This is a genomic window from Nocardioides sp. Root122, assembly GCF_001425025.1.
Taxonomy (GTDB): domain Bacteria; phylum Actinomycetota; class Actinomycetes; order Propionibacteriales; family Nocardioidaceae; genus Nocardioides.
In genome coordinates, this window is record NZ_LMDE01000012.1 from 1 (window position 1) to 112,034 (window position 112,034).

The window sequence follows — 112,034 nt, forward strand, 5'->3', positions numbered from 1 at the left end:
AAGCGCTACATCGCACGCGACCTCTTCCGGCAACTCGAATCTTCCCCTACCAGCGCTTGACGATCCATAGGAGCGTCGAGCGAGCAAGCGCGACGAGCGMAGCGAGGCAGGTTGGGAGCGAGGAGGGAAGACGACGTCTTCAGGGGCGCCGAGCACGCGCGAGCAGAGCGAGCGCCACTGACACTGTTCAGCCCTCGGGAGCCCATTCCTTCTTGGCGACGAGCAGGCCGTCCCCGACGGGGAGCAGGACCGGGACGAGCGACTCGTGCTCAAGGATCGTGCGGCCGAGGTCTCGGATCGTGACGGTCTCCTCGTCGCGCTGGGCGGGGTCGGCGACGCGGTCGTGCCAGAGGGCGTTGTCGAACGCCACGATGCCGCCGGGACGGAGCAGGCGGAGCGCCTCCTTGAGGTAGGCGGCGTACTCACGCTTGTCGCCGTCGCAGAAGACGAGGTCGTAGTGGCCGTCGGTGAGGCGGGGGAGCACGTCGAGCCCGGCGCCGGCGATGGTGCGCGCGCGGTTGCCCGGGATGCCGGCCTCGGTGAAGGTCTCCTTGGCGAGGCGCTGGTGCTCGGCCTCGATGTCGACCGTGGTGAGCACGCCGTCGGCGCGCATGCCGCGCAGCAGCCAGAGGCCCGAGACGCCGGTGCCGGTGCCGATCTCGACCACCGCGCGGGCGTCGAGGACCGAGGCGAGGAAGCGGAGGGCCGCGCCGGTGCCGGAGCCGATCGGCGAGACGCCGACCTCCTCGGCACGGCTGCGGGCCGCGGCCAGGATCTCGTCCTCGGCCACGAAGTCCTCGGCGTAGGTCCAGCTCGCGGTCTTGATCGGGGCAGTGTGGGGCACGAGCGGACTCTATCGCGCAGCGTTCGGGCGACGTGGCCGGGAACACACGGGGCGCCTCGCTCGTTGGACCGCTCGTTGGACGCCGCGAAGTTCTTGGTCGTCACGCATGAGGTTCACAGGGAACTCTCAGGCGCGATGCCTAGCGTCAGGAAGGACAGCGAACCGTTGCAGCTGCGGTCGAAGAAGACGAACCAGGGGGCACCCGTGGGTGACCAGGTCGAGACCACCCCGGACCAGGGCCACGTTCCGAGCTGGGACGAGGTCGTCGAGCAGCATTCCGACCGGGTCTTCCGGCTGGCCTACCGGCTCACCGGCAACCGCCCCGACGCCGAGGACCTGACCCAGGAGGTCTTCGTCCGGGTGTTCCGCTCGCTCGACGGCTACACGCCCGGCACGTTCGAGGGCTGGCTGCACCGCATCACCACGAACCTCTTCCTCGACGGCGCCCGGCGCAAGCAGCGGATCCGCTTCGACCCCCTCTCCGACGAGCGCGCCGCCCGGCTGACCAGCCCCGTCGCCGGCCCCGAGCTGGCGCTCGCCGACCAGACCTTCGACGACGACATCGAGACCGCGCTCGCCACGCTGCCGCCCGACTTCCGCGCCGCCGTCGTGCTGTGCGACGTCGAGGGCCTCAGCTACGAGGAGATCGCGGAGATCATGGACGCCAAGCTCGGCACCGTGCGCTCCCGCATCCACCGCGGTCGCACGATGCTCCGCAAGGCCCTCGCGCACCGCGAGCCCGCCCAGGGACGGGAGCGCTACTCCGGCCCGACCGCGACGCAGCCGCACGGGGCGGTGTCCTGATGTCGCACCTCGGCTCGCGCGTCAGCGCCCTCCTCGACGGCCGGCTGGCCCCCGACGAGGAGGAGCGTTGCTGGGCCCACGTGCACGCCTGCCACGCCTGCCGTGACCTCGTCGAGCAGGAGGGCCGGGTCAAGACCCAGCTCGCCCGGCTCTCGATGGGTCCCTCGACCTGCTCGCGCGACCTCAAGTCGTCGCTGCTCGGCAGCTGCTCGAGCCTCACGCCCAAGCCGTTCCCGACCGCAGACCACCGGCCGCGCCGCGGTCTGGTGGCCATCGGTGGTGGCGCGGCGAGCGCCTGCGTCGTCGGTGTCCTCGCCCTCGGTGTGGCCGGTGCGCCTCGCATCGAGCCGCGTCCGCCGGCGACCGACCTGAGCCGTCCCGCCGGCCCCGCTGCACCTGCCACCACCACGGACGACCGGTCCGTTCGCACCCCGGTCTCACCCTCCCGGACGCCCCTGGCCGAGCGCTTGGTGGCGATCCGGGAGAAGATTGCTCCGTGAGCGACCAGGACAGGCCAGGAGCGCAGGCACCCGACGAGCCGACGCAGCCCCTGGCGGGGTGGCGCCCGGAGGAGCCGCGCACCGCGCAGCCGGACGGCCAGGCCTACGGTGAGCCGCCTGCACCCCCCGCCGAGCAGCCTGTCGACGAGCACGACGTGCAGCCCGCCGAGCACGACGAGCAGCCGGCCGAGCACGCCGACGACCACCTGATCGCCGGTCCGCCGCCGGTCGCCGCCGAGCCGGACGCCCCGACGACTCCGTACCCGGTCGCACCGCAGCCGGGTCTCCAGTCGGGTCCCCAGCCGGGCCTCCAGCCCGGTCTCCAGCCGGGTCTCCAGGCGGGCCCGCAGACCCGGCCGATGGCCCCGCACCCCGGGCCGCCCCTCGCCGGTCCGGCGTACTTCGGGCCCGGCCCCGGTCCCTACCCGCGCCCTGACTACGCCCGTCCGGTCCCCCCGCGCAGGCTCCCGCTCTGGTCGTGGGTCGCCGTCGCCGCGGTCGCGCTCGTGGTCGGCCTCCTCGGCGGCCTGGCCGGAGCGGCGCTGCAGGACGAGCTGGACTCGCCGCGCGGCACCGTGGACAACGGCCTCGACGGCGTACGCACCCAGAGCGCGGCGCCGCTCGACGCCGACAACGGGTCCGTGCCCGCCGTCGCGCAGGCGTTGCTGCCCAGCACGGTCCAGATCGTCGCCGAGTACGACGGTGAGGCGGCGGGCGCCACCGGGTCGGGCTTCGTGCTCGACCGTGAGGGCCACGTCGTGACCAACAACCACGTCGTCGCCTCGGCGGCCGAGGACGACGGCCCGATCGTGGTCATCGACCACGCCGGCAAGCGCCACGACGCGACGATCGTGGGCCGGAGCTCGGTCTACGACCTGGCGGTGCTCCAGGTCGAGGGTGCCGACGGGCTCGAGCCGGCCGCCCTCGGCGCGTCCCGGGTGCTCCACGTCGGCGACCCGGTCGTCGCGTTCGGCGCCCCGCTGGGGCTGAGCCAGACCGTCACCTCGGGCATCGTCAGCGCCCTCAACCGCCCGGTCACCACCTCGGGCGACTCCTCCGACGACTCCTCCTACATCAACGCCGTGCAGACCGACGCCGCGATCAACCCGGGCAACTCGGGCGGACCGCTGGTCAACCTCGCCGGCGAGGTGGTGGGCGTCAACTCCGCCATCGCCACGACCGGCGGAGCGACGACCGAGTCCGGCAACATCGGTGTGGGCTTCGCGATCCCGATCGAGCAGGTGCGCACGACCGTCGACCAGATCCTGCGCACGGGCAAGGCGGAGTACCCCGTGATCGGGGCCCAGGTGCGCACCGGCGGGGAGCCGCAGGCGGAGGGCGCGACCATCACCGAGGTCATGCCCGACACCCCCGCCGAGCGTGCCGGGCTGAAGAAGGACGACGTGATCGTCCGTGTCGGCGACCAGCCGGTCAACGACGGCATCGCCCTCATCGTGGCGATCCGCACGCACCAGCCCGGCGAGACGGTCGAGATGTCGGTGCTGCGGGGCGGCGAGGAGCAGGTCGTCGAGGTCGAGCTCGACGGCAAGGTGGGTTAGTCGCCCCACGGCGTCCTTCCCCCGCTCCGCTCCTGCGAACAACGCCGCGCGGGAACTTGACCGCCGTTGGTCTGGCGGGTGCCGTGGCGACTCCCTGGCTAGCGCGACTGCTCGGTGTCGGACTCGACGAACGGGTGCTCGGCGACGAACGACCGGGTCTCGGCGTACATCCGCTGGATGAAGTCCTCGAGCTGCGAGCGTTCGACCCGCCACTGGCCGCGACCGCCGATCTTGATCGCGGGCAGGTCGCCGCGGCGCACGAGCGCGTAGACCTGCGCACTGGAGGTGTTGAGCACCTCCGCCACGTCGGCGAGCGTCAGGAAGCGGGGGTCCTCGGGCATGGGGTCATCGTGCCACCCGCCCGGCTGCTCGCGGCCGCGACCGGGCCGAGGCTGTGGACAGGCAGGTGTGAAGTCGGCCTGGTGAGGCAATGATGCTCGCGTGTCTCGGAAACCTTCTCGGAACCCGGCGCGCGACGAGCGCCTGAGCGACGTCCCTGCGGCCACCCGCACCCGCTCGCCCGGGTGGCGGGACCCACGCCTGTGGGTCGGCGTCGTGCTGGTCACCGGGTCGGTAGTGGCCGGCGCGCGGATCATGGCCGGCGCGGACGACATGACGTCGGTCTGGGCCGCCTCGGGCGACCTCGCGGTGGGCCAGACGTTGCAGGCGGACGACCTCACCGCGGCGCGGGTGCGCTTCGCCGACGCCGCCGACCAGCAGCGCTACCTCACCGCCGACGACGAGCTGCCGGCCGACCTCACGCTCACCCGGCCGCTGGCGCAGGGGGAGCTCGTGCCGGCCGGCGCCCTCGGGGAGGCCGCCGCCGACGACACCGTGTCGGTCTCGATCGCGGTGCCCGCCGAGCACGTCCCCACGGGCCTGGCCCGCGGCTCCCGCGTCGACGTCTGGGTGATCGGCGAGGACCGCCGCTCGCGCGCGGCGGCGGAGCTCGTGCTCGCCGACGTGGTGATCCTCGACGCGCCGGTCGTCACCGACTCCTTCGCCTCGGCGACGACCCGACAGCTCGTGCTCGCCGTGCCCGAGGCCGAGGAGGAGTCGCTCGCCGCGGTCCTCGCGGCCAGCGGGGACGACCGCGTGCGCGTGGTCGGCCGGGGCTGATGCCGGTGATCTGCGTCCTGCTGCTCGCCGCGGGGGAGGGGTGGGAGTCGCCCGCCCTCGCCGACCTCGAGGCACACCCGGGGGTCGTGGTGCTCAAGCGCTGCGTGGACGTCGACGACCTGCTCGCCTCGGTGGCCAGCGGTCAGGCCGACGTCGCGGTGCTCGCGCTCGACGCGCCCGGCCTCGACCCGGCGAGCATCGCCCACCTGCGGCGGCACGCGGTGCGCCCGGTGGGAGTCACCACCGCGCGAGCCGACGACCTCGACGTGCGCGAGCACGCCCAGCGCCTCGGCATCTCCGCGGTCGTGGGAGCCGGTGGGCTCGCCACGCTGCCGGAGGTCGTGACGAGCGTCGAGGACGCCGCCGACACCCGCGTGCGCGAGGCACCTGCCGGTCCCGTGCCGCCGCAGGTCGCCGGCACCGGCGCCGGACGGGTGGTCGTGGTCTGGGGCCCGGCGGGCGCCCCAGGACGTACGACGATCGCCACCAACCTCGCCTGCGAGGTGGCGCGGCGCGAGTCGGGCGTCGTGCTCGTCGACCTCGACCCTTACGGCGGTGCGGTGGCCCAGCAGCTCGGCGTGCTCGACGAGGTGTCGGGCCTGCTCTCGGCTGCGCGGCTGGCCGGCACGGGGCAGCTCGACGAGCGCTTCGCCTCGGTCTGCCGTGCCGTCGGCGAGCACCTCGCGGTCGTCACCGGCCTCCCCAGGCCCGACCGCTGGCGCGAGGTCCGCGCCGCCCACGTCGAGCAGCTGCTCGAGCAGGCCCGCGGGCTCGGCGACGTGGTCGTCGACTCCGGCTTCAGCCTCGAGGACGACGCCGGCTCCGACTTCGGGGGCCGGCCCGGCCGCAACGCCCTGACCCTGGCTGCTCTCGACCAGGCCGACGAGATCGTCGTGGTCGGGGCCGCCGACCCGGTCGGTCTGACCCGGCTGGCCCGCGGGCTCGTCGACCTCCGCGAGCGCACGGGCGGCGTCCCGGTCCGCGTGGTGGTCAACCGGATGCGCGGCTCGATCGGGTGGTCGGAGAAGGACATCGCCGGGATGGTGGAGGGGTTCAGCCGCGTCGCCGGCCTGCACTTCCTGCCCGAGGACCGGACCGCCACCGACCGGGCGCTGGTCACCGGCCGGCCGCTGGCCGACGGCGGTGACTCCCCGCTCGTGCGGGGCCTGGGCGCCGTGGCGGACGCGGTCTTCCCGGGCAGTGTCCAGTCCACCTCGGGGCGGGGTCGGCGGCGTCGCACGCGCTGAAATTCTGGGTTTCGTCAAGATTTCGTTAACTTGAAGTCTACTTTCAAGGAGGCTTCGATGGTTGACCCCATGCGTACGACCGGCCTGGCCCTCGCCGCACTGTCATTGACGCTGACGGCGGCACCCGCGTTCGCGCGGGCCGACGGCACCACGGGCAACGACGTCATCTCGGGCAACGCCCGCTCCAACCACATCATGGCGCTCGGCGGTCGCGACCGCGTGACGGCCAAGGGTGGCAACGACACCGTCTACGCCGGCAAGGGCTCCGACGTCGTCACGGGTGACGACGGCGACGACTGGATCACCGCCCAGCCCGGCAACGACTGGGTCGCGGGCGGCCTCGGCAACGACCGGGTGGACGGCGGCCAGGGCGACGACACGCTCTACGGCGGCGAGGGCGACGACGTCCTGAGCGCCAACGTCGGCGACGACGTCGTCTACGGCGAGGCCGGCAACGACATCGTCGGCGGCAACGACGGCGCTGACCAGCTCTTCGGCGGCGAGGGCTCGGACAAGCACATCGGTGGTGCCGGCAACGACTGGATCGACGGAGGTCCGGGTGACGACGGCGCGATCCAGGGCGGTCCGGGCAACGACGTGCTGATCGACGGCGACGGCAACGACACGAAGGTGAAGGGCGACGAGGGCGATGACGTGGTCTTCCTCGGCCCCGGCGCCGACAAGGTGTTCGGCGAGCAGGGCAACGACACCATCTACGTCTATCCCGACGGCGTCCAGGACCGCATCCACTGCGACGACCCGACCCAGAACGACTCCGGCAACGCCGACAGGGTTCTCTTCGTGGGTCGCCGCGACCCCGCCGACGTCATCGACTACCGCGGCTCGTGCGAGACCGTCGAGGTCGTGCAGACCCCGCCCGCCGGCTGGCCCTACGGTTCGGTCGCGCAGCGCTCGGTCATGCAGCGAACAGCAGGTACAGACCTCCTGCGGTGAATCCCACCATCGCCATCAGCAGCGGCAGCTGACCGGTGAGGTGGTGGCGTGGCGGCAACAGCTTGATCGCCCGGTCGTGCGCGGCGACCACGCCGACCACGTGCCCGAGCACGACGGCGAGGACCTTGGTCACCGCGAGGAACGTCGGGTGCAGCGAGATCCAGTAGTTGACCTGCAGGTCGGCGGTGCCGAGGTAGTCGTCGCCGCGGCTGAACGGGTCACTGAGCTGGATGAGTGTCTGCTGGCCGTACTCGACGAAGAACGTCAGGTAGTGCGCCACGATGTAGCCGACGATGATCGGCACGACCGAGTGCGCGAACAGGTCGGGGAGGGCTCGGCGCGGGGTGTCGCCGGTGACCCCGGTGGCCATGGTCGCGGCGGCCAGGACCAGCGCGACTCCCGCGGAGAACGCCACCAGCGCCAGCGTGTCGGGGAGGATCCGCGACACCGACAGGGACTGCACGATGCCCAGCCACTCGCTCGACTCGCGGAAGGAGTCGAAGGCGGTGCTGCCGAAGAGCACCCCGACGACCCCGACGAGCCCGGGCCTGGCGACCAGGGTGTCGAGGTTGCCCAGCGGGCTCCGCACGACCAGCGCACCATCGCGGCGGCCCCAGACCGACAGCTTGGCGACCAGCGACGAGTAGACCTCGAACGGGTCGGCGCGGGCGAGGAAGGTCGTGCCCCACACGGCTGAGCCGATGAGCATGATCCCTAGGTAGGCGGCGCACCACAGCCGCACCGGGCCGAGGTCGGTCGAGTGCGGGTAGACCAGCTCGAGCCAGACGAAGGAGAACAGGCCGAGGGCGGCCGGCCAGTAGCCGAGCCGCGCGGGGTAGGCGTACAGGCCCTGCCCCTCCGGCACCCCGGACACCTTCGCGAACAGCATGCTGATGGTGCGAGCGGGGCTGACCGCCTTGAAGAAGGGGCCGAACAGCAGGGACGCCGGCACCAGCCCGACCCACAGGATCACGTAGAACGTGCCGAGGAACGGATTGATCAGGCTGTCCTTGCCGAACACCGCCGCGGCGGCGACGTAGAGGAAGAAGGCCATGCCGATGACGCGCAGCACGATCGCGAAGGCGCGCGAGGACGTGAGGCGGTCCAGCCACGCCGGCGCCGTACGCCCGCTGGTGGCCGCGTCGTAGCGCGGCTCGCGCCACGCCACCGCCAGCACGGTGAAGGAGACGACGAGGGCCGCGACGGCGCCGGCGATCGCCAGCTCCGAGGGGATCGGCAGGTCCTTCGCGCCCCCGAGGCCGTGGGCCGAGATCCTGCCCACGGTCAGCTGGCCCACCTCTAACGCACCTCGAGCTGGAGCACGATCGAGGCGGGCTCGTGGCTCTCCACCTCGACCACGCCGGGGCGGTCGATGGTGATCTGGTGCTCGCTGGTGCCGGCGTCGTAGGCGATCTCCTGCTCCGGCGTGCTGTGCACGTGGAACTCGCCGGCCGCGTCGGAGGTGATGGTGAGGTCGAGCGTCTGCCCGACCTCGAGCTCCACCCGCTCACCGTTGGGGGTGAACGTGTCGCCCTCGCGCGTCACCGTGACGGCCACGGCGTCGCCGTCGGCGCTGGCGCTGTCGCTGGTGGACTCGCTGGGGGAGCTGCTGCCCTGGGTGGCGGCCGGCTCGTCGTCACCCCCGTCGCCGCACGCGGCGAGCCCGAGGGCCAGCACGAGGGTGAGGGGGGCGAGGCGCGACAGGACGCGACGTGACACGGTCTTCTCCTCCAGGAACCGGCAGGCACAGGACGGTGGCCACGAACGCGGCGGGCCGCCGGCTCTGCCAGAATCCCATGCGGGACAACATGATCGACGAGAGGGGGCACCAGATGAGCGAGCGGAGCGAGCGTCTCCGGCCGCGGGACCTGGCCATCCTGGCCGCCGAGTCCCCCTCGACGCCGATGCACAACGCCACCGTCGAGGTGTTCGACCCGGGCGACTCCGGCTTCGACCACGACCGCCTGGTCGACCTGATCGCCGACCGCATCGCGTTCGTCCCCCGCTACCGCCAGCGGCTGCAGCTGGTGCCCGGCCGGCTGGCCAACCCGGCATGGGTGGACGACGAGAACTTCGACCTCGGCTTCCACGTACGCCGCTCCGCGCTGCCGCGGCCCGGCAGCATGGACCAGCTGCGTGAGCTCGTCGCCCGGATCGCCTCCCGGCCGCTGGACCGCAGCCGGCCCCTGTGGGAGTGCTACTTCGTCGAGGGCCTCGAGGGCGGTCGGGTCGCGCTGCTGGTCAAGAGCCACCAGATCCTGGTCGACGGCCGCGAGACGGTCGACATCGGGCAGGTGCTGCTCGACACCTCTCCCGACCGCTCGACGCTCGGCCACGACGACGAGTGGCGGCCCCGACGCACTCCCGGGCCCGTCGCGGCCGCGCTCGACGCCGTGACCGACAGCCTCGAGAGCCCGCGCACGCTCTGGTCCACGACGCGCGCCAACGCCGAGGCGCTGGGGCGGCAGGCATCCACCACCGGCGCCCGGTTCGCCGAGGTCGCCAACGCGCTGGCCGGTCGCGGACCGGTGCACTCCACGCCCGTGCACCGCCGGCTCTCCCAGCAGCGTCGCTTCATCGCGCTGCGCACCGAGCTCGCCGACTACCGCGGCATCCGCGAGGTGCACGGCGGCACCGTCAACGACGTCATCCTCGCCACCCTCGCCGGCGGCCTCCGCGGCTGGCTGATGACCCGCGCGGAGTCCATGGGCGGGCTCCGCACCATCAAGGCGATCGTGCCGATGTCGGTCATCGACGACGAGCTCGAGGCGACGTCGCTCGGCAGCCAGGTCAAGGGACACCTGGTGCACCTGCCGATCAACGAGCCCAGCCCGGTGGTCCGGCTCCACCAGGTCAGCTACGACCTGAAGGCCCACCGCGACGACGGCCGCGCGGTGTCCGCCCGCCGGCTCTCCGGCATCTCCGGCTTCGCGCCCACCACCTTCCACGCCCTCGGGTCCCGCGTCGCGGCGGCGGAGCTGCGCCACGGGTTCCACGTGTCGATCACCAACGTGCCGGGTCCGCAGTTCCCGCTCTACGCCGACGGCGCCCGGATGCTGGAGTCGTACCCGGTCCACCCGCTCCTGCCCGACCACCCGCTGGCCATCGGCGTCACGTCCTACGACGGCGGGGTGTTCTACGGCATCACCGCCGACCGCGACGCCGTACCCGATGCCGACACGCTGGGCCAGTGCGTGCTCGAGGCGCTCGACGAGCTCAAGGACTCCGCCTCCGACACGCGGCCGCGCGCACCGCGCGGCAAGTCGGGCTCCGGCCGGAAGGCGCGCACGTGACCCGCCGCTACCTCCCGACCACGCTGCCGCGCCTCGCCGCGGCGTGGGACGCCGACGGGCCGGAGGTGCTCGACCCGGTGGTCGCCGAGGACGACGGCGAGGAGACCGAGTACGCCGCCCTCATGACCGCGGCCGACGCCTCGGCCGAGCTCCTGGCAGGGCTTCCCGACGGTCGCCGCAGGCGTGTCGTCGTGGTGGTCGAGACCCCCTCCGCGGAGGGCCCGGCCCGGTGGCGCGACGTCGTCGCGGTGCACGTCGACAGCGAGGACGACGCCGACCCGGACGACGACCTGGCGTGGTGGGCGACCCAGGAGGTCGGTGACCTCGTCGCCTCGCTTTGAGGCGCACGAGCGCGTCTGACACGATCAGCGGCATGGACGCGATCACCTTTCCGCCGGCTCCCACCAACGAGCCGAACCTGACCTATGCGCCCGGCAGCCCGGAGCGCGAGGCACTGATCACCGAGCTCGCCCGCCTCGAGGGCGAGCAGCACACCCTCCACGCGGTCATCGGCGGGGAGCACCGCGACGGCGGCGGCGCCGAGACCGACGTCGTCCAGCCCCACGACCACCAGCACGTGCTGGGCACCTTCCGCGGCGCCACCACCAAGGACGCGGAGGACGCCATCGCCGCGGCCGCGGCGGCCGCGCCCGGTTGGCAGGCCATGCCATTCGACGAGAAGTGCGCCATCATCCTCAAGGCCGCCGACCTGCTCGCCGGGCCGTGGCGCCAGCGGCTCAACGCCGCGACGATGCTTGGCCAGTCCAAGACGGCCTTCCAGGCCGAGATCGACGCCGCGTGCGAGCTGATCGACTTCTGGCGGTTCAACGTCCACTACGCCAAGCAGATCCTCACCGACCAGCCGATCGCCAACAGCCCCGGCATCTGGAACCGCACCGACCACCGCCCCCTCGAGGGCTTCGTCTACGCGATCACGCCGTTCAACTTCACCGCGATCGCCGGCAACCTGCCCACCGCCCCGGCGCTGATGGGCAACACCGTCATCTGGAAGCCCTCGCCGACCCAGCAGCTCGCCGCGTCGCTGACGATGGAGCTGCTCGAGGAGGCCGGCATGCCCCCGGGCGTGATCAACATGCTGCCCGGCGACGGGCTCGACGTGTCGAAGGTGGCCCTGGCGCACCCCGACCTCGCCGGCACCCACTTCACCGGCTCCACCCCGACGTTCCAGCACCTGTGGCGCACCGTCGGCGAGAACATCACCGGCTACCGCGCCTACCCGCGCATCGTCGGCGAGACCGGCGGCAAGGACTTCATCGTCGCCCACCCGTCGGCCGACCCCGACGTGCTGCGCGTCGCGATGATCCGCGGGTCCTTCGAGTTCCAGGGCCAGAAGTGCTCGGCGGCCTCGCGCGCCTACGTGCCCCGCTCGGTCTGGGCCAAGATCAAGGACCAGCTCATCGCCGACACCGAGGCGCTGTCCATGGGCGACGTCACCGACCTGTCCCACTTCATGGGCGCCGTCATCGACGACCGGGCCTTCGCCAAGCACCGGAAGGCCATCGCGCGCGTCGAGGGCACCGACCACCTCACGCTCCTCGCGGGCGGCCAGACCGACGACTCCGTCGGCTGGTTCGTGCGGCCGACCATCGTGGAGTCGAGCGACCCGACCGACCAGATGTTCTCCGAGGAGTACTTCGGCCCGATCCTGGCCGTGCACGTCTACGAGGACGACCAGTTCGAGTCCGTGGTGGCCCAGATGGAGTCGTTCGCTCCGTACGCCCTCACCGGCGCGATCATCGCCCAGGACCGGGCGGCCATCGCGTGGGCCCGCAAGACGCTGCGCTTCGCGGCCGGCAACTTCTACATCAACGACAAGCCCACCGGCGCCGTCGTGGGCCAGCAGCCGTTCGGTGGCGGCCGCGCCTCCGGCACCAACGACAAGGCCGGCGCCGCGGTCAACCTGCTGCGCTGGACCTCGCCCCGCTCGATCAAGGAGACCTTCGTGCCTCCGAAGGACCACCGCTACCCGCACCAGGGCTGAGCCGCACCGGCTCGGGCGGGGAGCTCCCCGCCCGAGCCGGCTGAGCCGTACGCCGTCGCGGGTGGGAGGATCGGGACGTGATTCCACTGCACATGGGCGCCCTGCATCCGTTCGAGCAGGCGCTGACGCTCCTGCTCGCCTTCGGGCCGTTCGTGCTGCTCGGCGCGGTGATCTGGTGGCGCCGCGTCGGCGAACGTCGCACCGACGAGCAGATGGCCGCCGAGGAGGGCGTCGAGGAGCGCGAGCGCCTCAGCTGAAGACGGGCACGTCCTCGTCGCGCAGCCGGCCGACGCCGGCCAGGGCGTCGTACGACTCCACGAGGAGGGTCATCGACCCGCGAGCCACTCCACGCCGGTCTCGTGCTCCTTGTCGAGCGCCTTGACGAGCATGTCCGCCACCAACCCCTCGATCTTGCCGCCGACCAGCGGCAGCCGGACGGTGATCTCGAGGTCGACCCGCTCGGTGGTGCGTCCGCCGGACTCGGTGAGGGTGGCGGTGCCGTGCATCTCACCGGGCTTGCCCGGGATGGTGACGTCGACGTCGGCGCGGTCCGGGGTGCGCCACGTCTCGACCTGGCGGATGCGGATCTCGTCGCCGACGACCTTGGTCGCGAACGACGGCAGGCTGGCGGTCGACTGCACCTGGTCGAGGGTGACCACCGTCCCGGTGGCGCCCGGCTCGGCCGTGGCGGTCCCGCGCAGGACCTTCATCCGCTCCAGCACCCGCTCGCGGAACGGCGCGTCGGTGAGCATCGCTGCGACGTCCTCCAGCGGTGCGTCGTAGGTGAGGTCCTTGACCACGCGCTTGCCCATCGTCGGGTCCTCCTGCTGCCTTCTCGAACCTGCTCGGTGCCTGCTCGGTGCCTGCTCGGTGCCTGATCGGTGCCTGTCCGGCACCTGATCGGGCGGCTTCGGTGGCCGCCTCGACCGGTGCCGACATCATGGCGGACGGCGCGACCGAGGGCGAGGACCGGGCGGCGTCACACACCCGCACGGGCGAGGTGACCGGCGGGTACCGACCCGTGTTGTGAGGGTCACACCACGGGTTCTAGGGTCGGGGCGTGGCGACGCCCGAGGAGACCAAGGACCAGCAGCTCGACGCAGCGACGAAGGGCCGGGAGGAGTGGGCCGACCTGCTCCGGGCCTACTACCGGCACGTGGCGCCGGAGGAGGTCGCCGAGCGCTCGCCGGAGGACCTGTTCGGTGCCCTCGCCTCCCACCGCGAGCTCGCGTCGTCACGCCCGCAGGGCACCGCCGCCGTGCGCGTCGTGACCCCCACGATGGCCGACGCCGGCTGGTCGGCGTCGGGGCGCTCCGTGGTGGAGGTCGTCACCGACGACATGCCGTTCCTCGTCGACTCGGTGACCATGGAGCTCAACCGTCTCGGCCACAACGTGCACGCGGTGATCCACCCTCAGTTCAACGTCGAGCGCGCCATCACCGGCGAGCTCCAGCACGTGCACGCGCACGAGCCGCAGGACGGCGGCCAGGCCGGCGTCGAGTCCTGGATGCACGTCGAGATCGACCGCACCGACGAGGAGGAGGCCGACGAGATCACGGCCGGCCTGCAGCGGGTGCTGGGCGACGTGCGCGAGTCGGTCGAGGACTGGGAGAAGATGCACGCCCAGGCGCTCGCCGTCGTCGCCGAGCTCGACGACAACCCGCCGCCGTTGTCGGAGAAGGAGCTGCGACAGGGGCGCGACTTCCTGCGCTGGCTGACCGACGACCACTTCACCTTCCTCGGCTACCGCGAGTACCACCTCGAGTCCGAGGAGGGGCATCCCGACGAGTGCGGGCTGCGGGCGGTGCCGGGTTCCGGGCTCGGCATCCTGCGCTTCGACCAGGACCTGTCGAGCGCCTTCGCGAAGCTGCCTCCGGTCGCGAAGGCGAAGGCCCGCGAGAAGACGCTGCTCGTGCTGGCGAAGGCGAACTCGCGTGCCACCGTGCACCGCCCGGCGTACCTCGACTACGTGGGCGTGAAGAAGTTCGGGCCCGACGGAGAGGTGGTGGGGGAGCGACGCTTCCTCGGCCTGTTCTCCAGCGCGGCCTACACCGAGTCGGTCACCCGGATCCCGGTGCTGCGCGAGAAGGTCGACGAGGTGATGCGACGCGCCGAGTTCGACCCGCGCAGCCACGCGGGCAAGGCCCTCATGGACACCCTCGAGAACTACCCGCGCGACGAGCTCTTCCACACCTCGCCGGCCGACCTGGCGCCGGTGGTGCAGGACGTGATGTTCGCCCGCGAGCGCCGCCAGCTGCGCGCCTTCGTCCGCCGCGACACCTACGGCCGCTACGTGTCCGTCCTGGTCTACCTCCCGCGCGACCGCTACAGCACCGCGGTCCGCGAGCGCTTCTCCGACATCCTGCGCGAGGACCTCGGGGGAGAGCACGTCGAGTTCACCGCGCGGGTCAACGAGTCGACCACGGCGCGCGTCCACTTCGTCGTCCACCCGCCCAAGGGCGGCCACATCCCCGAGATCGACGTCGCCGACCTCGAGCGTCGCCTCATCGAGGCCTCGCGCTCCTGGCGCGACGACTTCATCGCGGCCGTCGTCAGCGAGCACGGCGAGGACCGCGGCTCGCGGCTCGCCCGCGCGTGGTCGCACGCGTTCCCGGAGGCATACAAGGAGGACTACTCCCCGCAGCGCGGCTCCGCCGACCTCGGCCGCATCGAGGCGATCGAGGGCGAGGACGGCATCGACCTCGCGCTGTTCGACCAGGACGAGAAGGCCGGGGTCTACCGGCGCGGCGAGTCGCGGCTCAAGGTCTTCCGCGTGGGGGAGCCCCTGTCGCTGAGCAGCATGCTGCCGATGCTCACCTCGATGGGCGTCGAGGTGGTCGACGAGCGCCCCTACGAGCTCACCGGGCTGGCCCGCCCGTCCTACATCTACGAGTTCGGCCTGCGCCACGGCCGCGTCCTCCCGCCCCACGAGCGCACGCTGTTCGCCGAGGCGCTGCGGGCGGTCTGGGACGGCTACAACGAGATCGACGGCTTCAACCAGCTGGTGCTCGCCGCCGGGCTGACGTGGCGGCAGGCCACGGTGCTGCGCGCCTACGCGAAGTACCTCAAGCAGGGCAACTCGCCCTTCGCCCTCGACTACATCGAGGGGGCGTTGCGCAGCAACGTCGACATCACCCGACTGCTCGTCGAGCTGTTCGAGTCCCGCTTCGACCCGGGGCGCGGCGACCGGGCCCTCGAGGCCGACGCCGAGGCCCGGGCGGCGAAGGTGGAGGCCATCGAGGAGCGGCTGGCCAAGGCGCTCGACGACGTGGTCAGCCTCGACCACGACCGCATCCTGCGCTCCTACCGCACGCTGGTGCGAGCGACGCTGCGCACCAACTTCTTCCAGCGCACCGCCGACGGAGAGGTGCACCCCTACATCTCGTTCAAGCTCGAGCCGTCGGCGATCCCCGACCTGCCCGAGCCGCGGCCGCGCTTCGAGATCTTCGTCTACAGCCCACGCGTGGAGGGCTCGCACCTGCGCTTCGGCGCCGTCGCCCGCGGTGGCCTGCGCTGGTCCGACCGCCGCGACGACTTCCGCACCGAGGTGCTCGGCCTGGTCAAGGCGCAGATGGTGAAGAACACCGTCATCGTGCCCGTCGGGGCGAAGGGTGCCTTCTTCTGCAAGCAGCTGCCCGACCCGTCCGACCGTGACGCGTGGCTGGCCGAGGGCGTGGCCTGCTACAAGACCTTCATCTCCGGCCTGCTCGACATCACCGACAACCTCGTCGACGGCGAGACGGTGCCGCCGCGCGACGTGGTCCGCCACGACGGCGACGACTCCTACCTCGTGGTGGCGGCCGACAAGGGCACCGCCACCTTCTCCGACATCGCCAACGGCGTGGCCAAGGACTACGGCTTCTGGCTCGGTGACGCCTTCGCCTCCGGCGGCTCCGTGGGCTACGACCACAAGGCGATGGGCATCACCGCCAAGGGTGCCTGGGTCTCGGTGCAGCGCCACTTCCGGGAGATGGGCGTCGACTGCCAGGCCGAGGACTTCACCGCGGTCGGCATCGGCGACATGTCCGGCGACGTGTTCGGCAACGGCATGCTCTGCTCCGAGCACACCCGCCTGGTGGCCGCGTTCGACCACCGCGACATCTTCCTCGACCCCGACCCCGACGCGGCAGCCTCCTACGCCGAGCGCCGCCGCCTCTTCGAGCTGCCCCGCTCCAGCTGGAAGGACTACGACACCTCGCTGATCTCCGAGGGCGGTGGGGTCTGGTCGCGCTCGGCCAAGTCGATCCCCGTCTCGACGCAGGTGCGCGCGGTGCTGGGCCTCGACTCCGGCGTGACGGCGCTGACCCCCGCCGAGCTCATGAAGGCGATCCTGCTCGCGCCGGTCGACCTTCTCTGGAACGGCGGCATCGGCACCTACGTGAAGTCCTCCGAGGAGACCAACGCCGACGCCGGTGACAAGGCCAACGACGCGATCCGCGTCGACGGCCAGGACCTCCGCGCCAAGTGCATCGGCGAGGGCGGCAACCTCGGCTTCACCCAGCTCGGCCGGGTCGAGTACGCCCGCCTCGGTGTCGGCGGCGAGGGCGGTCGGATCAACACCGACTTCATCGACAACTCCGCCGGCGTGGACACCTCCGACCACGAGGTCAACATCAAGATCCTGCTCGACAAGGTCGTCCGGTCGGGGGCGATGGACGAGGCCGCCCGCAACGAGCTGCTCGCCGAGATGACGGAGGAGGTGGGGGCGCTCGTTCTGCGCGACAACTACGAGCAGAACCTCGCCCTCGCCAACGCCGAGGCGCACGCTCCGTCCCTGCTGCACGTGCACGAGGACTGGATGCGCGCACTCGAGCGGCGCGGCGTCCTCAACCGCGACCTCGAGGGCCTGCCCTCGACCCGGCAGGTACGCCGTCGCCTGGACCGCAAGCAGGCCCTGTCGGCTCCGGAGCTGTCGGTGCTGCTGGCGTGGACGAAGATCGTGCTCGCCGACGAGCTCATCCAGTCCGACCTGCCCGACGACCCCTACCTCCGCGAGGACCTCCTCGCCTACTTCCCGAGCCGGATGAAGCCGGACCTCGAGGCGGCCATGGAGGACCACCCGCTGCGCCGCGAGATCATCGTGACGCAGGTGGTCAACGACCTGGTCAACGGAGCCGGCATGACCTTCTGGCCGCGACTGGCGGGGGAGACCGGGGCCAGCCCGGCCGACCTGACGCGCGCCAACTTCGTGGCCCGCGAGATCTTCGGCTCACTGCAGCTGCGCCAGGAGATCGCCGGGCTCGACAACCTGGTGCCGGCCGAGCGCCAGACCCGGATGCGGATCGAGATGCGCACCCTCGTCGAGCGCGCCTCGCGCTGGCTGGTCACCAACCGGCGCCCACCGCTGGACTCGAGCGCCACCGTCGACTTCTTCCGCGAGCGGGTGCAGGCCGTGATGGCCGAGCTGCCCGACATCATGAGCGGTCGCGAGCGCGACGACTACGACGCCCGCGCGAAGCGGCTGACCCACCAGGGCGTCTCCGACGACCTCGCCTCCCGCGTCGCGGTGCTCGCCCCGGCCTACGCCCTCCTCGGCATCGTCGAGACGGCCGACCGGCTCGGGCTCGACCCCGCCGAGGTCGCGCGGGTGCACTTCGCGCTGGGGGAGCGGCTCGGCCTGCCGGCCCTCGTCGAGCGGATCTTCGCGCTGCCTCGCGACGACCGGTGGCAGACGATGGCCCGGGCCGCAGTGCGCGACGACCTCTACGGCGTGCACCAGCAGCTCACCGCCCAGGTCCTGGAGACGACCAGCGCCGACGACCCGGCTCCGGCCCGGGTCACCGCGTGGGAGGCCTCCGAGGAGGAGCTCGTCGGCCGCGCGGCCGGCACCCTCAAGGAGATCTGCCGCGAGGAGACCGCCGAGCTGGCTCGCCTCTCGGTCGGCCTGCGCGTGGTGCGGGGCCTGCTCGCCTGATGAGGACCTGATGGGGTTGCTCTGGGTCACGCCCCGGGCCCGGCTGCGGAGGCTGACCGGGCGGGGCGGCCCCAGCCCGCTGGCCGGGCGGACGGTGCTGGTCACCGGCGCCAGCTCGGGCATCGGCGAGGCCACCGCACGCGCGGCTGCGTCACGCGGCGCCCACGTCGTCCTGGTGGCGCGCCGGGCCGACGAGCTCGCACGGGTGCGCGCCTCGATCGAGGCCGCGGGCGGTCGCGCGTCGACGTACGTCGCCGACCTGACCGACCTCGACGCGATCGACGACCTGGTCGTCCGGGTGCTCGCCGAGGTCGGCGCCGTCGACTACCTCGTCAACAACGCCGGCCGCTCGATCCGCCGCTCGCTCGACCTGTCCTACGACCGGTTCCACGACTTCGAGCGCACCATGGCGATCAACTACTTCGGGCCGGTCAGGCTGACGATGGGACTGCTGCCCGCGATGCGCGCCCAGGGGTTCGGCCACGTGGTCAACATCGTGACGTGGGGCGTGCAGATGAAGGCGCCGAAGTTCGCCGCCTACATCGCCTCCAAGACCGCGCTCGACACCTGGTCGCGCATCGCCGGCCGGGAGACCTACGCCGACGGCGTGACGTTCACCAACATGCGGTTCTCCCTCGTCGCCACGGCGATGGTCGTGCCGACCGATGCCTACGACAACCGCGCGAGCATGAGCGCCGAGCAGGCCGCCGCGAAGGTCGTCAGGGCGCTCGAGGAGCGTCCCGTCACGTGGGACACGGTCCCCGGTCGCGTCGGGGCGGTGGTCAACGTCGTCGCGCCCCGACTCAGCGACGCGCTGATGTCGCGCTTCCACCGCTCGGTGCCGGACTCGGCGGCCGCCCGCGGGGCCTCGCCCCAGCCGTAGGCGGGTCGGCCCGGGGTCAGGACCGGGTCGCCTCCGGGATCGGCGGCCCGACGACCTCGAGGCCGTAGCGCGGACCCACCCCGTTCCAGCGGGCGATCTCCTCCTCCATGGAGCGGCCCTCGCCCTCGCCGGGGACGCGGAGCGCTCCCGCGGGCACCCCCACCTCGTCGTAGAGCCCGAGCAGGTGGCCGGGCTCGGTGAGCGCGAGGTAGTGGACCGGGACGTCGCCGTGGACCCGGAAGGCGTGGGGGATCCCCTGCGGGAGGTACATGAAGCAGCCGGGTGTCAGCTCGAAGTCCTCCTCGCCGGCGCGGTAGGTCATCTCGCCCGCCAGCACGAAGAACGCCTCGGCCTCGCGCGTGTGGCGGTGCAGCGGCGTCGCGATCCCCGGCGGCTGGGTCACCGTCGCCACGGCGAGGCGGCCGCCCGACTCCTCGGGGAGCAGGAGGTGCTCGAACAGCGACCCCATCGCCCACGTCGCGTGATGCGCGTCCTGCGGCCCCCTCATCACGACCGTCGTGTCGTCGGACATGGGAGCCTCCCTCGATTGATCCGAATCGACTTCGGATGAATATTCGCTAAGTTAGACCTCGTGTCGTCCCAGCGCAAGGCCCGCACCTACGACGCCTCGGGGCGACGCGCCGCTGCCGAGCAGACGCGCGACCGCGTGCTCGGTGCCGCGCGTGACCTCTTCGTCCAGCACGGCTACGCCGCCACCTCCGTCGGGCAGATCGCCGGCGCGGCCGGTGTGTCGGTGGACACCGTCTACGCCGCCGTCGGTCGCAAGCCGCAGATCCTGCTGGTCGTGGTCGACATGGTGCTGGCGTCCTCCGGCCGGCCCCTGCCGGCGTCGGACCGCGACTACGTCCGGGCCGTGCAGGAGGCAGGGTCGGCGGTCGACAAGCTGATGACGTACGCCGACGCGCTCGGCCGACTGATGCCGACCGTCGCGCCGCTGCTGCTCGCCCTGCGCGACGCCGGGCTCACCGACGACGAGTGCGCTGCGGCGTGGCGGCACGTGACCGACCGGCGGGCCACGAACATGCTGCAGCTGGCGGGAGAGCTGCGCGCGACGGGATCGGTCCGCGAGGACCTGAGCGACCAGCAGGTCGCGGACCTGATCTGGTCGACCAACAGTCCCGAGTGGTTCACCGCCCTGGCGTCGCGCGGGCACTCGCCCCACGACTACGCCGCGACGCTCGGCGACCTGTGGGTCCGCACGATCCTGGACCGGGGCGGCTCAGAAGAGCAGTAGCGCCGCGACGACGCCAGCCGCGACGACGGCCCAGCGGAACGCGGCGTCGGGCAGCTTGCGTCCGACGCGGGCGCCCACGTAGCCACCGATGAGCGAGCCGGCCGCGAGGAGGACCACCGCGTCCCACCGCGGGTCCGCGACGACGACGAAGATCAGCCCGGCGACGACGTTGCCGACCATCAGCGAGAGCGTCTTGAGCCCGTTGACGATGCGCAGCTCGAGGTCGGTGCCGATGCCGAGGACCGCCACCATCATCACGCCCGCGCCGGCGCCGAAGTAGCCGCCGTAGACGCCCGTGACCGTCGCGAACACGGTCGTGGCGGACGACATGTGCCGCCGCTCGGCGAGCTGCTCGCCGTGCCGCTGCTCGTGGCGCGCCCGCAGCCACCGCGCGATGCGCGGCTGGACGCCGACCAGCAGGCAGGTGAACAGGATCAGGTAGGGGACGATCGTCTCGAAGACCCCGGGTGGGAGCCCGAGCAGCAGCGCCGCGCCGACGGCGGCGCCGAGCGCGCAGACGACGACGATCACCCGCGCGATCGGTCCGGCCTCGCGCACCTCGTCGCGGTAGCCCAGGACCCCGCCGAGCCCTCCCGGGATGAGCCCGAGCGTGTTGGACACATTGGCGACCACGGGCGGCAGGCCCAGTCCCACCAGGACCGGGAAGCTCAGCAGCGACGCGACGCCGACGGTCGAGGAGAGCACGCCCGCGCCGAACCCGGTCGCGAGCACCAGGACCGTGTCGAGTGCGGTCACTGCTGCTCGCGGAGCAGGGCCACGTCGCTGACCATCTCGACGTGGGCGTGCATCGCCGCGGACGCGGCAGCGGGATCGCCGGCCCGGATCGCGTCGGCGATCGCGCGGTGGCCGGCGAGGGAGTCCTGCGGGCGGCCGGGCTGGCCGAGCGACTCGAGTCGCGTCTCCTTCACCAGGTCGCCGATCTCGTCCATCAGGCGCGCGAGCAGGAGGGAGTGGGCCGCCGCGGTGACCGCACCGTGGAAGCGCTCGTCGCCCTCGACGCCGCGACCACCGGCCTCGATGTCGGCCTCCATCGCGGCCAGGGCGTCGTCGATGCGGGCGAGGTCGTCCTCGGTGCGGCGCACCGCGGCCAGCGCCGCGATCTTGGTCTCGAGCGCGTCGCGCGTCTCGATCACCTCGGGCAGCCGGTCGGCGTGGCTGCGGATCGCCTCGACGATCCGGGTCGCCTGCTGCTGGCGCGCCGTGACGACGGTGCCGTCCCCGTGGCGTACCTCCACGACACCGACCACCTCGAGCGCCACGAGCGCCTGGCTGAGGGTGGCGCGGCTGACCCCGAGCCGCTGCGCAAGCTCGCGCTCGGGTGGCAGCCGGTCCCCGGCCCCGAGGCCGTTGTCGGCGATCCACGAAGAGATCTGGCCGGCCACCTGCTCGTAGAGGCGGGTGCGGAGCAACCGGGGCGGGAACGACTCGGACATGCGGACAGCCTATTGACGCTCGGCTCATTGTCCTATTGGCTAGGCCACTGGGCCAGACACGTGATGGGCGTCACCCCCCGGACGTCCGCCGTGCTGACCGTCGTCCCGGGCTGGCTCGGGACCGACTCGGGACTGACTGGAGGTGGACCCATGGGTCCGGAATGGATTGCGATCCTGGCGCTCGTCGCCCTGTTCGTGGTGGGCACGGTGCTCCCCATCAACATGGGCGCACTGGCCTACGTCGCGGCGTGGCTCGTCGGCATGTACTCACTGGGACTGGACGAGAAGGAGATCCTCGCCGGCATCAGTGCCGACCTGGTCCTCACCCTGATCGGTGTCACCTACCTCTTCGCGATCGCGAGGCAGAACGGCACCGTCGACCTCATCGTCCGCACCGCGGTCGCTTCGGTCGGCGGGCGGGTCGCCCTGATCCCGTGGGTGATGTTCGCGGTCACCGCGGTGATCACCGCGATCGGAGCCGCCAGCCCGGCCGCCTGCGCGATCATCGGCCCGATCGCCCTCGGCTTCGCCGGCCGCTACGGCATCAGCCCGTTGATGATGGGCATGTTCGTCGTGCACGGCGCACAGGCGGGCGGCTTCTCGCCGATCTCGATCTACGGCACGATCACCAACTCGGTGATGGAGGACGCCGGCCTGGGCGCCTCGCACCTGACCATCTTCTTCTCCAGCCTCGCGGTCAACACCGTGATGGCGGCGATCCTCTTCGTGGTGCTCGGCGGCCGGAAGCTGATGAAGCTGCGCATGCACGAGGGCGAGCTGGTCGAGGCCGGTGCCGCGACCGGCGCCGGGTCCACTGCCGGCGGCAGCGCGACACGTAGGCACCCCGATCACTCCGATGCCCGCTCGGGCACCGGCGCCACCCCCACCACGGGCACCCCCAACCCGGGTGACGCCGGCACGACCCTCGAGCACACCCTGACGCTGCTCGCCTTCCTGGCCGTGGCCGTCGTCGCGCTGGTCTTCGACAAGAACATCGGCTTCGCCGCGATCACCGCCGCGGTCGTGCTCTCGGTCCTCACGCCGAAGGCATACAAGGACACCGTCAAGCAGATCGCCTGGCCGACTGTGCTCCTCGTCGCCGGCGTCAGCACCTACGCCACGATCCTCACCACTGCCGGCTCCCCGGAGTTCGTCGGAAAGTGGGCTGCGGGCCTTGGCGCGGTCGCCATCGGTGCGCTGATCCTCTGCTACGTGGGCGGCATCGTCTCGGCCTTCGCCTCCTCGACCGCGCTGCTGCCGGTGATCATCCCGATCGCGATCCCGCTCGTCGCCGAGGGCGGCCTGTCGGCCGGCTTCTTCGTGGCGGCGCTCGCGGTCAGCTCGACCATCGTCGACGTCAGCCCGTTCTCCACCAACGGTGCCCTGATGCTGGCCAACAAGCCGGACACGATCGACGAGAGCACCTACTACAAGCAGATCCTGGGCTACGCCACGATCGTCACCCTCGTCGGCCCGCTGCTCGTGTGGGCCGCCCTCGTCCTCCCTGGATGGTGAACCCCTCATGACCGGACCCCTCTCCGACCTCCTCGTCGTCGACCTCACCCGCGCGCTCGCCGGACCGCACGCCACCCAGATGCTGGGCGACCTCGGTGCCCGCGTGATCAAGGTGGAGGCGCCCGGCAGCGGCGACGACACCCGTGGCTGGGGTCCGCCGTTCGTCGGCGAGCCCGACGCCCGTCAGTCGACGTACTTCCTCTGCACCAACCGCAACAAGGAGTCGATCGCGCTCGACCTCAAGGACACGACCGACAAGGACGTCCTGCTGGGCCTGGTCGACAAGGCCGACGTGCTGGTGGAGAACTTCCGCACCGGCGTGCTCGAGCGGCTCGGCCTCGGCATCGAGGAGCTGATGCGCCGCAACCCGCGGCTCGTGGTCCTCTCGATCACCGGGTTCGGCCACGACGGCCCCGAGGGCGGACGCGCGGGCTACGACCAGATCGCCCAGGGCGAGGCCGGCCTGATGTCGTTGACCGGCTCTGGCCCGGACGACCCGCAACGCGTCGGGGTGCCGATCGCCGACCTCCTGTCCGGGATGTACGGCGCCTACGGCGTCCTCGCCGCGCTCCACGAGCGGCACGCGACCGGCAAGGGCCAGGTCGTGCGGACGTCGCTGCTCGCCTCCGTCGTCGGCGTGCACGCCTTCCAGGGCACCCGCTGGACGGTGGCGGGCGAGGTCGGCCGCGCGCAGGGCAACCACCACCCCTCGATCGCCCCCTACGGGCTGTTCCACTGCCGCGACGGCGCGGTGCAGATCGCGCTCGGCAGCGAGGGGCTGTGGAAGAAGTTCTGCGCCGGTTTCGGGCTCGACCCGGACGCCGAGGGCCTCGCGACCAACGGCGAGCGCGTCGCCCAGCGCGAACGCGTGATCGAGGTCGTCGAGCAGGTCTTCGCGGACTGGGACGCCGAGCCGCTGCTCGCGCGGCTGGCCGAGGTCGGCGTGCCGGCCGGCAAGGTGCGCACCCTCGACGAGGTCTACGAGTGGGACCAGGTCGCCAGCCAGGGCCTCCTCGTCGACGTCGAGCACCCCACCCTCGGCGGCATCACCCTCCCCGGCCCGCCGCTCCGGTTCTTCGACGCCGCCGGCGACGAGGTCACCCGGCGGGAGCACACGGCCCCGCCGCTGCTCGACCAGCACGCCGACGAGATCCGGTCCTGGATCGGCGGGGGCGGCGCGTGAACACCCCCCAGGCGACAAGGCGCTGGACGGCCCCTGAGCTGCTCGACCTGGTGCTCGACGCCGGCACCTTCGTCTCGTGGGACGAGCCGGTGGACCTGTCCTACGCCGACCCCGGCTACCGCGCCGCCCTCGAGGCGGCGGCCGCCAAGGCCGGCACCGACGAGTCGGTGCTGACCGGCCGCGGCGAGGTGCGCGGGCGTCCGGTGGCGGTGGTGGTCAACGAGTTCCGCTTCCTCGCCGGCTCCATCGGCCGGGTCGCAGCCGACCGGATCACCGCAGCCGTACGCCGTGCCACCGCCGAGGGCCTGCCCCTGCTGGCCAGCACCGCGTCCGGCGGCACCCGGATGCAGGAAGGCACGCCCGCCTTCGTGCGGATGGCCGAGATCTCCCGCGCGCTGATGGACCACCGCGCGGCCGGCCTGCCCTACCTCGTGCACCTGCGCCACCCCACGACCGGCGGCGTCTACGCCTCGTGGGGCTCGCTCGGGCACGTGACGGTCGCCGAGCCCGGTGCCCTGGTGGGGTTCCTCGGGCCGAAGGTCTACGAGGGGCTCAACGGCCGGCCGTTCCGGCCGGGCGTCCAGGTGGCGGAGAACCTCGCCGCCAACGGGGTCATCGACGGCGTCGTCGCCGCCGAGCACCTGCCGGAGATGGTCGACCAGGCCCTGGCCGTCCTCGTCGACGGCCCCGGCCCCGGCCGGCTGCCCCACCGGGCGTCGCGCCCGATGGGCGACGGGTCCGCCTGGGACAGCATCGAGCGCACCCGGCGTTCGGACCGGGTGGGCGTGCGCGACCTCCTCGCGCACGGCGCCGACGGCACGCTCCAACTGCGCGGGACCGACGAGGGCGAGCGCGACTCGACCGTCCTGGTCGCCCTGACCCGCCTCGACGACCAGCCGTGCGTGGTCATCGGTCAGGACCGCTCGCGCCAGGTGCCGGGCCATGCCATGGGGCCCGGCGCGCTGCGCGAGGCACGACGCGGGATGCGCCTGGCCGAGGAGCTCGGGCTGCCGCTGGTGAGCGTCATCGACACACCGGGCGCCGAGCTCTCGCCCGAGGCCGAGGAGCGCGCCATCGCCGGCGAGATCGCCCGCTGCATCGCCACCCTCACCACGATGACGGTGCCGACGGTGTCGGTGATCCTCGGCCAGGGGTGCGGGGGAGGGGCGCTCGCCTTCCTGCCCGCCCGGACGGTCGTCGCCACCGAGCACGCGTGGCTGTCGCCGCTGCCGCCCGAGGGGGCGAGCCTGATCGTGCATGGCGACGTCGACCACGCGGCCGAGATGGCGACCCGCCAGCGGGTGCGTGCCGCCGACCTGCTCGCCGACGGCGTCGTGCAGCACGTGGTGCCGGAGCTGGACGGCGAGCCGCCGCGGGACCTGGCCGTCGCGGTCGCCGCGGAGATCGGCCGACAGCTGCGGGAGCTCTCCGGGCGCGAGCCGGTGGCCCACGCGTCCTAGGGGCGTGCCACGATCGGGCATGACCTCAGGACCCCGCTCGCTGACGCTTCCCGACGGCCGCGAGCTGGAGTTCCTCACCGGAGGGGACGAGGCCGGCTTCCCGCTGGCCTACCACTCCGGTACGCCGAGCGCGGCGGTCGTCGACCCACTGGTCTGGGCGGCCGCCGAGCGCGCGGGCCTGCACCTGGTGACCTTCTCGCGCCCCGGCTACGGCTCGTCCACCGCACGCCCGGCGCCCGAGGGGTGGCCCGTGCCGCTGGTCGCCGACGCTGCGGACACCGCGGCGTTGCTCGACCACCTCGGGATGGGGGAGTTCGTCACCCTCGGGTGGTCCGGCGGCGGACCGCGCGCCCTCGCGTGCGCGGCGACGATGCCCGAGCGCTGCCGGGCGGCCGCGACGCTCGCGGGTGTCGCGCCGCCGGACGAGTCCGGACCCGACTGGGCCGACGGCATGGGGGAGGAGAACGTCCGCGACTTCGCGGCGGCGAGGGAGGGCCGCGAGTCCTACGCGCCGATCGCTGCCGAGCAGGCAGCCGGCCTGGCGACTGTCACCGCCGCCGACATCGTCGCGTCGATGGGCGACCTCGTCGACGAGGTCGACGCCGCGGCGCTGTCCGACGAGATCGGCGAGGCGGTCGCGGCGTCGTTCAACCACGCTTTCGCGCAGGGACCGGGCGGGATGGTCGAGGACACCCTCCAGATCGTCCGGCCGTGGGGCTTCCACCTCGCGGACCTCACCGTGCCCGTGTCGGTGTGGCAGGGAGCGCACGACCGGATGGTGCCCTTCGAGCACGGCCGCTGGCTGGCCGCGCACGTCCCGGGCGCTCGTGCCCACCTCTTCGACGACGAGGGCCACATCTCGCTGGTGGTGAGGATCGACGAGATCCTCGACGAGCTCCGCGAGCAGGCGGGGCTCCAGGCCCGACCCCTCGCGGGCGGTGTCTCCACAGGGCCGGGCCTGCACCAGGAAGGCAGTTCGGCGCACTGACTGCGACAGCCACGCTCACACCCTCGACAGGAGCCGCGAACTGCCTTCGTGGTGCGGCATCAGTCCACTCAGGACCGCAGCCCGGGCGGGTCAGCTGGCCTTCTTGGCAGCCGTCTTCTTCGCGGCGGTCTTCTTGGTGGTCGACTTCTTGGCCGCCGTCTTCTTCGCGGCGGCCTTCTTGGTGGTCGACTTCTTCGCCGCCGACTTCTTGGCGGTGGACTTCTTCGGGGCCTCGTCCTCGTCGTCGGCCTCCTCGCCGCGCGCGGACTTCGCCGCAGCCACGGACTTCTGCAGCGCAGCCAGCAGGTCGACCACCTCGCCCGAGGTCTTGGTGGAGGTCTCGGTGCGCTTGATCTCGCCGCCCTCGATCTTCGACTTCACCAGCGCCTCGACGGCGCCGGCGTAGTCGTCCTCGAACTCGGTGGCGTCGAAGTCGCCGGCGAGGGTCTCGACGAGCATGTGCGCCATCTTGACCTCCTGCGGCTTGGCGTCGTCGACCTCGACCTTGAAGTCGGGCGTGCGCACCTCGTCGGGCCACATCATCGTCTGGAGCACGATGACCTCGCCGGCCTCGGTCTCGCGGACGCGGAGCACGGCGATCGTGGTGCGCTGGCGCAACGCCACCGTCACCACGGCCATCCGGTCGGCATCCTTGAGGGCCTGGCGCAGCAGGGCGTAGGGCTTCGCCCCGGCGCCCTCGGGCTCGAGGTAGTAGGACTTCTCGAAGAGCAGGGGGTCGATCTGCTCGCGGGGCACGAACTTCTCGACCGCGATCTCGCGCGACGACGTCGACGGCAGCTCGGCCATGTCGTCGTCGGTGAGGATGACCATCTCGCCGTCCTCGGTCTCGTAGCCCTTGGCGATGTCGGCGTAGGCCACCTCCTCGCCGTCGAGGGAGCAGACGCGCTGGTACTTGATCCGGCCGCCGTCCTTGGCGTGCACCTGGCGGAAGGAGACGTCGTGGCTCTCGGTCGCGGCATAGAGCTTGACCGGCACGGACACCAGGCCGAAGGACACCGCACCCTTCCAGATCGCGCGCATGGGGAAGACCTCTCGTCGGACGTGTGAGTCACCACAGTATGTACTGCCAGACTGACCACGTGCCCCCGTCGATGCGTCCCATGCTCGCGACCAAGGGCGACGTCGTGCCGACCGGTGACGACTGGCGCCACGAGGTGAAGTGGGACGGCGTGCGGATGCTCGCCGACGTCCACGACGGTGCTCCGGTGGCCCGGCTGAGCACCCGCAACGGCAACGACGCCACCATCGCCTGGCCCGACGTGCACGGGGCCCCGATGGGCGGCCGGGACCTGCTCGTCGACGGCGAGATCATCGGCATCAACGACGCGGGCGTCCCCGACTTCGCGGTCATCCAGGAGCGGATGCACGTCCGCTCGGCCCGCTCCGCCGCGCGGCTGGCCACCACCGTGCCGGCCACCTTCATGGTCTTCGACGTGATGCGTCTCGACGGTCGCGACCTCACCCAGCTGCCCCTCGCGGAGCGGCGCGAGGTGCTCGAGGGGCTCGACCTCGGCGGCTGGCAGGTGCCCCCGACGTACGACGACGGGGTGATGCTGCGCGACGCCACCCTCGCCCAGGGGCTGGAGGGCATCGTCTCCAAGCGCCTGACCAGCCGCTACGAGCCCGGCGTCCGCAGCCGGGCCTGGCTCAAGTTCGCCCACCGGCACCGGTTCTCGTTCGTCGTCGGCGGCTGGCGGCCGCAGGAGGGCACCAAGGACCGCCTGGCCGCACTCCTCGTCGGTGAGCCGACGGCCGAGGGCCTGCTCTTCCGCGGCCGGGTCGGCAGCGGGATCGGCGGCGAGGCGAGCCGTCTCCTCGGCGCGCAGCTCGCCGGCCGCTCCGTCGAGGCCAGCCCGTTCGCCGACGAGGTGCCGGCCGTCGACGCCCGCGGCACGTTCTGGGTCGAGCCGTTCCTCGTGGTCGACGTCGACTCGCTCAACCGGATGCCCGTGCAGCGCCTGCGCCAGCCGTCGTACCGTGGCATCCGCACCGACCTCGGCCCCGACGACCTGTGAGGGCAGCTGTGAGACCACGCACCACGCTCGCGGGAGCCGCGGTGATCGGTGGCGTCCTCGTCGCCCTCGCCTCGCCCACGGCCGCCCACGCCGAGCGCGTGCAGCTCGGCGGTGTGCGCGTCGACCTGCGCGAGGGGACCTCGCAGGTCGTCACCGTCGACCACACCCACGGTGTACGCGCCACGGTGTCGCTGTGGCGGCTCACCGACGGCGGGTGGAAGCGGCAGCTCGCCACACGCGACGGCCGCACGGGCTACGGCGGCCTGGTGCGCGGGGAGCGGCGCGTGCAGGGCACGGGGACGACACCGCTGGGGACCTACGGGCTCACCTCCACCTTCGGCACGCACGGCCCGGACGCCCGGTCCCGGCTGCCGCACCACCGGATCCGGCGCGGCGACTTCTGGGTGCAGGACAACCGGTCGGCCCACTACAACCGCCTGCGCAACCAGCGCGACGGCGGCTTCCGCTGGTGGCTGCCGTCGTCGCACCCCGACTCCTCGGAGCGGCTGACCGACTACCCGCGGCAGTACGAGTGGTCGATCGTGACCGACTTCAACGTCGAGCAGGTACGCCACCGGGGCTCGGGCATCTTCCTGCACGTCAACGGCCGCGGCGCGACCGCCGGGTGCGTGAGCGCGCCGCGACGCACCATCCGCGCGCTCGTGCGGCTCCTCGACCCCGCCCGCGTCCCCGTGATCGGCATCGGAAGATGAACGAGCTCCAGGTCGACGTCGGCGGACGCACGCTGACCATCAGCAACCTCGACAAGGTGCTCTACCCGCGCACCGGAACGACCAAGGGCGAGGTCCTCAACTACTACGCCCAGGTCTCCCCGGTGCTGCTGCCGCACCTCAAGGACCGGGCCGTGACCCGGATCCGCTGGCCGCACGGCGTGGAGAAGGGCAGCTTCTTCGAGAAGAACGCACCCCCCGGCACGCCCTCGTGGGTGCGCACGGCCGAGGTGCCGACCACCGGCTCGCGCTCGGGCAAGGGCGACGGCACGATCCGCTTCCCGATCTGCGACGACCTCGCGACGCTGACCTGGCTGGCCAACCTGGCGGCCCTCGAGCTGCACGTGCACCAGTGGACCGTCGAGCCCGACGGCACGCCCCGCAACCCCGACCGCCTCGTCATCGACCTCGACCCGGGGGAGCCGGCGGGACTGCACGAGTGCGCCCAGGTGGCGCTGATGGTGCGCGACGCGCTGGCCGAGCGCGACCTCGGCTGCACGCCCGTGACGAGCGGCAGCAAGGGCCTCCACCTCTACGCCCCGATGGACGGCACCCTCGACAGCGACGGCACCACCGCACTCGCCAAGGAGGTGGCCGAGGCGCTCCAGCAGGAGCACCCGGCGCTGGTCACGAGCGTGATGACCAAGGCCAAGCGGCCCGGCAAGGTGTTCCTCGACTGGTCGCAGAACTCCGGCTCCAAGACCACCGTGTCGCCGTACTCCCTGCGCGGGCGTGAGCGCCCGACCGCCGCCGCGCCGTTGACCTGGGCCGAGGTCGAGGAGGGGGCCGAGGACGAGCTCACGCTCGACCAGCTCACGATGGAGCAGGTGCTCGCGCGCGTGTCCGAGCTGGGTGACGTGTTCGAGGCCTGACCCCCGAAGCTGTGGGAAAGGGTCCGGTTTCTTTTACCTGTGGGTAGCCCGACCGAGGATCGGCTGTGGATCGTCGACGCCGATTCTTGACTCATGTCCCGCATCGCACTGATTCCCGTCGCCATCGTCCTGGCTGCCGGTTCCGTGGTGGTCGGTTCTGGTCAGGCAGGGTCGGCTGAGCCGGCCCACACCTCGGTCTCCCAGCAGGTCGACACGGACGTTCCCGCCACCACCCGCTGATCGCACCTCTATGCTCCTGACATGGTGCACGACGTGCTGGTGGTGGAGGACGAGGAGGACATTGCCGTCCCCTTGATGCGCACGTTGGAGCGTGAGGGTTACGACGTCAGTCGAGTCTCGGGTGGAGCGGACGCCTTGACCTTCGTGGTCGAGCAGGAGCCGGCGGTGGTGATCCTCGACCTCGGACTGCCCGACATGGACGGCATCGACGTGTGCCGCAAGATGCGGTCGGGCGGCTATCTCGGCGGCATCATCATGGTGACGGCGCGTGCCGGTGAGCTCGATCGCGTGGTCGGCCTCGACGTCGGCGCGGACGACTACCTCGCCAAGCCCTTCGGCCTGGCCGAGCTCCTCGCACGCGTCCGCGCGCTGCTGAGACGCAGCGCCCACGTCGCGCAGGACGACACGACCGTCGTCACCTCCTCGGGCCTCAAGATCGACGCCGCCTCGCGCCGCGTCCACCTCGGCGACAAGGAGATCGCGCTCACCGCCAAGGAGTTCGACGTGCTGGCGGTCCTCGCCTCCCACCACGACAAGGTGGTGCCGCGAGAGACGCTGATGAACCAGGTCTGGGACCAGAACTGGTACGGCTCCACCAAGACCCTCGACGTGACCATCGGTCGCCTGCGCAGCAAGCTGGAGGCCGCCGACGCCGGCGAGCGCGTGGTTGCGATCCGTGGGGTCGGCTTCCGCCTGGAGACCGGCAGCTAGAGGTGCGTGAGCGGCTCGCCCTCGCGTTCGTCGGGCTGACCCTGGCCCTGCTGGTGCCGGCGGGGATCCTGCGGGGGATCTGGCTCGCGCACCAGGTGCGCGAGAACGAGCTCGACGCGCTCGGCGAGCACGCCACGCAGGTCGCGGTCGTCTTCGACCGCCGCTTCGACGGGGGTCTCCCGGTGTCGTCGCTGCAGCTGCAGGACCTCACCGACACCGACGCCCGGCTCACGATCAGGCATCCCGACTCCCCGGACCTGACCGCGACGGGCGACCGCTTCCGCGCCGAGGCCTCGGGTCGCCCGCTGGTGGTCACCCGGACGGTGGGGGAGACGACCGTCCTGGCGGTGAAGAGCGACGCCCGCGTCCGCGCGAGCGCCCGCGACCTGCTGACCTCGTTGCTCGTCATCTCGTTCGTCGCGGTGATCCTGGCGATCCTGCTCGGGCTGGCGCTCGCCCGTCGGCTCTCCGAGCCCTTCACGGCGCTCGCCCGCAGCGCCGAGGCACTGGGCCGCGGCCGCTTCGACATCGAGCTGCCCGCCTCACGCATCCCTGAGGTCGTCGCGCTGGGTGCGGCGCTGAAGACGAGCGCGCAGAACATCGAGCACGAGTTCCAGCGCAACCGCGAGTACGCCCAGCTCGCGTCCCACGCCCTGCGCACCCCGATCACCGCGCTGCGCCTCGAGCTCGACGAGCTGCTGCTCGACCGCAGCCTCGACGAGGAGACCCGGTCGTCGCTCACCCGCTGCCTCGGCGGCGTGATGCGCCTGCAGGACACCATCGCCGAGCTCGTCGAGACGGGCCGCGGCCGCGGACTCCTCGGCAGCACGACGATCACGGTGCGCGAGCTGGCCGAGGCGGTCGCCCGGCGCTGGGGCGGCCAGCCGCCGGGGGGCGGCGAGGTGCGTACCCGCGTCGAGGCCGGCGGCGACCTCGTCGTCACCCCCGGACCGTTCGAGCAGGTGCTCGACAGCGTGCTCGCCGACGTCTGCGCCCACGGCGCCGGGCCGGTCACCGTCCGGCTGGAGGCCGAGGAGAGCCACCTGCGCCTGCACGTGACGGGCCGGTCGGCCGAGGACGTGCCGGTCGAGCGCCCGGACGCGGCGGCGGCGGCAGCGATCACCCGCTTCCTCGGCGGCACCTGGGACGGCGACGCGCTCGCGGGTGGTCTGGACATCCTGCTGCCCCGGCACTGACCTTCTTTACCTGCCGCACGGGGAGGGCCACGATGCCCCTATGGGCACCCTGGCCTCAGGGAGCGGGAGCAAGGACCTCGGGAACGCCACCAGCAACGCCTCGGGGTCGACGACGAGCGCCGCGCGGACCCCGCCCGCCGCCGCCCTCGAGCTGCGCGTGCACGGCGTGCACGGCACCTCGCCAGCCTCCATGCTCGGCGTGAAGGACCCGCGCCAGGTCGCGGGCGACGGCATCACGGGCGTGTTCCGCACCGGGGACGACCTGCCGCGCCGCTCCCTGAACGACGGGCACGCGGTCGAGGCGTACTCCTGGGGTGCGCTCACCTCAGCGGTCCGCGGCGCCCTCGGCTGGGTGCAGCGGGTGCTCTGGCTCGGGCTGCTGCCGTTCGCGCTGGTCAACCTCGCCTACTGGTCGCGCCTCCACGTCGGCACCGACAGCCGGACCGGCCGCTGGGGTGCCGGCGCGGTCCGGTGGGCGGCACTCCTGCTCACGATGCTGTTCGTGCTGACGAGCTGCTTCATCTCCCTCGACCTGGTCGCGTGGCAGTGCTACCGCGGCGGGACGAAGAGCTGCGACGTGCTGCCGAGCCAGCTCGACTTCATGATGTTCCTCGCCCCCAGCCAGCGTCTCGTGGTCGCCTCGATGGTGCCCCTGGCCGGGATCGCCCTGATGTGGTTCCTGTCCCACCGGACGCTGGCGCGCTACGAGTCCAGCATGGACAGCGGTCCCGCGCGGGCCCCCCAGCAACCGACCGGGACGGATGCGGTCTCTCTGCGCCGGCGGCTGGCGCGCGGGTGGGCCCGGCTGCGGGCCAAGTCCAAGGACGAGGCCCCGGACCGCCCGGTGCAGCACCTGCTGCAGGACAGCAGGTTCTGGTCCTCCACCCGGCGCACGACCCGGCTCCAGCAGGTCCACCTCGCTGCGGCCGTCGCCACCCTGATGGCCTACGTCGGGGTGCAGGTCTGGAAGCTGTCCGGCCGACCCAACGTGTGGACCTTCATCGCCACCGCGATCCTGCTCGCCAGCTTCGTCGCCGCGGCCCGGCTCCACCCGCAGGACCTCGAGTACTACGGACCGCTGCGTGACGAGAAGGGTCCGCGCGACCGCTGGACGCCGTGGCTGATGCGGGCCTCGGTGGTGCTGGTGGCGCTCCAGCTCATCGGGCTCGCCGAGCCGTCGACGGCCGACGCCTCTCGCCGCTGGGCCTCCGACGTCGCCTGGTTCGGCCACAACCTGTGGTTCATCGGGACCTTCGTCGCGCTCTCCGCCATCAACATCGCCGTCTTCGTCGCGGGGCGCATGCGCCGGTGGCTGGCACCCGTCCCGATCCTCGTCTTCATCGGGTTCGTGGTGTACGCCACCTGGCTGAGCGTCCGGGGCGACGGTGCCTCCACCCAGGACGAGCTCACCCTCCTGCTGGTCGGGTCGCTCGTGGTCGCCGGCGTCTTCTTCGCCTGGATGCTGGCCTGGCAGTGGTGGCAGGCGCGTCCGGAGCGGGACCGGGGCGCCAAGGCGTGGTACGGCGCCGGCCCCGCCGTGCTGATCGGCGCCTCGGGATGGATCGCGCTGCTCTTCACCACCGCCGCCGTCACCGCGGCCGCGGAGTACCTCAACGGGCCCGACCAGTCCGTCTCGGACCTGACGTCGTCGTCGGGGAAGGTCGAGGACTCGGCCGCGCCGGAGCGGCTCACCGACACCTCCACCAGCATCGTCGTCGGCCTCTCCGAGGGGGTCGTGCTGCGCGACGGCATCATCGTGATGGGGGAGTCCGACGGCGAGTCGCCGCGACTGGTGCGAGGAGCGGTCGAGGTCGGCACCGCCGACGTGGTGTCCGGCCGGCTGACCCGGACCTTGCCCGACACCGTCCTCTTCAAGGGCACGCTGACGATGGAGGACACGACGCTGCTCCTCGTCGACACCTGCTGGGTCACCGCGCCCGCGGACCCGCCGACCGCCTGCCACCCGGAGACGAAGGGCTTCGTCTCGGCGTCCGAGGTGCAGGTCCCGGGCCAGCGGCTCCGGGTCTCCACCGACGGGCGCGTCCGGCTCTCGGTCGACCATCCCCCGAACACGCCGCTCGTGGTGCCGCAGGTGCTGATCTGGGCGCCGATCGTGCAGGTGGTGTGGGTCCTCCTCGCGGCCCTGCTCGCGATCGCGTGCTTCGTGCAGCTGAAGGTCCGGGTCTACCCGCGGATCAAGGACGTGGTGCGCGACGACAAGGTGCCCACGGAGTCGCGCAACGACATCCGCAGCAAGCGGCTGCGGGCGGCGTACGCCCATCGGGCCGAGCGCCTGCTCGAGCTGCTCGGCGGCGTGACCGTCGGGTGCGTGCTGGTCCTGCTCTGCCTCTCCGCGACGGGGCAGCCGCCGAACACGCTGGTCGCCACCCTGTTCCCCGACTGGCGCAGCGACCTGCCGCACCTGCTCGCCAGCCTGTCGCTCTACGTCGTGCTCGCGCTCAGCGCCGGCTTCGTGCTCCTCAGCAGCTACGTCCGCCGCTCCGAGGCGACCCGCAAGGCGGTCGGCATCCTGTGGGACCTCACCACCTTCTGGCCGCGGGCCGCGCACCCGCTGAGCCCGCCCTGCTACGCCGAGCGCGTGGTGCCCGAGCTGACCACCCGCATCCGGTGGGCGGTCGGCCAGCACGGGATGGTCGTGGTCTCCGGCCACAGCCAGGGCTCGCTGATCGCGGCTGCGACGCTGCTGCGGCTGGGGGAGGACGTACTGGAGCACGTCCGCCTGGTGACGTACGGCAGCCAGCTGCGCGCGCTCTACGGCCGGATCTTCCCGCGCGTGCTCGGGCCCGACGTGCTCGGCAACGAGGCGACGAGTGGCTCGCCTAAGTTCAAGGACCCGATGCCCGACGCGCCGGACGGGCTCTCGACGCGAGCAGTCCGTCCGCCGGGCCGCGACCTGAAGAGAGCGAAGGACGACCCGACCTGGGGTCCCAAGACGTTGTGGGACCTGCTGGGTCGCGACGGCTGGTTCAACTTCTTCCGCCGCGCCGACCCGCTGGGCTGGCGGGTCTTCTCCGACCACGACTCCGACCACGACATCCACACGGCCGAGGTGCCACTGCCGCGCGCCGGCGACCCCGGGCCGACCGTCGCCACCCACAGCGCCTACCAGCACACCCCGGAGTACCGCGACGTCGTCGGCACCTGGCTGGGGGAGGACATCGTCCACGACGCCGACTGGACGATCGGCGAGGTGAAGCCCCTGCCCGAGCCGTGAGCGTCCGGTGTCGGCGCACGACGTCATGGGTCGTCGCTCGGCAGCCGGTAGTCCACCGGTGTGTGGTTGGCGGGAGGGCGTTGGGGCAGCCGCTTCCCGGTGGACTACCCCGGCTGTGAGGGGACGGGCGGACACGGCGACTACGTGATGGTTGACCGCCGCGCTTCGCCGCCCGGCCTGATGCGCGACGGTGCCCCGTACGTCGCCGAGGTCGTCACTCGGCGGACGTCAGGTCGCCGGCGGTGCCGGCGACCTCTCGGGTTCCGCGCGAGCGGGCGAAGGTCTCGCCGACCTGCTTGCCCGCCTCGGCCACGCCGTTGACGCCCAGCAGGATGCCCATCCACTTGATCAACGCCTCCCGCACGGACGGCTCCATCAGGTCGGCCGCGCCCGGCCAGGTGGCCACACCGATGAGGAGCAGCACGACCGGGACCGACGCGGCGGCACGGATCGTGTCGAACTGGGTGGCTGCGAACACGAAGCCGCCCAGCGCCACGCCCCCGACGCCGACGGCGAACTTCAGCTCGGGGGTGACGGCGACGTCGTGGTCGAAGAACGAGGTGGCGATCACGGCGACGAGCCCGAGGAGCACCAGGCCGAACCCGAGGAAGACCACCTCGCCCCGGTAGCTCCTCGCCGGGTCGGTCCTGAGGCCGACGACGAAGGTCACGACACCGGCGACCATGGCAGCCACCCCGACGACGGAGACGGTCGTGCGTACCCCGCTCGACCAGGCGCCGATGCTGTCCCCACACGCGGCGATGAGCGCCCAGTAGAGGAGGAAGAGCAGGATGCCCACCGAGCTCTGCCACAGCTTGAGTCGACTCATGATGACCCCCGAGTGCCGTACCTGGACCAACCTCCTCGAGTGTCCGCCCGGAGGCCGGGAGCTGTCCACGATCGGCGCGGACCGTCCACGCGCGACGCCCAGACTGGGGAAGTTCTCCACAGAGCGGTCCAGACCTCTGTTTGTGCGGTCCGAGTCTGGGTAGCGTCACCGGTGCACCATCTCGGGAAGCAGGGGCACCACCATGGCCACAGATCGGCTGGACCGCGCGACCACGCTCGCACGGCCTGACGCCCACGACGACCTCGTGCGCCAGCTCGACGGCCAGGTGCGCGAGCGGGTGCGGCGCGAAGGTGTCGACCCGCAACGCGAGTCCGTCGTCGTCCGCCGCATCGTCGAGGACGTCGTCCGCGACCACGACCAGCTGAGCCTGACCGGCGCGGTGGCCCCGGTGGCCGATGACGACGTGATGGTCGGTGAGCTGGTGGCGCGCGTCGCCGGCTTCGGTCCCCTGCAGCCCTTCCTCGACGACCCCGAGGTCGAGGAGATCTGGATCAACGACCCCAGCCGGGTCTTCATCGCCCGGCGAGGACGGCACGAGCTCACCAACCTCCGCCTCGACGCGGCCCAGGTCAGCGAGCTGGTCGAGCGGATGCTGAAGTCGAGCGGACGCCGCATCGACATCAGCACCCCGTTCGTCGACGCGATGCTCCCGGAGGGGCACCGGCTCCACGTGGTGCTGGAGGGCATCACTCGCGGGTTCACCGCGGTCAACATCCGCAAGTTCCTCCTGCGGGCCCACCGGCTCGCCGACCTCGTCGCCCTGGGCAGCCTGACCCCACAGGCTGCCCGCTTCCTCGAGGCCTCGGTGCGAGCAGGCCTCAACATCCTGGTGGCCGGTGGCACCCAGGCCGGCAAGACCACGATGCTCAACTGTCTCGCGGCGGCCGTCCCCGGCGGCGAGCGCGTCGTCAGCGCCGAGGAGGTCTTCGAGCTCCGCTTCAGTCACCCCGACTGGGTCGCCATGCAGACCCGTCAGGCGGGGCTCGAGCAGACCGGCGAGATCGTGCTGCGCGACCTGGTCAAGGAGGCGTTGCGGATGAGGCCGAGCCGGATCCTGGTCGGCGAGGTGCGTGCGGCCGAGTGCCTCGACCTGCTCCTCGCCCTCAACTCCGGCCTGCCCGGGATGTGCACCCTGCACGCCAACAGCGCCCGCGAGGCGCTGGTGAAGATGTGCACCCTGCCGCTCCTCGCGGGTGACAACATCTCGGCCAGGTTCGTCGTGCCCACGGTCGCCACGTCGGTCGACGTGGTCGTCCACCTCGGAGTCGACGCCGACGGCACCCGGCGGGTCAACGAGATCGTCTCCGTGCCCGGGCGCGTCGAGGCCGACGTCATCGAGGTCGAGCCCGTCTTCGTGCGGGACGGCGCGGGCCTCCGCCGCACCGGAGGGGTGCCCGCGCAGACCGAGCGCTACGAAAGGGTCGGCATCGACGTCCACCAGCTGCTCGCCGCCGACCGCGCCACGAGCGAGGCCTGATGGGCGCGCTGATCGGTCTCGGCACCGGCGTCGGGCTGATGCTCATCTGGGCGGCCTTCGCGCTGCCGCGCGCACCCCGCCCCGAGGTCACGGCTCCGGGCGCCCTGGCGCGGTTGCTCGGACGTGCCGGACTCGGCGACGTCACGCCAGCGGGTGTGGTGACCCTCTGCGCCCTGCTCTTCGCGGTCGTCTTCGCGCTGGTGCAGGCGGTGTCCCGGACCGTGCCGATCTCGTTCGTCTTCGCCGCGATGGCTGCCTACGCACCCGTCCTGCTGCTGCAGCAACGGGCCACGCGGCGCCTGCGCGACTTCGCGGAGGTCTGGCCCGAGGCGGTCGACAACCTGGCCAGCGCCGTACGTGCGGGGATGTCGCTGCCGGACGCGGTGTCCGCGCTGGGCACGACCGGTCCGGAGGCGCTGCGCGGCGACTTCGCCCAGTTCGCCCTCGACTACCAGGTCACCGGGCGGTTCGGTGAGTGCCTCGACCGGCTCAAGGACCGGCTCGCCGACCCCGTCGGTGACCGCGTGGTGGAGGGCCTGCGCCTGGCCAGGGAGGTCGGCGGGGGCGACCTCGGACGTCTGCTGCGCAACCTCTCCGGCTTCCTGCGCGACGACGCACGCACCCGCTCCGAGCTCGAGTCGCGCCAGGCATGGACGGTCAACGGCGCGCGCCTCGCGGTGGCCGCGCCGTGGATCGTGCTGCTCCTGATGTCGTTCCAGACGAGCGCGATCCGGCACTACGCCTCGCCCGGCGGCGTGATCGTCCTCGGCATCGGCTTCACGGTCTGCGTCGTCGCCTACTGGGCGATGATGCGGATCGGCCGGCTGCCGGTCGAGAAGCGGATCCTGTCGTGAGCACGCTGGTCTGGGGCGCCTTCCTGGGCGGGGTCGGCGGCGCAGGGCTGGTCCTGGTCGTCCTGCGGGTCGCCGTGCTGCGCCGGCCGCAGCTCGCCGACCGGGTCCTGCCCTACCTGCGCGACCTGCCCGTGCGCGACCAGCCGCCGGCCGTCCGGGCCATGTCGTCCTCGCCCACCTCGGCGGCGGCCGGCATCTTCGGGCCTGTGCTGCGCTCGGCGGCGGACCTCGTCGAGCGGGTCCTGGGCGGCAGCACCTCCGTACGCCGCCGGCTGCAGCGCGCCGGCCTCGACCGCACCGTCCAGGAGCTCCGGATCGAGCAGGTCCTGTGGGGCCTGGTCGGGTTCGGTGCGGCCGCGGGGCTCAGCCTGGTCCGGTCGCTGGGCGGCGTGGGCGGTCCCGGGTCCGCGCTGGTGCTCTGCGTGCTCGGGTTCGTGCTCGGCGTCTTCCTGCGCGACAACCGCCTCAGCGCGCAGGTCAGGACCCGCGAACGCCAGATCCTCACCGAGTTCCCCACCATCGCCGAGCTGCTGGCGCTCTCGGTGGCGGCGGGGGAGAGCCCCGTCTCCGCTCTCGACCGGGTGGTGCGGCGCAGCCACGGTGCCCTCTCCCAGGACCTCGCCGGAGTGCTCGGCCGGGTGCGCACCGGGGAGCCGGTGGGGCAGGCCTTCGAGTCGCTCGCGCGCTCGACCGGGCTGCCGATCGTGGCGCGCTTCGCGACCGGCATCACCGTCGCCATGGAGCGCGGCACGCCGCTCGCCGACGTCCTGCACGCCCAGGCGGCCGACGTACGCGAGGCGGGTCGGCGGCTGCTGATCGAGACGGCGGCACGCAAGGAGATCGCGATGATGGCGCCCGTCGTGTTCTTCGTGCTTCCCGTGACGATCCTCTTCGCCTTCTATCCCGGGGTGCTGGGCCTGCGGCTCACCACACCCTGACCCGGCTCCCACGAAAGGACACCTTGATGCCCCACCTCCTCATGCTCCTCCCCGCCCCGGACCGCCCGCGCGACGAGCGCGGAGACGTGCCCGGCTGGGTCATGGTCACCTTGATGACCGCGATCGTGGTCGCCGCGCTCACCCCCTTCGTCGGCGACGAGCTGCGGGGCCTGCTCGAGCGGGCCTTCTCGATGGTCAGCGGGTAGGTCGTGGCGGTGACGCGTCGCGCGAGGGGCGAGCGCGGGGCCGCTGTCGTGGACTTCGTCCTGATCCTGCTGGTGCTGCTCCCGCTCGTCGTCGGAGTGCTCCAGCTGGCGCTCGTGCTGCACGTGCGCAACACCCTCGCCTCTGCGGCGGCCGAGGGTGCCCGCCACGCAGCCGTGGCCGGGTCGTCCGCCCCCGCCGGTCGCGCGAAGGTGGAGGAGCTCGTCGACGGCGCGCTGTCACAGGGGTTCGTCCGGTCGGTCACCGTGCGTCCCGCCTCGGTCGGCGGAGCGCCGGGCTACGAGGTGGTCGTCGAGGCCGACGTCGGCGTGCTGGGCCTGGGTGGTCCGGGCGTCCACGTCCGGGTGTCCGGGCATGCCGTCGCCGAGGCGAGCGGGGCGAGCCGGTGAGGCAGCGCGACGAGAGGGGCTCGGCGCTCGTCGAGTTCAGCTGGCTGGCCATCATCCTGCTCGTCCCGCTGATCTGGGTCGTGCTGTCGGTGTTCGAGGTACAGCGAGGTGCCTTCGCGACCAGCGCCGCGGCCCGGGCCGCCGGCCGCGCGTACGCCCTCGCGCCCGACGACGCGACCGGCGAGCGTCAGGCCCGGGCGGTCGTGGAGCAGGTGCTCGCCGACCAGGGCACTCGCGGGCAGCGGGCGCGGGTCGAGATCTCGTGCGAGGCGCCGGGAGGCAACTGCCATGTCGGCACGGCTGTGATCACCGTTCGCGTCGACTCCGGTGTGGACCTGCCGTTCTTCCCCGCGATCCTCGGTCGGGGGGCGGCCACCTTCTCCCTGGACGCCAGCCACACGGTGCCGATCGGGCAGTACGTCGAGAGCGCGCCCGCGCCGTGAAGGAGCGTGGGGAGGACGGCCAGGTGACGCTGCTGATCATCGGCTTCGCGGGCATCCTGCTGATGGCGATCGTCGCGGTGATCGACGCGTCGTCGGCGTACCTCCAGCGCCAGGGGCTCGACAACCTCGCCGACGGTGCCGCCCTCTACGGCGCCGACCTCGGCTCGTCCGGCATCTACGAGGAGGGCCTCGGCGACGACCGGCTGTCCCAGCAGGAAGCGGCCGTGCGGGCCGCGGTGCGCGACTACCTCGCCCGGGCCGGCGCCGCACGGAACTACCCCGGCATCGACGTCGGTGTCCGCATCGACGCCGTCAGCCGGTCGGTGACGGTGCGGCTCGAGGCACCGATCGACCTCCCGCTCACCGTCCCCGGTTCCCCGAGCCGACCCCGGGTGGCCGCGAGCAGCACCGCCGCGGTGACGGTCGTGGCCGGCGGCTGACGGCCGTCGCATCCGTCATCCGACCCCGCACCGATGGGTTCGGGTTCGGATGACGGATGGACGCGCGCGAGGAGGCCCAGCCCGGGTCGGTGTGCCCATCCAGAGGTGACGTTCGATCCTGCCGCATCGACTGCTCCGCTGTGAGGCTGGAACCACACCGGATGTGAGGAGCACGACCATGAAATCCCTAGGCCTGATCGCCGGCGCCGCCCTCGTGGTGACCGCCCTGGCGCCCATCCCCGCGGCGCACGCCCTCGATCCCGGCAGCATCGCCGGAGTCGTCACGGACGACGGAGCCGCGCCCCTCCCGGGCATCGAGGTGACCGTCTGGGACAACGTCGGCTACGCCGAGATCGTGGTCGGCCAGGACGTCACCGGCGCTGACGGGTCCTACCAGGTCGACGGGATCGACCCCGACCCCTATTACAAGGTGCGGTTCAGCGACCCCACCGACGCCTACGCCACCGAGTGGCACCGCAACGTCATCGCCGGCACCTTCGCCACCTGGGTCCCCGTGTCCGAGAACGGCGTGAACACGCTCCCGGTCACCGAGCTGGAGCCGGCAGGCAGCATCTCCGGGACGGTGACGGTCGGCGCCGGCGCGCCCGTCGCGAACGCTGAGGTCAGCGTGTGGTGGCAGTACGCGGCGGCGGCCTACGCCCGGGTCGGCGACTACGCCTCGGACGCGGACGGGCACTACGTGATTCCGGGCCTCCCGGCCGCCACCTACTCGGTGAGCTTCTACGACCCGGCAACGGGAGCCGCCGAGACCTGGGACGACCAGACCGCCCTGATGAGCGCCACGCCGATCACCGTCGCGAGCGGCGAGGACGTGGGCGGCATCGACGCCCTGCTCGGCGGCGTCGTCACCAGCACCGCCGTGCCGACGATCGCCGGCACGCCGCAGGTGGGCCAGACGCTCACCGCGACCTCCCGATGGACCCCGGCCAACGCGGCCGTGACCTACCGCTGGGTGATCGGTGACGACACCACGCCCGCCGACGACCCGAGCGGTACGACGTACGTCCCCACCGCCCTCGACGTCGGGAAGTCGATCCGGGTGCAGGCCACGGCCACCAAGGGCGCCGGCTGGGTCCCCGCGACCGCCTGGTCCGCTGCGACCGCGCCGGTCACGGCCGCGCCGGCCCCGCCGCCCGTGGTGATGCCGGTCATGGCCAACCACCGGCTGCCCCTCATCAAGGGCAGGCTGCTCGTCGGCAGGACCGTGCGGGTGACCCCGGGCAGCTGGACGCCGGACCCGAGCCGGCTCGACTACGCCTGGTACGCAGGCGGCAGGCTCATCAAGCGTGCAGACCGGCCGCGGTTCACGCTGACGAGGAAGCAGCTCGGCAAGCGACTGACCGTGCGGGTCACGGCCTCGGCGCCGTCGTACCAGCCGCTGACCGTCCGCACCGCACGGACGGCCAAGGTCCGCCGCTGACCCCGTGGGACCAGGTGCGGGGCCGGTGACGGTCGTCACCGGCCCCCACCCCGGTGGATGGACGCTGATGAGATACCCGCCGGTCGCCGGTAGCGTCGGGGCATGACCGAGACCTGGCCCGGTACGGCCTACCCCCTGGGCGCGACCTTCGACGGCAGCGGCACCAACTTCGCGCTGTTCAGCGAGGTCGCCGAGCGCGTCGAGCTGTGCCTGTTCGACCCCGACGCGGACAACCCCGGCGCCTTCGTCGAGACGAAGGTCGAGGTGACCGAGGTCGACGCCTATGTCTGGCACTGCTACATCCCGACCGTCCAGCCGGGCCAGCGCTACGGCTACCGCGTCCACGGCCCGTGGGACCCGGACAGCGGCCTGCGGTGCAACCCCAACAAGCTGCTGCTCGACCCCTACGCCAAGGCCACCGCCGGCGAGATCGACTGGGACCAGTCGCTCTTCGGCTACGACTTCGGCGACGAGGACAGCAAGAACGACGACGACTCCGCCGCGCACATGACGCACGGCGTGGTGATCAACCCGTTCTTCGACTGGGAGGGCGACCGGCGCCTGTCGATCCCCTACAACGAGTCCTTCATCTACGAGGCGCACGTCAAGGGCCTCACGCAGCTCCACCCCGACGTGCCGGAGGAGCAGCGCGGGACCTACGCCGGACTGGCGCACCCCTCGGTCACCGCCCACCTGCAGAAGCTCGGCGTGACGGCGATCGAGCTGATGCCGGTGCACCAGTTCGTCCAGGACTCCACGCTGCTCGACCAGGGCCTGCGCAACTACTGGGGCTACAACACCCTCGGCTTCTTCGCGCCGCACGCCGACTACGCCTCGAGCCAGCAGGGCCAGCAGGTGCAGGAGTTCAAGGCGATGGTGAAGGCGATGCACGCCGCGGGCATCGAGGTCATCCTCGACGTGGTCTACAACCACACCGCCGAGGGCAACCACCTCGGTCCGACGCTGAGCTTCAAGGGCATCGACAACGCGGCCTACTACCGCCTCGTCGAGGACGACCAGCGCTACTACATGGACTACACCGGCACCGGCAACACCCTCAACGTCCGGCACCCGCACTCGGTGCAGCTGATCATGGACTCGCTGCGCTACTGGGTCACCGAGATGCACGTCGACGGCTTCCGCTTCGACCTCGCCGCGAGCCTGGCCCGCGAGTTCTACGACGTCGACAAGCTCTCCACCTTCTTCGAGATGGTGCAGCAGGACCCGGTCGTCAGCCAGGTGAAGCTGATCGCCGAGCCCTGGGACATCGGCCCCGGCGGCTACCAGGTCGGCGGCTTCCCGCCGCAGTGGACCGAGTGGAACGGCGCCTACCGCGACACGGTGCGCGACTTCTGGCGCGGTGATCCGTCGCTCGGCGACTTCGCGTCCCGGCTGTCGGGCTCCTCGGACCTCTACGAGCACTCCGGTCGGCGCCCGTTCGCCAGCATCAACTTCGTCACCGCCCACGACGGCTTCACGCTGCGCGACCTGGTCTCCTACAACGAGAAGCACAACGAGGCCAACGGCGAGGACAACAACGACGGCGAGAGCCACAACCGCTCGTGGAACCACGGGACGGAGGGTCCGACGGACGACGCGGAGATCCTCGAGGCGCGAGCCCGGGAGCAGCGCAACTTCATCGCCACGCTCCTGCTCAGCCAGGGGGTGCCGATGCTGCTGCACGGCGACGAGCTCAGCCGCACCCAGAACGGCAACAACAACACCTACGCCCAGGACAGCGAGATCAGCTGGGTCCACTGGGACGACGCTGACAAGCCGCTCATCGAGTTCACCGCGGCCGTCGCCAAGCTGCGCGCCGACCACCCGACCTTCCACCGCAAGCGTTTCTTCACCGGCAGCACCGTGCGCACCGGGGACGGCGAGCGGCTCAACGACATCGTCTGGCTCGACCTCGACGGGCAGCCGATGGAGGACGACGACTGGGCCGGCGGCAAGGCGATCGGGATGTACCTCAACGGCAACGGCATCGCCGGCAAGGACGCGCGCGGTGCCACGATCACCGACGACCACTTCCTGCTCTACTTCAACGCGGACGGCCCGGCGACGGTGACCCTGCCCACGGACGAGTACGCCGCTGCGTGGGACGTCGTGATCGACACCGGCGGCAACGCCGACTCCGACCCGACCTACGACTCCGGCGCCACCTTCGAGCTCGGCACCCACAGCCTCGTCGTGCTCCGCGAGCACACCGAGCCCGAGGCCAGCCCCGACCACTCGGTGGCGGCATCACTTGCGGCCCGATCGGGTACGGACGTCACGTGACCGAGACGCCTCCCCGGCCCGAGCGGCGTACACCGCACAGCACCTACCGCCTCCAGGTCAGTCCCGACTTCACGCTGCACGACGCGACGCGGGTCCTGCCCTACCTCCACGACCTCGGCGTCGACTGGGTCTACCTCTCGCCGCTGCTGGCCTCCGAGCCCGGCAGCACGCACGGCTACGACGTGGTCGCCTTCGACCACGTCGACCCCGAGCGCGGTGGCGAGGAAGGCCTGGCCGCGCTCTCCGCGGAGGCGCGGCGGCTGGGCATGGGCGTGCTCGTCGACATCGTGCCCAACCACGTCGGCGTCGCGACGCCGTCGGAGGACCCTTGGTGGTGGGACGTGCTCAAGCTCGGCCGCGGGTCCGAGCACGCGACGGCCTTCGACGTCGACTGGGCGGCCGGCGACGGCCGCATCGTCATCCCGGTGATCGGCGACGACGACGAGTCCGCCATCGAGGTGGGCGAGGACGAGGTGCGCTACCACGACCAGCGGTTCCCGCTGGCGCCCGGCACGACGACGCTCGAGGAGCAGCACTACGAGCTGGTCAACTGGCGCGCGGCCGACGAGGACCTCAACTACCGGCGCTTCTTCGCCGTCAACACCCTCGCCGCCGTGCGCGTCGAGGACCCCGAGGTCTTCGCCGAGACCCACGTCGAGGTGAAGCGCTGGTTCGACGAGGGGCTGGTCGACGGCCTGCGCGTGGACCACCCCGACGGGCTGCGTGACCCGAAGCGCTACCTCGATGACCTCGCCGCCCTCACCGGCGGCGCCTACGTGCTCGTCGAGAAGATCCTCGAGCCCGGCGAGCTGCTGCCCGCCGACTGGGCCACCGACGGCACGACCGGCTACGACGCGCTTGCCCTCATCGACCGCGTGCTCACCGACCCCGCCGGCGAGGCGCCGCTGACCGCCCTCGAGGACCGCCTGCGCGGCACCCCGGTCGACTGGGAGCGGATGGTCCACGACAACAAGCGCGCCGTCGCCGACGGCATCCTGCACTCCGAGGTCCTGCGGATCACCCGCGAGGTCTCCCGCGTCCTGGAGACGCGGGGCGAGAGCGCCGACGAGGACGCCGTCGCCGACGCGATCGGCGAGCTGTTCGCCTGCTTCCCGGTCTACCGCTCCTACCTCCCTGAGGGCCGCGAGCACCTCGAGCAGGCGTTCGCCCGGGCACGCGAGGAGCGCCTCGAGCTCGCGACGACGTACGACGTCCTCGAGCCGGTGCTGCACGACGAGTGGAGCCAGCCGGCCCGGCGCTTCCAGCAGACCTCCGGCATGGTGATGGCCAAGGGTGTCGAGGACTGCTCGTTCTACCGCTGGTCCCGGCTGACCTCGCTCAACGAGGTCGGTGCCGACCCGTCGATCTTCTCGATCGGGGTGGACGACTTCCACGCGGCGATGGCCGACCGGCAGCGCGACTGGCCGCACGCGATGGTCACGCTCTCGACCCACGACACCAAGCGCGGCGAGGACGTCCGAGCGCGCATCACCGTGCTGGCCGAGGAGCCGGGCCACTGGGAGCGGTCGCTCGACGAGCTGCTGCGTCTCGCGCCGGTGCCCGACCCGGCCTTCGGGTCGCTGCTCTGGCAGGCCGTGCTCGGCACGTGGACCCCCGACCACCTGCCCGACCTGCCCGAGCGCCTGCACGGCTATGCCGAGAAGGCGATGCGCGAGGCCGGCGACCGCACGACCTGGACCGAGCCCGACGAGGCCTACGAGGCCGCCGTGCACGCCGCGGTCGAGGCCGTCTTCGACTCCGCCGAGGTGCAGCAGGTGCTGGTTGACCTCGCCACCCGCATCGACGAGCCGGCCCAGTCCAACTCGCTCGCCGCCAAGCTCGTCGCGATCACCATGCCCGGCGTCCCCGACGTCTACCAGGGCAGTGAGCTGTGGGAGACCTCGCTCGTCGACCCCGACAACCGCCGCCCCGTCGACTTCGACCACCGCGCCGAGGTGCTCGCCGGGACCGCCGAGGACGACGCCGCCGCCAAGCTGCACGTCACGTGCACCGCGCTGACGCTGCGACGCGAGCGGCCCGAGCTGTTCACGGGCTACACCCCGCTCACCGCGTCCGGCGCCGCCGCCGGGCACGTGGTGGCGTTCGACCGCGGCGGCGCGATCACCGTCGCCACCCGACTCCCGGTCGGCCTCGCAGCCGCGGGCGGCTGGGGCGACACCGCGCTCGACCTGCCCGAGGGCCGCTGGCACGACCTGCTCACCGGCCTCGACACCGACGGCCGGCTGGCCGACCTGCTCGCGACGCACCCGGTCGCCCTGCTGGTGAGGAACGGCTGATGCGCGGACCGTACGACGTCTGGGCGCCGCGCCCTGCCCGGGTGCGGCTCAGCCTGGCCGGCGAGACCGTCGAGATGGCCCGCGCCGGCGACGGCTGGTGGACGCCGACCGAGCCGGTGCCCGCCACCGACGCGGCGGTCGACTACGGCTACCTCCTCGACGACGACCCGGAGCCCCGACCCGACCCGCGGTCGCGGCGCCAGCCCGACGGCGTGCACGGGCTGTCGCGGCGGGACGCGACGGCGTACGAGTGGGGCGACGCCTCCTGGACCGGTCGGCAGCTCCCGGGTGCGGTCCTCTACGAGCTCCACATCGGCACCTTCACGCCCGAGGGCACGCTCGACGCGGCGGCGGACAAGCTCGACCACCTGCTCGACCTCGGCGTCGACCTCGTCGAGGTGATGCCGGTCAACGCCTTCAACGGCACCCACAACTGGGGCTACGACGGGGTCGGCTGGTACGCCGTCCACGAGGGCTACGGCGGCCCGGGCGCCTACCGGCGCTTCGTCGACGCCTGCCACGCCAATGGGCTCGGCGTCGTGCAGGACGTCGTCTACAACCACCTCGGACCGTCGGGCAACTACCTCCCGCTGTTCGGTCCCTACCTCAAGGACGGCCGCAACACCTGGGGCGACCTGGTCAACCTCGACGGCGAGGGCTCGGCCGAGGTGCGCCGCTACATCCTCGACAACGTGCGGATGTGGTTCGAGGACTACCACGTCGACGCCCTGCGCCTCGACGCCGTGCACGCGCTCAGCGACACCTCGGGGGTCCACCTCCTCGAGGAGATGGCCGTCGAGGTCGCCGGGCTGTCGGCCCACCTGCGCCGGCCGCTGACGCTGATCGCCGAGTCCGACCTCAACGACACCCGGCTGGTGAAGCCCCGCGAGGCGGGCGGCTACGGGCTCGACGCGCAGTGGAGCGACGACTTCCACCACGCCGTGCACGTCGCGCTGAGCGGTGAGACGGCCGGCTACTACGCCGACTTCGAGCCGCTCGAGGCGCTGGCGAAGGTCTGCGAGCGCGGCTTCTTCCACGACGGCACGTTCTCGTCGTTCCGCGGGCGCGACCACGGTGCCCCGGTCGACACCGCGACGATGCCCACCTGGCGGCTCGTCGTGGCGAACCAGAACCACGACCAGATCGGCAACCGTGCCCGCGGGGACCGGCTCACCGAGCACCTCGACGACGACCAGCTCGCCTGCGCGGCCCTGCTCACCCTGGCCGGTCCCTTCACGCCGATGCTGTTCATGGGGGAGGAGTGGGCGGCCTCGACCCCGTTCCAGTTCTTCACCTCCCACCCCGAGCCCGAGCTCGGCAGGGCCACGGCCGCGGGGCGGCTGGCCGAGTTCGAGCAGATGGGCTGGGACCCCGCCGACGTGCCGGACCCGCAGGACCCCGCGACCTTCGAGCGGTCGAAGCTCGACTGGGACGAGCTCGCCACCGGCCGGCACGCGGTGGTGCTCGACTGCTACCGCCGCCTCGGGCGGCTCCGGCGCGAGCTGCCGCAGCTCACCGACCCGTCGTTCGGCTCGGTGTCCTGCACCGTCGAGGGACGGCTGTTCACCATGCGCCGCGGCGACCTGCTCGTCGTCGTCAACGCCGGCGAGGTCGACGTCGCCGTCGAGGTGGACGCGAGCGAGGTGCTGTTCCAGACGCCGACCGGCGTCGTCCTGGACGGCGGCACGCTGGAGGTCCCGAAGCACGCCGGCGCCCTGTTGCGGTGACCTGACGCGAGACGGCCGGCCCGCACCCGAGGTGCGAGCCGGCCGTCTCGCGTGCTGGCTCAGACGCCTTCCTGCACCTGGAAGATGCGGTCGGCGACCAGGCCGTGCGCCTCGCGGTGCACGGTGTTGGCGGCCTCGGCGCTCGGCGCCTCGACGAGGCAGAAGATCTGCCCCTTCTCCTCGTCGACCCAGTAGCGCTGGTAGCTGACGTCGTGCGGGCCCTGGGTGGCCAGGTCGGCCTGGTGGGCCTTGGCGACGTCGTCCATCGTGACACCGTCGCCGAGCGAGTGGACGTCCATGAAGAGAGGCATTGCGGTTTCCTTTGCGTGGGTGTGTTGCTGACCCACCAAGTGGACGCCGCCGGACCCCTCCGGCTCATCGGTAGCCGCTACCCAGAAGAGGCGTCGGCACTACCTGTCTCCAGCTCGCGCCGGCTACGTACGCCGACCTTGCCGAGGATCGCTGCGACGTGGTGCTCGGCGGTGCGCCGCGAGATCACGAGCGCCTCGGCGATCGCGGCGTCGCTCAGCCCGCGCGCGACGAGCTGGAGCACCTCCTGCTCGCGGGGCGTCAGGCCGTGCGGGTGGCTGCTCGCCCGGGTCGCGCGCGGCACCGGCGCGCCCAGCGCCTGCAACGACGTACGCGCGCGGGCTGCGGCCGCCGTGGCGCCCTGCCGGTCGAAGAGCCGGACCGCGTCGGTGAGCAGCGCGACCTCGCCGCTGCGGGCCAGCGCCAGCGCCTGCTCGAACGGCGACTCCAGCGACGCCCACAGCGCGGCCGCCTCCGCCCAGCGACCCTCGCGCTCCAGGGCGTAGGGCGGTGCCACCGGCACCCCCGCGTCGACACCGGCAGGCAACCAGGTGGCGACCTCGCCACGGTGCCACGGGCAGTCCACCTCGTCGACGTGCGGCCACGCCGCGCGGGCGACCTGCATGATGGCGTCGTCGTCACCGGCGATCCACGCGGCCTCGCACCGCGCTGACGTCGTCGGCCCGATCCGCTGCGCCTCGGCCATCGCCTCCGACATCTCGACCGCCCGGGCGAAGGCCTCGTCGGGCGCGCCGGTGCCGGCCCGCGCGTCGAGCTGCGCGAGCACGAGCAGCGGCTCGAGCGACCCCACGGCACTCGACCCGCTGCGCATCACCGCGACGGCATCGGCCCGGGCCGCGGCCTCCTCGCCGCGGTCGAGGTGCATCCGGGAGCGCCAGCCCAGCAGGTAGCCGGTCCACGAGTCGAGGTCGCGGTCGGTGCAGTAGATGAGGCCCTCGTCGAGCCAGCGGCAGGCGTCGGCGTGCCGTCGCTGGGTGACGGCGGTGGAGGAGAGGTTGCAGTAGGCCCGCGCGGCGTGCTCCTGCAGGTTGGCGGCGCGGGCGCCCTCGAGCGACTGCTCGAGCATCTGCTTCCCGTGCACGAGGTCGCCGGCAGCGATCTCGATGGTGCCGAGGTTGTTGAGCGCGTGGACCCGCACGTCCCGGCCCGCGCCGTCCGGCAGGCCGTCGAGCACGGTGAGGGTGCGCTCGCCCCAGTCGCGCGTCGGCGCGAGCTGGGTCTTGAGCATCGACAGGCCCGCCCGGTTGCTCAGGGCCATCGCCTGCTCGACCGAGCCGGTGCCCTCGAGCAGCTCGACCGCGCGGTCGGCGCACGCGCGGGCCTCGTCGTTCTGGCCGGCGAACCACTGCAGCCGTGACTGGCAGCGCCACGCGTCGCCGACCCGCAGCGTCTCGCCGAGGGTGTCCCACAGGTCACGCGCCCGGCCGACGGTCTCGATCGACTCGGCGATGCGGTTGGTCAGGTAGTACTCGTAGCCCAGGTCCCAGAGCAGCTGGGCGCGCTCGTCGGGCGGCAGGTCGTCGGCGTGGCGCAGGGCGCGTTCGTACTGGCGGGAGGCCTCGCGGTGCGCGCCCAGCTCGGCGGCGCTCGCCGCCGCGGCGCGGGCGTGGACGAGGACCGACGCGCCGTCGCCGGCCGCCTCCGCGTGGTGGGCCAGTCGCGCGGGGTCGGCGCCCCGCTCGGAGAGGGCCGCGTGGAGGCGGCGGTGCAGGTGGACCGCGCGACCCGCGGGGATCTCCTCGAGCACCGCCAGCCGGGCGAGCTCGTGCCGGAAGAGGACGTCGTCGCCCGAGCGGCGCAGCAGCCCGCGCGAGAGCGGCTCGTCCAGCCCCGACAGGCTGTCGTGCAGCAGGGCCCCGAGCAGGCCGGACTCGGCGCGCGAGCCGGCGAGCGCCACCAGCTCGAGCGCCCGCTGGCTCGCCTCGTCGAGCCGGGCCACCCGTGCGAGCACGGCGTCGCGGACGGTCTGGGGGAGCTCGCCGCGCGAGGCGAGCGCCTCGGTGACGAAGAACGGGTTGCCGCCGGTCACCGCGTGCAGCTCGGCGGCGGCCGGCCCGGTGGTGCCGTGCTCGGCGGCGAGGGCGGCGACGCCCTCCACAGTCAGCGGAGCGAGGTCCATCCGGCGGGTGCCGGTCGCTGACGCAGTGTCGCCGAGCAGCACGCGGAGCCCGTCACCGACGGTCGTGTCCTCGGGGCGGTAGCTCACCATCACCAGCGCGCGGCACGCGTGGACCCGGCGAGCGAGGTGGCGCACCAGGTCGAGCGTCGCCTCGTCGGCCCAGTGCGCGTCCTCCACGACCAGCACGTACGGCGTACCGCCGGGCGGGTCGCGCAGCGCGGCCAGGACGTTGGCGAACAGCTGTGACCGGGAGGCGCCGTCGGGCCAGACGCCAGCTGGCAGGTCGGGCAGCATGTCGACGAGCGGGCCCAGCGGGGGCGGGGTCGCCGAGCCGTCGCACCAGCCGACGGCCACGTGGGCGTCGGCCCGGGCCGAGACCTCCTCGACGAAGCTCGTCTTGCCCACCCCGGCCTCACCGCCGACGTAGACCAGACGCCCGTGACCCGCAGCGGCATCGGTGAGGTAGCCGGCCGCGGCCCGCAGGTGCTCGTCGCGCTCGAGCAGCGTCATGGCCCGATGCTAGAACCGCGGCAACTTTTCGGGGACCCCTAGAGTCTCCACCACACAAGGGCCGTTCGGCCGCAGCTCACACCACGGGGAACCACCATGAACCGCATCACCGCCTTCACCGCGGCGGCAGCCCTGGCCGTCGCTCCGCTCGCCCTCGCGACGCCCTCCACGGCCGCGCCCGCCAAGGCCGGCTCCTACAGCGTGACCGCCAAGGTCAACAAGACCGTCGCCATCGGCGAGGAGACCCTCATCAAGGTGAAGGGCAAGGTGACCCCGAAGGCCGCGGGCCAGAAGGTCGTCCTCCAGCAGCGCGTGGGCAACAAGAAGTCGTGGAAGTCCACGGGCACCGCCAAGATCAAGCGCAACGGCCGCTACGTGCTCAAGGACGACCCGTCGACGCCGGGCAAGCGCCAGTACCGCGTCCTCAAGCCGGCCTCGAACGGTGTGAAGAAGGGCTTCAGCCCGACCCTCGACGTCGAGGTCTACAGCTGGGGTCGGCTGACCGCCCGGGCGGCCGGTCCGGCGCAGAACGTCCAGTTCAACGGCGCGCTCATCGCCACCGACTACTACGCCGGCAGCGTCCTGACCGCCACGCCGGGCACGGCGTCGTCGATCGAGTACACGCTGGGTCGCAAGTGCCTCCAGCTGCGGGCGACGTACGCCCTCACCGACCAGTCGGCGAGCGGCTCCAGCGGCGCCGTCACCGTCACCGCCGACGGCGCGGTCAAGTCCAGCCACGCCCTCGCGGTCGGCACCGTCGTGGCCGACGAGGTCGTCGACATCAAGGACGCGTTCCGCATCAAGTTCGACCTCAGCACGAGCGCCGCGCCGGCCGGCTACGCCGCCGTCGCCACGCCCGAGGTGCTCTGCACCCGCTGACAGCACGCCAGCGCACGATCCGCAGCGGCGGGCACGTCCGGGGATACAGGCTCCCCGGGGGTGTCCGCCGCTGCTTCGTCCCGGGGCGGCCGATCGGGCAGCTGCTGGCGTTTGCCCGTAGTCTTGCGCCTTGTGGCAGGCATCGACTTCGACGTAGAGATCAAGCAGCTCCGGGCGACCATGAAGACCGTCGGTCAGGTCCTCAACCTCGACCGGATGCGCGGTGAGATCGCCGACCTCAGTGAGCAGGTCGCCGCACCCGACCTCTGGGACGACGTGGAGAGCGCCACGCGCATCACCGGCCGCCTCTCCGCGCTGCAGGGCGAGCTCGACCGCTTCACCAGCCTGGAGGGTCGCATCGAGGACCTCGCGCTGATGGTCGAGATGGGCCAGGAGGAGGGCGACGCCGACACGCTCGCCGACTCCGAGGCCGAGCTGGGCCGGATCAAGAAGTCCGTCGAGTCGCTCGAGATCCGCACCCTGCTGTCCGGTGAGTACGACGAGCGCGAGGCGATCGTCACCATCCGCTCGGGCGCCGGTGGCGTGGACGCCGCCGACTTCGCCGAGATGCTGATGCGGATGTACACGCGCTGGGCCGAGCAGCACAAGTACGGCGTCGAGGTCTACGACGTCTCCTACGCCGAGGAGGCGGGCATCAAGTCCGCCGAGTTCGCCATCCACGCCCCCTACGCCTACGGCACGCTCTCGGTCGAGGCCGGCACCCACCGCCTCGTGCGGATCAGCCCGTTCGACAACCAGGGCCGCCGCCAGACGTCGTTCGCCGCCGTCGAGGTCGTCCCGATGATGGAGCAGACCGACGAGATCGAGGTGGACGAGAACGACATCCGCACCGACGTCTTCCGCTCCGGCGGCCCGGGCGGCCAGTCGGTCAACACCACCGACTCCGCGGTCCGGCTGACCCACATCCCCACCGGCATCGTGGTGTCCTGCCAGAACGAGAAGTCGCAGCTGCAGAACAAGGCGTCCGCGATGGTCGTCCTCAAGGCCAAGCTGCTCGCGCAGAAGAAGGCCGAGGAGGCCGCGCTCAAGAAGGACCTCAAGGGCGACGTCGCGGCCAGCTGGGGCGACCAGATGCGCAACTACGTGCTCAACCCCTACCAGATCGTCAAGGACCTGCGCACCGGCCACGAGTCCGGCAACCCCAGCTCCGTGTTCGACGGTGACCTCGACGACTTCATGGAGGCCGGCATCCGCTGGCGCCGTGGCGCGGAGAAGGTCGAGGCCTGAGCCGGATGACGTCCTGGGAGGACGTCCGCGCGCGGCTCGAGAGCGAGCTGCTCACGCTCGACGACGGGGAGTTCGTCGTCGTGGGCGAGCCCGAACCCGCCCGCCCGCCGGCGCGCGGCCTGCTGCGCAGGCGACCGGCTCCCGAGCCGACCCGCTACGTCCAGCTCCGGCGCGACGGTGACCACCTCTACGCCGAGTGCGTGGGTGCCACCTCCTTCGGGGGCGACTGGGACGTCGACGAGGTCACGCACGAGCGGATGCGCGATCTCGGCTGGCTCGTCCCGGGGGAGCAGGACGCGACGGGCATGCAGCCGTCGTACCCCAACTACTGGAAGGTCCTCCCGCGCGCGGAGGCCGGTCGGGTCGCGACCGCCTGCACCGACGCGCTCGCGCTCCTCGGCGCGGACCCCGCCACCGTGGAGTGGCGGCGCGACTCCTGACCGCGCGTCGTCAGGAGGCCGGGGCGAGTGCCTCGGGAGGCAGCGCCGTGGTGAAGACCCGGTAGAGCGAGGTCGCCGACACCGGGACCAGCTCGCCCGCCTCGTCGTCGAGCACGTGGAGGCCGGCAGGACCGTCGACCACGACCAGGTCGCGGTGCTCGCCGTCCCATCCCACCCGTAGCCGCCACGCCAGCGTGGCCGCCGCCTCCTGCAGCACCCCCTGGCGTACGGCGTCGTCCGCGGACAGCAGCCGCGTCGCCGCCTCGGCCGGGGCAGCGCGACGCTCGCCCCCGGCTGCCCGGCGGGGGCCGGTGCGCGTCATCCGCACCAGCGCCGCCGCGAGGTGCGAGGGCGGCAGGACCATGAGCTGGTGGAGACCGGGGCGGACGGCCAGGAGGACCACAGCACGGTCGGCGTCCACCGAGGCGCGGTGCAGCTGGACCGTGGCGCCGGCGAGGAGGACCTCGAGGGTGACCAGGGGACTGCGCAGGGTGGCCAGCGCGGCGCCGAGCCCGGCACGCTCCAGCTCGCGGACCGTGCCCGGGTCGAGGTCGTCCCCGCCCGGCAGGACGGCGGCGACCCCCGCGTCGTCGAGGCGGACCACGCCGTCCTGCACCGTGATCACGTCGCCTCCCCGGACGGGGGACCGGTCAACGGGCGCCACGCCTCGGGGAGGTCGGCCAGCTCGTCGGCCAGCGCGTCGTAGGACCAGGTCTCGACCGTCGCGGTGAGCGTCCACCCGCGGTCGTCGTCGGCCACGAACCACTGCTCCATGGTCAGTGCGCGGGCCGAGGCGTCGACGTGGTGGGCCAGGCGGCGGCCACCGGGACGCCCGTCGATCTCGAGGCGCTCCAGGTCGACGAGGACGTAGTCCTGCAGCATCGTCGGGAGCACCTCGTCCGAGGCGACCTGCCAGTCGCGGAAGGTCAGGCCGCCCAGCGCGTCGCACGTGAGCACCAGGTTGGCACGGAAGCGGTCGGGTGCGTCGAGGTCGGCCGGTTCGACGGCGGTCCACACCGTGCCGGGCAGTGGCCGTGCGACCTTGTCCCAGCCCTGCGGCACAGCCGGCGGGGAGAAGCGAGGGAGGTCAGTCACGCGCGCTCCGGCGGCGCGGACCGACCTGCTCGCGGTACCACCGCGGCTGCACGGCTGCGGGCACGGGGAGCGGCAGCGCCGCGAAGGCCAGCCACGTCACGAGCCCGAGGGCCACCAGCAGCACGCCGGGCCACGTCGGCAGGTCCAGGCGCTCGGCCGCGCCGAGGAGCGCGCCACCGAGCAGCGCGACCGCGAGCGCCGGCCAGAGGACCAGGACGTTGCGCTGCGCGAAGTCGCGGTGCGTGCCGCGCGCCCACCGGCGCGCGGCAGCGGACCGGCCGAGACGTTGCCAGGTGTTGAAGGAGGCGAGGGCGAGACCGCCCAGCAGCATGAGCACGTAGATCATCTGTTCAGTCCCAGAAGCTGATCGCGTCGCCGACGTCGGACAGGGCGTCGCCGGCGTCGGAGAGCTGGTCGCCGGCCCAGTCGGCCGCTGCGTCGGCCGCCTCGCCGACCGGGTCGAGGATGGCCTGGCCGACCTCGGAGCCGACGAAGCCGCCGACCGCTCCGCCCACCAGGCCGCCGACCACGCCGCCCACGACGGTGCCGACGCCCGGGCAGATCGCGGTGCCGATCGCACCGCCGGCCCAGGCGCCGCCCTGCGCGCCCGCCCAGGCGCCGGCGGCGGTCGTGGCACCCATCGTGGCGGCGCGGGTGCCCTGCTCGACGTCGCCCATCGACGGGTCGTCGGCGTCGGCCTGCCACTGGTTCCACCCCGCGCTGACGGCGGTGACCACGGTGCCGGCCCGGCCGGCCCACTTGCCGGCCGTCGCCCAGCCGTTGCGCGCGGCGGCGCTGTAGGGCCGGGCGTGGAAGTTCTTGGTGTCGGTGGCGGCCCAGGCGCGCTGCCAGAAGCTCATGCCGCTCGCGCTGCCGAACCGGCCGTTGATCCTGGGCTGGAAGAGGCCGTAGCGGCCGTTGACCATCCAGCCGACCCCGGCGCCCATCCCGAGGCCGCCGAGCCCGAACAGCCAGGCACCGATGTCGTCGCCGTCGGCGAAGTCGGGCGGAAGGAAGCCGAGGCGCTGCAGCAGGTCGACGACGAACCCGTCGCCGGTCGACTTCGTGACCCCGTCGCCGAGCCGCTTGTGCGCCTCCTGCTCCTTGGTGCGTGCCGCGTCGGCGACCTCCACGGCCTCGTTCCAGGCCTTGACGACGTCGTTGTGCGCCGTCGCCTGCTCGGGCGTCGGGTCGGTGGGCGCCACGGGCCGCACCAGCGAGTCGCCGCTCGTGCGGACGCCGCCGGCGACGCCGACGCTGCGGGCGTGCGCCATCCGCGACCGGACCACGTCCAGCTCGCCGGCGAAGTCGGTGAGCGCGGTCGCCAGGCCCTCGAGGCGGTGGTCGAGCTCGCGCAGGTCCTTGACCGCCGCGTCGACGCGGAGCTCGAAACCGGCCCCCGCCCGGCCCTGCCAGGTGCCGGTGGCCGTCGCGGCACGGCGTACGTCGCCGGCGGCCCGGGTCACGGTCGAGCGGGCGGTGCCGACGTCGGTGGCGGCGGTGCGGCAGGACGCCGGGTCGCCGTGGACGACGAGGTCGAGGAGGTCGCTCATGGGGCCAGCACCGCTCTGCGCTGCTGCGAGGACGCCGCGACCGCCTGGTCGGTCGCGCGCACGTCGGCGGCGGTGGTGCGCAGGGACTCGGCCGTGGAGCCCACCTCCGTCGCGACGGCCGCGACCGCCTCGGCGAGGGCGGCCAGAGCGGTGGCGACCTCGTCGGTCGACACGCCCAGGTCGGGTCGGGTGCGCAGGCCGGGGGCGCCGTCGGCGAGCTCGGTGCCGGTGGCCTCGAGGATCCCGGCCGCCGACTCCAGGGCGGCAGGGTCCACCTGCAGTCCTCCGGCGGGTCCTCCGGTGCTGGGCGACGTCATGGCCTCGATCCTCCCACCCGCGCGCCGGTCCGAAACCTCCCGGGCCCGTCCCCGGATCCGGGTTTCGGCCGGCGGGCCCCCGATCCGTCATACGAACACGGACGCATCGCATCGGATCCGCATGACGGATCCCAGCGCACCGGACTCACCTCCAGGGCAGTTGCAGCCACCCGTCGAGGACCTCGGCGACGGCCTCGTCGACGCCCTCGGGCGCAGGCCCCGGCGCGGCGTCCACCGCCACGACCCCCACGCGGTCGCCGACCGCGCCGAGCCACACCGCGCCGTGCCCGTCGTCGTCCTCGTAGGTGGCGAGGATGGTCCCGTTCGCGAGCGTGCGCACCGTCATGTCGGCGCAGCCGCGGACCTCCTCCAGCATCCGGTCGGCGGTGTGCCGGGCGGTCTCCTCGTCGGTGAACCCGCCGAGCGTCCAGGTGACGCCACGCGGCGTGCCCGACGACGAGCTGGCCAGCGCTCCCTCGGAGGCCTCGACCGAGAGGCACGGGGCGTTCGGGACCCCTGAGGCGTCGCGGCGTGTCGAAGCTCGCCACCCCGCGAGCGCGTCAGTCAGGTCGCTGTCCATGACCTCCGGCAGCTGGGGCACCTGGACGGCGGCAGGGGCGTCGGGCTCGTCCTCGAAGCTCTCCTGGACCTCGCCCGACCGCAGCCCGGCCACGACGGCCTCGGCCACGCGGTCGACGACGTCCGGTGGGGCGACGCCGGCACGACCTCCGACCTCGAAGGTCAGGCGTCGCGCGCCGACCTGCGTGGTCCACACGTCGGTCATGGCCGTGTCCGCGTCGGACGGAGCCACGGCGACGTGGCGCACCTCCGTGCCGTCGACCTCGATCGTCGTTGCTCCCGTGCAGGCGCCGTAGGCCGCCTCCTGCTCCTCCTGGGCCGTCGCCGCGTCGGGGTAGTCGGTGAAGAGGGCCTGGCCGATGGCGAAGTCGTCGCCCAGGAACCGGGAGATGCCGCCACCCGTCCCGGGTTCCTTCGTCCGCCCGTCCTCGGTCGCGAAGCAGGCGGGCAGGGCGAACCCGCCCCCGCCCTTGGGGGAGTAGCGCTCCCACGGCTCCCACCCCGTGAGCCATCCCTGGGTGGCCGCCTCGAGCGCCGCGGCGTCGAGCGGGGCGCCGCCTGCTCCGCCGGCGACGTCTCCGGACATATGCAGCCGGGGTGCTGCCACCCCGGCGCCCACGACGACGAGCGCGGCGAGCGCCACGGCGCCCACCCGCGTACGCCGTCGCCTCCGCGCCGTCGTCACCGCGGCGGCGGCGCCGGGGGAGGGGGCGTGGGCGAGGTCCCGGGTGAGGGACTCGAAGGCGCGGTCGAGCCGGTCGAGGTCAGACATGGGTGCGGGCTCCGTTCGGCTCGTCGGCGAGCAGGGGGGCGAGGGCAGCACGACCGCGGGAGAGCCGGGCCTTGATGGTGCCGACGGGCGAGTGCTCGAGGCGGGCGACCTCGTCGACGGCCAGGTCGGCCAGGTGGTGCAGGACGATGGCCCGTCGCTGGGCCTCGGGGATCTGCTGCAGCGCCTGCACGAGCGCGGTCGTGGTCTCGTCCGGGGGAGCGGCGACGGCCTCGGTGCGGTTGCGGGCCAGCCACGAGGCGGCGACCTTGCTGCGGCGCCAGCGGCTCACCGACAGCCGGGTCGCGACCTGCCGCACCCAGGCGGCGGGCTGGTCGTAGCGCGACACCTTGCCCCAGTGCGACCACGCCTTCACGTAGGCCTCCTGGGCCAGCTCCTCCGCCACGCCACGGTCCCCGGTGAGGGCGTACGTCACCGCGAGCGTGCGCGGCCACGTGGCGGCGTAGAAGTCGGCGAAGTCGCCCTCCGCGCTGTCCGGCATCCGGATCCCCCGTTCGACCCACCTGTCAGGGCGCCCTTGTCGGGTGCTGTCACCCACCCAACACGCTCGCCGTGCCGGGGCGGTTGCACCGCGGCGCGGGTTTTCGGGATTGCACGCACCCCTCACGTAGCCTCGACGCCGTGATTCGCTTCGAGAAGGTCACCAAGACCTATCCCGGCCACCCCCACCCCGCCCTCGACAACATCTCCGTCGACGTCGAGAAGGGGGAGTTCGTCTTCCTCGTCGGATCCTCGGGCTCCGGGAAGTCGACCTTCCTGCGCCTCGTGCTGCGCGAGTACCGCCCGACCACCGGGCGCGTCTACGTCGCCGGCAAGGAGATCAACCGGCTCGCGAGCTGGAAGGTGCCGCGGCTGCGCCGCGACATCGGCACCGTCTTCCAGGACTTCCGCCTGCTGCCCAACAAGACGGTCACCGAGAACGTCGCCTTCGCGCTGCAGGTGATCGGCAAGTCGCGCAAGGAGATCAAGGACGTCGTCCCCGAGACGCTGGAGCTGGTGGGCCTCAGCGGCAAGGGCGACCGGATGCCCGACGAGCTCTCCGGCGGTGAGCAGCAGCGCGTCGCGGTGGCGCGCGCCTTCGTCAACCGGCCGATGATCCTCATCGCCGACGAGCCCACCGGAAACCTCGACCCCACGACGTCGGTCGGCATCATGAAGCTGCTCGACCGCATCAACCGCACCGGGACGACGGTCGTGATGGCCACCCACGACGCCGGCATCGTCGACCAGATGCGCAAGCGCGTCATCGAGCTCGAGGACGGCCACGTCGTGCGCGACCAGGCGCAGGGCGTCTACGGCCACCAGAACTGACGCTCCTCTCCACCCACCTCTCCACACCCAGGTCTTCCCCCACAGATCGAGAGCCCCCACTCCATGCAGCTTCGCTACGTCTACTCCGAGCTCGGCCAGGGCCTGCGCCGCAACCTGTCCATGCACCTCGCAGTGGTGCTGACGCTCTTCGTGTCGCTGACGCTGGTCGGCATCGGCGTGCTGTTCAACCAGCAGGCCGCCAGGGCCGCGGACCACTGGGGCAACCAGCTCCAGATCACCGTCTACCTCTGCCGGGCCAACGACAGCAGCGCGGTGTGCCCCAACGCCGTCACGGACGCGCAGAAGACCGAGATCTCGCAGGTCGTGGAGGACAACCCCGAGGTCGACGACTTCCACTTCGAGTCCAGCGAGGAGGCGCTCGACAAGGCGCGCGAGCTCTACGGCGACGAGCTGTTCTCCGGCGACAACCCGGCGATCACCGCCGAGGACATGCCCCAGACGATCTGGATCACGCTGCACGACCCGGAGAAGTACGAAGGCATCACCAGCGCCGTGCAGGGGCTCGACGGTGTCTCGAAGGTCCGCGACATGCGTGAGCAGGTGGCGCCGATCCTGGAGTCGATCAACATGCTCCAGTGGGTGGCGCTCGGCACGGCCGGGTTCCTGGTCTTCGCCGCGCTGCTCCTGGTCGCCAACACCATCCGGCTCGCCGCGTTCGCGCGCCGCAAGGAGATCGGCATCATGCGGCTGGTGGGCGCCTCCACGCTCTACATCGCGCTGCCGTTCCTCCTCGAGGCGCTGGTCACCGCGCTCATCGGAGTCGCGCTCGCCGGCGGGGCGCTGTGGGGCTTCATGTACTTCGGCATCGACGAGCTCTCGCAGAACCGGCTGAAGTTCGTGCCCTGGATCGGCTGGGACGAGTTCTGGCTCGCCGCCGGCTCCGTGGCGATCCTCGGCCCGCTGCTGACGTTGCTCCCGACACTCGTGTTGACGCGCAAATACCTCAAAGTCTGATTCGCGGAGGTTAGCGTCTAGGCGTCGTCCCGGTCTCGGCCCGGGAAGGCGACCTTCCCCGCTTCCCCAACGCAAAGGCTTCCCCCGGTGCGTACCTTCCCCCGTACCGCTCATCGCCGCATGGCCGCGCTCGTCGTGGTCATGGCCCTGGGCGTCTCCACGGTCCCCTCAGCGCAGGCAGACGACCTCAAGGACAAGAAGCACAAGGTCGAGCGCCAGCTCAAGGGCGCCCACAAGGACCTCGGCGAGTCGAGCGCCAGGCTGCGCAAGGCCAGCGCGCGCTTCGAGGCCGCACACGAGCAGCTCGCCGTCGCCAAGACCCGGCTCGCCACGGCGCGGGGCAAGGTTGAGGTCGCCCGCGAGAAGGACGCCGAGATGCAGGCCGAGCTGGCGCAGGCCGAGGCCGACCTCGCTGCCGCCGAGGACGCGCTGGCCCAGGGGCAGGTCGACCGCGAGAAGCAGCGCCAGCGCGTCGCCACGACCGTCGCCGACATGTACTCCGAGGGCGACCCGGAGCTGATCGCCTTCTCCTCCCTCATCGACGCCGAGTCGACCGAGGAGCTCACCCGCCGCGACGGCGTGCGTGACGTGGTGGTCGGGCAGGAGGCCAGGGCGTACGACGAGCTGAAGGCCGCCGAGGTCCTCCTCGAGGTCCAGGAGCAGCAGGTCGCCGACGCGCGCGACGACGTGGCCGCCAAGCGGCAGGCCGCAGCCGAGCACCTCACCCTGATGCAGTCCCTCGAGAGCGAGCAGCAGGCCGCCAAGGACTCGGTCGTCTCGCTCGTCATCGAGCGCCGCGACGCGAAGGGCGAGGCGCAGAAGGCGCGCGCCCAGGACGTCGCCAAGCTCCGCACGCTCGCAGCGCAGCAGAAGAAGATCGAGGAGATGCTCCGCAAGCGGGCCCTGGCGGCGCTCCGCCGGGCACGCGCCGAGGCACGCGCGCACGCGCGGTCCCAGGCCGGCAGCCCGTCGGGCGGCCTGCTGGCCCACCCCGTCGACGGCTACGTCACCTCGCCCTTCGGTTACCGCGAGCACCCGATCTACCACTACTGGGGCCTGCACGACGGCGTCGACTTCGGCGGCGGGTGCGGCACCCCGCTCAAGGCCGCAGCACCCGGCCGGGTCGTGGCGTCGTACTGGAGCGACGTCTACGGCCACCGTCTGGTCATCGACCACGGGGTGATCGCCGGTCGCGGCATCGCCACCATCTACAACCACGCCAGCAGCTACAACGTGGGCGTGGGCGCGCAGGTCGCCGAGGGCCAGGTGATCGGCTACGAGGGCTCCACCGGCTGGTCCACCGGCTGCCACCTCCACTTCACGGTGATGGCCAACGCCCAGGCCGTCGACCCGATGAACTGGTTCTGACTCCCTCCTCGGTGGTTGAGGTGCGAGCGAAGCGAGCCTCGAAACCGCCGTGCACGCGCGTGGAGCCCTCTGGGAGAATGGACCCATGGCGAAGGAGCAGGGCCAGAAGATGGTCGCGCAGAACAAGAAGGCGCGCCACGACTACCACATCGAGGACACGTGGGAGGCCGGCCTCGTCCTGATGGGGACCGAGGTGAAGTCGCTGCGCCAGGGCCGCGCGTCCCTCGTCGACGGGTTCGCCGAGATCGACAACGGCGAGGCGTGGCTGCTCGGGGTGCACATCCCCGAGTACAGCCAGGGCACCTGGACCAACCACGCGGCCCGCCGCCGCCGCAAGCTGCTGCTCAACCGCTCCGAGATCGACAAGATCGAGCGCAAGATCACCGACAAGGGCTACACGCTCGTGCCGCTGGCGCTCTACTTCAAGGACGGTCGCGCCAAGGTGGAGATCGCCCTCGCGAAGGGCAAGAAGTCCTACGACAAGCGGCACACCCTCGCCGAGCGCACCGCCAACCGCGAGAAGGTGGAGGCGGTCCAGCGCCGGCTCAAGGGACACCGGGACTGAGCCGGGGCTGGTGACGTGACCGACCCCCGCGCCTTCGCCGAGGCGCTCGGCCTCCCCGGCCTGCAGGACATCCACACCCACTTCCTGCCGCCGCGGGTGATGGCCAAGGTGCGCGCGCAGTTCGACTCCGCTGGCCCGCTGATCGGCCGGGCGTGGCCGCTGCACTACCGCGACGACGACGACGCCCTGGTCGAGACGCTCCGCTCCTTCGGCGTGCGCCGCTTCACCGCGCTGCCCTACGCCCACAGGCCCGGCATGGCCGAGTTCCTCAACGACTGGGCCGCCGGCTTCGCCGCCCGGGTGCCCGAGGCGGCGGTCTGCGGGACCTTCTTCCCCGAGCCCGGCGTGACGGCGTACGTCGCCTCGCGTTCGGAGGCGGTCGAGGTCTGGAAGGTCCACGTCCAGGTCGGCGCCTTCACCGTCACCGACCCACTGCTCGACGAGGCCTGGGGGTCGATCGCCGAGACGGGCACGCCAGTGGTGCTGCACGCCGGCAGCGGCCCTGTGCCCACCGAGCACACCGGCCCCGGGCCGGTGGCCGGGCTGCTGGCCCGCCACCCGCGGCTGCGCCTGGTGATCGCCCACGCCGGCGCCCCGGAGTACGCCGAGTTCCTCGGCCTCGCCGAGTCCCACGAGCGGGTCGCGCTCGACACCACGATGGCCTTCACGCCGTTCTTCGACGAGATGGGGGGCGCGTACCCGACCGACCTGCTCCCGCGGCTGCGCGACCTGGGCCTGGCGGGCAGGGTGCACCTCGGCAGCGACTTCCCGAACATCCCCTACGCCTACGGCGAGCAGCTCGACGCGCTGACCCGGCTGGGCCTGGGGGAGGAGTGGCTGCGCGCCGTGTGCTGGGACAACACCGCCGCCCTGCTGGACGGATCGCTGGACTGATCCACCGCAGTGATCTCGCGGGACCCTCTTGACGAGGGATAAGTAAGTGCGGTGAACTAACTAATGTGACCCCGAACACACCGGTAGGACGCCCGCTGCGACCACAGGGCAAGCTCCTCCAGGAGGACGCCCGCCGCCACCACCGCTCCCTGCTGCTGCAGCAGCTGTTCCGCGAGGGCCCGGCCAGCCGCGCCGACCTCGCCCGGGCGAGCGGCCTGACCCGCGTGACGGTCTCCGACCTCGTCGGCGAGATGCTCTCCGAGGGGTTCGTCACCGAGCTCGGTGCCCCCGCCGAGAGCCGCGTCGGCAAGCCCCCCACGCTCGTCGGCCTGGCGGCCGACTCCCACCACATCATCGCCCTCGACCTCTCCGAGACCGACCGGATGTCCGGTGCCGTGGTCAACCTGGCCGGCACCGTCCTGTCGCGCCACGAGGTGCACGTCGACGGCGCCGAGGGGGAGCAGGCCGTGCAGCTCGTCCTGCAGCTGGCCGCGGAGCTCATGGAGATGACCGAGCGCCCCGTGCTGGGCATGGGTGTCGGCAGCCCGGGTGTCGTCGACACCTCCGGCACCGTCATCGACGCCCCCAACCTGGCGTGGAGCGACACCCCGCTCGCGGCCCGCCTCGCCGAGGTCTTCGACGTCCCGGTCTTCGTCGCCAACGACGCCAACGCGGCCGTCCTCGGCGAGCACACCTTCGGCGAGTCCGGCGACGGCGGCCTGATGGTCATCCGGGTCGGCACCGGTGTCGGCGCCGGCCTGGTCCTGGGCGGCTCGTTGCTCCACGGCCACCTCGGGGCCTCGGGCGAGATCGGCCACGTCGTGGTCGACCCCGACGGCGAGCGCTGCGCCTGCTCGCGCACCGGCTGCCTGGAGACGGTCCTTTCGGCGCCGCGGCTGCGCCGTCGTACGGCCGAGCCCGGCGTCGACGTGCCCGCCGCACTCGCCGAGGTCGGCACCCGGCTGGGAGAGGTGCTGGCGCCCATCGTCGCCGCCCTCAACCTCCACGAGATCGTGCTCAGCGGCCCCGCTGAGCTTCTCGGCGGTCCGCTGCTCGACGCGGCGGACCGGACCATCCGCGAACGGACGATGCCGGTCAGCTCGGCCGGCCTCACCGTCCGCTCCTCCAAGCTCGGAGATGACGTCGTGGTCGTTGGTGCGGCCGTCCTCGTCCTCGCCGGCGAGCTGGGCGTCTCGTGAGCCCCGCTACCCCAACAGGTACCCGCACGAGGTACACCGATGAGAGGAACATTGTGGTGCGCATCAAGAAGTCACTGACCGGGGTGGCGGTCGCAGCTCTCGCGCTGACGACGCTCGCCGCGTGCGGAAGCGACGACGAGGGCTCGTCGAGCGACGACGGCGGAGCCGAGTCCGCGGACATCCGCGTCTGGCTCAACGGCACGGACACTCCGCAGGAGGCCCGCGACTGGCTGAAGAAGACCTTCGAGGAGGAGAACCCCGGCTCCACGCTGACCATCGAGCAGCAGGAGTGGGACGGCCTGGTCGAGAAGCTGACCACCTCGCTGTCCAGCGAGTCCGAGACGCCCGACGTGGTCGAGATCGGCAACACCCAGGCGCCGACCTTCACCTCGGCCGGAGCGTTCGCCGACCTCACCGACGCGCTCGGTGACCTCGGTGGCGACGACCTGCTGCCGGGCTTCGTGGAGGGCGCGACCATCGACGGCAAGACCTACGCCGTGCCCTACTACGCCGGCTCGAAGTACATCTTCTACCGCAAGGACCTCCTCGAGAAGGCGGGCCTCGAGGTGCCGACGACGCTCGACGAGTTCGTCGACGCCGCGATCACCCTGAAGAAGGAGAACCCCAAGCCGGCCAACTTCTCCGGCTTCTGGTTCCCCGGCCAGGACTGGCGCAACGGAGCCGCGTTCATCTGGGACGCCGGAGGCGACCTTGCCACCGAGGACGGCGGCGAGTGGGCGCCGGCGCTCAGCTCACCGGAGTCCATCGCCGGCCTCGAGACCGCGCAGAAGCTCTTCACCGAGGCCTCGGGGGCGCCCAAGGACGGCAACGAGGCCGACCCGTGGACGCCGTGGTGCGCCGGTGAGGTCGGCATGATGTCGACCCCCGGCTGGGTCAAGGGCCTCATCGAGGACCCCGAGACCGGATGCCCGGACACCTTCGCCAAGCAGATGGGCGTGTTCGCCCTGCCCGGCAGTGACGGCTCGCCCGCGCCGGTGCTGCTCGGCGGCTCCGACATCGCGGTCGCCGCGAAGTCGCCGAACCAGGAGCTGGCCCAGAAGGCCGTCGCGCTCATGCTGAGCGACGACTACCAGACGATCATGGCCGAGAACGGCCTGACGCCGGCCAAGGAGTCGCTCGCCTCGCTGCTCGGGGACGACGAGTACGCCCAGGCCACGGTCGCCGCCGCGTCCAACGCCAAGCTCACCCCGGCGGCCCCGGGCTGGGCGAACGTCGAGGGCTCGCGGGTCCTCGAGGACCTGTTCAGCGCGCTCGCCCAGGGTGGCGACGTGACCGAGCTCGCCGGCAAGGCCGACGAGCAGATGAGCGGCCAGCTGAACGGCTGACCCAGGAACGGCACGGCGGGGGCGGCGCGAGCCGCTGCCCCCGCCGCGGCCTGCCCGGGAACGGATGACGAGCCAGCATGATGAGCACCCGGACCGACCTACGAGAGGAGGCGGCGATGACCGAGCGCCGGAGGGCCGAGCGCCCCGCCCGTCCGACCCGTCGTCGCCGCCCCGCCCCGCTGCCGTACCTCCTGATCACACCGGCCGTGCTGGCCCTGTGCCTGGCGCTCGGCTACCCCCTGGTCCGCCAGGTGCTGCTGTCCTTCCAGGAGTTCGGGCTGGCGCAGCAGTTCGGCCGGCCGCCCGAGTGGGTCGGCCTGGCCAACTACCGCGAGCTGCTCTCCGACGCCTACCTGTGGCGGGTCACCCTCCGCACGATCGTCTTCTGCCTCGTCAACGCGGCCGTCACGATGCTGCTCGGCGTCGGGCTCGCGCTCGTCATGCGCGCCATGTCGACGCCGGTGCGGCTGCTCGCCCAGACCGGCCTGCTGCTCGCCTGGGCCATGCCGGTGGTCGCGTCGCTGACCGTGTGGCAGTGGCTCTTCGACACCCAGTACGGCGTCATCAACTACCTCCTCACCAGCTTCGGCGGTGACTTCCAGGGCCACGGCTGGCTGCTGCGACCGCTGTCGTTCTACTTCGTCGCCACCGTCGTCGTGGTGTGGATGAGCGTCCCGTTCGTCGCGTTCACGGTGTACGCAGCCCTGACGCAGGTGTCCGAGGAGCTCGTCGAGGCCGCCGAGATCGACGGGGCGAGCCGCGCCGGGCGCCTGCGGCACGTGGTGCTGCCGAGCATCCGCCCGGTCCTGATGGTGGTGGGCCTGCTGCAGGTCATCTGGGACCTGCGGGTCTTCGCGCAGATCTACATCCTCCAGAAGGCCGGCGGCAGCGCCACCGACACCAACCTCCTCGGCACCTACATCTACCGGCTCGGCATCGGCGGCGGTGACTTCGGCACGTCCGCAGCCGTCGCGATCTTCATGCTGGGCCTCACCGTGCTGCTGACCGCCCCCTACGTCCGGTCGATGATCCGGCAGGAGAGGACCGAGTCCTGATGTCCCGCTCCACGCCCCGCCCCACCCGGTGGCTGGCCGACGCCGTCGGCGTGCTGACCTTCGTCCTGGCGGCCTTCCCGGTCTACTGGATGGTCAACAGCTCGTTCCTCGACCGCAACGAGATCCGCAACCCGGTGCCCACGTGGGTGCCGTTCGGCGGCGACCTCGACAACTTCCGCACGGTCTTCGAGACCGACCAGTTCGTCAACGCGCTGAAGGTGAGCCTGATGGTCACCGGTCTGACGATCGTGGTCGCACTGACGTTCGCCTTCGTCGCCGCGGTCGCGGTGTCGCGATTCCGCTTCCGGGGTCGGATGTCCTTCATCGTGACCCTGCTGGTGATCCAGATGATCCCGGTCGAGGGGCTCTTCATCTCCCAGTACAAGATGCTCGAGGGGATGGAGCTGCTCAACACCGTCGTCGGCCTGACGATCGTCTACGTCGCCGGTGTGCTGCCCTTCACGATCTGGACGCTCCGCGGCTTCGTCGCGGGCGTCCCCTACGAGCTGGAGGAGGCCGCGATGATGGACGGCTGCACCCGCATGCAGGCATTCCGCCGCGTCACCTTCCCCCTGCTCGCACCCGGCCTGGTCGCCACCGGCGTCTTCGGCTTCATCCAGGCGTGGAACGAGTTCACCCTCGCCCTGGTCGTGATGACGCGCGAGGACCGGCGCACCCTCCCGCTCTGGCTCTCGACCTTCACCGACGTCAACAGCGGCACCGACTGGGGCGGCATCATGGCGGGCTCCACCCTCATCGCCGTGCCGGTGATCATCTTCTTCCTCGTCGTCCAGGGCCGGATGGCCAGCGGCCTCACCGCCGGGGCCGTGAAGGGATGAGCTCGAACGACAGGACGCTCGCGCTCCGGGTGCTGCTGCCCGGCTTCAGCGGCACCACGCTTCCCGACGACTACCGCGCGCTCCTCGCCGCGGGGCTCGGCGGCATCTGCTACTTCGGCAGCAACACCGCCGAGGGCGCCGACGCCACAGCCGCGCTCAGCGCAGCGATCCGCGCCGCGAACCCACGGGCGGTGATCGCCGTCGACGAGGAGGGCGGTGACGTCAGCCGGCTCCACACCCGTACGCCGAGCCCGGTGCTGGGTGCCGCGGCCCTCGGCGCCGTCGACGACCTCGACCTGACCGAGGCGGTCGGGCGCTGGGTCGGTCACGAGCTCGCGGCCGTCGGGATCACCCTCGACCTCGCGCCCGACGTCGACGTCAACAGCGACCCCGACAACCCGGTGATCGGCACCCGCAGCTTCGGCACCGACCCCGAGCGGGTGGCCGAGCACGCGGCGGCGTGGACGCGCGGGCTGCAGTCCACCGGGGTGGCGGCGTGCGCCAAGCACTTCCCCGGCCACGGTGACACCGCCACCGACAGCCACCTCGACCTGCCACGGATCGACGTCGACGCCGACACGCTCGCCACCCGCGAGCTGGTGCCCTTCGACGCAGCCGTCGAGGCGGGGACCCGCGCCGTGATGACGTCGCACATCGTGGTGCCCGCGCTCGACCCCGACCGTCCCGCGACGCTGAGCCCGGTGGTGCTGGCGATGCTGCGCGACGTGCTCGGCTTCGACGGCGTCATCGTCAGCGACGCCCTCGACATGGCCGGCGCGTCCGGCGGTCGCGGCATCCCGGAGGCGGCGGTGCTGGCCCTGGCGGCCGGCTGCGACCTGCTCTGCATCGGCCCCGACAAGCCGGCCGCCCTGGTCGAGGAGGTGTGCGCCGCGATCCTCGCGGCGGTGGCCGACGGCGGCCTCGAGCACGCGCGGCTCGCCGAGGCCGCCGCGCGCGTGGCGGCCCTGGACGCACCCCTCACCGCCGCGGGCGAGCCCCCGGACCGGCTGCGCCAGGTCGAGGCCGCTGCCGGTGCGCTGCTGGTCGAGGGCGTGCTGCCCGACCTGAGCGGCGCTGCGATCGTCAGCGTCGCCACCACGGCCAACATCGCGGTCGGGGACGTCGCCTGGGGGCTCGGTCCGGACGTGACGGTGCACCCGGCCGCCCCGGAGGAGGTGCCCGACGGCGTACCCCTCGTCGTGCAGGTCCGTGACGCCCACCGTCGCCCCGAGGTGCTCGCCCTGCTGGACGAGCTGTCGCGGGGCGGACGCGACGTGGTGGTCGTCGAGTGGGGCTGGCCGGGGCCGTACGACGGCGGGCTTGCGAGAATCTGCACGCGTGGCTCGTCCGGTCCGGGCGTCGCCGCGGTGGTCGAGGTGTTGCGAGAGGCAGGGTGGACGCGGTGAGTGCCGCACTGGCAGGGACGCGAGCGGTCGGGCTCGACATCGGCGGGACCAAGACCCACGGGGTGGTCCTCGAGTCGGACGGCACGATCCTCGCCGAGGTGCGCGAGTCGACCGTGCCCGGCGCCGAAGGCGTCACCGCGACCGCAGCCCGGGTCTTCGAGGCGCTGCGCAGCGCGACGCGCCTGCCGCTCGACTGTCGGGTCGGCGTCGGTGTGCCGGGGCTGGTCGACGGTGAGCGCGGCATCCTGCGCCACGCGGTCAACCTCGACGTCAACGGCGACGACCTGCCCCTGCGCGACCTGCTGACCGACCGCCTCGGGGTCCCGGTCGTGATCGAGAACGACGTCAACGCGGCCGCCCTGGCCGCGCGGGCGCTGGCCGGCGCCGACGACGTCGTCTACCTCAGTGTCGGCACCGGCCTCGCGGCCGGGCTGGTCATGCGGGGGACCCTGCGCCGCGGTGAGCACAGCGCCGCGGGCGAGATCGGGCACATCCCCGTGGACCCCGAGGGTGCCCGGTGCGGCTGCGGCCAGCGCGGGTGCCTCGAGACCATCGCCTCCGGGGCCGCCCTGTCGCAGGCGTGGCCGACGACCGAGCAGTGGCCCGCGGCGGCACTGTTCGCGGCGGCGGAGACCGGCGACCCGGCGGCGCTGGCCGTGCGCGACCGCTTCTGCTGGGGCGTGGCGAGCGCGATCCGGATGCTCGGCCTCACGATCGACCCCGAGCGCATCGTGCTCGGCGGCGGCGTCACCGAGGTCGGCGAGCCGCTGCGCCTCGCCGTGGTCGAGCAGCTGAAGGTGCTGGGGGAGGGCTCGCCCTTCCTGGCATCCCTCGGCCTCGCCGACCGGCTGAGCATCGTGCCGTCCGGCTTCCCCGTGGCCGCCGTCGGCGCAGCCATCCTGGGTCGGTGAGCTCCGGCTCCTCGCTACGGTGAGGGCGTGGAGCCCGGAACCTGGATCGACGTCCTGCTCGTCCTCGCCTTCGTGCTGATGGGCGGCGTCTTCGCCGCGACGGAGCTCGCGCTGGTCTCGCTGCGCTCGGCGCAGGTCGACAAGCTCGAGGCGCAGGGCGGTCGCGGCCACGCGGTGGCGTCGCTGGCGCGCGATCCCAACCGCTTCCTGTCCGCGGTCCAGATCGGGGTCACCGTGGCGGGCTTCTTCTCCGCCGCGTTCGGTGCCTCGACGCTGGCGCCGTCCTTCGCCCCGGTCTTCGAGAGGCTCGGCACGCCCGCCCCCGAGACCGTCTCGCTCGTCGTCGTCACGCTGGTGGTGTCCTACCTCTCCCTCGTGCTGGGCGAGCTGGTGCCCAAGCGGATCGCACTCCAGCGCTCGGTGCAGGTGTCGCGGCTCTTCGCGCCCCCGCTCGGGCGCTTCGCGCAGGTGATGACGCCCGTCATCTGGCTGCTCTCGGTCTCGACCAACGCGCTCGTGCGTCTCCTCGGCGGCAACCCCGACGCGGCCGGCGACGAGGTCGACGAGGAGGAGCTGCGGATGATGATCTCGGGCCACGAGGACATCCCCGCGGACGAGCGCAAGATCGTCGACGACGTCTTCGAGGCCGGGGACCGCTCGCTGAGCGAGGTGATGAAGCCGCGCGGCGACGTGGTCTTCCTGCGCGGTGACCTGCCCCTCGCCAGCGCGGTCGCGGTGATCGCCGCCGAGCCCTACACGCGCTACCCGGTCACCGGGCAGTCCTTCGACGAGGTCCTGGGCTACCTCCACCTGCGCGACGTCCTCGGTCGCGCCGACGAGCGTGACCTCACCGTCGCCGACCTCGTGCGCGAGCTGCCCGTGCTTCCGCGCACCAACCGGGTGCTGCCGTCCATCGACCAGCTGCGCCGCCTGGGAGCGCACATCGCGCTCGTGGTCGACGAGTACGGCGGCACCGACGGCATCGTGACCCTCGAGGACCTGATGGAGGAGCTCGTCGGCGAGATCCAGGACGAGTACGACCGCGACGCCGAGATCGCCGCGTCCGCGGACCCCGCGACCGTCGATGCCGGCATCACGATCGAGGAGTTCGGCGAGCGGACCGGCGTGGTGCTCGAGGACGGTCCCTACGAGACCGTGGCGGGGTTCGTCCTGCAGGCTCTCGCGCGGATGGCCGAGGTCGGCGACCGGGTGCCGGTGGGCGACCACGTCCTCGAGGTCGCCGCCGTCGACGGGCACCGGATCACGCGCGTACGCGTGCACCGGAGCGCGGCCGAGGGCGACGAGGCAGCCGGGCCGGGCGGGATGGACGGGCTGGACCAGGCGGCTGCGGACGCCTCGAGCCGCGAGTCCTGACGTGGCGTCCGTCAGGCGGACGACGGTCGCCGCCGTGCTCGCCGTCGTACCCCTCGCCCTCGCCGGGTGCGGTGCCGACGAGGACCCGCGGGAGCCGGCAGCCGACCTGACTCCCGATGGCATCGCCGCGGTGGTCGCCGACCACGTGGCCCGGGAGCCGCGCCACGTCGGTTCGTGGGACGTGATGACGCGCGAGCTCGGGGTCGAGGCGCCGGGTGCGGTGCTCGTCTACCGGCGCGGACTGTCCCTCAGCGTCGCCGTCGCGCCGACCACCGACAGCCCCCTCGTGTGCGGCGACGAGTCGTTCTTCGACGAGTGCGTCGACCTCGACCACGACGGGCACCGCCTCGTGCTGGCCTGGCAGGAGCTCGAGCCCGAGGAGGATCCCGGCATCGTCTACGTGATCGACCGCCGCGACGGCGAGGACGTGATCGCCGACTACTCCGGCGTCTCGATCGAGGGCGACCCACGTGACCTGGACCTCGGCATCACGCTCGACGAGATGGCCGAGATCGTCACCGACCAGCGCCTGACCCTCGGGTGAGGGGAATCAAAGCGACGGGTGTCGGCGTTGACCCGTATGATGAAGACACAACTCAAGAGGGGCTGATCGGTTTCGACTTGGGACGTTAGTTCCAGGGGAAGCGGGTCGAGAAGCCAGCGTCATCTCGTAAACGATCGCTGGAAATCCATAGTTGCCAACTCCAAGCGCAACGACTTCGCTCTCGCTGCCTGAGCAGTGATCGAAGGGTCTGACCGGGCATCCGTCTCCGTCCCGGACCCAGGCCTCATCTAGGAGACTTGCTGGTCACTCTCTGTCAGGAGGGGTGACCGGGACTCAATCCTGACTGAGCCTGTCGGCGACGTGTCTGTGCGAGCGCCGGGGCCGAGAAAACGACATCACAGACTGCACCCGGAGAAGACCTGGCTCGGCGCTCGAGGACCGGGGTTCGATTCCCCGCAGCTCCACGCTCGATCGAGGGCGACGTGTGTCACGGCTCCGCCGTTGACCACGTCGCTCTCGCCCTTTGTGCGCGGCTTCGCCGCGCGAGGCCGGGCTTCGCCACCCGCACCCCCACCTGCGGTGGTCGAGGTGCGTGAGCAGCGTGCCGTGAGACCACGGCGCCGACCTGTCGGCGCGGGCCTTCCGGCCCTACCTCCGCCAGGCGCCCGGGCCTACCGTCGAGGTGACGCCAGTCCGCGAGGGCCAGGGCCTCGCGACGTCCGAGCACTGGAGACGCCGATGAACAGGCTGCCCCTCGCCGCGGTCCTCGGCCTGGTGCTTCCGCTCGTCGGGGCGCACGGGCAGACATCGGCGGCCGACGCCGACGGCCTGACCTGCGACGGTCTGACGGCCACCCTGGTCGTGCCGTCGCCGTCCCCGGGCGCGTGGGTGGTCCCCACCTTCACCGGGACGGCCGGCGACGACGTGATCGTGGGCAGCGCCGAGCGTGACGTCATCGACGGGGCCGGCGGCAACGACGTCGTGTGCGGCCTGGCCGGCAACGACCACCTCATCGGGGGCGAGGGCGACGACCGCCTCTTCGGCGGCCTCGACCGTCGCTACCAGGCCGATGACGGCTACTACGGCGACCTCGTCGAGCCCGGACCGGGCAACGACCGCGTCGACCTCGGTCACGACCCGCAGGCCGAGGACCTCTGGGAGGGGGAGTCGTCCCGTTCCTGGGACGTCGTCTCGTTCGCCGGGGCCGCTGGTGCGGTCACCGTGGACCTTGCCGCCGGCACGGCCTCCGGTGAGGGCACCGACACGATCGCCCCCGTGGTGTTCGCTGCGGGCATCATCGGCTCGGCCCACGACGACCTCCTCCTGGGCACCGAGCTCCAGGACCTGATCGCTCCCGGCGGCGGTGACGACACCGTCGATGCGCGGGGCGGGAACGACGAGGTGGTGACCGAGCCGAACGGCAGCGAGGCCGTGCCCGATCCCGGCGAGGACGTCGTCCTCGGAGGGGCAGGGAACGACCAGCTGTGGATCGGTGACGGCGCGCACCAGGTGTCCGGAGGCAGCGACAACGACCTGATCTGGGTCAGGTGGGGCGGGGGCGCGGACCTCCGCGGGGACGGCGGCGCCGACACCATCCTCGGGGGCGGGGCGGTGCGGATCGAGGGAGGCTCGGGCGCCGACCACCTCGAGGCCACCGTCACGGACTTCACAGCCCCGACGACGATCGACGGCGGTCCGGGGCGTGACGTGCTCGGACTGGCGTTCTCGCGTCGGCTCGTGCCCCGGGGCACGCACCTCGTGGTCGGTGCGCCGGCCGGGACGGCCCGCATCACCGGTCAGGGCGTGGTGGCGCGCTTCATCTCGATGCAGGGTTTCGCGCCGACCAGCAGCGACTGGCCCGACTGGCTCAATGTCACGTGGTACGGCACCGGCGGCGCCGACCGCGTCGACCTCGAGACGCACGGCGGCTGGATCCGGGCCCACGGCCGCGGTGGCAACGACTGGCTGCGCACGGGATTCGGACGCGACCTGCTCGACGGTGGCCCGGGTCGCGACACCTTGAAGGGCGAGGGCGGGCGAGACCGGTGCGTGCGCGGCGAGCGGCTGGACTCCTGCGAGGTCCGCCGGTGACGCGGCCGGCCGGTGGCGCCACGGGGCCCACCACCTCGTGGGTAGCGTCGTGAGAGGCGCCGTACGGCGTCCACGCCCCCACCCGAGGAGTACGCACGTGCCGAAGATCCTGATCGTCCTGTCCGGCTCCGACCACTGGACCCTCACCGACGGGACCCAGCACCCCACAGGCTTCTGGGCCGAGGAGCTGCTGTCCCCGCTGCAGGTGTTCGCCGACGCCGGGATCGAGGTCGACCTGGCGAGCCCGGAGGGCCGCACACCGGTCGTCGACGAGGGCAGCCTGGCCCCCGACACGATCGGGGAGGAGGAGTCGGCCGAGCAGCGCAAGGCCCTCGACGCGCTCGCACCCCGGCTCGAGTCGACCCTGGTCCTCGCCGACGTCGACCTCGACTCCTACGACGCCGTCTTCGTGCCCGGTGGCCACGGCCCGATGGAGGACCTCGCCGTCAGCGACGACCTCGGTCGCATCCTCGTGACGATGCTCGACGCCGGAAAGGTCGTGTCCTCGGTCTGCCACGGCCCGGCCGGCCTCCTGCCCGCCACCCGCGCCGACGACTCCTGGCTCTTCGCCGGACGCCGGCTGACCGCCTTCTCCGACGCGGAGGAGCAGCAGGCCGGGCTCGCCGACAAGGCGCCCTGGCTGCTGGAGTCCCGCCTGCGCGAGGCCGGAGCGACCTTCTCCTCCGGCGAGCCGTGGGCGCCCTTCGTGGTCGTCGACGGCACGCTGGTCACCGGCCAGAACCCGGCGTCGAGCACCGAGGCCGCCCAGGAGGTCGTCGGACTGCTCACGTCCTGACGATCGCCGGCGCGACGGCCGAGGCGCTGGCGCTGCTCGGCGCCTCGAGCCGGACCCCGCGCTAGCGGGGGCCGGTGTCGGTCCAGGGCGTGCTGGCCGCCATGGCGAGCGCGCGCTTCTTCACGAACGGGTCGGCCTGGTTGTAGAGCCACGGACGGCCGAACCACACGAAGCCGTCGACGTACGCCGCGGCCTGCTGGCGCTGCGGCTCCGGAAGGCCCCACTGGGGGTCGGCGGGGCGTGGGGTGGGCGGGATACCCAGGGTGACGCACCGCTTCATGGTTCGCCTGGTGCAGGTGCGGGCGTTGTTGCGCAGGCCCCTCGGCGTCGCCGAGATCATGTCGGGCCACATGGTGGGCCGCCCGGACTTCGCGGTGTCGATGATGAAGTGCGGCGCCGCGTAGCCGTCGGCGACGAGCTCGGCGATGATCTCCATCCCGCGGTCGATGTTCTCGACCGGGCCGGTGTAGTGGGTGGAGTCGAGTGCGAACCCGCGGGCGTACTGGATGCCGCTGAGCTTCAGGATCTCCGCGCACCGCCATGACTCCTGCGCGGTCCCGCCCTCGCACCAGTCGGCCGCGCCCGCGTCGATGTAGACGCTGGTGTTCGGCAGCGCGCTGAGGGTCTGGGTGGCCCAGGTCAGCAGCTCGGACTTCACCCCGCGGTCCGGGGCGCAGAGCAGGAACGGGCCGTCGGGCTGCATCACCACGAGCGTGTGCGCGTCACCGATGCCGGTGGCGAGCTCCTGGACGTAGGTGCGGTAGCTCGCGGCCTCGGCCGGCGTCGTGGGCCGCTTGCAGGCCTCGCCCTCCCACGGCACCATCCGGAAGACCGCCATCTGGCTGAGCGTCTCGGGGTTGCCGGCCTGGGAGCTCGCGACGTAGTCGGTCACGGTCGAGCGGACCCGCGCGTCGGGGAGGTACTTGCCGTACCACTTGGTCCGCGGGCGCTCGGCGATCATCGCGAGCGCACTGCGGGCCGCGCCCTTCGCCCGCATGTACGGACGCCACACCTGGTCCTGCGGTCCGCGGTACACGCCCCACAGGCGGTGCGCGAGCGGGTTGGTCGGGTTCTCCGCGTGCGGTTCGGCCGGCGCGAGCCACACCGGCGCCGTCGCCGCGGGCTCGGCCCGGCGCTGCTCGCTCGGGCCGACGGCCGCCGCCCCGGACAGGGGCGCGACGGCCGGGGCCGTCAGCAGGAGCAGGACGGCGAGGGCGCGGACGATGAGTGGGCGTGTCATGGCGACGTCCATGGTGGGCGAGACGGCTGCGGCGCGTGGGCTTTTCGACGGATTGGCCCCGACGGTGGAGCGTGCAGGCCCACCTCTGGGCCGCCGGCTCCACGGTCGGCTGGCAGGCTCTGCCCATGACCGACGCCACGCCGTTCGACACCCTGACCAGCCTTCTCGACGAGCGCTGGACGTGCCGGCAGTTCCTCCCCGAGCAGGTGCCGCAGCCCGACATCGAGCGGTTGCTCGCCCTCGCCCAGCGCACGCCGTCGTGGTGCAACACCCAGCCCTGGCAGGTCGTGGTCGCCAGCGGGGAGGCGACGGACCGGCTCCGCAAAGCGCTCGCCGAGCACGTGATGTCGCAGCCGCAGGACCCGGACTTCGCGTTCCCGACGGCATACACGGGGGTCTTCCGCGACCGACGCCGCGAGTGCGGCTTCCAGCTCTACGACTCGGTCGGCATCACCAAGGACGACGCCGACCGGCGGCTCGAGCAGATGCTGCGCAACTTCGACCTCTTCGACGCCCCGCACGTGGCGATCCTGACCACCGAGGACGACCTCGGCGTCTACGGCGCCGTCGACTGCGGCCTCTGGATCAGCACCTTCCTGCTCGGTGCGCAGGCGCTGGGGCTCGCGGCAGCGCCTCAGGCGGCTCTGGCGGGCTACCCCGGCTTCCTGCGCGAGCACTTCGGGCTGCCCGAGCACCGCTTGGTCGTGGCCGGCATCTCGTTCGGGTACGCCGACACCGACCACCCCGTCAACGGCTTCCGCACCTCGCGGGCGGCGCTGGACGACGTCGTGACCTGGGCTGACGCCTGACGCAGCGATCCGCACGAGGCGCGCGGCTGACGCGTGGGTGGGACGCTACGTCCATGGACTCCACGACCGCGCCCGGCTGCGTCTTCTGCCAGATCATCTCGGGCGAGGTGCCCGCCGAGCTCGTGCTCGAGACCGACGACTTCCTGGGCTTCCTGGACACCCGGCCGCTGTTCAAGGGCCACGTCCTCCTCGTGCCGCGTGAGCACGTGGACACCCTGCCCGACCTCCCCGCCGCGCTGCGCGACGGCTTCCTCGCCGCCGCCCAGCGGCTCGCGACGGCGGTCACCACCGGCCTCGGCGCGCAGGGGTCGTTCGTGGCGATGAACAACGTCGTCAGCCAGTCGGTCCCACACCTGCACCTGCACGTCGTGCCCCGCACCAAGGGTGACGGCCTGCGCGGCTTCTTCTGGCCGCGTACCAAGTACGCCGACGGCGAGGCCGCGGCCTACGGTGCGAAGCTGCGCGACGCGCTGACCTGACAACCAACGCCCGCCGGCCGGTGTCACAGCCGGTGTGAAGACAGTCGTGGTGCTGGTCGCCCTGGCGTCGTGGGACGGCGTGCCTGTCCTCGTCCGTTGAGCCAGCGGCGCAACCAAACAGGGTGCCACCGCGTCTTCCGTTCACACCTAGGGGGACACATGCTCATCACTCGCACCATCGGCGCGGCCGCGACCGTCGCGACCCTGTTCGCAGCGGCGCTCGCTGTCACGATGCCCGGGGCGGACCCGGCGGAGGCCGACCACGGCGCTGCGCCCACGCCGGTCACGCCGACCGCGGCCGCCGGGCACACGCGGATGGGGCTCCCGGTGCCGACCACCGCGACCGTGACCGCCGCCGAGCTGGGGCCGGACTCCGTCGTGGCGGTCGTGACGCGCGGGACCCTCGAGGACCGCGACGCCGACGGCCTCGGCCGCTCGCTGGAGGTGATCACGCCGGACGGCGTCCGGCACCCCGTCTACAGCGTCGACCTCGAGGAGGGGCCCCCCGACGTCTTCCCGGGGGACTTCCTCATCGCCGACTGGCGCCCGGAGACGCACACGGCGCTCCTGCGCGTCCTGACCGGCGGTGACCGCGACCGGCTCGTGTCGTACGACGTCACCACCGGCGCGATGCACCAGGTGACGGCGCCGCAGCGCGGAGGCTTCTTCGCGCTCGACCCGGACGGCTCCGGGGTGCTGATGACGTCGTACGGCTCCGCGCGACGCCCAGGCCGTGTCTCCACCCTCGACTGGGACGGGACGCGGACACGGCTGCCGGCGCGCTCGGACGGCTCGGCCATCACCAGCACCGACGGGCGGACGCTGGTGACCGCGGCCGCAGCGACGTGGTGGGTCACCGACCTGGCCGCCGGCACGAGCGTGTCGGTCGACGTGGGCAGGAGCTGCGTCCCGCGCCGCTGGCTGGACGCCGACTCCGTCGTCGCCACGTGCAGCGGGACGCGCTCGAGCCAGCTGCGCGCCGTCGACCTCGACGGCAGCTCGGTCGGGCTGGGAGTCCGTCACACCGAGAAGACGCGCACGACGGGGCCGCTAATCCTCAACGACGGCGACGTCCGGGAGGTGCAGGGCCGGTCCTGGTACGAGTCCTTCGACGGCTGCGGCGGCGGTTTCCTCACCCGGCAGACCGCCGCGGGCAAGGTCCGCATGGTGCGCGTCCCCGGGGTGCGCGGTCCGCTGACGTTGGTCGGGACCCGCGGTGACGACCTGGTCCTCACCCACGAGAAGCCCGAGTGCGACGACACCCGCCAGCGGTCGGTGCTCAGCCTGTTCGACCCCGTGACCAAGGCGGAGACGGTGCTGACGCGACTCGCGAGGGACGAGGCGTGGCGCGAGGCCATCGCCGCGACCGAGGTGCGCAGCTGGATCTGGTGAGCCGTCAGCGGTGCCCGGCGAGCGGGTCGGGCTCGGCCGGGGTCGAGACGTCGAGGGCCGCACGGAACGTCCACGGTTCCTCGCGGCGTCTCAGCGGGTTGCCGGTCGCCCGGGCAGCGAGCACGAAGGCCGCCGACCCGACGACGAAGCCGGCGAGCACGTCGACGAAGAAGTGCCACCCGAGGTAGACCGTCGCCACGCAGGTCAGCGCCAGGAAGGCCCAGCTCGCGACGCGGATGGTGAGGGGCAACCGCATCACGGTCACGGTGAGGCAGATGGTCAGCATCACGGCCACGTGCAGCGACGCGAATGCTGCGATGGTCTGGACGGCGCCGGTGTCCCAGGGGCCGGAGAGCACCTTGATCCGATCGGAGAGCAGCGCGTCGCGCACCGCGCTGTTGGGGGTGCGCGGCAGCGAGGCGAACCACTCGGGCGAGGAGTACGTCGGCCCCAGCGACGGCACGACGTAGTAGAAGATCACGCCCAGGCACCAGTCCACCGAGACCGCGGTGACGTACCACGCGCCGTAGGACGACCGGCGCGTCCAGACCAGCGCGATGGCCAGGCTGGCCGGCACCAGGCCGATCCAGATCAGGTAGACCGCGGCCATCACCCAGTTCGCCCAGGACGTGCCGAGCACCTCGTGGAGCACCACGGCGGGGTCGTGGCCGAACCACAGGATCCGGTCGAGCTTGGTCAGCTCGGGGTCGGCGATGCGATCGGTGACGAACGGGACGAAGCTCTTGAGGTTGCGGAACGCGACGTAGGCGACGTACCAGGTGACCAGTCCGCTCAGGGTGAACCAGATCTGGTCGCGGTTCCACCGCTCGACCAGGACCCCGCGTAGCGAGGTGCCGATGAAGGTCCGGTTGCGCCTGACCAGCAGCGCCCAGCGGGCGAGCACGTCCAGCAGGACCGCGGACGCCACGATCACCGGGAGCCGGAACCAGGTCGGCAGCGACGCTCCGTCGGGGTCGCGGAGCGGCAGGTGGTGCGTCCACGCAACCAGGGCAGCAGTCAGCGCCATGCCGACCGCCACCACAGCAGCGGCCCTGAAATCCCTCCGGCCCATCCCCACACCGTAGCGAGCCCCACGGCTCGGTAGCCTGCGGGGCGCAGTTCCTTCACCGATTTTCCACCTAGATCGCAGGAGTTCCCATGGGCCGTTTCGACCAGCGAGTCGCCGTCATCACCGGAGCAGCGCGGGGCATCGGCTTCGGCATCGCCCAGCGGTTCGCCGCCGAGGGTGCCTCGATCGCCATCCTCGACCTCGACGAGTCCGCCGCCCAGGACGCAGCCGCGCGGCTCGAGCTGGTCGACGGCGCGAAGGCCGTCGGCATCGGCTGCGACGTGGTGGACGGGGCTGCGGCAGAGGCCGCCGTGCAGCGCGTCGTCGACGAGCTCGGCGGCATCCACGTCCTGGTCAACAACGCCGGCGTCACCCGCGACAACCTCCTGTTCAAGATGACCGAGGAGGACTGGGACGTCGTCATGGGCGTGCACCTCAAGGGCGTGTTCAACATGACGAAGGCCGCGCAGTCGCGCTTCGTGGAGCAGAAGTACGGCAAGATCCTCAACCTCTCCAGCGTCTCCGCGCTGGGCAACCGCGGCCAGGCCAACTACTCGGCGGCCAAGATGGGCATCCAGGGCCTCACCCGCACGCTGGGCATCGAGCTCGGACCCTTCGGGATCACCGCCAACGCGATCGCGCCCGGCTTCATCGTCACCGAGATGACCGACGCCACCGCGCGCCGGCTGAAGATGGAGCCCGAGGAGCTGCAGCGCGTCAACGCCGAGGCGACGCCCGTACGCCGTGTCGGCCAGCCCGAGGACATCGCCGCGGCGGCCGCGTTCCTGTGCAGCGACGATGCGTCGTTCATCACAGGGCAGACGCTCTACGTGGACGGTGGGCGCAAGCTCGGCTGAGACCAACGTCACGGCCCCGGCCCGCGACGTCGCGGGTCGGGGCCGTGGTCGTGTTGCGCGCCGGCGTGGCAGGTGCCTACCTTGGACGGCGGTCGCGAGACCCACGGGACGGCTCGGGCCGGCCTGCTGGTGCCGGCCACTGACAAGTTCACACCGCCCCGGGCTACGCCGAGTCCTGCCCGGCCGGGGCGACCCCCGAGAACCATCGAGGGCAGGAGTGGGGGACCCACAGGTTCCACTGCCGGTCACGTGCGCCCGCACGCACCGGCTCGGGGCGAAGCCACAGCATGGTGGCGGGGCACTTTCCAGTCCCAGTCCGACAGCTCACCTCACAGGCGTGGGAAAGGAAGCTCCTCATGCCTGCGATCTCTCGCACGGCGCGAGCCTGCGCGCTCGCCCTCGCCGGCCTCGGCGTCACCGCATCGACGATGACGGCCCTGCCGGCCACTGCCACCACCACCGCCCAGACCGCCTCGTCCACCCGTGACTCCGGCGTCACCACGCAGGCCGGCGCCCGCAAGGTGACGGCCGCCCAGCGCGTCAGCCGGCGTGTCATCGGCGCCAAGGCCACCGCCATGCGCCAGCGCGGCGACGCCTACGCCTACGGCGCGGCCGGTCCGGCGCGCTTCGACTGCTCGGGGCTGGTCTTCTACAGCTACCGCCGGGCCGGCTTCGACGTGCCGCGCACCTCGGGCGCCCAGGCGGGTTTCGCGCGCCGCATCGCGAAGAAGGACATGCGTGCCGGCGACCTGATGTTCTTCTACGGCAGCGGCGGGGTCTACCACGCCGCGATCTTCCTGCGGTGGTCCCACGGCCACGCCGTGATGGTGCACGCGCCGGGCTCCGGCCAGCGCGTGCGGATCGCGGTGCCGTGGACCTCCCAGTGGTTCGGCGGCACGCTGCGCCGGCGGTGACAGGCTGGGAGTGGTAGGCACATCCTGCTGATCTACCCTGTGGCGCGCCTTCCCTGATCGGGGAGGGCGCGCCCCCACACTGCAAGGCAGAAAATCCCCCCGCTCGATCGGAGTTCCCCGTGCGTCACCGTCCCCACTCCTCCTCCACGGCAGCCGCCGCCGTCATCGTCGCGGCCTCGCTGCTGCTCGCCGGGTGCGGCGGGGGCGACGACGAGGAGGCCCCGGCGGCCTCGCCCTCCGAGCCGACCTCGCAGGAGACCACCGCGGCCCCCGAGCCGACGTACTGGCCGCTGACGGGACTCGAGCGCAAGGGCAACGTCCCCAAGCACCCCGTCATCGTGACCAAGGTGGACAACACCTCCTCCAGCGCCCCGCAGGTGGGTCTCGGCTCCGCCGACCTGGTGGTCGAGGAGCTCGTGGAGGGCGGCTACACGCGCCTGGCGGCGTTCTACTACTCCAAGGTCCCCGCCGACATCGGCCCGGTCCGCTCGATGCGCGCCAGCGACATCGGCATCGTGCCCGACGGCGCCACCGTCGTGACCAGCGGCGCCGCCCAGGTCACCCTCAACCGCATCAAGGGTGCGGGCATCCCGTGGATCACCGAGGGCGCACCGGGTGTCTACCGCGAGACCACGCGCTCGGCCCCCTACAACCTGTTCGCCCGCCTCGGTGAGATCTCCAAGCGCCTCAAGACCGACGACGAGCCGCCGGCCTACCTGCCGTGGGGCACCGAGGACGACCTGCCCAAGGGCGCCAAGGCGCGCACCCTGACCGCCGACTTCGGGGCGCACTCCACCTCGTGGCAGTTCCAGGGCGGCGGCTACGTCAACACCGACTCCTACGCAGCCCAGGGCGACCAGTTCCCCGCCGACTCCGTGCTCGTGCTGCGCGTCAAGGTCGGCGACGCCGGCTACCGCGACCCGGCGGGCTACCCGGTGCCGGAGACCAAGTTCGAGGGCACCGGCCCGGCGCTGCTCTTCCACGGCGGCCGCGTCATCCGCGGCACGTGGTCCAAGGACGGCCTGACCGGCGCGATCGAGCTGGCCACCAAGTCCGGCGAGCTGAAGGTGCCCGCCGGCCACACGTGGGTCGAGCTGGTGCCGGCCGTCGACGGCGACGTCACCTTCGCGAAGTAGTCACCCGACCGGGCCGGGCTGCTCGGCACCGCTCTCCAGCAGTCGTCGGAGGGCGGTCAGGACGAGGTCGATCGCGGCCTCGACCCGGGCGGCCGCGGCGGCAGGGTCGTCGCTCATTGCGACGGACCCGCCGGCCGCCGACATCGCCCCGAAGAACACCCGGGTGAGGGTGTCGAGCATCGCCTCGTCGAGGTGCCACTCGCCCGGGGCCAGCACCGAGCGGACGATCCGGTCGACGACGGCGTAGGTCGAGCGCTCCTCGTGCTCGCGGAACCGCTCGTGCCCGAGCACCGACGGCCCGTCCGAGACCACGACCTGCCGGTAGGCAGGCTCCTGCACGGCCGAGAGGAAGGCCCGCACGCCGGCCTGTGCCTGCACCCACGGGTCGTCGTGGCTGTCCATGGCCGCGGAGATGCCCACGCTCGCACGGTGCTCCAACTGCGCGAACGCGGCCTCGAAGATCGCCTGCTTGCCGCTGAAGTGGTGGTAGAGCGCACCCTTGGTGACCTCGGCCCCCGCCACGATGGCGTCCAGCGAGGTGGCTTGGTAGCCGTGCTCGCTGAACAGCTGCGCGGCCGCCTCGACGAGCGCGAGCTCGGTCGAGGCGGACCCGCGCTGCCGCCGGGACGGGGTCGAGGCGGGCGTGGTCATCCGCGCAGCCTAGGTGACCCGCGCGGTCCCCGTCCCCGGCTCAGCGTCGCCGCTCGCACCCCTTCAGCGCCTCGCCGCGCAGGCAGCGGTCCCGGCCACGGCTGGCGTCGAGCCGGTCCCGGCCGGGACCGCCGTCGAGCACGTCGGCGGCGTAGCCCGAGATCAGCACGTCGTCGCCACCGCCTCCGAAGGCGTGCACCTTGGCCTTCATGACCCAGCGCAGGCGGAACAGCTCCGGACGGTGGCTGCCGCGGAACACCACGAGTCCCGGACCGTCGTTGCCCTCGACCTGGAACTCCTCGCTGCTGGTCACCTTCGCGAAGCGGCCGCCACCGACGTCGATGCGCCGCTTCGGCACGCTGATCGTCACGTCGTAGCGGTTCTTCCCCCCGACGTACGACGAGAGCGTCACCTTGTCGCGACCCCGGCCGCCGACGACCGTGCGGGACCTGTCGGCCTTCTTGCCGCGGCCGATGCCGAGGTCGAAGGTGTCGTCACCGGCGCCGCCCCGCGCCGTCGTGCCCTGGGCGGTGCTGAAGTCGTCGTCACCGTCGCCTCCCTCCATCGACGTGCCCTGCGCGTCCTTCGCCGCGACCACGTAGTCGTCGCCGCCGTCCCCGCGCAGGGCGTCCGCGCCGTGCCCGCCCTCGACCACGTCGTCACCGTCTCCGCCCTCGACCAGGTCGTCGCCGGGGACCGAGGTGTCGTAGTTGCGCTTGTCGGGGTCCCAGTTGAGGTCGCCGTGCAGCATGTCGTCGCCGGGGCCGCCGGTGATGAGGTCGTCGCCTCCGCCCCCGTGGATCTGGTCGTCCGCGGGCCCGCCGGTCAGCACGTCGTCGTAGGGCGAGCCGACGATGCCGGCGAACTTCCCGGCGGGCGTGGCAGCGAAGGTGTCGGTGCCCTCTCCGGTCGCGGTGAGCGTGGTGAGGTCGACCGTGACGGGACCGGGCGCGTTGGCGTACGACACCTGGTCGGCGTAGAGGCTGTCGCCCCACCACAGGTCCTTGGAGTCCAGGTCGGCGCCCAGGTCGACGAAGTCGTCGCCCGCCCCGGGCTCGATGACGTCGCCCCAGTAGTCGTCGTCGGGGTAGTACCAGTCGAGTCCGCCGAAGAGCCGGTCGTTGCCGGTGCCGCCAACGAGGTGGTCGTCGCCGTCGAGCCCGCAGATGGTGTCGTTGCCGCCGCCGCCGTCGATCCGGTCGCGGTCGGCGGTGCCGACGATGACGTCGTCACCGGGCGTGCCCACGGTCCACGGTCGGGGGTACGTCGTCGTCGGCTGCACCACGATCGTGGCAGCCTTGCCGTCACAGGTCTCCCCGGCGGCGGAGGCCGGGCTCCCGGCTCCGGTGAGGGCGGGGGCGATGGTCAAGGTGGCGGCCAGCCCGAGTGCCGCCGCCAGCGGTGTCGTACGCATGGTGTCTCCTTCGCGTTGTCCAGAAGGGGACTCGCGAGGTCCCGAAAAGGTTGCGCCCGGTCGCCCCGAGGGGTGTGTCGTGCCGGGCGATCGGCCATAGTGGAGGGCATGCAGCTCGTCTCCGGGATGCTGCTGGTGGCCACGCCGGCGCTGCAGGACCCCAACTTCGCGGACACCGTGGTGCTGCTGCTCGACGTCACCGACGAGGGCTCCCTCGGCGTGGTGCTCAACCGGCCCTCCCACATCCTCGTGGCCGACGTGCTCGAGGCGTGGCGCGAGATCGTCTCCGAGCCCGAGGTCCTCTTCCGGGGCGGGCCCGTGGGCACCGACGGCGCACTCGCGGTCGCCCAGCTGCGCGACGTGCAGGACCCTCCGGTCGGGTGGCGTCCGGTCGCCGGGCTGCTCGGCATGGTCGACCTCGACACCCCGGCCGAGCTCGTCGACGGGTCGCTGGCCACCATGCGCGTCTTCGCCGGCTATGCCGGCTGGGGCGCCGGGCAGCTGGAGGGGGAGATCGAGGAGGGCAGCTGGTACGTCGTCAACGGCGAGGCGGGCGACGCGTTCCGTGACGACACCAGCGGCCTGTGGCGCGACGTGATGCGCCGCCAGCCCGGCATGCTGGCCTGGCACGTCAACCGGCCCGTCGATCCGGACATGAACTAGGTCGCGAGTAGGGCAACGTCCCTCAGCCCTCGGCCTGCTGCGCGGCGCCCGGCACGCACGCTGGCTGCGTTGTCGTCAGTCGCCATGGCTCCGCCATGTCTCCCTCCTCCGCCTTGCCATCGCACGCACCGGACACCGCTCGCCACGGCCGATGTCTGAAGGACGATGCCTTAGGCTTGTCCATCATGAGCACCATCGGATTCTCCCCGGGCACCCAGACGATCGAGGATCGTCGCACCGTCCCCGTGGACGAGGGTGACCACGAGCGGTTCTCGCACTTCGTCCCGAAGGACAAGCTCACCGAGGCGATGGTCATGGGCACTCCCGTGATCGCCCTGTGCGGCAAGGTGTGGGTGCCCAGCCGCGTCCCGGAGAAGTACCCGGTCTGCCCGGAGTGCAAGGAGATCTGGGAGTCGCTCAACCCCGGTGACGACGGCTCGGGCTCCGACGAGTGACGGGGCGGCCTGACGCGCCGCTGCCCCCCGCGTGGCCCGACCGGGCCGCCTGGGGCACCGCGCCCTCCCTCCGTGCCTGGCAGCAGTCGGCGGTGGACCTCTACCAGGCCCGCCAGCCGCAGGACTTCCTCGCCGTGGCGACTCCGGGCGCCGGCAAGACGACCTTCGCGCTGACCGTCGCGGCCGACCTGCTCAGCCGTCGCATCGTCGACCGGATCACCGTCGTCGCGCCGACCGAGCACCTCAAGAGCCAGTGGGCCGAGGCGGCGGCGCGGGCCGGCATCCCGATCGACCCGACGTACTCCGCCGGCAAGGGCCGCACCTCCGACGACTACGTCGGCATCGCCGTCACCTACGCCGGCGTCGGGGTCAACCCGTTGGCGATGCGGATCCGCACCGAGCGCTTCAAGACGCTCGTCATCCTCGACGAGATCCACCACGCCGGCGACGCGCTGTCGTGGGGCGAGGGCGTGCGCGAGGCGTTCGACCCCGCCACCCGCCGGCTCGCGCTCACCGGCACGCCGTTCCGCTCCGACATCAACCCGATCCCGTTCGTGAGCTACGCGCCCGGTGACGACGGGATTCCCGTCTCCTCGGCCGACTTCACCTACGGCTACGCGCACGCGCTCGCCGACCACGTCGTGCGACCGGTCCTGTTCATGGCCTACTCGGGCGAGATGCAGTGGCGCACGCGGGCCGGCGACGAGGTCGTCGCCCGGCTCGGCGAGCCGCTCACCAAGGACATGCACGCCCAGGCGCTGCGCACCGCGCTCGACCCCAAGGGCTCGTGGATCCCGGCGGTGCTGCAGGCGGCCGACCGGCGCCTGTCGGAGGTACGCCGCCACGTGCCCGACGCGGGCGGGCTCGTCATCGCCGGTGACCAGGACACCGCCCGTGCCTATGCCGCGCTGCTCAAGAAGATCAGCGGCGAGGCGCCGACCGTCGTGCTGTCCGACGAGAAGGGCTCCTCGAAGAAGATCGAGAAGTTCACCCACTCCGAGGACCGCTGGATGGTCGCGGTCCGGATGGTGTCCGAAGGTGTCGACGTGCCCCGGCTGGCCGTCGGCGTGTGGGCCACGACGGTCTCCACGCCCCTCTTCTTCGCGCAGGCCGTCGGCCGATTCGTGCGAGCCAGGTCGCGCGGCGAGACCGCGTCGGTGTTCCTGCCGTCGGTGCCGCACCTGCTGGAGTTCGCCTCCGACATGGAGGCCCAGCGCGACCACGTGCTCGGCCGCCGGGTGAGCGACGAGGACGACATCTTCGCCGCCGAGGAGGGCCTGCTCGCAGCGGCCAACGCCGAGGACGCCGCGTCGGGCGAGCTCGAGATGTCGTGGGAGGCGCTCGGCTCGACCGCTTCGTTCGACCACGTGCTCTACGAGGGCGCGCAGTTCGGCCACTCCGGCGAGGTGCACGTCGGGTCCGAGGAGGAGATGGACTTCCTCGGCATCCCGGGCCTGCTCGAGGCCGACCAGGTGCGCGAGCTGCTGCACTCACGGCAGAGTGAGCGGGCGCGCAAGCAGAAGAGCGAGGGCGGGGGCGACCGCGTCGTCGACTCCGTCGAGCAGCTCACCACCCATCAGCAGCTCGGCGTGCTGCGCCGCGAGCTCAACGGGCTGGTGGCCGCGTGGCACCACCGCACCGGGCAGGCGCACGGCATCACCCACTCCGCCCTCCGCAAGGAGTGCGGCGGTCCGCCGGCCGCGGTCGCCAACGCCGAGCAGCTGCACGAGCGGATCAACCGGATCCGCGAGTGGGCGATGCGCCAGTCGTCCTGAGATCAGATTTCGACGCGCCGTCGCGACCTCGCAGGCTCGGTCACGGGCTTGCTCAACCTCCCGACACACGCGGTGCGCGACTTCGTCGCGTCCCACTAGTGTCGTGACATGCCCGCGGAGACCTCGCAGACCCTCGACCGCGGCCTGCGGGTGCTCAAGGTGCTGGCCGACAGTCCCGAGGGACTCACCGTCACCGAGCTCTCCGGCCGGCTCGCGGTCAACCGCACCGTGGTCTACCGGCTGATCAGCACGCTGGAGCAGCACGGCCTGGTGCGGCGCGACGCGCGCTCCCGGCTCTTCGTAGGGCTCGGCGTCCTGCAGCTGGCCAGCGCGGTGCAGCCGCTCCTGCGCGACCTGGCGATGCCGGTGCTGCGCTCGCTGGCCGAGTCGATCGGGTCGACGGCGCACCTCACCGTGGCGGACGGCGACGAGGCCCTGGCGCTCGCGGTGGTGGAGCCGACGTGGACCGACTTCCACGTGGCCTACCGGGTCGGCGCCCGCCACGCGCTGTCCCAGGGCGCGGCCGGCAAGGCCATCACGCTGCTCGACGGGGGCGAGTCGACGTACGCCGTGACGAGCGGCGAGCTGCAGAGCGGGGCGCGCGGCCTGGCCGCGCCCGTGCGTGGCGTCGAGGGCCTGCGCGCGAGCGTCGGCATCGTCACCCTCGACGGGGCCATCGACGAGTCGGTCGTGGCGCCGCAGGTGATCGCGGCCGCGGCCGAGGTCGCCCAGCGGCTGCGCTGAGGGGTCACCCCGCGCGGGACGTGCATGATCATGCAGGCGGGCTCGTGACCGCGGTGGCGAGCGGCACCACCCGGTAGGGGATCTGTGTCGCGAGGGCGATGACCGTCGTCGAGCGGTCGATGCCGGGCTCGGTGAGCACCAGGTCGATGACCCGCTGGAGGTCGGCGTTGGAGCGGGCGACGACGCGCGCCCACATGTCGCCGGCCCCGGTGATCGTGTAGGCCTCGAGCACCTCGGGGATCTCCGCGAGGTGGGTGGCGACCGCGTCGTGGCCGGCCCCCTGGCGGATCTCGAGGGTGAGGAACGCCATCACCGGGTAGCCGATCGCCTCCGGGGAGAGGTCCGGCCCCCAGCCGGTGATCACGCCGGCGGCGGCGAGCTTGTCGAGGCGCGCCTGGACCGTCCCGCGGGCGATGCCGAGCCGCCGGCTGGCCTCGAGCACCCCGAGGCGGGGCTCCGCGGCGAAGAGCTCGATCATTCTGCTGTCGATCTCGTCCACGAGGCCCCTCCGACTATGCAATGTGCGCAACGTTTCGGCGTACTGTTGCACACGTTGCGGCGGATTGGGAGGGTTGGCTGCATGACGACTGACATCGCCTCGACCGGTGGCGCCCTGACCGTGGACGAGATGAAGGCCGACCTGTCCCTCGAGCAGCTGCAGCAGCTCGTCGGCCTCGTGGAGTACGACGCCGAGTCCGACCCGTTTCCCGTGACGGGCTGGGACGCGATCTGCTTCGTGGTCGGCAACGCGACCCAGGCCGCCCACTACTACGCCTCGGCCTGGGGCATGGACCTCATCGCCTACTCCGGCCCGGAGAACGGCAACCGCGACCACAAGTCGTTCGTGCTCAAGTCCGGCTCCATCAAGTTCGTGGTCAGCGGCGCGGTCTCGCCCGACAGCGACCTGATCGCCCACCACGCCAAGCACGGCGACGGCGTCGTCGACATCGCCCTCGAGGTGCCGGACGTCGACCAGTGCATCGCGCAGGCCGTCAAGGCCGGCGCGACCGTGCTCCGCCAGCCCGAGAACGTCAGCGACGAGCACGGCACCGTGCGCATCGCCGCGATCGCGACCTACGGCGAGACCCGCCACACGCTCGTGCAGCGCACCGTCGACGGCGAGACCTACGCCGGCCCCTACCTCCCGGGCTACCAGGCCGTCGAGCCGCGCTGGCAGAAGCGGGACGGCCAGCCCAAGCGGCTGTTCCAGGCCCTCGACCACATCGTCGGCAACGTCGAGCTCGGCGAGATGGACAACTGGGTCGACTTCTACAACCGCGTCATGGGCTTCGTGAACATGGCCGAGTTCATCGGCGACGACATCGCCACCGACTACTCCGCTCTCATGTCGAAGGTCGTGGCCAACGGCAACCACCGCGTGAAGTTCCCGCTCAACGAGCCGGCGATCGCCAAGAAGAAGTCGCAGATCGACGAGTACCTCGAGTTCTACCGCGGCCCCGGTGCCCAGCACCTCGCGGTGGCCACCGGCGACATCATCGCCAGCGTCGACGCGCTGCGCGCCAACGGCGTGGAGTTCCTCAACACCCCCGACTCCTACTACGAGGACGAGGAGCTGCGCGCCCGCATCGGCGAGGTGCGGGTCCCGATCGAGGAGCTGCAGAAGCGCGGCATCCTCGTCGACCGCGACGAGGACGGCTACCTCCTCCAGATCTTCACCAAGCCCCTCGGCGACCGCCCGACCGTGTTCTTCGAGCTCATCGAGCGCCACGGGTCCCTCGGCTTCGGCAAGGGCAACTTCAAGGCCCTCTTCGAGGCCATCGAGCGCGAGCAGGACAAGCGCGGCAACCTCTGACGAGCAGCGGCGTCGGGCTGCCCCCGGTCGATCACCGGGGGTAGTCCAGTGGCGAGTGGCTGACCACCCGCCGTCTCGGCAGCCAGTGGTCACTGGACTACCTCGGCTGCGGGGTCGTCGTACCCCGGCCTGCTGGGGGTAGTCCACCGGGTTCTGGTCGTCCCGCGGCCGGTGGGGCAGCCACTTGGCGGTGGACTACCCCGGGACGCGGGATGACAGCCCGCGCCCGGGTGGCAGGCTGGGCCCATGATGATCCGACCGGCCGAGCTGGCCGCGATCAAGGCCGGCACCATCGACCTCGCCTTCCGGCGGTGGGCGAAGCCGCGGGTGGTGGTCGGCACGCGGATGCGCACCGGGGTCGGCCTCATCGAGGTCACCTCGGTCGAGCAGGTGAGCCTGGGCCAGCTGCGGGCCGAGGACGCCAGGCGGGCCGGTGCGCCGTCGCTCGCCGCGCTCAAGCAGGCACTGGCAGCGCGGCCCGACGACCCGACGTGGCGCATCGGGGTGGCCTACGCCGGACCCGATCCGCGCGAGGCGCTCCGGTCCACCGTCCCCGACGCTGACGAGATCGCCGCGATCAACGCGCGGCTGGACCGCCTCGACGCGTCGTCGGCCCACGGTCCGTGGACGCGGGCGACCCTCGACCTGATCGACCTCAACCCGACGGTCCGGGCACCCGACCTGGCGGCACAGGTCGGCCGGGAGACCCCGGACTTCAAGAAGGACGTCCGCAAGCTCAAGGAGCTCGGGCTGACCGAGTCCCTGGCGATCGGCTACCTGCTCTCGCCTCGCGGCGAGGCGGTCGTCGACGCCGGGCTGCCCGCCCCGCGGGTGCGCGCGCCGCGGGAGCAGGGCACCCAGCTGCCGAGGTCCATCGGGGCGCCGGCGACGCGCGCCCTCCGCGAGGCCGGGGTCACCACGCTGGAGCAGGTGGCGACGTACTCGGCCGAGCAGCTGGCCGCGATGCACGGCGTCGGGCCGATCGCGATCGCCCGGCTGCGCGAGGCCCTGGGCGAGCAGGGCATCACCCTGGCTGGCTAGAGCGGCGCACCGTCGCAGCAGTTGGCCTTCATGTGGCAGTGCGGGCACAGCCACCGTGTGGAGATCGGGTCGAACTCTTTCCCGCAGAAGTCGCACGGCATGGGCGCGACGCTAGTACGCCGCGCCCATCCCGGGCCGTACGACACTCAGGCCAGGTCGCCGACGAGCTCGCTCTCGGCCTCGGTCACGCTGTGCGGGGCGGGTGCCGATGCGAGGGCCCGGCCGATGGTCCGCGAGCCCGCGGCCACGATGACCACGCCGACGGTGACCGCTGCCGCGCCGAACCAGAACGGTGCGTGCAGGTCGACGTTCTCCGCCAGCTTCAGCGCGACCCAGGGGCCGACGGCGCCGCCGGTAAAGCGGACGAAGGAGTACGCCGCGGACGCGACCGGGCGCTCGACGGGCGCGGCCCCCATCACGGCCTCGGTGACGAGGGTGTTCGTGACGCCGAGGAAGGCGCCCGCGGCGATGATGCCGCCGGTCACGACGGTCTCGTGCGCGGCGCCGAGCGCCATGACCGCAAGGTCGATCGCGAAGAGGGCGAGCACCGCGATGAGGCTCGGCAGCGTGCCGAAGCGCCGCTGCAGGACGGGCGCGAGCCACACGGACGTCACGGCGAGGAGCACGCCCCAGCCGAAGAACGTCCAGCCGATGCCCATGATCGAGTACGTCGGCAGCGCGAACGGCCCGGCGGCCATGAGCGTGAAGAAGCCGAGGTTGTAGAAGATCGCGACGAGCGCGAGCAGCAGCAGGGCCCGGTGCCGCAGGGCGCGGAACGGGTCGAGCAGCGACGTACGACGCCCCGCCGGGGGAGTGGACGGGAGGAAGAACGCCGTGGCGACCAGGGCGACCGTCATCAGCACGGAGACCCCGAAGAACGGGCCCCGCCACGAGATCCCGCCGAGGAGACCGCCGATCAGCGGGCCGGAGGCGATGCCGAGGCCGAGCGCAGCCTCGAACAGGATGATGGCCTGGCCCACCGGGCCGGCCGAGGCGCTGACGATGGTGGCCAGCGCCGTGGCCACGAAGAGGGCGTTGCCCAGGCCCCAGCCGGCGCGGAAGCCGATCACCGCGCCGACGCTGCCGGACGTGCCGGCCAGCGCGGCCGACACGATGATCAGCGCCAGGCCGGCGAGCAGCGTGCGCTTGGGGCCGATGCGGCTGGAGACGACGCCGGTCACGAGCATCGAGACACCCATCACCGCCATGTAGCTGGTGAAGAGCAGTGACACCTGGCTGGGGGTGGCGTCGAGCTGGGCAGCGATCTCCTTGAGGATCGGGTCCACGAGGCCGATGCCCATGAAGGCGATGACGCACGCGAAGGCCACGGCCCACACGGCGCGCGGCTGCCGCAGGAGCGACGGGGCCTCGGGCGCGGAGCCGGCCGACGGGCTGGCGGTGCTGGAGGGGGTGGTCGGGCTGGTCACGGGGTGGGGTCCTCCTGAGGGCTCGGTGCGGGGTGCAGGTCGAGGACGTCCCGGAGCACCGAGACGGCGGTCGCGACCTCCTCGGCGGTGTGGTGGGTGGCGGCCAACCGGCTGGTGACGAGCGCGGCGTTGGCCTGGCGGATGCGTGCCAGCTCGGCGCTCCCGGCGTCGGTGAGCACGACGACGTGGGCGCGCCCGTCGGTCGGGTGCGGCTCGCGGCCGACGAGGCCCTGCCCCTCCAGTGCCCTGACCGTCGCAGTCATGGTCGGCTGGCTGCAGCGGTCGGCGGCCGCGAGGGCCGTCACGCCCGTGGGTCCGTGCTCGTCGAGCAGCGACAGGGTCCGCGCCCCAGCAGGGTGCTCGACCTCGCGGCGGACCGCGCGCGTCAGGCGCGAGGCCAGGACCACGAGGTCGCTGGCGAGGGTGGAGAGGTCGTCGGTCACCCCGGCATAATTACATAGGGAACCTATGTATTCCCCGTGCTGTTCAGTGCGCGAGCAGTCCGACGCCCAGCGCGCCCATGACCACGGCGATCGCGGAGTCCAGCACCCGCCACGCGGCCGGGCGGGCGAAGAGGCCGCGGAGCAGGCGGGCGCCGTAGCCCAGGCCGAAGAACCACATCAGGCTCGCGAGCAGCGTGCCCGCCAGGAACCACCAGCGGTCGGTGCCGAAGCTGTTGGCCACGGTGCCGAGCATGAGGACCGCGTCGAGGTAGAAGTGCGGGTTGAGCCAGGTCAGCGCGAGCGTCAGGACCACCGCCCGACCCGGCGTCAGCACGGCGCCCTCGCCGGTGTCGAGCTGCGACGGTCGCCAGGCCCGCATCGCGGCGTGGATGCCGAAGGCGATCAGGTAGAGGCCGCCGAGCGCCTGGGCCACCGGCAGGACGCCGGGCCAGCGCTCGAGCACGACGCCCAGGCCCGCCACGCCCGCCGTGATCGCCACGACGTCGGAGAGCAGGCACGTCAGCACGATCGGCAGCACGTGCTCCCCGCGGATCCCCTGCCGGAGCAGGAACGCGTTCTGGGCGCCGACGGCGACGATGAGGGCGAGACCGGTGAGCAGACCGGTGAGTGCGACGTGGAACATGCCTCAACTCTAGGAAGCGTCAAGCCCTCAATCCAGCGAAGTATTTTCATGAATCATAAGAACTCGTAAGTATGATGGTGCTCACGCACGTCGCGTCGCATTTCGAAATCGTGAGATCCCGACCGCGTGTGCTCCCGCTCACATATCGTCGTGCCGGGCTCATGGCCCGTGACCGCATCTGCCAAGGAGGCCACGCGATGCACCGTGATGCCAGGAGAGCCGGCGGGCTCGCGACGATCCTCGTCGTGGCGCTGACGGCGTGCGGTCCGGCGGGGGACGGCGGAGAGCGCGCCGAGGGCGCCGCCGCCGCGTCGGACAAGGAGCAGCTCCGCGGCATGGTCGAGCAGGTCGACGCGATGAAGCTCGTCGAGTGGCACGGCCAGCTCCTCACGGCCAACCCGGACAGCGGTGGCAAGCAGATCTTCGAGCTGAGCGGCCGGTTCGATCCGGGGTCGGGCTCCAGCACCCTGGCCATGGACTCCATGCTCGACGGCGAGGTCCAGCAGGTCGACTACGTCGTCGTCGACGGCCGCACCTACTTCAACAGCGACGACTGGGGTGCCAGCGCTGCGGGCTGCTACGTGGACATCACCGGGGACGCCTCGCGCAGCTGGGCCCTCCCGCAGGACCTCGACCCGAGGTGGTCGGTGAGCAGGGCGCGGGCGGTCAAGCCCATCGGTAGCGGCGTGTCGGTCGACGTGCCGGGCTCCCGGCTCATCGACGGACTGCCGCGCGGGCTCTTCCAGGGCGTGCCCGCTGCCGTGGACAAGGTCAAGGTGAGGGCCATCGTGAAGCCCCACGGGCCGCTCGTCGAGGTCGCCGTCGACGTTGCGGGCATGTGGGGCCACGTCCCGCCGGAGGCACTCGCAGGCTTCGACACCCGGCGGTCGGGGTGGTGGGCGATGACGATGCGGGAGTCGAGCGACGACGCCCCCATCGCGGAGCCCAAGCACGTGTTCGACAACAAGATCACCGCCCCGAGCCAGTGCAAGCGCGCCTGATGCGCGAGGCGCCCGACACGGTGCGACGGGGGAGCACCGTCTCGCCGTGACCGACCTGACCCAGCTCGACCCGGTGGCGTTGCGCACGCTCTCGGTCGCGGTGCGCCTCGGCACCTTCGAGGCCGCGGCGCGCGAGCTGCACGTGACGCCCTCCGCGGTGAGCCAGCGGATCAAGGCCCTGGAGACCCGCATCGGCCGCGTGCTGCTGCACCGGGTCAAGCCGCTGGAGCCCACCGAGGCCGGGCTGGTGCTGGTGCGGCTCGCCACGCAGACCGCGATCCTCGAGCGCGAGGCGGTGGCCGAGCTCGTCGAGGAGACCGACGCGGGGGCGACGGCGTACACCTCCCTGCCGATCGCGGTGAACGCGGACGCGCTCTACGGCTGGTTCGTCGACGCGCTCGCCGAGGTGCAGTCACGCCACCGCGTGGTGTTCGAGGTCGTCCGTGAGGACCACACGCGTACGGCGGAGCGGTTGCGACGCGGCGAGGTGGTGGCAGCCATCACCGGGGAGCCCAAGCCCGTTCCCGGCTGTCGCGTGGTGCGCCTCGGGCGGTTGCGCTACGCAGCGGTGGCGACCGCCGACTTCCACGCTGCGCACTTCGCCGACGGCGTCGGGTCCGCGACGCTCGCCGAGGCGCCGATCGTGGCCTTCGACCGCAACGACTCGCTCCAGCACGACTTCGTCCGCAGGGTCACCCGGCGCCACCTCGCTCCGCCGGCGACGTACCTGCCGTCGGTGCGCGAGTTCGACCGCGCCATCCGCGTGGGGATGGGCTGGGGACTGCTTCCGGAGTCCGACGTCGCCGCCGAGCTCGAGGACGGCTCCCTCGTCGAGCTGGTCCCCGGTCGCCGGCCCGAGGTGGCCCTGTTCTGGCAGCACTGGCGCCTCGGCTCGACCCTCGTGGCTGACCTCACCGAGGAGGTCGTGGTCGCGGCGCGGCGGTGGATGGCGTCCTGAACGGATCCGTGATTCGCCTGACAGGCCACGAAACCGGCCCCTAGGCTGCCGGGCGGGATGGGCACGGAGCTCGTCACGGATCGGATCGGGGACACCCTGTGACTCGTCGCAACGTTACGTGGGCTGCTGCCCTCGCCACGGGCCTGCTCCTGACGCTCTCCGCCTGTGGCGGGTCCGGCGAGGCCGCGGCCACCAAGACCACCGACGTCCTCATGGAGGGCGAGCAGCTCGACGCCATGGTCGCGCAGGTGGAGAAGATGGGCATCATGGAGTGGCACGGCCAGCTGCTCACCAAGAACCCCGACAACGGCGGCAAGCGGATCTTCGACCTCGACGGTCGCTTCAGCCCCGCGACGGGCTACAGCCAGCTCTCGATGGACTCCGTCATCGACGGAAACGCCCAGCAGATCGACTACCTCGTCGTCGCCGGGCGCACCTACTTCAACAGCGAGGCGTGGGGTCCGAACGCGTCCTCGTGCTGGGCCGAGATCACCGACGACCAGAGCCGCACCTGGGGCCTGCCCACGGACCTCGACCCGACCTGGCCGGTGACCGCGTCGCGTGCCATCCGGCTCGCCGGCGACGGCGTCGCGGTCGGCATCCCGGCCAAGAAGGTCCTCACCGGCATGCCGCGTGGCCTGTTCCCCGACGTGCCGGCAGGTCTCGACGACGTCGAGGCCAACGGTGTCGTGACGCCGCACGGCTCGCACTTCATCGAAGTGAGCGTCGACGTGCTGAACATGTGGAACGACGTCTCCGAGGAGGCGCTCGCGAACATCCAGACCCGCAAGGCCGGCTGGTGGGCGATGACGATGAAGGAGTCGCAGGACGGCAGTCCCATCGCGCCCCCGAAGTACGTCTTCGACCCGGCCCAGACGCCGCCGAGCCAGTGCAAGCGGGGCTGACCCGATAGGGCGCCCTCAGAGCACCTTCGAGAGGAACGACTGAGTCCTCTCGTGCTGCGGGTCGGCCAGCACCTGTCGGGGGTCGCCCTCCTCGACGATCACGCCGCCGTCCATGAAGACGAGGTTGTCGCCGACCTCGCGGGCGAAGCCCATCTCGTGGGTCACGACCATCATCGTCATGCCCTCCGACGCCAGGTCCTTCATGACCGCCAGGACGTCGCCGACGAGCTCGGGGTCGAGAGCCGACGTGGGCTCGTCGAAGAGCATCATGTCGGGGTTCATCGACAGCGCGCGGGCGATCGCGACGCGCTGCGACTGCCCACCGGACAGGTGGGCCGGGTAGGCCGACTCCTTCTCCGACAGCCCGACCTTGGCGAGGTTGGCGCGGGCGACCTCGACGGCCTCGTCCTTCTTGCGGCCCTTGACCTTCTCCTGCGCGATCGTGAGGTTGCGCAGCACGGTCATGTGCGGGAACAGGTTGAACTGCTGGAAGACGATCCCGATGCGCGAGCGGAGCTTGTCGACGTCGGCGTCGGGGTCGGTGATCTCCTCGCCCTCGACGAAGATCTTGCCGCTGGTGGGGATCTCGAGCAGGTTCACGCAGCGCAGGAGGGTCGACTTGCCCGAACCCGAGGGGCCGATCACGCAGACGACCTGGCCGTGGGGCACGTGGAAGTCGATGCCCTTGAGCACCTCGTTGTCGCCGAAGTACTTGTGCAGGTCCTGCACGTCGATCGCCGCCGCGGCGCGGTCGGTGGTGGGGTTGGTCATCAGCGGGCCCTCTCCGCGCGGCTCTCCATGCGGCGTACGACGATCGACAGTGGCACCGTGATCAGCAGGTAGCACAGACCGATCACGATGATCGGCGTCAGGTTGGACGCCGAGTTCATCCCTTCCCGGCCGAACTTCGTCAGCTCGTAGCCGGACAGCGACAGGCCGAGGATGTAGACCAGTGAGGAGTCCTTGGTCAGCAGGATCAGCTCGTTGGTCAGTGGCGGGAGGATGATCCGGAACGCCTGCGGCACGACCACGCTGACCATCGCCCGGCTGTGCGACATCCCCAGCGAGCGGGCCGCCTCCATCTGGCCCTTCGGCACCGCCTGGATGCCGGCGCGGATGGTCTCGGCCATGTAGGCGCCGCCGACCAGGCCCAGGGCCAGGGTGACGACGCCGAGGTTGCCGAACGGGATCTCGTAGTCCGGGAACGCGAGGTTGAAGCCCACGCTGAGGGCGATGAAGACCACCAGGGCCGGCAGCCCGCGGAAGAGCTCGATGACGCCGGTGGCGATCCACCGGTAGGGACCGACGCTCGAGAGCCGCATCAGCGCGAGGACCAACCCGAGCATCAACCCGAACGCGAAGCCGCACGCGGTGTAGATGATGGTGTTCTTCAGCGCGATCGTCAGGACGCGCGGGAACTGCTCCTTGACCAGCTCCCAGTTCCAGAACGCCCGCTGGATCTGGCCCCAGTCCGCGACGAACGCGATGACGAGCACCGCGACGACGAGCACCGCGTACTGGACGTAGCGCCACCGTGCGGCGCGCTGACGTGGACTCGCCATGGACTCACATCACCTTCGTGGACGGGGTGGGAGGGGGTGTCACTCGGCGGGAGCGGTGCCGAACCACTTCTCGTAGACGGTGTCGTAGTCGTCGCTGGCGATCCCGTCGTTGATGGCGGTCAGCAGGTCGTCGTTGCCGTCCTTCTTCACCGAGAAGCCGTACTCCTCGCCGGTCTCGAACTCCGTGACCACCTCGACCTCGGGGTTCTGGCTGACGAAGTAGTTGAGCAGGCCGTTGTCGTTGACACCCGCATCGGTCTTGCCGGTGAGCACTGCCTGCTGCATCAGGGAGGAGTCCTCGTAGGAGACGATCTCGGTGTCCTTCGGGGCGTTCTCCCGCACGTAGTCGGCGCCGGTCGTGCCGTCCTGGACCGCGACCTTCTTCCCTGCCAGGTCCTCCAGCGAGCTGATGCCGGAGCCGGTCTTCGTCATCAGCGCCTGCGTGGCGGTGAAGTAGGGATCGGTGAAGTCCATGACCGCGGCGCGCTCGTCGGTGATGGTCATCGCGCCGGCGGCGACGTCGCACTGGTCGGTGTTGAGCGCCTCACCCGTGGTGATCGTCTCCCACGCGACGTCGATGACCTCCGTGTCGAGCCCTTCCGCGTCGGCCGCGATCTTCAGCACGTCGGGGTCGAAGCCCACGACCTCGCCGCCCTCGGTGAACTCGAAGGGCTCGTAGGGCAGGTGCGTGCAGATGGTCAGCGTGCCCGACTTGACCAGCTTGAGGCCGGACTCCGTGGTGGTGGAGGTGTCGTCCTTGGCACACCCGGCCGCGGTGAGGGCGAGCGCGAGGGAGCTGATTCCGATGGCGAGGGCTCGAGTCTTCATGCCCCACACCCTAGACCGGGCGTGACCTGCGTCTCCCGGGGGCATGATCTGCCCATGCCCACCTATGTCGCCTTCCTCCGCGCGATCAACCTCGGTGCGAAGCGGAAGTTCCCCAAGGACGCGATCCGCGCTGCGACGGAGGCCGCCGGCGGCACGGACGTCGAGACCTACATCAACACCGGCAACGTCCGGCTGGTCCACTCGGCCCGATCGGTGGCCAAGGTGCAGGCCGCGCTGGAGGAGGCGTACGCCGCGGAGGCGGGCTTCGAGGTGCCGACGGTCGTGCTCACGACCGCCGACCTGGCGGCCCTCACCGCGCGTGCCGAGGAGCTGCACGCCGAGCACGACCCCGCGGGCCAGCACTACGTCACGCTGTTCTCCACCGCGCCGACCGCGGCGACGGTCGAGGCGGCCCACGCCCTCGAGCACGAGGGCGAGCGCGTCGTCGTCGACGGGCGGGCCGCCTACGTCCTGCTCGAGGGCAACATCCACACCTCGAAGCTGCTCGCGTCGAAGGAGTTCAAGGCGCTGGGCCAGGGCACCGCGCGCACCGTCAAGGTGCTGCGCACCGTCACCGAGAAGTGGTGCTGAGCGCGGCCGGCGACCTCAGGCGATCTCGATGCCGGCGCCGGTCATCTCGGTGATCGCTGCCGCCGTCGTCTCCTCCGCGACGCCGGCGCACAGGGCGGTGAGCACGCGGGTGTCGAAGCCCTCCTGCGCGCTGTCGAGGGCGGTCGCCCGCACGCAGTGGTCCGTGGCGATGCCGCAGACGTCGACCTCGCTCACCGACCGCTCGCGCAGCCAGTCGGCCAGCGCCTCGCCCGACGTCGTACGACCCTCGAAGCCGGAGTACGCCGCAGCGTGCTCGCCCTTGAAGAACACCTCGTCGAAGGGCTGCGGGTCGAGGTTGGGGTGGAACCCGGCGCCCTCGGTGCCGACCTTGCAGTGCACCGGCCACGAGGCGGCGTAGTCGGGCTTCGCGGCCCAGTGGTCGCCCGGGTCGACGTGGTGGTCCTTGGTGGCCACCACGACGTCGTACGACGGCGCGTCCTCGCCCTTCGACGACCACCGGTGCAGCAGCTCGCCTATGTCGGCGGCCACCCGGGCGCCACCGGCCACTGCGAGGGCCCCGCCCTCGCAGAAGTCGTTCTGGACGTCGACCACGATCAGTGCCCGTGCCATTCCCGAAGACTAGCGGGACGGACGGGTCAGCCGCCCTGGTGGAGGGTCGGGATCACCGGGTCGCCGTGGGACATCATCGTGACCGCGCGGGGGAGCTCGGCGAGCGAGGTGCGGTGGCGGGCGCGGGCCTCCTCGAGGGTGGCCCGACCGACGACCTCGCCGCCCACGACCAGGGGCACCAGCAGCGGACGGTCGTCGCCGTCGTCGGTGGGCGGCTCGCCGATCCCGACCACCTCGGCCTGCGCCCGTCCGCCGGGGGAGCGGCGGCGCAGGGCGTACTTGCGGCCGCCGATGGAGGCCTTGTCGGTCGAGCGCTTGGCCACCGAGACCATCTCGCCGTCGTCGCCCTCGCGGGACACGAGCTTGTAGACGAACCCGCAGGTCGGGTGCCCCGAGCCGGTCACGAGCTGGGTGCCGACGCCGTAGGCGTCGACCGGGGTCGCGGCCAGGGCGGCGATGGCGTGCTCGTCGAGGTCGCTGGTCACCACGATCCGGGTCTCGGTGGCTCCGAGCCCGTCGAGCTGTGCGCGGACCTCGCGCGCCACCTCGCCCAGGTCGCCGGAGTCGAGGCGGACCGCGCCGAGGCCGGTGCCCGCCACCTCGACGGCGAGGGCGACCGCCTCGGCGACGTCGTAGGTGTCGACGAGCAGGGTCGTGCCCACCCCGAGGGTCTCCACCTGCGCGACGAAGGCGTCGCGCTCGCTGTCGTGGAGGAGCGTGAAGGAGTGAGCCGCCGTCCCGGTGCTGGGCACGCCGTGGAGCTGGCGGGCGGCCAGGTTGCTGGTCGCGTCGAAGCCGGCGAGGTACGCCGCCCGGGCCGCCGCGACGGCCGCCTGCTCGTGAGTGCGGCGCGAGCCCATCTCGATGCAGGGCCGTCCCGCTGCTGCGAGGGTCATCCGGGAGGCGGCGGACGCGATCGCGGAGTCGTGGTTGTAGATCGAGAGCAGCACCGTCTCGAGGAGCACCGCCTCGGCGAAGGTGCCCTCGACGACGAGCAGGGGGGAGTAGGGGAAGTAGACCTCGCCCTCGGGGTAGCCCCACACGTCGCCGGCGAAGCGGTACGACGCCAGCCACTCGAGCATGTCGGGCTCGACGACGCCCTCCAGCATGGCGAGTGCCGTCGGGTCGAAGCGGAACGACTCGATGGCGTCCAGCGCGCGTCCGACGCCGGCCACGACGCCGTACCTGCGTCCCTCCGGCAGGCGGCGGGGGAACAGCTCGAAGACGGACCTGCGCTCGGCCGTGCCGGCGTGCCGCGCCGCCTGCACCATGGTGAGCTCGTAGTGGTCGGTCAGCAGGGCCGTGGTGGCTGGGCTCGAGCTCGTCACGACCGACACTGTGCCACGATGGGCGGGTGTCAGCCGCAAGTCCCGTCGAGGTCGAACCGACCCAGGCTCCCGACGACATCACGTTCCTCTCCAAGCCGTGGGTGACCCTCGTCTGGGACGACCCGGTGAACCTGATGTCCTACGTCTCCTACGTCTTCCAGAAGTACTTCGGCTACGACAAGGCCAAGGCCGAGAAGCTCATGCTCGAGGTGCACAACGACGGCAAGTCGGTGGTCTCCACGGGCACGCGCGAGGAGATGGAGCGCGACGTGCAGGCCATGCACGAGTACGGCCTGTGGGCGACCATGGAGAAGGCCGGCTGAGGATGAGCGGGTTCGAGCACCACGCGAGGTCCGACCGGGTCATCGCCACCTTCACCGGGTTCGAGGCCGACCTGCTCCGGTCGCTGGCCTCGCAGATGGTCGAGCTGCTGCGCAACGAGCGTGCCGAGCCGGCCGCCCCTGCGGCCGACCCCTTCGACGCGCTGATGGCGGAGTTCTCCGGCGCGACGACCATCCCCGAGGACCCGGTGCTGGCGCGGCTCTTCCCGACGGCCTATCCCGACGACGACGAGGCCGCCTCGGACTTCCGCCGCTTCACCGAGAGCGGACTGCGTGACGGCAAGGCTGCCGCGGCCGGGCTGCTCATCGACACCCTCGAGGAGGCGGGCCTGCCGCCCGAGCTGACCGAGGAGGGGCTCGTCTTCGACGTCGAGCTGACCCGCTCCGAGGCCGAGACGTGGATGCGGGCCTTCACCGACATCCGCCTCGCACTGGCCACGCGCCTGGGCGTCGAGGCCGGCGACGAGGACTATTGGCACTCGCTCCCCGACGACGACCCGCGGGCGCAGGCGCACGACATCTACGAGTGGGTCGGCTACCTGCAGGAGACGGTGGTCGAGGCACTGACCTCGTGAGCGCCACGTGAGCCCGATCCCCGACTTCGTCGTCGACATCCGGCGCAGGATCGGCCACGACCCGCTCTGGCTGCCGGGCGTCACCGCCGTCGTGACCCGCGGCGACCAGGTGCTCCTGGTCAAACGCGCCGACAACGGACGCTGGGCGCCGATCACCGGCATCCCCGACCCGGGGGAGGAGCCCGCCGTCGCCGCCGCGCGCGAGGCGTTGGAGGAGACCGGCGTCCGCATCCGGGTGGACCGGCTGGCCGCCACCGGCGTGCACGGCGAGATCGTCCACGCCAACGGCGACCGGGCGACCTACCTCGACCTCACCTTCGCGTGCACGTGGGTCGAGGGCGACGCGCACGTCGCCGACGACGAGTCGACCGACGTGCGCTGGTGGCCGGTCACGTCGCTGCCGCCCATGGGCGAGGTCATGGTGGGCCGCATCGAGGCCGCGCTCAGCGGGGAGCGCGAGGCGAGGTACGTCGCCCCCGCGGGTCAGGACTCGGTCGAGCCGCCACCCGTGCTGACGCCGGACGCTCCCGTCCTCGGCGTGGACGCGTGCCCGTCCGGCTGGGTCGGCGTCGTCCTCGACCCCGACCTGAGGGCGTCGGTCTTCCTCGCCCCGACGATCCCCGAGCTGGTCGGGCTGGTGCGTGAGACCCACGACGTGGCCGTGGTCGGCATCGACATCCCGATCGGCCTCCCGGACAGCGGCGGCCGGCTCGCCGACGCCGAGGCGCGCCGCGAGCTGGTCGGCAAGTCATCCTCGCTCTTCGCCACGCCCGTGCGCGCCGCGTTGGAGGCCGCCACCTACGAGGAGGGCCGCGTGGCCAACCTGGCGGCGACCGAGGGTCGCACCAGCGTCAGCGCCCAGGCGTACGCCCTGCGCGAGAAGGTGCTGCAGGTCGACGCCTGGGTGCGCGCGAAGCCGGGTGTCGCGGTCGTCGAGGTGCACCCCGAGCTGAGCTTCGCGCGGATGGCCGGGCAGCCCCTGCTCGAGCGGAAGAAGGACCCGGCAGGCGTGCGCGTACGCCGTGAGGCCCTCGCCGCGCACGGGATCATCGCGCCGCCGTGGTTCCGCGGGTCCGGCTTCGGCGAGGACGACCTCCTCGACGCCTGCGCGGTCGCGTGGACCGCCGTACGCCACTCCCTCGGGGTCTCGGAGTCGTTCCCGGCCACCCCGGAGGTCTTCTCCGATGGGATCCCGGCGGCGATCCGCGCGTAGTCGGCCACATCAGCGAGCGCTGAGACCGTCGAACGCCATGCTCGCCCGGTCGCGCGTGAGGCCTTGGCGCGACGGTGCGTGGGCGGAGCGCATCCCACGCACCAGCGCGAGGACGAGCTCGGTCCGGACCTCGACCTGCTGCGAGGCGGGCCGATCGGCGACGGGAGCTGCGAGCTGTTCGACGAGGTCGTGCACCAGCTCGTGCTCTCGCTCGTGGACGGACGCCACGGTCGCCGCGATGGCGTCGTCCCACCGCGCGGCCTCGACGATGGTCAGCCAGATGCCGTCGTACACCTCTTCGAGCCAGGACTGGGGGAGGAGTGCGACCGCCAGGTCCGACAGGGCGCGCGACGGGGCGCCGGCGCCTGCGGGCAGCCACGTTGCGCAGCGTGAGGGCAGCCCAGCCGCCGTCGGCCAGGATCGGGATCGCGAGATCGGTGGCCATCTCGGCCCGGGCCAGGCTGCCTCGGGAGAACATCGCACCCGAGCGAGGGATGTAGCGCTGATCGCCGTCCATGGCGAGCAGCACAGCAGATCGCGCCGCCACCCGGAGCGGCCCATCCACAGGTGGGGCGACGCCTCGTCCGGAGAATGACTTGCGGTCAATTCAATTCCTGCGGGCTGCCACCGATGGGCACCCCGGACTAGCCCGAGTGGCTGAGCACCCCGTAGCGCTCGCGCGACGCCAGCGCCCAGCGCGAGACCGGCACGGACACCGCGGCCACTGCCAGCATGAGGGCGGCGAGGACCAGCCAGCCGGTCTCGCCCATGTCGACGCAGAGCAGCGTCACCACCGGCGGACCGACGACCGCGATCACGCTGAAGCCGAGCCCGGCGAAGCCCTGGTACTGGCCCTGCCGCTCGTGCGGGGCAAGCCCCATCTGCAGGCCCCACTGGCCTCCGGAGCCGATCATCTCGCCGACCACGTGCGCGAGCGAGCCGATGACCAGCACGACGACGGCGAAGGTCGCGTCGCCGCGGTCCGCGAGGGACACCACCGCGAAGCCGGCGGCGATCCAGACGGCGCCGCGGAGGAGGGCGCGGGACCCGGCCTCGACCGAGTCCGCGCGACGCGAGAGCCGCACCTGGAACAGCGCGACGCACGCGGTGTTCATCACGAGCAGGATCGCAACCATGACCGGCGGCGCCGCGGTGCGCTCCGAGATGTAGAGCGCCAGCCCGAGCTCCATCACGAAGAAGTGCAGTGAGTAGAGCCCGGTGATCGCCACGACCACGACGTAGGGCCAGTCGCGCAGCACGCCCAGTCGCGGCTCGCCCTCGATCCGGACGTAGGCGGGCAGGTCGGGCAGCCGGGTGGAGTTCCACGCCGCGAAGCCGGTGAAGACGGCGTTGAGGACGAAGACCGAGACGTAGGCCCATGGCTCGTCGATGACCAGCGCGGCACCGCCGAACACGGAGCCGAGGCCGATGGCGGTGTTGGTGACCGCGCGCAGGTAGGCCTTGAACAGCACGCCTCGCCCGCCGGTCGCGAGCTGGGCGATCACGCCCTGCTGGACGGAGCCGGCCGAGCGCTCGAAGAAGGCGAGCAGCGCCAGCAGCAGCGCGAGCTGCCACGGCGTACGGGCCAGGACGGGCAGGGCGCCCGTCAGGGCGGCGCCGACCATGCAGAGCGTCAGCACGCGCCGCGGGCCGCGGGTGTCGCCGAGGTGCCCGGCGGGCACCTGCACGAGCATGCCGACGATGGCCGAGACCGAGATGGCGAGGGCGACCTCGGCGGCGGAGAAGCCCACCTGGCGGGTGAAGTAGAGCGCGCTGGTCGTCATGACCGCGCCACCGCCGAACCGGTTGGCGAACGAGCCCAGCGCCAGCACGCGGAGGTCCCGCTCGACCGGGATGCCGCGCCGGGTCAGCGGCGCCTGCGCCTCCTGCAGCGACATCTCTCCCCCTCGAAGTCTCTCGACGTCAAGACTATGTGGTGAGACGCGCGCCGACGGCATCGGCGGCCTGCCTAGGCTGGGAGGTGTGTTGACCATCGCCCAGGAGACGTACGAAGCCATCGTCGCGCACGCCAAGCGCGACCACCCCGACGAGGCCTGCGGCGTCGTCGCGGGCCCCGAGGGCAGCGACCGGCCCGAGCGGTTCATCCCGATGGTCAACGCCGCGGGCAGCCCGACGTTCTACGAGTTCGACTCCAGCGAGCTGCTGGCGCTCTACAAGGACATGGACGCCCGCGACGAGGAGCCGGTCGTCGTCTACCACTCCCACACCGCCACCGAGGCCTACCCGAGCCGGACCGACATCGGCCTGGCCAGCGAGCCGAACGCCCACTACGTGCTCGTCAGCACACGCGACTGCTTCGACGAGGACGGGGGGAATAGTGACGGCCCGGTGGAGTTCAGGTCTTACAGAATCATCGACGGTGTCGTGACCGAAGAAGACGTCACGATCACCCCGACCCCCGAGCACCAGAGAGCGAGCACCCCCTGATGGCCATCGAGGTCCGCATCCCCACGATCCTCCGCACCTACACCGACGGCGCCAAGGCCGTCGACGCCTCGGGCTCCACGCTCACGGCGCTCATCGACGACCTCGACGGCAACCACCCCGGGATCAAGGACCGCCTGGTGGAGACCAAGGACGGGTCGATCGACCTGCGCCGCTTCGTCAACGTCTACATCAACGACGAGGACGTGCGCTTCATCGGCGGCCTCGACGCCGAGCTCTCCGACGGTGACCAGGTCGTCGTGCTGCCCGCGGTCGCAGGCGGAGCCCACCCCATCGGTCGATGACCCGCTACGACGACCTCCTGGCCTCCGTCGGCACCACGCCGCTGGTCGGCCTGCCGCGGCTCTCGCCCAGCCCCGACGTACGCATCTGGGCCAAGCTCGAGGACCGCAACCCGACAGGCTCGATCAAGGACCGCCCCGCCCTGCGGATGATCGAGCAGGCCGAGAAGGACGGGCTGCTGCGCCCCGGGTGCACGATCCTGGAGCCGACGAGTGGCAACACCGGCATCTCCCTGGCCATGGCGGCCAAGCTCAAGGGCTACCGGATCGTGTGCGTGATGCCGGAGAACACCTCCGAGGAGCGCCGCCAGCTGCTGCGGATGTGGGGCGCGGAGATCGTCTCCTCACCCGCCGCCGGCGGCTCCAACGAGGCCGTGCGGGTCGCGAAGAAGATCGCGGGGGAGCACCCCGACTGGGTGATGCTCTACCAGTACGGCAACGACGCCAACGCCCTCGCGCACGAGGAGGGCACCGGCCCCGAGCTGCTCGCCGACCTCCCCGAGATCACCCACTTCGTCGCCGGCCTCGGCACCACCGGCACGCTGATGGGCGTCTCCCGGTTCTTCCGCAGGGCCAAGCCCGACGTGCGGATCGTGGCCGCCGAGCCCCGCTACGGCGAGCTGGTCTACGGCCTGCGCAACCTCGACGAGGGCTTCGTGCCCGAGCTCTACGACGCCTCGCTCATCGATTCCCGCTTCAGCGTCGGCCCCCGCGACGCCGTACGCCGGGTGCGCGAGCTCCTCGAGCTCGAGGGCATCTTCGCCGGCATCTCCACCGGCGCGATCCTCCACGCCGCCCTCGGCCAGGCCGCCAAGGCGGTCAAGGCAGGGGAGAGCGCGGACATCGCGTTCGTCGTCTGCGACGGCGGCTGGAAGTACCTCTCCACCGGTGCCTACGAGGGCACCGTCGACGAGGCCGAGGACGCCCTCGACGGCCAGCTCTGGGCCTAGGCCCGCGTGGAGTGCGTCTAGGCTCCCTCCATGTCCCGGGTCGCCCGCGTCCTCCCGCTCGCCGCGCTCGTCCTGACCCTGCTCGCGGCGCCCGTCCAGGCCTTCGACCGCGGGATCGTCGACCAGCACCGCTCGACGACGACCAACGGTCAGCCCTCCGCCGAGGGCTACGCGATCCCCGTGCGCCGGCGCGTGACGTACTCGGTCACCACCCGCGGTCGGGTCACGGCCTCACTCGCGGAGTTCCGCAGGCTGGCCCAGGAGACCTACGCCGACCCGCGGGGGTGGCGCTACGGCGGCGTGGCGTTCCGGCGCGTCCGCCGCGGTGGCGACTTCACGCTGGTCCTGGCGGCGGCGGGCGCCGTGCCGTCGTTCTCCTCGTCGTGCTCGGCCACGTGGTCGTGCCGGGTCGGTCGCTTCGTCATCATCAACCAGGACCGCTGGCTGCACGCCTCACCGGCGTGGAACGCGGCCGGTCGCTCGCTGCGCGACTACCGCCACCTGGTCGTCAACCACGAGACCGGGCACTGGCTCGGCCGCGGCCACGCGTCGTGCCCTCCGGGCGGCGGACCGGCACCGGTGATGATGCAGCAGTCCAAGGGCACCGGCGGCTGCCGGTTCAACCCCTGGCCGCTCGGCTGGGAGGCGGCTGCCGTCAGGGGGCGGCGGTGAGCCGCAGGTCCTGCAGCACGTCGAACTCGCTGTCGGTGACGGGCGGCAGGTCGAGCAGGTCGAGCGCGAGGTTGGCGACCATGCCGTTGCGAACGGGCTGGCGCTTCGCGCCGTAGGTCGTGCGGCGCTTGCCCGGGTCCTTGTAGGTCGGGTTGATGGCGTAGAGGTCGACCCCCTTGTCGACCGCCGAACCGCGCGCCATGAACACGATGCGGTAGTCGTCGAGCAGGCGGGCGTTGTCGTGGCTCGGGCCGTGGCCACCGTGGTCGCTGGTCAGCAGGATCGTGGTGCCGGCCTTGCGGACCGGGTCGGAGCCCACGGCCGCCACCACGCGGCCGACGAGGCGGTCGGACGTGCGCACGGCGCGCAGGTAGGGCTTCGACATCCAGCCGTGGGCGTGGCCGGCGACGTCGGGCGGGGAGAGGTGCAGGAAGCGGAAGTCGCGGTCCTCACCGAGGTCGGCGATGAGCTCGTCCACCAGCTCGGCGTTGTCGTCGTTGATCGTCGTCCGGTCGATCGCGTCGGGCCAGGAGCGCTGCCAGAGCGTGAACTTCGTCTTCGCCGCGAAGAGCGCCGTCGAGCCGCCCGCCGCGTCGACGGCGGTGAACACGGAGGCGACGTCGTGGCCCGCGGCCTCCTGGACGGTGTTCGGCGTGAGCCGGTCGTCGTTCCAGGTGACGCCGTGCCCGCCGGTCGCGGCCTCGATGCGCCGACCGGTGACCATGCCGGTGTGGTTGGGCAGCGTCACGGTCATCTCGCGCTCGGTGCGCGCGTTCATCGTGGAGGCGCCGGCCTTCATGAACTTGTAGAGGTTCGGCAGCTGCTTGCGGCCGAGCTTGCGCACTGCGGCGACGCTCATCCCGTCGATCGAGATGGCCAGCACGGACTCGGAGTCGGCCCGCTGGGCCGTCTTCTGGGCGACCTGGCGTGTCGTGCCCGCGGAGGGGGCCGACGGCACGACGGCGCACGCGGGGGCACCGATCAGCAGGGCGCCCGAGACGAGTGCGGCGGTCAGGGAGCTGGCGAGAGAGGTTCGACGAAGCACTGCCCGACCCTAACCCGCGGTCGTCCTCGTCGAGGGTTTCCCGGCCCGACGCAGCGCGCCGCCCCCGATGTGTGACCGGGCCGACGCCCGCGATGGCGTGACCCGTGACTGCCCCACCGCCTAGCCTTCTGCCTGTGCCGACCCCTGACCCGCGGATGACCGCCGATGCCCCCATCGGCATCTTCGACTCCGGGTTCGGCGGCCTGACGGTCGCCCGGTCGGTCATCGACCAGCTGCCCCACGAGTCGGTCGTCTACCTCGGCGACACCGCCCGCCAGCCCTACGGCCAGAAGCCGATCGGCGAGGTCCGCGAGTACGCCCTCGAATGCCTCGACCACCTCTACGGCCAGGGCGTCAAGGCGCTCGTCATCGCCTGCAACTCGGCCAGTGCGGCGATGCTGCGCGACGCCCGCGAGCGCTACGACGTGCCGGTCGTCGAGGTGATCCTGCCGGCGGCGCGACGGGCTGCCGCGGCCACCCGCAACCGCCGGGTCGGCGTCATCTGCACGCGTGCGACCGCGAGCTCGATGGCGTACGACGACGCCTTCGCCGCGGTCCCCGACCTCGACCTCCACATCCAGGCGTGCCCGCGCTTCGTGGACTTCGTCGAGCAGGGGATCACCGGTGGTGACGAGCTGCTCGTCGCGGCCCACGACTACCTCGACCCGCTGGTGGCGGCAGGCGTTGACACGCTCATCCTGGGCTGCACCCACTACCCGCTGCTGACCGGCGTCATCTCCTACGTCATGGGCGACCAGGTGACCCTCGTCAGCTCGGCGGAGGAGTGCGCCAAGGACGTCTACAAGATGCTGGCGAGCACCGGCCTGATGCGCGAGACCGGCGAGCCCGACTACACGTTCTCCACCACCGGCAGCCCCGAGGACTTCGCCACCGTCGGCCGCCGGTTCCTCGGCTCGGAGCTGCTCAGCGCCAGCCAGTTCGCGGGAGGTCTCGGGTGAGACTGACCGTCGTCGGGTGCTCGGGCTCCTACCCGGGCCCCGACTCCGCTGCGAGCTGCTACCTCCTCGAGGAGGAGCACGAGGGGCGCACGTGGCGCGTCCTGCTCGACCTGGGCAACGGCGCCCTCGGCCAGCTGCACCGCTACGCCGACCCGCTGACCATCGACGCGGTCTTCGTCACTCACCTGCACGCCGACCACTGCCTCGACCTCTGCGGCTACTACGTGATGCGCAAGTACCACCCCACCGGCGCCCAGCCCCGGATCCCCGTGTGGGGACCCGAGGGCACCGCGGACCGGATGGCGCGCGCCTACGACCTGCCGCTCGAGCCCGGCATGCACGAGGAGTTCGACTTCCGGGACCACCCCAGCCGGGTGCAGGGCGGAGCGGTCGAGCTCGGCCCCTTCACCGTCGAGGCGCATCCCGTGGTGCACCCCGTCGCCGCCTTCGCGCTGAGGGTGACCGCGGGTGGGCGCACGCTCGTCTACTCCGGCGACACCGGACCCTGCCCGGCCCTCGACGCGGCCGCCACCGACGCGCACCTGCTGCTGGCCGAGGCGTCGTTCCGCAGCGGCGACGACAACCCGCCGGACCTCCACATGACCGGCACCGACTGCGGCCGCACCGCGGCCAAGGCCGCCGTGGAGCGCCTCGTGCTCACCCACGTCCCGCCGTGGCACGACCCCGCCGACGCCGAGGCCGAGGCCCGCGCCGAGTGGGACGGCCCGGTCGAGCTGGCGCGCGCGGGGGCGACGTACGAGATCTGAGCCCTGCTCAGACCAGGCCGGCGTCGTGCACGACCATCGCCACCTGCACGCGGTTGCTGCTGCCGAGCTTGGTGAGCAGCCGCGAGACGTGGGACTTGACCGTCGGGATCGACAGGTAGAGCTCGGAGGCGATCTCGGAGTTGCTGAGGCCACGACCGACGCACACCGCCACCTCGAGCTCG

Annotated in this window: 114 protein-coding genes, 1 other RNA gene and 1 riboswitch (1 of these 116 running past the window's edge); of the genes, 79 read left to right on the plus strand and 36 right to left on the minus strand. The window is 72.2% G+C overall.

Features of this window, described 5'->3' with window-relative positions:
• Window positions 1-187: 187 nt before the first annotated feature.
• Window positions 188-844: an O-methyltransferase gene (locus ASC64_RS15450; RefSeq protein ID WP_235563780.1), complete on the minus strand. Its 657-nt coding sequence runs from the start codon at window positions 842-844 to the stop codon at window positions 188-190.
• 204 nt (window positions 845-1,048) lie between these two features.
• Here ASC64_RS15450 and sigE point away from each other — a divergent pair, with 204 nt between their 5' ends.
• The 3 genes from sigE to ASC64_RS15465 are packed head-to-tail and all read left to right on the plus strand — an operon-like array spanning window position 1,049 to window position 3,707.
• Complete coding sequence (sigE, locus tag ASC64_RS15455) at window positions 1,049-1,648, plus strand: RNA polymerase sigma factor SigE (protein ID WP_056908731.1); 600 nt, start codon at window positions 1,049-1,051, stop codon at window positions 1,646-1,648.
• Window positions 1,648-2,148, plus strand: a complete 501-nt coding sequence (locus ASC64_RS15460; protein WP_056908456.1) for a hypothetical protein — start codon at window positions 1,648-1,650, stop codon at window positions 2,146-2,148. Before sigE ends, ASC64_RS15460 begins: the two co-directional genes overlap by 1 nt.
• Window positions 2,145-3,707 (plus strand): S1C family serine protease, encoded by a 1,563-nt coding sequence (locus tag ASC64_RS15465; RefSeq protein ID WP_056908457.1) that lies wholly within the window; start codon window positions 2,145-2,147, stop codon window positions 3,705-3,707. Before ASC64_RS15460 ends, ASC64_RS15465 begins: the two co-directional genes overlap by 4 nt.
• Window positions 3,708-3,805: 98 nt before the next feature.
• Here ASC64_RS15465 and ASC64_RS15470 read toward each other — a convergent pair whose 3' ends face one another.
• Window positions 3,806-4,048, minus strand: coding sequence for a helix-turn-helix domain-containing protein (locus ASC64_RS15470; protein WP_056908458.1), 243 nt, complete (start codon window positions 4,046-4,048; stop codon window positions 3,806-3,808).
• 100 nt (window positions 4,049-4,148) lie between these two features.
• On the opposite strand from ASC64_RS15470, the gene ASC64_RS15475 reads away from it, so the two are divergent.
• The 3 genes from ASC64_RS15475 to ASC64_RS15485 are packed head-to-tail and all read left to right on the plus strand — an operon-like array spanning window position 4,149 to window position 7,027.
• Window positions 4,149-4,826 (plus strand): hypothetical protein, encoded by a 678-nt coding sequence (locus tag ASC64_RS15475; RefSeq protein ID WP_156385232.1) that lies wholly within the window; start codon window positions 4,149-4,151, stop codon window positions 4,824-4,826.
• The gene (locus ASC64_RS15480) at window positions 4,826-6,073 is read left to right on the plus strand and encodes an AAA family ATPase (protein ID WP_056908460.1); all 1,248 of its coding nucleotides are present in this window, start codon (window positions 4,826-4,828) and stop codon (window positions 6,071-6,073) included. The genes ASC64_RS15475 and ASC64_RS15480 overlap by 1 nt, the downstream gene beginning before the upstream one ends.
• 57 nt (window positions 6,074-6,130) lie before the next feature.
• The gene (locus ASC64_RS15485) at window positions 6,131-7,027 is read left to right on the plus strand and encodes a calcium-binding protein (RefSeq protein WP_082550537.1); all 897 of its coding nucleotides are present in this window, start codon (window positions 6,131-6,133) and stop codon (window positions 7,025-7,027) included.
• Here the strand turns inward: ASC64_RS15485 and ASC64_RS15490 are convergent.
• Together ASC64_RS15490 and ASC64_RS15495 are read right to left on the minus strand one after the other, a co-directional pair.
• On the minus strand, window positions 6,990-8,324 hold the full coding sequence (locus tag ASC64_RS15490) for a hypothetical protein (protein WP_235563781.1): 1,335 nt from the start codon (window positions 8,322-8,324) through the stop codon (window positions 6,990-6,992). The genes ASC64_RS15485 and ASC64_RS15490 overlap by 38 nt on opposite strands.
• Before the next feature lie 2 nt (window positions 8,325-8,326).
• Window positions 8,327-8,746, minus strand: coding sequence for a hypothetical protein (locus ASC64_RS15495; RefSeq protein ID WP_056908462.1), 420 nt, complete (start codon window positions 8,744-8,746; stop codon window positions 8,327-8,329).
• Between the two features lie 113 nt (window positions 8,747-8,859).
• Between ASC64_RS15495 and ASC64_RS15500 the strand changes: the two genes are divergently transcribed.
• The 4 genes from ASC64_RS15500 (at window position 8,860) to ASC64_RS22165 (ending at window position 12,579) form a co-directional block, all read left to right on the plus strand.
• Window positions 8,860-10,320 carry a WS/DGAT/MGAT family O-acyltransferase gene (locus ASC64_RS15500; RefSeq protein ID WP_056908733.1) on the plus strand — a complete coding sequence of 487 codons (1,461 nt, stop codon included), beginning with the start codon at window positions 8,860-8,862 and terminating at the stop codon, window positions 10,318-10,320.
• Window positions 10,317-10,661, plus strand: coding sequence for a DUF6912 family protein (locus ASC64_RS15505; protein WP_056908463.1), 345 nt, complete (start codon window positions 10,317-10,319; stop codon window positions 10,659-10,661). The genes ASC64_RS15500 and ASC64_RS15505 overlap by 4 nt, the downstream gene beginning before the upstream one ends.
• A 32-nt stretch (window positions 10,662-10,693) precedes the next feature.
• A complete protein-coding gene (gene pruA, locus ASC64_RS15510; protein ID WP_056908464.1) occupies window positions 10,694-12,322 on the plus strand; it encodes an L-glutamate gamma-semialdehyde dehydrogenase in 1,629 nt (542 codons plus the stop codon).
• A gap of 77 nt (window positions 12,323-12,399) precedes the next feature.
• The gene (locus ASC64_RS22165) at window positions 12,400-12,579 is read left to right on the plus strand and encodes a hypothetical protein (RefSeq protein ID WP_156385233.1); all 180 of its coding nucleotides are present in this window, start codon (window positions 12,400-12,402) and stop codon (window positions 12,577-12,579) included.
• 69 nt (window positions 12,580-12,648) lie between these two features.
• Here ASC64_RS22165 and ASC64_RS15515 read toward each other — a convergent pair whose 3' ends face one another.
• A complete protein-coding gene (locus tag ASC64_RS15515) occupies window positions 12,649-13,134 on the minus strand; it encodes a DUF2505 domain-containing protein (protein ID WP_056908465.1) in 486 nt (161 codons plus the stop codon).
• A gap of 248 nt (window positions 13,135-13,382) precedes the next feature.
• Between ASC64_RS15515 and ASC64_RS15520 the strand changes: the two genes are divergently transcribed.
• Together ASC64_RS15520 and ASC64_RS15525 are read left to right on the plus strand one after the other, a co-directional pair.
• Window positions 13,383-18,236, plus strand: a complete 4,854-nt coding sequence (locus tag ASC64_RS15520; RefSeq protein ID WP_082550538.1) for an NAD-glutamate dehydrogenase — start codon at window positions 13,383-13,385, stop codon at window positions 18,234-18,236.
• Between the two features lie 10 nt (window positions 18,237-18,246).
• Window positions 18,247-19,119, plus strand: coding sequence for an SDR family NAD(P)-dependent oxidoreductase (locus ASC64_RS15525; protein WP_056908466.1), 873 nt, complete (start codon window positions 18,247-18,249; stop codon window positions 19,117-19,119).
• Window positions 19,120-19,135: 16 nt separating this feature from the next.
• Here ASC64_RS15525 and ASC64_RS15530 read toward each other — a convergent pair whose 3' ends face one another.
• Window positions 19,136-19,651: a cupin domain-containing protein gene (locus ASC64_RS15530; protein ID WP_056908467.1), complete on the minus strand. Its 516-nt coding sequence runs from the start codon at window positions 19,649-19,651 to the stop codon at window positions 19,136-19,138.
• 60 nt (window positions 19,652-19,711) lie between these two features.
• Between ASC64_RS15530 and ASC64_RS15535 the strand changes: the two genes are divergently transcribed.
• A complete protein-coding gene (locus ASC64_RS15535) occupies window positions 19,712-20,374 on the plus strand; it encodes a TetR/AcrR family transcriptional regulator (protein ID WP_056908468.1) in 663 nt (220 codons plus the stop codon).
• On the opposite strand, the gene ASC64_RS15540 is transcribed toward ASC64_RS15535, so the two are convergent.
• The gene (locus tag ASC64_RS15540) at window positions 20,360-21,130 is read right to left on the minus strand and encodes a sulfite exporter TauE/SafE family protein (RefSeq protein WP_056908469.1); all 771 of its coding nucleotides are present in this window, start codon (window positions 21,128-21,130) and stop codon (window positions 20,360-20,362) included. The genes ASC64_RS15535 and ASC64_RS15540 overlap by 15 nt on opposite strands.
• Window positions 21,127-21,828, minus strand: coding sequence for a FadR/GntR family transcriptional regulator (locus ASC64_RS15545; protein WP_056908470.1), 702 nt, complete (start codon window positions 21,826-21,828; stop codon window positions 21,127-21,129). Before ASC64_RS15545 ends, ASC64_RS15540 begins: the two co-directional genes overlap by 4 nt.
• Window positions 21,829-21,978: 150 nt before the next feature.
• On the opposite strand from ASC64_RS15545, the gene ASC64_RS15550 reads away from it, so the two are divergent.
• The 4 genes from ASC64_RS15550 to ASC64_RS15565 are packed head-to-tail and all read left to right on the plus strand — an operon-like array spanning window position 21,979 to window position 26,974.
• Complete coding sequence (locus tag ASC64_RS15550) at window positions 21,979-23,343, plus strand: SLC13 family permease (protein ID WP_056908734.1); 1,365 nt, start codon at window positions 21,979-21,981, stop codon at window positions 23,341-23,343.
• Window positions 23,344-23,350: 7 nt separating this feature from the next.
• Window positions 23,351-24,526: a CaiB/BaiF CoA transferase family protein gene (locus tag ASC64_RS15555; protein ID WP_056908471.1), complete on the plus strand. Its 1,176-nt coding sequence runs from the start codon at window positions 23,351-23,353 to the stop codon at window positions 24,524-24,526.
• Window positions 24,523-25,986 carry a carboxyl transferase domain-containing protein gene (locus ASC64_RS15560; protein WP_056908472.1) on the plus strand — a complete coding sequence of 488 codons (1,464 nt, stop codon included), beginning with the start codon at window positions 24,523-24,525 and terminating at the stop codon, window positions 25,984-25,986. The genes ASC64_RS15555 and ASC64_RS15560 overlap by 4 nt, the downstream gene beginning before the upstream one ends.
• Before the next feature lie 19 nt (window positions 25,987-26,005).
• Window positions 26,006-26,974, plus strand: a complete 969-nt coding sequence (locus ASC64_RS15565; protein WP_082550540.1) for an alpha/beta fold hydrolase — start codon at window positions 26,006-26,008, stop codon at window positions 26,972-26,974.
• 90 nt (window positions 26,975-27,064) lie between these two features.
• Here ASC64_RS15565 and ku read toward each other — a convergent pair whose 3' ends face one another.
• Entirely contained in the window at window positions 27,065-28,015 is a 951-nt protein-coding gene (ku, locus tag ASC64_RS15570; RefSeq protein WP_056908473.1) for a non-homologous end joining protein Ku, read from the minus strand.
• Between the two features lie 59 nt (window positions 28,016-28,074).
• Between ku and ASC64_RS15575 the strand changes: the two genes are divergently transcribed.
• From ASC64_RS15575 to ASC64_RS15600, 7 genes are all read left to right on the plus strand, one after another.
• Window positions 28,075-29,010: an ATP-dependent DNA ligase gene (locus tag ASC64_RS15575; protein ID WP_235563782.1), complete on the plus strand. Its 936-nt coding sequence runs from the start codon at window positions 28,075-28,077 to the stop codon at window positions 29,008-29,010.
• 8 nt (window positions 29,011-29,018) lie between these two features.
• Window positions 29,019-29,723 (plus strand): L,D-transpeptidase family protein, encoded by a 705-nt coding sequence (locus tag ASC64_RS15580; RefSeq protein ID WP_235563783.1) that lies wholly within the window; start codon window positions 29,019-29,021, stop codon window positions 29,721-29,723.
• A complete protein-coding gene (gene ligD / locus ASC64_RS15585) occupies window positions 29,720-30,613 on the plus strand; it encodes a non-homologous end-joining DNA ligase (RefSeq protein WP_056908475.1) in 894 nt (297 codons plus the stop codon). The genes ASC64_RS15580 and ligD overlap by 4 nt, the downstream gene beginning before the upstream one ends.
• A gap of 93 nt (window positions 30,614-30,706) precedes the next feature.
• Complete coding sequence (locus ASC64_RS22830) at window positions 30,707-30,853, plus strand: hypothetical protein (protein ID WP_156385234.1); 147 nt, start codon at window positions 30,707-30,709, stop codon at window positions 30,851-30,853.
• 21 nt (window positions 30,854-30,874) lie between these two features.
• On the plus strand, window positions 30,875-31,564 hold the full coding sequence (locus ASC64_RS15590; RefSeq protein WP_056908476.1) for a response regulator transcription factor: 690 nt from the start codon (window positions 30,875-30,877) through the stop codon (window positions 31,562-31,564).
• 2 nt (window positions 31,565-31,566) lie between these two features.
• Window positions 31,567-32,760, plus strand: a complete 1,194-nt coding sequence (locus ASC64_RS15595) for a histidine kinase dimerization/phospho-acceptor domain-containing protein (RefSeq protein ID WP_056908477.1) — start codon at window positions 31,567-31,569, stop codon at window positions 32,758-32,760.
• 40 nt (window positions 32,761-32,800) lie between these two features.
• Window positions 32,801-35,995 carry a hypothetical protein gene (locus ASC64_RS15600; protein ID WP_056908478.1) on the plus strand — a complete coding sequence of 1,065 codons (3,195 nt, stop codon included), beginning with the start codon at window positions 32,801-32,803 and terminating at the stop codon, window positions 35,993-35,995.
• 214 nt (window positions 35,996-36,209) lie between these two features.
• On the opposite strand, the gene ASC64_RS15605 is transcribed toward ASC64_RS15600, so the two are convergent.
• Window positions 36,210-36,824 carry a hypothetical protein gene (locus ASC64_RS15605; RefSeq protein ID WP_056908479.1) on the minus strand — a complete coding sequence of 205 codons (615 nt, stop codon included), beginning with the start codon at window positions 36,822-36,824 and terminating at the stop codon, window positions 36,210-36,212.
• Between the two features lie 202 nt (window positions 36,825-37,026).
• On the opposite strand from ASC64_RS15605, the gene ASC64_RS15610 reads away from it, so the two are divergent.
• The 11 genes from ASC64_RS15610 (at window position 37,027) to treZ (ending at window position 49,359) form a co-directional block, all read left to right on the plus strand.
• The gene (locus ASC64_RS15610) at window positions 37,027-38,322 is read left to right on the plus strand and encodes a CpaF family protein (RefSeq protein WP_056908480.1); all 1,296 of its coding nucleotides are present in this window, start codon (window positions 37,027-37,029) and stop codon (window positions 38,320-38,322) included.
• Window positions 38,322-39,176 (plus strand): type II secretion system F family protein, encoded by an 855-nt coding sequence (locus tag ASC64_RS15615; protein ID WP_056908481.1) that lies wholly within the window; start codon window positions 38,322-38,324, stop codon window positions 39,174-39,176. Before ASC64_RS15610 ends, ASC64_RS15615 begins: the two co-directional genes overlap by 1 nt.
• Window positions 39,173-40,114 (plus strand): type II secretion system F family protein, encoded by a 942-nt coding sequence (locus ASC64_RS15620; protein ID WP_056908482.1) that lies wholly within the window; start codon window positions 39,173-39,175, stop codon window positions 40,112-40,114. The genes ASC64_RS15615 and ASC64_RS15620 overlap by 4 nt, the downstream gene beginning before the upstream one ends.
• Before the next feature lie 26 nt (window positions 40,115-40,140).
• Window positions 40,141-40,320 (plus strand): hypothetical protein, encoded by a 180-nt coding sequence (locus tag ASC64_RS15625; protein ID WP_056908483.1) that lies wholly within the window; start codon window positions 40,141-40,143, stop codon window positions 40,318-40,320.
• A 9-nt stretch (window positions 40,321-40,329) separates the two neighbouring features.
• Window positions 40,330-40,728 carry a TadE/TadG family type IV pilus assembly protein gene (locus ASC64_RS15630; protein WP_056908736.1) on the plus strand — a complete coding sequence of 133 codons (399 nt, stop codon included), beginning with the start codon at window positions 40,330-40,332 and terminating at the stop codon, window positions 40,726-40,728.
• A complete protein-coding gene (locus ASC64_RS15635) occupies window positions 40,725-41,171 on the plus strand; it encodes a hypothetical protein (protein WP_056908484.1) in 447 nt (148 codons plus the stop codon). Before ASC64_RS15630 ends, ASC64_RS15635 begins: the two co-directional genes overlap by 4 nt.
• A 23-nt stretch (window positions 41,172-41,194) precedes the next feature.
• Window positions 41,195-41,611, plus strand: coding sequence for a pilus assembly protein TadG-related protein (locus tag ASC64_RS15640; RefSeq protein WP_235563784.1), 417 nt, complete (start codon window positions 41,195-41,197; stop codon window positions 41,609-41,611).
• A 178-nt stretch (window positions 41,612-41,789) separates the two neighbouring features.
• A complete protein-coding gene (locus ASC64_RS15645) occupies window positions 41,790-43,052 on the plus strand; it encodes a carboxypeptidase regulatory-like domain-containing protein (protein WP_156385235.1) in 1,263 nt (420 codons plus the stop codon).
• Window positions 43,053-43,154: 102 nt separating this feature from the next.
• A complete protein-coding gene (gene glgX / locus ASC64_RS15650) occupies window positions 43,155-45,335 on the plus strand; it encodes a glycogen debranching protein GlgX (protein WP_056908487.1) in 2,181 nt (726 codons plus the stop codon).
• Window positions 45,332-47,632 (plus strand): malto-oligosyltrehalose synthase, encoded by a 2,301-nt coding sequence (treY, locus tag ASC64_RS15655; RefSeq protein WP_056908488.1) that lies wholly within the window; start codon window positions 45,332-45,334, stop codon window positions 47,630-47,632. The genes glgX and treY overlap by 4 nt, the downstream gene beginning before the upstream one ends.
• Entirely contained in the window at window positions 47,632-49,359 is a 1,728-nt protein-coding gene (gene treZ / locus ASC64_RS15660) for a malto-oligosyltrehalose trehalohydrolase (protein ID WP_056908489.1), read from the plus strand. Before treY ends, treZ begins: the two co-directional genes overlap by 1 nt.
• A gap of 59 nt (window positions 49,360-49,418) precedes the next feature.
• Here the strand turns inward: treZ and ASC64_RS15665 are convergent, their stop codons facing one another.
• Both ASC64_RS15665 and ASC64_RS15670 read right to left on the minus strand, forming a co-directional pair.
• Entirely contained in the window at window positions 49,419-49,670 is a 252-nt protein-coding gene (locus ASC64_RS15665) for a DUF4242 domain-containing protein (protein WP_056908490.1), read from the minus strand.
• Between the two features lie 77 nt (window positions 49,671-49,747).
• Entirely contained in the window at window positions 49,748-52,318 is a 2,571-nt protein-coding gene (locus tag ASC64_RS15670) for an ATP-binding protein (RefSeq protein WP_056908491.1), read from the minus strand.
• A gap of 96 nt (window positions 52,319-52,414) precedes the next feature.
• Here ASC64_RS15670 and ASC64_RS15675 point away from each other — a divergent pair, with 96 nt between their 5' ends.
• The 3 genes from ASC64_RS15675 to ASC64_RS15685 all read left to right on the plus strand — a co-directional run bounded on the left by ASC64_RS15675 (window position 52,415) and on the right by ASC64_RS15685 (window position 54,885).
• Complete coding sequence (locus tag ASC64_RS15675) at window positions 52,415-53,197, plus strand: hypothetical protein (protein ID WP_056908492.1); 783 nt, start codon at window positions 52,415-52,417, stop codon at window positions 53,195-53,197.
• A gap of 132 nt (window positions 53,198-53,329) precedes the next feature.
• A complete protein-coding gene (gene prfB / locus ASC64_RS15680) occupies window positions 53,330-54,445 on the plus strand; it encodes a peptide chain release factor 2 (protein ID WP_056908493.1) in 1,116 nt (371 codons plus the stop codon).
• A 5-nt stretch (window positions 54,446-54,450) separates the two neighbouring features.
• Window positions 54,451-54,885, plus strand: coding sequence for a TY-Chap domain-containing protein (locus ASC64_RS15685; RefSeq protein WP_056908494.1), 435 nt, complete (start codon window positions 54,451-54,453; stop codon window positions 54,883-54,885).
• A 10-nt stretch (window positions 54,886-54,895) separates the two neighbouring features.
• Here the strand turns inward: ASC64_RS15685 and ASC64_RS15690 are convergent, their stop codons facing one another.
• The 7 genes from ASC64_RS15690 to ASC64_RS15720 all read right to left on the minus strand — a co-directional run bounded on the left by ASC64_RS15690 (window position 54,896) and on the right by ASC64_RS15720 (window position 59,700).
• Window positions 54,896-55,510, minus strand: coding sequence for a hypothetical protein (locus ASC64_RS15690; RefSeq protein ID WP_056908495.1), 615 nt, complete (start codon window positions 55,508-55,510; stop codon window positions 54,896-54,898).
• Window positions 55,507-55,980, minus strand: coding sequence for a hypothetical protein (locus tag ASC64_RS15695; RefSeq protein ID WP_156385236.1), 474 nt, complete (start codon window positions 55,978-55,980; stop codon window positions 55,507-55,509). Before ASC64_RS15695 ends, ASC64_RS15690 begins: the two co-directional genes overlap by 4 nt.
• Window positions 55,973-56,326, minus strand: coding sequence for a hypothetical protein (locus ASC64_RS22175; RefSeq protein WP_056908497.1), 354 nt, complete (start codon window positions 56,324-56,326; stop codon window positions 55,973-55,975). Before ASC64_RS22175 ends, ASC64_RS15695 begins: the two co-directional genes overlap by 8 nt.
• Window positions 56,327-56,330: 4 nt before the next feature.
• Entirely contained in the window at window positions 56,331-57,533 is a 1,203-nt protein-coding gene (locus ASC64_RS22180) for a WXG100 family type VII secretion target (protein ID WP_056908498.1), read from the minus strand.
• Complete coding sequence (locus ASC64_RS15710; RefSeq protein ID WP_156385237.1) at window positions 57,530-57,850, minus strand: hypothetical protein; 321 nt, start codon at window positions 57,848-57,850, stop codon at window positions 57,530-57,532. Before ASC64_RS15710 ends, ASC64_RS22180 begins: the two co-directional genes overlap by 4 nt.
• 145 nt (window positions 57,851-57,995) lie before the next feature.
• A complete protein-coding gene (locus tag ASC64_RS15715) occupies window positions 57,996-59,201 on the minus strand; it encodes a hypothetical protein (protein WP_056908500.1) in 1,206 nt (401 codons plus the stop codon).
• A complete protein-coding gene (locus ASC64_RS15720; protein ID WP_056908501.1) occupies window positions 59,194-59,700 on the minus strand; it encodes a SigE family RNA polymerase sigma factor in 507 nt (168 codons plus the stop codon). The genes ASC64_RS15715 and ASC64_RS15720 overlap by 8 nt, the downstream gene beginning before the upstream one ends.
• A 140-nt stretch (window positions 59,701-59,840) precedes the next feature.
• Between ASC64_RS15720 and ftsE the strand changes: the two genes are divergently transcribed.
• The 16 genes from ftsE (at window position 59,841) to ASC64_RS15795 (ending at window position 75,854) form a co-directional block, all read left to right on the plus strand.
• Window positions 59,841-60,530, plus strand: a complete 690-nt coding sequence (gene ftsE, locus ASC64_RS15725) for a cell division ATP-binding protein FtsE (RefSeq protein ID WP_056908502.1) — start codon at window positions 59,841-59,843, stop codon at window positions 60,528-60,530.
• A 63-nt stretch (window positions 60,531-60,593) separates the two neighbouring features.
• Window positions 60,594-61,505 (plus strand): permease-like cell division protein FtsX, encoded by a 912-nt coding sequence (gene ftsX / locus ASC64_RS15730; protein ID WP_056908503.1) that lies wholly within the window; start codon window positions 60,594-60,596, stop codon window positions 61,503-61,505.
• A 120-nt stretch (window positions 61,506-61,625) separates the two neighbouring features.
• Window positions 61,626-62,873: a M23 family metallopeptidase gene (locus ASC64_RS15735; RefSeq protein WP_056908504.1), complete on the plus strand. Its 1,248-nt coding sequence runs from the start codon at window positions 61,626-61,628 to the stop codon at window positions 62,871-62,873.
• A gap of 85 nt (window positions 62,874-62,958) precedes the next feature.
• Window positions 62,959-63,438, plus strand: coding sequence for an SsrA-binding protein SmpB (gene smpB / locus ASC64_RS15740; RefSeq protein WP_056908505.1), 480 nt, complete (start codon window positions 62,959-62,961; stop codon window positions 63,436-63,438).
• A 15-nt stretch (window positions 63,439-63,453) separates the two neighbouring features.
• On the plus strand, window positions 63,454-64,332 hold the full coding sequence (locus ASC64_RS15745; RefSeq protein WP_056908506.1) for an amidohydrolase family protein: 879 nt from the start codon (window positions 63,454-63,456) through the stop codon (window positions 64,330-64,332).
• Window positions 64,333-64,397: 65 nt separating this feature from the next.
• Window positions 64,398-65,531, plus strand: a complete 1,134-nt coding sequence (locus ASC64_RS15750) for an ROK family transcriptional regulator (protein ID WP_056908507.1) — start codon at window positions 64,398-64,400, stop codon at window positions 65,529-65,531.
• A 56-nt stretch (window positions 65,532-65,587) separates the two neighbouring features.
• Complete coding sequence (locus tag ASC64_RS15755; RefSeq protein WP_200937831.1) at window positions 65,588-66,877, plus strand: extracellular solute-binding protein; 1,290 nt, start codon at window positions 65,588-65,590, stop codon at window positions 66,875-66,877.
• A 77-nt stretch (window positions 66,878-66,954) separates the two neighbouring features.
• On the plus strand, window positions 66,955-67,932 hold the full coding sequence (locus tag ASC64_RS15760) for a carbohydrate ABC transporter permease (RefSeq protein WP_200937832.1): 978 nt from the start codon (window positions 66,955-66,957) through the stop codon (window positions 67,930-67,932).
• A complete protein-coding gene (locus tag ASC64_RS15765) occupies window positions 67,932-68,771 on the plus strand; it encodes a carbohydrate ABC transporter permease (protein ID WP_056908509.1) in 840 nt (279 codons plus the stop codon). Before ASC64_RS15760 ends, ASC64_RS15765 begins: the two co-directional genes overlap by 1 nt.
• Window positions 68,768-70,177, plus strand: coding sequence for a glycoside hydrolase family 3 N-terminal domain-containing protein (locus ASC64_RS15770; protein WP_056908510.1), 1,410 nt, complete (start codon window positions 68,768-68,770; stop codon window positions 70,175-70,177). The genes ASC64_RS15765 and ASC64_RS15770 overlap by 4 nt, the downstream gene beginning before the upstream one ends.
• Complete coding sequence (locus ASC64_RS15775; protein WP_235563785.1) at window positions 70,174-71,088, plus strand: ROK family protein; 915 nt, start codon at window positions 70,174-70,176, stop codon at window positions 71,086-71,088. The genes ASC64_RS15770 and ASC64_RS15775 overlap by 4 nt, the downstream gene beginning before the upstream one ends.
• Window positions 71,089-71,115: 27 nt before the next feature.
• Window positions 71,116-72,462 carry a hemolysin family protein gene (locus ASC64_RS15780; RefSeq protein ID WP_082550542.1) on the plus strand — a complete coding sequence of 449 codons (1,347 nt, stop codon included), beginning with the start codon at window positions 71,116-71,118 and terminating at the stop codon, window positions 72,460-72,462.
• Window position 72,463: 1 nt separating this feature from the next.
• Complete coding sequence (locus ASC64_RS15785; protein WP_056908511.1) at window positions 72,464-73,006, plus strand: hypothetical protein; 543 nt, start codon at window positions 72,464-72,466, stop codon at window positions 73,004-73,006.
• Window positions 73,007-73,064: 58 nt separating this feature from the next.
• Window positions 73,065-73,434: a transfer-messenger RNA gene (gene ssrA, locus ASC64_RS21760) on the plus strand.
• Window positions 73,435-73,705: 271 nt separating this feature from the next.
• Window positions 73,706-75,058 carry a calcium-binding protein gene (locus tag ASC64_RS15790; RefSeq protein ID WP_056908512.1) on the plus strand — a complete coding sequence of 451 codons (1,353 nt, stop codon included), beginning with the start codon at window positions 73,706-73,708 and terminating at the stop codon, window positions 75,056-75,058.
• A gap of 97 nt (window positions 75,059-75,155) precedes the next feature.
• The gene (locus tag ASC64_RS15795) at window positions 75,156-75,854 is read left to right on the plus strand and encodes a type 1 glutamine amidotransferase domain-containing protein (RefSeq protein ID WP_056908513.1); all 699 of its coding nucleotides are present in this window, start codon (window positions 75,156-75,158) and stop codon (window positions 75,852-75,854) included.
• Between the two features lie 61 nt (window positions 75,855-75,915).
• Here the strand turns inward: ASC64_RS15795 and ASC64_RS15800 are convergent, their stop codons facing one another.
• Window positions 75,916-77,094, minus strand: coding sequence for a glycoside hydrolase family 6 protein (locus tag ASC64_RS15800; RefSeq protein WP_162245815.1), 1,179 nt, complete (start codon window positions 77,092-77,094; stop codon window positions 75,916-75,918).
• A gap of 125 nt (window positions 77,095-77,219) precedes the next feature.
• On the opposite strand from ASC64_RS15800, the gene ASC64_RS15805 reads away from it, so the two are divergent.
• The 3 genes from ASC64_RS15805 (at window position 77,220) to ASC64_RS15815 (ending at window position 79,774) form a co-directional block, all read left to right on the plus strand.
• On the plus strand, window positions 77,220-77,903 hold the full coding sequence (locus ASC64_RS15805; protein WP_056908739.1) for a nitroreductase: 684 nt from the start codon (window positions 77,220-77,222) through the stop codon (window positions 77,901-77,903).
• Between the two features lie 53 nt (window positions 77,904-77,956).
• Window positions 77,957-78,382, plus strand: a complete 426-nt coding sequence (locus ASC64_RS15810) for an HIT family protein (RefSeq protein ID WP_056908515.1) — start codon at window positions 77,957-77,959, stop codon at window positions 78,380-78,382.
• Window positions 78,383-78,541: 159 nt separating this feature from the next.
• Window positions 78,542-79,774, plus strand: coding sequence for a hypothetical protein (locus ASC64_RS15815; RefSeq protein ID WP_056908516.1), 1,233 nt, complete (start codon window positions 78,542-78,544; stop codon window positions 79,772-79,774).
• Window positions 79,775-79,778: 4 nt separating this feature from the next.
• Here ASC64_RS15815 and ASC64_RS15820 read toward each other — a convergent pair whose 3' ends face one another.
• Window positions 79,779-80,846: a phosphatase PAP2 family protein gene (locus ASC64_RS15820; protein WP_082550543.1), complete on the minus strand. Its 1,068-nt coding sequence runs from the start codon at window positions 80,844-80,846 to the stop codon at window positions 79,779-79,781.
• A gap of 86 nt (window positions 80,847-80,932) precedes the next feature.
• On the opposite strand from ASC64_RS15820, the gene ASC64_RS15825 reads away from it, so the two are divergent.
• From ASC64_RS15825 to ASC64_RS15835, 3 genes are all read left to right on the plus strand, one after another.
• Window positions 80,933-81,700 (plus strand): SDR family NAD(P)-dependent oxidoreductase, encoded by a 768-nt coding sequence (locus ASC64_RS15825; RefSeq protein ID WP_056908518.1) that lies wholly within the window; start codon window positions 80,933-80,935, stop codon window positions 81,698-81,700.
• A 193-nt stretch (window positions 81,701-81,893) separates the two neighbouring features.
• Window positions 81,894-82,053, plus strand: a riboswitch (cyclic di-AMP (ydaO/yuaA leader).
• Window positions 82,054-82,056: 3 nt separating this feature from the next.
• Window positions 82,057-82,614 (plus strand): C40 family peptidase, encoded by a 558-nt coding sequence (locus tag ASC64_RS15830; protein ID WP_056908519.1) that lies wholly within the window; start codon window positions 82,057-82,059, stop codon window positions 82,612-82,614.
• A gap of 119 nt (window positions 82,615-82,733) precedes the next feature.
• Window positions 82,734-83,750, plus strand: a complete 1,017-nt coding sequence (locus ASC64_RS15835; RefSeq protein ID WP_056908520.1) for a DUF3048 domain-containing protein — start codon at window positions 82,734-82,736, stop codon at window positions 83,748-83,750.
• Here ASC64_RS15835 and ASC64_RS15840 read toward each other — a convergent pair whose 3' ends face one another.
• Both ASC64_RS15840 and ASC64_RS23020 read right to left on the minus strand, forming a co-directional pair.
• The gene (locus ASC64_RS15840) at window positions 83,751-84,401 is read right to left on the minus strand and encodes a TetR/AcrR family transcriptional regulator (protein ID WP_056908521.1); all 651 of its coding nucleotides are present in this window, start codon (window positions 84,399-84,401) and stop codon (window positions 83,751-83,753) included.
• Between the two features lie 40 nt (window positions 84,402-84,441).
• The gene (locus tag ASC64_RS23020; RefSeq protein WP_056908522.1) at window positions 84,442-85,815 is read right to left on the minus strand and encodes a calcium-binding protein; all 1,374 of its coding nucleotides are present in this window, start codon (window positions 85,813-85,815) and stop codon (window positions 84,442-84,444) included.
• A gap of 108 nt (window positions 85,816-85,923) precedes the next feature.
• Here ASC64_RS23020 and ASC64_RS15850 point away from each other — a divergent pair, with 108 nt between their 5' ends.
• The 4 genes from ASC64_RS15850 to ASC64_RS15865 all read left to right on the plus strand — a co-directional run bounded on the left by ASC64_RS15850 (window position 85,924) and on the right by ASC64_RS15865 (window position 89,452).
• Window positions 85,924-86,478: a YqgE/AlgH family protein gene (locus ASC64_RS15850; protein WP_056908523.1), complete on the plus strand. Its 555-nt coding sequence runs from the start codon at window positions 85,924-85,926 to the stop codon at window positions 86,476-86,478.
• A 185-nt stretch (window positions 86,479-86,663) separates the two neighbouring features.
• Window positions 86,664-86,933: a DUF3039 domain-containing protein gene (locus ASC64_RS15855; RefSeq protein ID WP_056908524.1), complete on the plus strand. Its 270-nt coding sequence runs from the start codon at window positions 86,664-86,666 to the stop codon at window positions 86,931-86,933.
• On the plus strand, window positions 86,930-88,708 hold the full coding sequence (locus ASC64_RS15860) for a DEAD/DEAH box helicase (protein ID WP_056908525.1): 1,779 nt from the start codon (window positions 86,930-86,932) through the stop codon (window positions 88,706-88,708). The genes ASC64_RS15855 and ASC64_RS15860 overlap by 4 nt, the downstream gene beginning before the upstream one ends.
• A gap of 108 nt (window positions 88,709-88,816) precedes the next feature.
• Window positions 88,817-89,452 carry an IclR family transcriptional regulator gene (locus ASC64_RS15865; RefSeq protein ID WP_056908526.1) on the plus strand — a complete coding sequence of 212 codons (636 nt, stop codon included), beginning with the start codon at window positions 88,817-88,819 and terminating at the stop codon, window positions 89,450-89,452.
• 28 nt (window positions 89,453-89,480) lie between these two features.
• Here ASC64_RS15865 and ASC64_RS15870 read toward each other — a convergent pair whose 3' ends face one another.
• Window positions 89,481-89,951: an Lrp/AsnC family transcriptional regulator gene (locus ASC64_RS15870; protein WP_200937835.1), complete on the minus strand. Its 471-nt coding sequence runs from the start codon at window positions 89,949-89,951 to the stop codon at window positions 89,481-89,483.
• Window positions 89,952-90,032: 81 nt separating this feature from the next.
• Between ASC64_RS15870 and hppD the strand changes: the two genes are divergently transcribed.
• Both hppD and ASC64_RS15880 read left to right on the plus strand, forming a co-directional pair.
• On the plus strand, window positions 90,033-91,265 hold the full coding sequence (hppD, locus tag ASC64_RS15875; protein WP_056908528.1) for a 4-hydroxyphenylpyruvate dioxygenase: 1,233 nt from the start codon (window positions 90,033-90,035) through the stop codon (window positions 91,263-91,265).
• 246 nt (window positions 91,266-91,511) lie between these two features.
• Entirely contained in the window at window positions 91,512-92,306 is a 795-nt protein-coding gene (locus ASC64_RS15880; RefSeq protein ID WP_056908529.1) for a helix-hairpin-helix domain-containing protein, read from the plus strand.
• Window positions 92,307-92,452: 146 nt separating this feature from the next.
• On the opposite strand, the gene ASC64_RS15885 is transcribed toward ASC64_RS15880, so the two are convergent.
• From ASC64_RS15885 to ASC64_RS15895, 3 genes are read right to left on the minus strand one after another with little or no spacing between them, the layout of a single operon-like run.
• Window positions 92,453-93,733 (minus strand): MFS transporter, encoded by a 1,281-nt coding sequence (locus tag ASC64_RS15885; protein WP_082550546.1) that lies wholly within the window; start codon window positions 93,731-93,733, stop codon window positions 92,453-92,455.
• The gene (locus ASC64_RS15890) at window positions 93,730-94,176 is read right to left on the minus strand and encodes a MarR family winged helix-turn-helix transcriptional regulator (protein ID WP_056908530.1); all 447 of its coding nucleotides are present in this window, start codon (window positions 94,174-94,176) and stop codon (window positions 93,730-93,732) included. The genes ASC64_RS15885 and ASC64_RS15890 overlap by 4 nt, the downstream gene beginning before the upstream one ends.
• Window positions 94,177-94,219: 43 nt before the next feature.
• Window positions 94,220-94,819, minus strand: coding sequence for a LysE/ArgO family amino acid transporter (locus ASC64_RS15895; protein ID WP_056908531.1), 600 nt, complete (start codon window positions 94,817-94,819; stop codon window positions 94,220-94,222).
• A 197-nt stretch (window positions 94,820-95,016) separates the two neighbouring features.
• Between ASC64_RS15895 and ASC64_RS15900 the strand changes: the two genes are divergently transcribed.
• From ASC64_RS15900 to ASC64_RS15910, 3 genes are all read left to right on the plus strand, one after another.
• Entirely contained in the window at window positions 95,017-95,820 is an 804-nt protein-coding gene (locus ASC64_RS15900) for a hypothetical protein (protein WP_056908532.1), read from the plus strand.
• Between the two features lie 46 nt (window positions 95,821-95,866).
• Window positions 95,867-96,778, plus strand: a complete 912-nt coding sequence (locus ASC64_RS15905; protein ID WP_082550547.1) for a LysR family transcriptional regulator ArgP — start codon at window positions 95,867-95,869, stop codon at window positions 96,776-96,778.
• 98 nt (window positions 96,779-96,876) lie between these two features.
• A complete protein-coding gene (locus ASC64_RS15910) occupies window positions 96,877-97,683 on the plus strand; it encodes a hypothetical protein (protein ID WP_056908533.1) in 807 nt (268 codons plus the stop codon).
• 15 nt (window positions 97,684-97,698) lie between these two features.
• Here the strand turns inward: ASC64_RS15910 and ASC64_RS15915 are convergent, their stop codons facing one another.
• The 3 genes from ASC64_RS15915 to ASC64_RS15925 are packed head-to-tail and all read right to left on the minus strand — an operon-like array spanning window position 97,699 to window position 100,073.
• Entirely contained in the window at window positions 97,699-98,454 is a 756-nt protein-coding gene (locus ASC64_RS15915; RefSeq protein WP_056908534.1) for an amino acid ABC transporter ATP-binding protein, read from the minus strand.
• Window positions 98,454-99,245 (minus strand): amino acid ABC transporter permease, encoded by a 792-nt coding sequence (locus ASC64_RS15920; RefSeq protein WP_056908535.1) that lies wholly within the window; start codon window positions 99,243-99,245, stop codon window positions 98,454-98,456. Before ASC64_RS15920 ends, ASC64_RS15915 begins: the two co-directional genes overlap by 1 nt.
• Window positions 99,246-99,284: 39 nt before the next feature.
• Entirely contained in the window at window positions 99,285-100,073 is a 789-nt protein-coding gene (locus ASC64_RS15925; protein ID WP_056908536.1) for a transporter substrate-binding domain-containing protein, read from the minus strand.
• Window positions 100,074-100,127: 54 nt separating this feature from the next.
• Between ASC64_RS15925 and ASC64_RS15930 the strand changes: the two genes are divergently transcribed.
• Window positions 100,128-100,664: a DUF1697 domain-containing protein gene (locus tag ASC64_RS15930; protein WP_056908537.1), complete on the plus strand. Its 537-nt coding sequence runs from the start codon at window positions 100,128-100,130 to the stop codon at window positions 100,662-100,664.
• A gap of 15 nt (window positions 100,665-100,679) precedes the next feature.
• On the opposite strand, the gene ASC64_RS15935 is transcribed toward ASC64_RS15930, so the two are convergent.
• A complete protein-coding gene (locus ASC64_RS15935; protein WP_056908538.1) occupies window positions 100,680-101,255 on the minus strand; it encodes an isochorismatase family protein in 576 nt (191 codons plus the stop codon).
• A gap of 26 nt (window positions 101,256-101,281) precedes the next feature.
• Window positions 101,282-102,592, minus strand: coding sequence for a nicotinate phosphoribosyltransferase (locus ASC64_RS15940; protein WP_439956815.1), 1,311 nt, complete (start codon window positions 102,590-102,592; stop codon window positions 101,282-101,284).
• 17 nt (window positions 102,593-102,609) lie between these two features.
• On the opposite strand from ASC64_RS15940, the gene clpS reads away from it, so the two are divergent.
• The 3 genes from clpS to ASC64_RS22385 are packed head-to-tail and all read left to right on the plus strand — an operon-like array spanning window position 102,610 to window position 104,712.
• Window positions 102,610-102,906 (plus strand): ATP-dependent Clp protease adapter ClpS, encoded by a 297-nt coding sequence (clpS, locus tag ASC64_RS15945; RefSeq protein ID WP_056908539.1) that lies wholly within the window; start codon window positions 102,610-102,612, stop codon window positions 102,904-102,906.
• Between the two features lie 2 nt (window positions 102,907-102,908).
• Complete coding sequence (locus ASC64_RS15950) at window positions 102,909-103,499, plus strand: DUF2017 domain-containing protein (protein ID WP_056908540.1); 591 nt, start codon at window positions 102,909-102,911, stop codon at window positions 103,497-103,499.
• A gap of 7 nt (window positions 103,500-103,506) precedes the next feature.
• Window positions 103,507-104,712 carry a DUF429 domain-containing protein gene (locus ASC64_RS22385; protein ID WP_162245816.1) on the plus strand — a complete coding sequence of 402 codons (1,206 nt, stop codon included), beginning with the start codon at window positions 103,507-103,509 and terminating at the stop codon, window positions 104,710-104,712.
• A 9-nt stretch (window positions 104,713-104,721) separates the two neighbouring features.
• On the opposite strand, the gene ASC64_RS15960 is transcribed toward ASC64_RS22385, so the two are convergent.
• Both ASC64_RS15960 and ASC64_RS15965 read right to left on the minus strand, forming a co-directional pair.
• Complete coding sequence (locus ASC64_RS15960) at window positions 104,722-105,006, minus strand: hypothetical protein (RefSeq protein WP_056908541.1); 285 nt, start codon at window positions 105,004-105,006, stop codon at window positions 104,722-104,724.
• 350 nt (window positions 105,007-105,356) lie between these two features.
• Window positions 105,357-106,610 carry an MFS transporter gene (locus tag ASC64_RS15965; RefSeq protein WP_056908542.1) on the minus strand — a complete coding sequence of 418 codons (1,254 nt, stop codon included), beginning with the start codon at window positions 106,608-106,610 and terminating at the stop codon, window positions 105,357-105,359.
• 85 nt (window positions 106,611-106,695) lie between these two features.
• On the opposite strand from ASC64_RS15965, the gene ASC64_RS15970 reads away from it, so the two are divergent.
• From ASC64_RS15970 to ASC64_RS15985, 4 genes are read left to right on the plus strand one after another with little or no spacing between them, the layout of a single operon-like run.
• On the plus strand, window positions 106,696-107,160 hold the full coding sequence (locus tag ASC64_RS15970; RefSeq protein WP_056908543.1) for a Mov34/MPN/PAD-1 family protein: 465 nt from the start codon (window positions 106,696-106,698) through the stop codon (window positions 107,158-107,160).
• Window positions 107,160-107,462 carry a MoaD/ThiS family protein gene (locus tag ASC64_RS15975; protein ID WP_056908544.1) on the plus strand — a complete coding sequence of 101 codons (303 nt, stop codon included), beginning with the start codon at window positions 107,160-107,162 and terminating at the stop codon, window positions 107,460-107,462. The genes ASC64_RS15970 and ASC64_RS15975 overlap by 1 nt, the downstream gene beginning before the upstream one ends.
• Complete coding sequence (locus tag ASC64_RS15980) at window positions 107,459-108,409, plus strand: PLP-dependent cysteine synthase family protein (RefSeq protein WP_056908545.1); 951 nt, start codon at window positions 107,459-107,461, stop codon at window positions 108,407-108,409. The genes ASC64_RS15975 and ASC64_RS15980 overlap by 4 nt, the downstream gene beginning before the upstream one ends.
• Window positions 108,410-108,439: 30 nt before the next feature.
• Window positions 108,440-109,081, plus strand: a complete 642-nt coding sequence (locus ASC64_RS15985) for a DUF3152 domain-containing protein (RefSeq protein ID WP_056908546.1) — start codon at window positions 108,440-108,442, stop codon at window positions 109,079-109,081.
• On the opposite strand, the gene ASC64_RS15990 is transcribed toward ASC64_RS15985, so the two are convergent.
• Entirely contained in the window at window positions 109,065-110,126 is a 1,062-nt protein-coding gene (locus ASC64_RS15990; protein ID WP_056908547.1) for an alkaline phosphatase family protein, read from the minus strand. The two genes, ASC64_RS15985 and ASC64_RS15990, sit on opposite strands and share 17 nt — an antisense overlap.
• Window positions 110,127-110,281: 155 nt before the next feature.
• Here ASC64_RS15990 and murI point away from each other — a divergent pair, with 155 nt between their 5' ends.
• On the plus strand, window positions 110,282-111,085 hold the full coding sequence (gene murI / locus ASC64_RS15995; protein WP_056908548.1) for a glutamate racemase: 804 nt from the start codon (window positions 110,282-110,284) through the stop codon (window positions 111,083-111,085).
• A complete protein-coding gene (locus ASC64_RS16000; protein WP_056908549.1) occupies window positions 111,082-111,852 on the plus strand; it encodes an MBL fold metallo-hydrolase in 771 nt (256 codons plus the stop codon). Before murI ends, ASC64_RS16000 begins: the two co-directional genes overlap by 4 nt.
• 7 nt (window positions 111,853-111,859) lie before the next feature.
• Here ASC64_RS16000 and ASC64_RS16005 read toward each other — a convergent pair whose 3' ends face one another.
• Window positions 111,860-112,034, minus strand: partial view of a response regulator gene (locus ASC64_RS16005; protein ID WP_056908743.1) — the final stretch only. Its footprint extends 476 nt past the window's final position; the window shows 175 of its 651 coding nt (coding positions 477-651); the start codon falls outside the window, past its right edge; it ends in the stop codon at window positions 111,860-111,862.

What these genes read in the sequence shown, in the direction of transcription:
- pruA (WP_056908464.1), top strand. Translation starts at nt 10,694, where the DNA reads ATGGACGCGATCACCTTTCCGCCGGCTCCCACCAACGAGCCGAACCTG.
- ASC64_RS15850 (WP_056908523.1), top strand. Translation starts at nt 85,924, where the DNA reads ATGCAGCTCGTCTCCGGGATGCTGCTGGTGGCCACGCCGGCGCTGCAG.
- ASC64_RS15530 (WP_056908467.1), bottom strand. Translation starts at nt 19,651, where the DNA reads ATGTCCGACGACACGACGGTCGTGATGAGGGGGCCGCAGGACGCGCAT.
- ASC64_RS15865 (WP_056908526.1), top strand. Translation starts at nt 88,817, where the DNA reads ATGCCCGCGGAGACCTCGCAGACCCTCGACCGCGGCCTGCGGGTGCTC.
- ASC64_RS15805 (WP_056908739.1), top strand. Translation starts at nt 77,220, where the DNA reads ATGACCGACGCCACGCCGTTCGACACCCTGACCAGCCTTCTCGACGAG.
- ligD (WP_056908475.1), top strand. Translation starts at nt 29,720, where the DNA reads ATGAACGAGCTCCAGGTCGACGTCGGCGGACGCACGCTGACCATCAGC.
- ASC64_RS15765 (WP_056908509.1), top strand. Translation starts at nt 67,932, where the DNA reads ATGTCCCGCTCCACGCCCCGCCCCACCCGGTGGCTGGCCGACGCCGTC.
- murI (WP_056908548.1), top strand. Translation starts at nt 110,282, where the DNA reads ATGACCGCCGATGCCCCCATCGGCATCTTCGACTCCGGGTTCGGCGGC.
- ASC64_RS15935 (WP_056908538.1), bottom strand. Translation starts at nt 101,255, where the DNA reads ATGGCACGGGCACTGATCGTGGTCGACGTCCAGAACGACTTCTGCGAG.
- ASC64_RS15720 (WP_056908501.1), bottom strand. Translation starts at nt 59,700, where the DNA reads ATGCCGGACAGCGCGGAGGGCGACTTCGCCGACTTCTACGCCGCCACG.
- ASC64_RS15610 (WP_056908480.1), top strand. Translation starts at nt 37,027, where the DNA reads ATGGCCACAGATCGGCTGGACCGCGCGACCACGCTCGCACGGCCTGAC.
- ASC64_RS23020 (WP_056908522.1), bottom strand. Translation starts at nt 85,815, where the DNA reads ATGCGTACGACACCGCTGGCGGCGGCACTCGGGCTGGCCGCCACCTTG.
- ASC64_RS22180 (WP_056908498.1), bottom strand. Translation starts at nt 57,533, where the DNA reads ATGAGCGACCTCCTCGACCTCGTCGTCCACGGCGACCCGGCGTCCTGC.
- ku (WP_056908473.1), bottom strand. Translation starts at nt 28,015, where the DNA reads ATGCGCGCGATCTGGAAGGGTGCGGTGTCCTTCGGCCTGGTGTCCGTG.
- ASC64_RS15830 (WP_056908519.1), top strand. Translation starts at nt 82,057, where the DNA reads ATGCCTGCGATCTCTCGCACGGCGCGAGCCTGCGCGCTCGCCCTCGCC.
- ASC64_RS15515 (WP_056908465.1), bottom strand. Translation starts at nt 13,134, where the DNA reads ATGGGCAAGCGCGTGGTCAAGGACCTCACCTACGACGCACCGCTGGAG.
- ASC64_RS15565 (WP_082550540.1), top strand. Translation starts at nt 26,006, where the DNA reads ATGACCTCAGGACCCCGCTCGCTGACGCTTCCCGACGGCCGCGAGCTG.
- ASC64_RS15625 (WP_056908483.1), top strand. Translation starts at nt 40,141, where the DNA reads ATGCCCCACCTCCTCATGCTCCTCCCCGCCCCGGACCGCCCGCGCGAC.
- treZ (WP_056908489.1), top strand. Translation starts at nt 47,632, where the DNA reads ATGCGCGGACCGTACGACGTCTGGGCGCCGCGCCCTGCCCGGGTGCGG.
- ASC64_RS15800 (WP_162245815.1), bottom strand. Translation starts at nt 77,094, where the DNA reads ATGACACGCCCACTCATCGTCCGCGCCCTCGCCGTCCTGCTCCTGCTG.
- hppD (WP_056908528.1), top strand. Translation starts at nt 90,033, where the DNA reads ATGACGACTGACATCGCCTCGACCGGTGGCGCCCTGACCGTGGACGAG.
- ASC64_RS15790 (WP_056908512.1), top strand. Translation starts at nt 73,706, where the DNA reads ATGAACAGGCTGCCCCTCGCCGCGGTCCTCGGCCTGGTGCTTCCGCTC.
- ASC64_RS15980 (WP_056908545.1), top strand. Translation starts at nt 107,459, where the DNA reads ATGACCCGCTACGACGACCTCCTGGCCTCCGTCGGCACCACGCCGCTG.
- ASC64_RS15615 (WP_056908481.1), top strand. Translation starts at nt 38,322, where the DNA reads ATGGGCGCGCTGATCGGTCTCGGCACCGGCGTCGGGCTGATGCTCATC.
- ASC64_RS15880 (WP_056908529.1), top strand. Translation starts at nt 91,512, where the DNA reads ATGATGATCCGACCGGCCGAGCTGGCCGCGATCAAGGCCGGCACCATC.
- ASC64_RS15900 (WP_056908532.1), top strand. Translation starts at nt 95,017, where the DNA reads ATGCACCGTGATGCCAGGAGAGCCGGCGGGCTCGCGACGATCCTCGTC.
- ASC64_RS15985 (WP_056908546.1), top strand. Translation starts at nt 108,440, where the DNA reads ATGTCCCGGGTCGCCCGCGTCCTCCCGCTCGCCGCGCTCGTCCTGACC.
- ASC64_RS15810 (WP_056908515.1), top strand. Translation starts at nt 77,957, where the DNA reads ATGGACTCCACGACCGCGCCCGGCTGCGTCTTCTGCCAGATCATCTCG.
- ASC64_RS15675 (WP_056908492.1), top strand. Translation starts at nt 52,415, where the DNA reads ATGAACCGCATCACCGCCTTCACCGCGGCGGCAGCCCTGGCCGTCGCT.
- ASC64_RS15600 (WP_056908478.1), top strand. Translation starts at nt 32,801, where the DNA reads ATGGGCACCCTGGCCTCAGGGAGCGGGAGCAAGGACCTCGGGAACGCC.
- ASC64_RS15555 (WP_056908471.1), top strand. Translation starts at nt 23,351, where the DNA reads ATGACCGGACCCCTCTCCGACCTCCTCGTCGTCGACCTCACCCGCGCG.
- ASC64_RS15950 (WP_056908540.1), top strand. Translation starts at nt 102,909, where the DNA reads ATGAGCGGGTTCGAGCACCACGCGAGGTCCGACCGGGTCATCGCCACC.
- ASC64_RS15500 (WP_056908733.1), top strand. Translation starts at nt 8,860, where the DNA reads ATGAGCGAGCGGAGCGAGCGTCTCCGGCCGCGGGACCTGGCCATCCTG.
- ASC64_RS15920 (WP_056908535.1), bottom strand. Translation starts at nt 99,245, where the DNA reads ATGGCGAGTCCACGTCAGCGCGCCGCACGGTGGCGCTACGTCCAGTAC.
- ASC64_RS15670 (WP_056908491.1), bottom strand. Translation starts at nt 52,318, where the DNA reads ATGACGCTGCTCGAGCGCGACGAGCACCTGCGGGCCGCGGCCGGCTAC.
- ASC64_RS15525 (WP_056908466.1), top strand. Translation starts at nt 18,247, where the DNA reads ATGGGGTTGCTCTGGGTCACGCCCCGGGCCCGGCTGCGGAGGCTGACC.
- glgX (WP_056908487.1), top strand. Translation starts at nt 43,155, where the DNA reads ATGACCGAGACCTGGCCCGGTACGGCCTACCCCCTGGGCGCGACCTTC.
- ASC64_RS15840 (WP_056908521.1), bottom strand. Translation starts at nt 84,401, where the DNA reads ATGACCACGCCCGCCTCGACCCCGTCCCGGCGGCAGCGCGGGTCCGCC.
- ASC64_RS15855 (WP_056908524.1), top strand. Translation starts at nt 86,664, where the DNA reads ATGAGCACCATCGGATTCTCCCCGGGCACCCAGACGATCGAGGATCGT.
- ASC64_RS15820 (WP_082550543.1), bottom strand. Translation starts at nt 80,846, where the DNA reads ATGGGCCGGAGGGATTTCAGGGCCGCTGCTGTGGTGGCGGTCGGCATG.
- ASC64_RS15550 (WP_056908734.1), top strand. Translation starts at nt 21,979, where the DNA reads ATGGGTCCGGAATGGATTGCGATCCTGGCGCTCGTCGCCCTGTTCGTG.
- ASC64_RS15485 (WP_082550537.1), top strand. Translation starts at nt 6,131, where the DNA reads ATGGTTGACCCCATGCGTACGACCGGCCTGGCCCTCGCCGCACTGTCA.
- ASC64_RS15760 (WP_200937832.1), top strand. Translation starts at nt 66,955, where the DNA reads ATGATGAGCACCCGGACCGACCTACGAGAGGAGGCGGCGATGACCGAG.
- ASC64_RS15715 (WP_056908500.1), bottom strand. Translation starts at nt 59,201, where the DNA reads ATGTCTGACCTCGACCGGCTCGACCGCGCCTTCGAGTCCCTCACCCGG.
- ASC64_RS15590 (WP_056908476.1), top strand. Translation starts at nt 30,875, where the DNA reads ATGGTGCACGACGTGCTGGTGGTGGAGGACGAGGAGGACATTGCCGTC.
- ASC64_RS15735 (WP_056908504.1), top strand. Translation starts at nt 61,626, where the DNA reads ATGGCCGCGCTCGTCGTGGTCATGGCCCTGGGCGTCTCCACGGTCCCC.
- ASC64_RS22175 (WP_056908497.1), bottom strand. Translation starts at nt 56,326, where the DNA reads ATGATCTACGTGCTCATGCTGCTGGGCGGTCTCGCCCTCGCCTCCTTC.
- ASC64_RS15925 (WP_056908536.1), bottom strand. Translation starts at nt 100,073, where the DNA reads ATGAAGACTCGAGCCCTCGCCATCGGAATCAGCTCCCTCGCGCTCGCC.
- smpB (WP_056908505.1), top strand. Translation starts at nt 62,959, where the DNA reads ATGGCGAAGGAGCAGGGCCAGAAGATGGTCGCGCAGAACAAGAAGGCG.
- ASC64_RS15545 (WP_056908470.1), bottom strand. Translation starts at nt 21,828, where the DNA reads ATGTCCGAGTCGTTCCCGCCCCGGTTGCTCCGCACCCGCCTCTACGAG.
- ASC64_RS15645 (WP_156385235.1), top strand. Translation starts at nt 41,790, where the DNA reads ATGAAATCCCTAGGCCTGATCGCCGGCGCCGCCCTCGTGGTGACCGCC.
- ASC64_RS15965 (WP_056908542.1), bottom strand. Translation starts at nt 106,610, where the DNA reads ATGTCGCTGCAGGAGGCGCAGGCGCCGCTGACCCGGCGCGGCATCCCG.
- ASC64_RS15770 (WP_056908510.1), top strand. Translation starts at nt 68,768, where the DNA reads ATGAGCTCGAACGACAGGACGCTCGCGCTCCGGGTGCTGCTGCCCGGC.
- ASC64_RS15460 (WP_056908456.1), top strand. Translation starts at nt 1,648, where the DNA reads ATGTCGCACCTCGGCTCGCGCGTCAGCGCCCTCCTCGACGGCCGGCTG.
- ASC64_RS15605 (WP_056908479.1), bottom strand. Translation starts at nt 36,824, where the DNA reads ATGAGTCGACTCAAGCTGTGGCAGAGCTCGGTGGGCATCCTGCTCTTC.
- ASC64_RS15825 (WP_056908518.1), top strand. Translation starts at nt 80,933, where the DNA reads ATGGGCCGTTTCGACCAGCGAGTCGCCGTCATCACCGGAGCAGCGCGG.
- ASC64_RS22830 (WP_156385234.1), top strand. Translation starts at nt 30,707, where the DNA reads ATGTCCCGCATCGCACTGATTCCCGTCGCCATCGTCCTGGCTGCCGGT.
- ftsX (WP_056908503.1), top strand. Translation starts at nt 60,594, where the DNA reads ATGCAGCTTCGCTACGTCTACTCCGAGCTCGGCCAGGGCCTGCGCCGC.
- ASC64_RS15470 (WP_056908458.1), bottom strand. Translation starts at nt 4,048, where the DNA reads ATGCCCGAGGACCCCCGCTTCCTGACGCTCGCCGACGTGGCGGAGGTG.
- ASC64_RS15930 (WP_056908537.1), top strand. Translation starts at nt 100,128, where the DNA reads ATGCCCACCTATGTCGCCTTCCTCCGCGCGATCAACCTCGGTGCGAAG.
- ASC64_RS15480 (WP_056908460.1), top strand. Translation starts at nt 4,826, where the DNA reads ATGCCGGTGATCTGCGTCCTGCTGCTCGCCGCGGGGGAGGGGTGGGAG.
- ASC64_RS15915 (WP_056908534.1), bottom strand. Translation starts at nt 98,454, where the DNA reads ATGACCAACCCCACCACCGACCGCGCCGCGGCGGCGATCGACGTGCAG.
- ASC64_RS15815 (WP_056908516.1), top strand. Translation starts at nt 78,542, where the DNA reads ATGCTCATCACTCGCACCATCGGCGCGGCCGCGACCGTCGCGACCCTG.
- ASC64_RS15685 (WP_056908494.1), top strand. Translation starts at nt 54,451, where the DNA reads ATGACGTCCTGGGAGGACGTCCGCGCGCGGCTCGAGAGCGAGCTGCTC.
- ASC64_RS15710 (WP_156385237.1), bottom strand. Translation starts at nt 57,850, where the DNA reads ATGACGTCGCCCAGCACCGGAGGACCCGCCGGAGGACTGCAGGTGGAC.
- ASC64_RS15895 (WP_056908531.1), bottom strand. Translation starts at nt 94,819, where the DNA reads ATGTTCCACGTCGCACTCACCGGTCTGCTCACCGGTCTCGCCCTCATC.
- ASC64_RS15665 (WP_056908490.1), bottom strand. Translation starts at nt 49,670, where the DNA reads ATGCCTCTCTTCATGGACGTCCACTCGCTCGGCGACGGTGTCACGATG.
- ASC64_RS15975 (WP_056908544.1), top strand. Translation starts at nt 107,160, where the DNA reads ATGGCCATCGAGGTCCGCATCCCCACGATCCTCCGCACCTACACCGAC.